Here is a 112,207-nt window from a genome sequence, read left to right on the forward strand (position 1 = left end):
GCACCGACGGCGTCCTGTGCCGCCCATTTCTGTTCCAGACGCAGCTGCGCGCAATGCTTGTCGCGCGTTTCCTTCTGCTTGGCGGCCCGTTCGCGCGCCTGGTCAGCCAGATTTTCCTGCTTCTTGCGTGCCGCCTCCAACTGACTGGCCACCCGTTCCTGGCGCGTGGCCGCACCCTTGTCGACGGCGGGCGGAGGCGAGGGGACTTCCAGTATCTGCAATTGCCCACCCGTGCAGGGCGTGGCGCTGTAACTGGTCTGGCCATCCTGCACGCATTTGTAGACGTCCTGCGCACCGGCGGAGCCGGCCAGCAAGACCATGGCATATAGCAGGAGGGACGGCGATTTCACAATATCTTCCCCGGATTCATGATGTTCTGCGGGTCCAGCGCCTGTTTGACAGCGCGCATCAGCTGCAGCTCCAGCGGCGACTTGTAGCGGGCCAGGTCGTCTTTCTTCAGCGCGCCGATGCCGTGTTCGGCCGAAATCGAGCCGCCAAAGCCGTGGACCTGGTCATGCACGATGCGGTTGATCGCATCCTGGTTGGCCAGGAAGTCGCGGTCCGTCATGCCGGCAGGCGGCGCCACGTTGTAGTGCAGGTTGCCGTCGCCCAGGTGGCCAAAGCACACGAGCTGGCAGCCGGGGAAGGCCGTTGCCAGGGCCGCATCCGTGACGCTGATGAAGTCGGCGATGCAGGAAATCGGCAGCGAGATATCGTGCTTGATGTTCTTGCCCGCCTGCGCCTGCGCCAGCGGGATGTGTTCACGCAGCTGCCATAGTCCCTCGGACTGCGCCACGGAGCTGGCGACGACGGCGTCGGCTATCAATTCGTCTTCCAGTGCCGCGCCGATGCTCGCTTCCAGCAGTTCCACTGCGTGCGCCTCGGACTGGCTGCTCGATAATTCCAGCAGCACGTACTGGCCATGCTGCTCCGCAAAAGGCCGCGGCAGTTGCGGGAACTGTTCCGCCACCAGTTGCAAACAGTATTGCGACATCAGTTCAAAGCCCGTCAGGCTGGCGCCGCAATGGTCCTGCATCAGGCTTAATAAACGCAGGGCGTGGGCGGGCGAAGGCATGGCGGCCAGCGCCGTGATGCAGGCTTTCGGCTGTGGATACAACTTCATGACCGCGCCCGTGATGACGCCCAAGGTACCCTCGGCGCCGATGTACAGGTCGCGCAGATCGTAGCCGGTATTGTCCTTGCGCAGGCCGCGCAAGCCGCTCCAGATCTCGCCCTGCGGCGTGACCACTTCCAGGCCCAGGCACAGCTCGCGCGTATTCCCGTAACGCAGCACGGCCGTGCCGCCCGCGTTCGTCGCCAAATTCCCCCCGATGGTGCAACTGCCTTCGGCCGCCAGCGACAGGGGGAACAGGCAGCCGGCGGCGCTGGCCGCTTCCTGGATGGTTTGCAAAATGCAGCCCGCATCGACCGTGATGGTGCGGTTGACGGGATCGAGTGCGCGGATGCTGTTCAGGCGCGCCAGCGACAGCACGACGGCCGTGCCGGCGGCGTCCGGAATGCTGCCCAGCACCAGGCCCGTATTGCCGCCCTGCGGCACGACGGGCACCTGCCATTGCGCGCAGGCGCGCAGCACGCCCGCCACCTGTTCCACCGTGGCGGGGCGCAGCACGGCCAGGGCCTTGCCCGTAAACCGGTCGCGCCAGTCGGTAAGGAAGGGGGCCGTGTCGGCGTCGTTGGTGAGTACATAAGTGTCGCCCAGCAGGTCGCGGCAGGCGGCGAGGAAATCTGTTTGGTCAGTCATTTCTTGATGCTCACTTTATTCACTTTTTCCAGCAGCTCTTTGGCCATGCGCTTGGCCGCCTTTTTATACGGGCGCAGATACAGCACGGCGCAGACAAAATAGATGCAGACGATAACCGCTTCGCCCCAGGCCATCAGGGCCGAGGTGGCGTTCGTGTCGCTGTAGCCGCGCACCACGCCTTCCGTGAAGTACAGCAGGATCACCATCGACGACCATTGCAGGGTATAGACGTCGCGCTTGATGACGCCGTACAGTGGGATGAGCAGGGGCGCGGCCTTCAGGACGACCCAGGAGCCGCCCGGCTGCAGCGGGGCGACGACGGTTTCCCACAGCACGCACCAGACGATCAGGGTGACGAGGCTGGCGATGGCGCCCCAGTGAAAATACTTGTGCAGTACGCCGTGCATCATGCGCCTGCCAGTTTCGCGGCGGTTTCCGCCAGGCGCCGGCCCAGGGCGATGGCCAACCGCTTTTCATCGTCGCTCAGGGCCTTGTCGCCGTCGATGCCCGACCAGTGCGTGGCGCCATACGGCGAGCCGCCGGTGGACGTCGTCATCAGTTCGGGATGCGTGTAGGGCAGGCCCATGACCAGCATGCCATGGTGGAAGAGGGGGATCATCATCGACAGCAGGGTCGATTCCTGGCCGCCGTGCAGGCTGCCCGTGGACGTGAATACGCAGGCGGGCTTGCCGGACAGGCTGCCGGCCAGCCAGTCGCTGGCCGTGCCATCCCAGAAGTACTTCATGGCGGCGGCCATGTTGCCGAAGCGCGTGGGCGAGCCCAGGGCCAGGCCCGCGCATTCCTGCAAGTCGTCCAGTTCCACATAAGGAGCGCCATCAGGCGGCACTTCGGGTGCCGTCGCTTCAGCCACCGTCGAGACGGCGGGCACGGTGCGCAGGCGCGCATCGCAACCGGGCACGCTTTCCACTCCCTGGGCTATCAGCTCGGCCAACTGGCGCGTGGCGCCATGGCGTGAATAAAACAATACGAGAATAATCAGATTGGTTGGCTTCATCATTGGTATTATAGGGCGCTTTACAGCCTGATACGACTGCTGTCATGGCGCCGTTCTGATTTTGCACATGTTTTCAAAATATATATTCCCGTTCTTTCAATACCTGTGGCGCACCCTGCACATCGGTGCCGACATTGTGCGCGGCCTGACGTGGTCCGAAACGCGCGACCTGCTGCAGTTCGCGCGCCGCCGCGTGCGCGAGGAAAGCCTGCCGCAAGTGGCCGGCAGCCTGACGTTCGCCACCGTGTTCGCGCTGGTGCCGCTGCTCACCCTGGCCCTGGCGATCTTCACCACGTTCCCCCTGTTTAATACCTTCCGCCACGCGCTGGAAGATTATTTCGTGCAAAGCGTCATGCCCAAGGGGATATCGAACACCATCCTCGATTATCTGACCACGTTCGCCTCGAAGGCCACGCGCCTGTCGGCCATCGGCGCGGGCGCCCTGATCGTCACGTCGGTGGGCATGATGGGCTTGATCGAGCGCGTCTTCAACCGGATCTGGCGCGTGCGCCAGGAGCGCCGCTGGACCAAGCGTCTACTGGTTTACTGGGCCATCGTCACCCTGGGACCGCTGCTGGTGGGCGTGTCGCTGACGGTGACCTCGCGCCTCTTCATGGCCACCAGCGGCGTGGTGGGCGCCGTGCCTTTCATCGGCGCCGTGTTTTATACGCTGGTATCGATTGGCCTGACCATGCTGGCGTTTACCCTGCTCTACATCGCCGTGCCGAACCGCGACGTGGACTGGCGTGACGCGGCCTGGGGCGGCTTGCTGGCCGCACTGGCGTTCGAGGTGGCCAAGCGGGGTTTCGGCGAATTCATCCAGGAATTCCCCACGTATTCGCGCATCTACGGCGCGCTGGCCGCCTTGCCGCTGTTCCTCGTGTGGATATACCTGAGCTGGATGATTACCCTGGTGGGCGCCTTGCTGGTGGCCGCCTTGCCCGTCGTGAAATATGAGCGCTGGTGGTACGAAGCGGCGCCGGGCAGCGAATTCGTCGACGCCGTCGCCATCCTGAAAGTGCTGCACCAGGCTTGCCACTGCGCCGATTCGGCCCTGGTGGGCGCGGCCGACATCCGCCGCAGCACGCGCCTGGGTTTCGAAGAGATGGAAACCCTGCTCGACAAGATGGTGCAGCAGGGCTGGGTGGGACGAGTCAACGTGGATGGCGCCGTGCGCGTGCAATGGGGCAAGCGCGTGGCCGACAGTTCCGACCACTGGGTCTTGCTGGGCAACGTCAACCGCATCAGCCTGGCCGATGTCTATCGTTTATTCGTCTTCGGCGGCATGCGCGTGAACTCCGGCTATCCGGCCGGTTCCACGAATGAACGCGACATCAAGGCGGCCGAAGAAGCGGCCGCGCTGGCGGCGCAGGTGGAAAACGCCGTGGAGCAGGGCTTGGGCTTGAGTCTGGCGCAGCATTTTGGGGAGGTGCGCTGCGCGTGACGGGCCCCGGCCGCGTGCTTCCTTGCCGGCCTATGCCCCGCACGATAGGGCGAGCATGTCATAAACTGGTCACCGAAGGCCGGTAAGCTTTCCTCTTCATTCATCTTGTTGAGGAAGCAAATATGCGTTGTCATTTGAGCGGTTTGAATGTGTGCCGCGGCCTGGCCATCGTGGTGGTCAGCGGCGTGCTCGCTGCCTGCGGCGGCAGTTCCTCTGCCGCTCCTGATGCGGTGCCCAAGGACGGGGAAGGCCTGCCGCACCAGCTTGCCGGCTGGGCAGCGCTGCCTGATACGGCGCGCTGGCCAGGGCCGGTTACGGGACAGTTCACAGCCGCAGTGCTGGGCGTCACCCCGCCGTTTGCCAGTGGCGTGCCGATTCCCGGCTTTTCCGCGCTGCTCAGGAATGACGACGGCAGCTGGACTGCCATGGCCGACAATGGCTATGGCGCCAAGGGCAATTCGGCCGATTTCGTGCTCGGCCTGTATAACGCCAGCATCAACTTCCGCACGGCCGCTGACGCCAGCAAGACGCCTGGCAGCATCAAGCTCAACAGCTTCCTGGCCTTCAACGACGCCAAGGGTTTTTTAAACGATGGCAAGGACGTCGATCTGAAAATCACGGCCGACTACGTCAACTACCCCAGCAACACCACCGGCGGCCTGGTCTTTGCCGACAGCGGTATCGCCGTGGATGCGCGCATTCGCGCTGGCCGCTTGCTGACCGGTTTTGATTTCGACATCGAGTCGCTCGCGCGCGCTGCCGACGGTACTTACTTCGTGGGCGAGGAATTCGGCCCCTATATCCTGCACTTCGACAAAAACGGCACGCTGATGGGCGACCCGGTTCCCCATCCTTTCCTGCGCAGCCCGGCCAATCCGGAAGTGCTGGGCAAGGGCGCCAGCATCACCTTGTCAGGCAGCCGCGGCTTCGAAAGCCTGGCCTACAACGCCGACCGCAGCCTGCTCTACGCGGTGCCGGAAGCGGCGCCAAGCGACCCGTCGCTGCGGCCCGTCGCAGCCGATGAGCGCTACCTGAACATCTTCGAGTTCGACCCCGGCACCATGCGCTACACGGGCAAGAACCTCGTGTACCGCAAGGATGGTGCGGTCAAGGACAATGGCGTCGTGATCGGCGATATGACCAATGTCGGCGGCAGCAAGTTCGTGCTGATCGAACGCGATGGCTTCTGGGGCGCCAAGGCCGTGATCAAGCGCCTGTACCTGGTGGACTTGAAAGAAAAAGACGCTGACGGCGCGCTCAAGAAAACGCTGTTGGTGGACCTGCTGAACATCTCCGACCCCAAAGGCACAGGCGGGCAGGCGAGCAATATGCCCGTGGGTAAGTTCAGCATGCCTTTCGACTCGGTGGAGAGCGTCGAAGTACTCGACGCCCAGACGCTGGTCGTGGCAATCGACACGAACTACCCGGGTGAAGACGGCCGCAAGCCAGGCAAACCGGACGACACCGAAGTCATTACCCTGCGTTTTGACAAGGCGATATTTGATCGTTCCGCCAAATAAAGACAACGTGCCGGCAATCCGCTCATAGCAGGACCGGCCGCAAGGCCGCCTGCAGCGCCACTGCCTTGAACGCTTCCGCATCCTGCGCCCGCACCACGCCCAGATAATACGTATCCTCGCCGCCCTGCATGTTCACGAGGCGCAGCTGGTGCGGCGCCAGGTGGGAGGCAATGGCGGCCAGTCCCTCGGCCATGGCGTCGCCGTCTTGCTGGTCCGCCCAGCGGAAGTCCCGCAGCGCGGGCAGGCCGATATGCTGGCCGATGAGGGCGATCTGTTCGACCGATTTCCAGTCCAGGGTGGTGCCGTGGCCCAGCGTATCGGCGGCCGTGGACCACAGAAGGAAAAAGCAGGCCGCTTCGGGCGAGTCGCCTTCGTATTCCTCTTCCGGGTCGTCCTCCGCCAGCGCTTCCAGGGTCATGTCCACGCAGCGCGCGGCCAGGTCCGCATCGCCTTGTAAGAGCAGGGCGGCCATGCTGCGCAATTGCCCGCGGTCGGCCTTGGCCAGGATTTGCGCGGGCGTGAAGCTGCGGCGCTTGGCGGGCTTTTTCTTGCCCAATCCCATGGCCTCGCTGAGCTGCGCTGTGATGTTGGCCTTGAAGTTCTCCACGGTGTCGAACTGCTCGAGCAGCTGGCCCGTGAAATCCATGCTCCAGGCCATGCCATCCTTGACGACATATAAAAAGTCGCTTTGCACGGCCACGCCGCGCAGATGGTGGGCGGGCGGATACAGGGGCGTGAAAGCCGGTTTTCCATCGAGGGTCAGCATGCAGGCGAGGCCTTGCGCATCGATGGCGAAGATCCGGTTCTTGCGCAGCTTCGGTGGTGACGAGGTGGTGGCGCAATCGATGGCTTCGTACTGGCACGGCGCCAGCAGTTCGCCCAGGCTATTCACCAGGCCAAACAGGAAGCGCCCGTCGATGCGCTGGCTGACGATGGCGATCTTTTTCTTCGTGCCGAAATCCTGCACGGAGCTGTAGGCTGGCGGCACCACGACCTTGCCCATCTTGTCGACCACGCCATACACATTGCGTTTGTTGTCATCGTCAGCCTGGTCTGTCTGGCGCTTGATGTCGATCAAGCCATCTTCGCGCAGGCATATGTTATCCACTCTGTCGATGAGCAGCGCGCCGTCGGGCAGGCGCAGCAGGCGGCTGGCGCCGTCCGGATCGATTCTCTGCAGCAGGTGGGGGCCGATCACGTACAGGGCACCGGGGGCGGGCGGCAGCACCAGCGTGCCATTCAAGTCCATGACGCCGTGCGCGTCGGGCGCGTCCGCCGTGGCAAAGGTGATCCAGCCATCGTCCGCATAATAAACGCCCAGGTCCACATAGCGCTGCGACAGCGGCACGATCCAGCGGCCATACGGCGTGACCAGGCTGGTGACGTCCGGTTCGCCGGCGGTGCTCACTTCATAGCATAGCGCGTCTTCTTCCCAGCCCACCACTTCCAGGCCTTGCAGGAACGGCAGTTCGTCCGCGCCCAGTTCCTCGACATCGGCCAGCTGCGCGCTGGCCGTGGCCGACCAGTAGCCGGTGGCCGGCGATGCGGCGCCGATGGTCAGCAACGGCGCCAGCGCGTCCCGGTCGCCGCGCAGCAGGGCGGAGTGCAGCATTTGCGCTTCGGCGCGCAGGGCGTCGAGTCCGGCCGCGTAGTCCGGCGTGCCGATATCGTGCGCGATCAGCTGCACGCCATCGAGGATCAGCCACGGCTGGCCGCTGGCCAGCAGGGCGCTGATGGCGCCGCGCGCGACGATGGCGGCCGCGTCGCGCGGCCTGTCCATCAGGGCGGATAAGGCGTGCCAGCTGGCCTGCGCCTGCGCCATCGGCGCGGCCAGTACGCAGGGGCAGTCTTCGCCATCGCCGTAGATGGGCCAGGCGACAGCTTGCGTGCCGGCGCCGACGAGCAGCTTGAACAGCATGGGGATGTCCAGCCGCCATTCGGCCAGGCCCGTGATTGCATCGGTATCGAAGCCGGCCTGGCCGGGTAAAAAGGCGGTGTTGAACAGTGCTGCGGTATTGATCATGTCTCTTCGTTAAAAATGTTGAGGGATCAGGGCGATGGCGGCATGAGCCAGTGCGCCAGCGCGCCGCGCTCTAGGCCCAGCTGCTTGGCCGCAGCGGCTGCCTCGAAGGCCCACAGGCCGTAGTAGCCGCCCAGTCCCTGCGCGCGCAAATGGCCGTTGAACCAGTCTTCGTGGACCAGCGCACCGTGCCAGCTGGCCAGGTAGTGCCGCAAGTGATCGAGCTGCTGCGCAGGGTCTTCTGCGTCCAGGCAGTCGTACAGGGCGGTATAAGGCTCGGCGAAATACCACTCGTCGATGGCGGGACGCTGGGGATCGACAGCGGACAGCAGCGCTTCGTACACGCCGTCTTCGCCATCGAAGGCCGTTTGCAGGGCGGCCAGGCGCATGGCCAGGTCGCGGCGGCCGAACAGCAGGGTCGCGCCCAGCAGCTGCAGGGTGCGCGCGTAATCGGTCAACTGTTCGAAGTCGAAGGCGGGCAAGGTATCGTCATCGTAGGCCGCAGCCAGGGCCGCGCGCGCCGTCTCGCAGGCAGCGACGGCCGCTTCCAGCGCTGGCTCCACTTCCGGCAAGGGCAAGCCTGCCGTGTAGCGCAACGAGAATACCTGGTAAGCCGTGCTGGCGGCCGCGCATGCCCAGTAGGCCGCGTCGCCGCCGTCGTTTTCCGCCTGCGTCTGCGCGCGTGCGTAGGCGGCCAGCAGGGCGTCGAGGTAGGCGAGGTTGCGGAAAAAATCGAACGGTGCGGGCGGCGTCTGGCGCGGCGTGCAAGGCCAGGGCGTGGACGAAACCGGGCAGGCGTCGGCGCAGTCGCGCTGGATGGCCCAGTCGGCGAAGACCTGTTGCAAATATTGCGCCGTCTCGTCGTCGTGCGCGATGGCGCCCGCGCCTACCAGGGTCGTGCCCAGCAAGGTGTAGCCGGGAAAGCGGCTGCTTTCGTAGGCGATGGTGGTTACGCTCTGGATGGCCTTGCCGTCACTGAGGTCGCGCACGCGGAAGTACACATCGTCCCAGCCGGCCAGCGGTGGCGCTGGCGGTTCATTCGGCAAGGTGGTCCAGCGGCCGTCGGCCTGTTCTTCATAGGCGTCGAGCAGTTCATCGATGCCACCGGGGCGGTCGATGCGGTTGTTGGCGTCGTATTGCAGTCCCAGTTCGGCCGCGAATGCCGCCGCGTGGCGGCCCGCGAAGACCAGGTATTGCGCGTTCAGGGTGCCGACCAGGAGGTCCGTTTGCTGGCCTGCCACGGCCAGCGCCTGCGGCAGCCGGTACCAGTGGTGGCCGGGGATGCCCGCCATGGGGCCGTTTTCGTCCGCTTGCGGGTTGGCGCAGCGCAGCTGTTCCAGCCAGTTGTAGCGTTCGTGCCGCGCCGCTTCCGTGCCGCTGCCGCGGCCAGTCAATTCATCGAACAGGGTATTCAACAACATGTGCATCTATCCTAAAAAAAAGCGTTCATGCCGCTGCCGTTTGCGCAAACGCAAACAGTGCGTCGAGCACGGCGTCGGGCTGCTCGGCCATCAATTCGTGCCCGCTGTCGACTTGCACCACGGTGCCATGCGCTATTGACGTGGTCAGCAGCCGGGTCGATTTGGGCGGCGTCATCATGTCGCGCGCGCCGAAAATGAATAAAGTGGGGCAGTGTACCGAAGCGGCGGCGATTTCGCCGTTCGCGTAGGCATTGCATGCATAAAAATCCGTATGAAACACGTGATCGGGGTTGAGGGCGGCGATGCGCTGTTTCAGGCGCCGCGCGCCGCCCATGGCATAGAAGCCGGGGCCGGGGAACGACGGCTTTTGCGCGATCGACGAGTGCGACCAGATATTGACCATGTCGATGGCCGCCTGTTCGTCGTTCAATGACGTTTCCAGCAGCGCCGGCGAGACCTTCATCGGATAGGTGGAGCCCAGCATGGCCAGGTGGCCGACCCGATCGGGCGCCAGGTGCGCCGCTTCCAGCGCGATCAGTGAACCCATGCTGTGGCCGATCAGCATGGCCTTGGCCGCGCCGGCAGCGTCCAGCACGGCCAGGATCCAGCGCGCCAGCTCTTCAACGCTGCTTTTCGCCGCGCCCAGGCTGCGCCCGTGGCCCGGCAAGTCGACGGCCAGCACGTTCAACCCGTGGTGGGCAAAATAGCGCGTTTGCAGCGCCCACACGGAGTGGTCGTTCTGCGCGCCGTGGATGAAGACGGCCGTGGGCTGGTGTGGGTTAAAAGCCTTGCCACCCGTGTAGCAGTAGGCGACGGTATTATCGATGGTGAACAGCATTTCAGGCGCCTTTCTGCGACAGTTTCAGGCCACGGGCCAGGTCTTCGATCAAATCGTCCGCGTCTTCCAGTCCCACGGACAAGCGCATGGTGCCCTGCGTGATGCCCGCCTGGGCCAGCTGGTCGTCGGGCACGCGGAAGTGCGTGGTGGAGGCGGGATGGATGACGAGCGACTTGGCGTCGCCCACATTGGCCAGGTGCGAGAAGATCTTCAGGCTGTCAACAAAGCGCTGGCCGGCCGCACGGTCGCCGCGCAGGCGGAACGTGAACACGCCGCCCGCGCCTTTCGGCAGCAGGGTTTTCGCCAGTTCGTAATCGGGGTGTGACGGCAGCTCCGGATAGGACACGGATTCCACGGCCGGATTGGCCAGCAGGAAATCGATCACCTTGCGCGTGTTGGCCACGTGGCGGTCCATGCGCAGGCCCAGGGTTTCGATGCCCTGCAGGATGGCGAAGGCATTGTGCGGGCTCATGACGGCGCCGAAATCGCGCAAGCCTTCGCGCCGCGCGCGCAGGGCGAACGGTGCCACCGTCGATTCCTCGGCGAAGACCATGCCGTGGAAGCCTTCATACGGTTCGCACAGTTCGGCGAAACGGCCCGTCTTGTCGTACGCCGTTTGCCAGTCAAAGGTGCCGCCATCGACGAGCAAGCCGCCGATGGCCGTGCCGTGCCCGCACAGGAATTTGGTGGCCGAGTGGAACACCAGGTCGGCGCCATGCTCGAAAGGGCGCAGCAGATACGGCGTGGTAAATGTCGAATCGAGCATCAGCGGCAAGTGGTGTTCGTGCGCCAGGGCGGCAATCCGGGGGATGTCCAGCACGTCGAGACCTGGATTGCCCAGGGTTTCCGCGAACAGTATCTTGGTATTCGGGCGGATGGCGGCGCGCCAAGAGTCCACGTCGCGCGGGTCGACAAAGGTCGTCTCGATGCCGAAGCGTTTCAGTGTGTAGGCCAGCAGGTTGTGCGAGCCGCCGTACAGGGCGCGCGAGGCAACGATGTGCGAACCGGCGCCGGCGATGGTGGACAGGCCCAGGTGCATGGCGGCCTGGCCGCTGGCCGTGGCGATGCCGGCCACGCCGCCTTCAAGCGCGGCGATGCGCTCTTCCAGCACGGCGTTCGTGGGATTCGAGATGCGCGAGTAGACGTGGCCGGCCCGCTCCATGTTGAATAGCGAAGCCGCATGTTCCGAACTCTTGAAGGCAAACGAGGACGTGAAATGGATGGGCGTGGCGCGTGCGCCCGTGGCCGGATCGGGCGCGGCGCCCGCATGCAGGGATAAAGTATCGAAACCGGGGTATTTCGGGCCGCTCATGGTGTCTCCGCCAAGTTTTTATAGTGGCAAGATCGTAACCTGATTTGCAGCGGAGCAAAAGGGCTCCTGTGCAGGGCGCATGGCGCCGTGCTGGCGGGCAGGGCGTGTAACCTGAAGTGTAAAAAAAGTGACCGGCAAGGCAGGGCGGTGGTAGGATACCGGATCAGTGATATTCGGGCTGTTTGACCTGTGCGCGTGCGCCGCGCCGCAGGGAAGGCGGCTAGGTGCCAGCGAATTCCTGGGCTTCAGGCGAACTCTCATCGCAAGTCCACCAGGAAAGATTTTATGCCCGCAATATCGTTCGACGGCTCCCTTGCCGTTCCCGGACTCTCTATCGTCGACGGCCTGTGCCAGGCAGGCTGGCTCATGCAAGAGCATTTTATCTCGCCTGAACTGAGCCGCCAGCTGGCCGCCGAATGCGTGCAATCCATGCTCAGCGGCAAGATGAAGGGTGCCGGCGTGGGCAGCGGCCATGCGCCGCTGCTGCAGCCCGATATCCGCGGCGACCATATCGAATGGCTGGAAATAGGCCGTTCCGAGGCGTGCGACCGCTACCTGGCACACATGGAAACGCTGCGCTGCATGCTCAACCGCGAGCTGTTCCTGGGGCTGGAAGAATACGAAAGCCATTTCGCGCTGTACGCGCCGGGCGCCTTTTACCGGGCCCATCTTGACCGTTTCCGCGATGACGACAAGCGCACCGTGTCCGTCGTGCTGTACCTGAACGACGACTGGCTGCCCGAGCACGGCGGCGCGCTGCGTCTGCACCCGCAAGGCGCGCCCGTGGTGGACATCCTGCCGCAAGCGGGCCGCATGGCCATGTTCATGTCGGGCGAGATGCTGCACGAAGTGCTGCCGACGGCGCGCCAGCGCCTCTCCATCGCAGGGTGGTTCCGCCGCCGCGCGTGATGGAAGGTGGCGCGCAATCCCCCTCGATTTGATTGCGCGCAAGGCTGGATTTTTCCGCAGGCATAGGCTACAGTCGCAGTAAGGGCTAGAATAACTAAAATACCAATCACGCGGACAGGACGGCCAATATGAAAGTATCTGAAATTCTCCAAGTCAAGGGCAATATTCTCTACACGGTCACGCCTGACCAGCCCCTGCTTGACGCGGCCAATACCATGGCTGAAAAAGACATCGGTTCGCTGGTGGTCATGGAATTTGGCGACCTGGTCGGCATGCTGACCTTCCGCGAAGTGTTGAACGCGCTGCATGAAAACGCGGGCCAGATCGGCGGCGGCACCGTGCGCAAGCACATGGATGACCACCCGATCACCGTCACCCCCGACACGGAAGTGAACGAAGTGCGCCGCATCATGCTGGAAAAACATGCGCGCTACCTGCCCGTCATGAACGCCAAGACCCTGCTGGGCGTCATCTCTTTCTACGACGTGGCGCGCGCCGTGCTCGAAGCGCAAAGCTTTGAAAACCAGATGCTCAAAGCGTATATCCGCGACTGGCCGGCCGAAACGACGGACTGATACCACCATCCAGTAAAAACAACGCCGGCAACTGCCGGCGTTTTGCATTGGCTATCCAGGGTGGCGCCTACGCCGCACCCTGCAGCGCCTCGTTGTTCAGCCAGGTGCCCAGCGCCGTGGCCGTCATGGGGCGGGCGAACAGAAAGCCTTGCGCCATCGGGCAGCCCAGCGCCTGCAAGATTTGCGCTTGCCGCTCGTCTTCCACGCCTTCCGCGATCACGGCCAGGCCCAGGTTGCGGCCCAGCTGGATGACCATCTCGGCGATGCTGCTGCCGCGCGCGGAACCGGTGATTTCCGTCACAAACGCACGGTCGATTTTCAAGCGGTCGACCTGCAGGCGCTGCAAATAGGACAGCGACGAAAAGCCCGTGCCGAAGTCGTCGATGGCGATGCTCACGCCCGTCTGCTTGATCTGCCACAGCATCTTGATCAGCAGGTCCGGCTCTTCCATGGCCATCGATTCCGTGATTTCCAGCTCGATGAATTCGGGCGGCGCCTGCGTCTCTTCGAGCGCCGCGCGCAGCATTTCCAGGAACAGCGGGTGGCGGAACTGTACTTGTGACACGTTGACGGACATGACGAAGTTGCGGTGGCCCTGCTCGCGCAACAGCACCAGTTCGCGGCAGGCCGTGCGCAGCACCCATTCGCCGAGGTCGATGATGATGCCCGAATATTCGGCGATCGGGATGAAACGGTCGGGCGAGATGAACTTGCCGTCCGGCGTTTGCCAGCGCAGCAGCGCTTCGGCGCCCACGGGGCGGCGCGTCGTCAGGTCGATCTGCGGCTGGTACACGACAAACAGCTGGTCCTGGCTGAAAGCCGTGCGCAGCGCGTGCATCATGCGCACCCGTTCGCGGATTTCGATGCCCATGCTGCGCGAGAAATAGAAGTGGCCGGCACGCTGCTGGCTTTTTGCCCGCTTCAGGGCGATATCGGCATCCTTGAGCGCATCGGCGCCCGTGCCCGTATGTTCACCGAGCCGCACGAGGCCCAGGGTGGCCGACAGCTGCACGTCTTGCCCATCGATGCAGAACGGCGGCTGGAACAGGGCCAGGATCTTGTTCGGGTTGACTTGCGACGAGTCGCCCAGCACGCAAAAGATGTCGCCGCCCAGGCGCGCCACCGTCAGCTGGGGGCCCAGCTGGGTTTGCAAGCGGCCCGCCACGGCGATCAGCAGGGTGTCGCCGAACTGGTGGCCCAGCGCGTCGTTGGTCTCGGCAAAGTGGTCGAGGTCGACCAGCGACAAGGTGGCGTCGTCGCGCGCGGGGCCGGACAAGGTGGCGTCGAGGATTTCCACCAGGCGCGTGCGGTTGGGCAGCTTCGACAACTGGTCGTAGAAGGCGGCATTGTGCAGGTGCGACACCAGCTCGACGTTGTCCAGGCCCACGGCAACGTTGCTGCAGAAGACTTCCAGCAGGCTTTCATCGATGGCGGAAAGAGGGCGTGGCAGCACCAGGTAGGCGGCCGCATCGCGGCTGGCCTTGCCCGCGAAGTACAGGGTGGCGTAGTCGTGCGCGTACACATTGCGCCGCTGCGCCAGCGTGTGCTCGATGGCGGCCATGACGCGGGGGTTTTGCAAGCCGCACAGGGCGCTGTGCGGCAGGCTGGAAAAGCTGCCCGTGCAGGCCGAGACGAGCAGCTCCTTGCTGCCATTGTCCTGCAAGTCCTGCACGCACAGCACGCCGTCGGCGCGGATGCCCAGCAGGTCGGCGATCTGCGCCAGCACGCCGGCCGAGAAATTCTGCACGCCGTGCAGCGCCATCAGCTGCGTGCTGGCGTGGACGATACGGTCCAGGCCGCGCCGGCTGCTGTTGATCGAACGGATCTGCTCGTACGAGCGGATGGCCGCCGTCACCGTCGTAAACAGCTTGATGCGCGTCAGTTCGGACTTGGTCTTGTAGTCGTTGATGTCGAAATCGCGGATGGCGTCGATTTCCGGCGCATAGCCTGGCTGGCCCGTGCGCAGGATGATGCGCACGTCCGTCATTTTCAGGGTTTCGCGGATGTAGCGCACCAGGTGCAGGCCCGCGTCATCCTGTTCCATCACCACGTCGAGCAGGATGACGGCGATGTCGTCTTCATGCCTGAGCAGTTCGCGCGCCTGGCCGGCTGAATACGCATGCACGAATTCCAGCGGGCGGTGCTGCATTTCCAGGTTGCCGAGGGCGAAAGTGGTGGTGGAGTGGACGTCTTCATCGTCGTCGATGATCATCACCCGCCAGACGCTGCGCGGTGCGGCCGTCAGGGGCGCAGCCGGTTGCTCATCGAGGAATACCAGGTCGTCGTGATCGTCCTTGTTGGCGTCAAGGGGGATGATCGGTGCGGGCATGTATAGCTTCTCCAGGATGACTCGATGTTTATACGAGCGCGTCGCAAAAGCCCATGGCGTTGTTGCGTTGTCTCACCGTACTTGCGTACTGTCTTCGGCAACGCGCCTAGCCCTGGGCATTTGTGACGTGCTCTCGGCGCAATCCAAATCGGTTTGATAACCAGTATTGTGTGGCGCGCTTTGATCCAAGTATATAGCTATTTAATAAGCAAAATGTTTTTTTAAATCTATTCTGTGGAGCAATATTTCTTGTTTTGCATTATTGCAACTCATATTTGGTGTTTTTGTGTGAAAAAATACACGGGATTAAAAAATGGCGATTTGGGCGGGGGAATATCGGGCCTCGGTGTGGCATTAGCGGCATGGCATGCCCCGCAGGCTGGTAGAATTGAGTTTTCCAGTCCTCACACTTCCTACTATGTCCGGCAATTCTTTTGGCAAGCTGTTTACTGTTACCACTTTCGGCGAATCGCATGGTCCGGCCATCGGCTGCGTGATCGATGGCTGTCCGCCGGGATTGATCCTGTCGGAAGCCGATATCCAGCCCGAGCTGGACCGCCGCAAGCCGGGCACGTCGCGCCACGTGACGCAGCGCCAGGAATCCGATACGGTCGAGATCCTCTCCGGCGTGTACCAGGGCGTGACGACGGGTACGCCCATCGCGCTGCTGATCCGCAATGAAGACCAGCGCAGCAAGGATTACGGCAATATCGCGGAAAGCTTCCGCCCCGGCCACGCCGACTACACCTACTGGCACAAGTACGGCGTGCGCGATCCGCGCGGCGGCGGGCGCTCGTCGGCGCGCCTGACGGCCCCCGTGGTGGGTGCGGCGGCGATTGCCAAGAAATGGCTGCTGCAGCAATACGGCACCACGTTCAAGGGTTGCATGAGCCAGCTGGGCGACATTCCCGTGCCATTCCAGTCGTGGGAACACGTGCATGCGAATCCGTTCTTTGCCGCCAGCGGCGACGCGGATCTGATCGCGCGCATGGAAGAAGCGATGGACCAGTTGCGCCGCGATGGCGATTCCATCGGCGCGCGCATCGACGTGATCGCGCAAAACGTACCCGTCGGCCTGGGCCAGCCCATCTACGACAAGCTTGACGCCGACATCGCCTACGCCATGATGGGCATCAATGCGGTGAAAGGCGTGGAAATCGGCGCCGGTTTCGATTCGGTGGCGCAGAAGGGTTCCCAGCACGGCGACGAACTGACGCCGGAAGGCTTTATCGGCAATAACGCCGGCGGCGTACTGGGCGGTATTTCGACGGGGCAAGATGTCAAAGTCTCGATCGCCATCAAGCCGACGTCGTCGATCCGCACGCCGCGCCGCTCGATCGATAAAGAAGGCAATCCCGTGATGGTGGAAACGTTCGGCCGCCACGACCCGTGCGTGGGCATCCGCGCCACGCCGATCGCCGAAGCCATGCTGGCGCTGGTGCTGATCGACCACGCCCTGATGCACCGCGCGCAATGCGGCGATGTGTCGGTTTCGACGCCGAAGTTGAAGTAAATTTTAGCTCGCGGCGTAAGAGCAGACGTAGGTCGGATTAGCGCTTGCGCGTAATCCGACAACATTGTTGTCTCTGCGGTGATGTCGGGTTACGCCCTTTGGGCTAACCCGACCTACGCGGCTGCCGTCGGGTTGTGAATTTCAAGCCACTTTATTTGCCACCAGCTCCAGCTGGTGCCGCATCTCCACCGACTGCACCAGTAAAGCCCGGATATCGTTGATCAGGTTGAATTCCGTCTGGTTCAATTGGATCGGCGGGAAGCTGTCGTCCCAGTCGCCATATAAAAATCCCGTGGGATGGCCGTTGGCCGACAGCGGCAGCACGACGAAGCTGCGCGCTTCCGACAACGTCGCTTTCCACCATTGCGGCAGCTTGGCTGCAAATTTCGGGTCGCGCGCATTGTCGATGAAGATCACGCGGTCGCTATTGAGGGCCGCGTGGAAGACGTTCGGTTCATACGCGTCGCCAAACACCATCAAATCCTGCAAGTCGGCCATGCCTTCGCCCATGCTGATGCGCGCCGAATACAGATGATCCCTGTGGTTGCGCACGAAGGCCACCGAGCGCGAAAAATCGAAGCCCTGGTGCAGCGTTTCAAGCGCCATCGAGACCATCTGGCCCGGGCTGGCGCTGCCGATGGCGCTGCGCAGGTCGGCCAGGCCGCCGATCAATACGCGGTTGCCTTCGGCGCGCATGCGCGTCGACGCCAGCTGGCGCGCGCGCCGTTCGGCCGGTTTCGACAGGGGCGCGATCGACAGGTCGGCCGCCGCCATCGCCTTGGCCTTGTCCACGGCCACCACGAGGTCGGTCGCCGTGATGCCCAGTGTGCCCGCATAATCGTCGATCAGCGCATGCACCTGCGCCGCGCCGGCCGCGTCGTCATGCCACAGCGAGTCGGCGCAGCGCGCCGCCATCGTCGACAGGCCCGCCATCCAGTCGGCGCCGCTGACGGGAGAGTTGTCCGGCGACGGGTCCATCGGACGCATGCCGTTGATCAGGTGCTGCGGCAAGCCCCAGTGGGCGGCCGTGGCATAGCCCACTTCGGGCAGCGACAGCCCTAAAATTTCGCGCGCGGCGGCAGCCTCGTTGCCGGGACCCGCATGCGCCTGCATGCGCGCCCAGAAGTCCGTCATGTAGAACGTCACCATCATGCGGCCCAGGGTGTGCAGCATCGAGCAGACGACGGCCTGCTCCGCCTGCAGGCTGCCGGCGCTGGTGGCCACCTGCTGCGCCACCATCCCGGCCAGCACGGCCTTTTCCATTTCCACATGGGCGCTGACGGAGTCGGGCGACGCCTGTGACAGCTCTTCGATCAGTTTCAGGCCCAGCGCCAGATGGCCGATGGCGTCGATGCCCAGCACCAGCACGGCCTTCGACACCGTGTTGACCCGCTGGCCGAAGGCCGAATACATGCCGCTGTTGGCCAAGCGCAGCACCTTGTGCGTGAGGACAGGGTCGGACAGCACCGTTTGCGTGATGTCGAATTCGTGGTCGTCCTCGCCGCGCATGGCGCCGAGGATGGCGCTGATGGCTTTCGCGAAGCCGGGCATGTCGCCCTGCTGGCGCGTGCGCGCCCACAGCAGGTCGAGGGTGTTCTTACCCAGCTGTGTCGGTACCGTGAAATGACCTGGATTCATTGCACCCCTCCGCGCGGTTCATTGGCAGACGGCACAGGCACCAGCGCCGCATAGGTTTTGTCGCTCAAGGCCGCTAGCGCGGCATGGGCCGGCATCGGTTTGCCCGTCAGGTAGCCTTGCACGTACTGGCAGCCGCGCGACTCGATGAAATGCATCTGCTCTTCGGTTTCCACGCCTTCGGCCACCACGGACAAATTCAAATGCTTGGCCAGGTCGAGAATGGTGTTGCAGATGGCCGCATCCTTGCTCGATGCGGGCAAGTCCTTGATGAAGGTGCGGTCGATCTTCAGCACGGAAATGGGAAAGCGCTTCAGATACGCGAGCGAAGAATAGCCGGTGCCGAAATCGTCGATGGCGATGCGCGCGCGGCGCTCCGTCATCTTGACGAGGATGGTTTCCGCATGCACGGGGTCGATCATCAAGGTGCCTTCCGTAATTTCCAGCACCAGGTGTTCGCCCGAGAGTCCCGAAAACGCGATCGCGTCATCGAGCACGTCGAGGAATTTGTCGTTGCGGAACTGGCGCGGGCTGATATTGACGGAGATGTACAGCGGCCGCTTGGCCACTTCCTGGAATTGCTTGAGCTGCACGCAGGCCGCCTTCAATGCCCAGGCACCGAGCAGATTGATCAGGCCATTGGCTTCGGCAATCGGGATGAAGCGCACGGGTGGCACCAGGCCCAGGGTCGGATGCTTCCAGCGCATCAGGGTTTCGAAGCCCTGGATTTGCCGCGTGTGCGCATCGACGATGGGCTGGTAAAAGAGCAGGAATTCGCCTTCGCGCACGGCTTGGAACATGGCCGCTTCCAGCGAGATGTCGTGTTCCGACGGGCCGTTCAAACGCGGGCTGTAGACCAGGCAGCGGGCCTTGCCCGTTTCCTTGGCGCGCGACATGGCCGCGTCGGCCAGCGCCACCAGGCGCACTTCATCTTCCGCATGCAGCGGATAGATCGACACGCCCACGGAGGCGCCCACGTAGATCGTGTGGCCGTCGACTTCGAATGGCGCCTGCAGGGTGGCCAGCAGGCGGCCCGTCACCAGCTTGATCTGCGCGTCCGTGGCGCTGCCGGGCAGCACGGCGACGAATTCATCGCCGCCCACGCGCGCCAGGGTGTCGCTGTCGCGCAGGGTCTTGCGCAGGCGCGCGGCGGCCAGGCGCAGCACGGCGTCGCCGACGGGGTGGCCCAGGCCATCGTTGACCTTTTTAAAGCCATCGAGGCCGATGGTGGCGACGGAAAAGCCCTGGCCCGAACGGGCGGCCTGGGCGATCACCATGCGGATGCGGTCCGACAGCAGCAAACGGTTCGGCAAGCCGGTCAGCGCATCGTGCGTGGCCATATGGCGCAGCCGTTCTTCCGTATTGTGCTGGGCCGACGTGTCGCGCCCGACCACCAGCAATTCGGCCACGCCGGCCGCGTTCATATAAGAAGACAGGCGCAGTTCGAACCAGATTTCCTGGTCCGGCGTTTGCAGGCGCACTTCCAGGCGGCCCGGTTCTTCCAGCGCGTCTTCCAGCGCCGCCTGCAGCGCCGCGCGCGACGCTTCGGTGGCCAGCGGCAGCAGCAAGTGGCCCGTCAGGCCCGATGGCGCGCCAAACAGGGTGGCCGCGCGCTTGCTGGCGAACAGGATCAGGCCGTCCGTATCGAGCCGGAACACGACGTCGCCTGCCTCTTCCATGAGGTTGTCCAACTCGTGGCGGGCCTCGCGGTGGGCGGCGGATGGGGTACTGGAAAACATCGTGCTGGCTTTTACCTTTTTATTATCAGTGCCGGCGCTCGCTGCAGGGCAGGGCGCCAACGGAAAGAGTGCGTCGTGCGTGACGCGCGCCATAGGGGCCGAAAGAGCGGCTATCGGAACGCGATCCACACGAAATGTATCATTGAAAAGCACCCGATTACATGAAATAGAGCAACATTGCTTCAGGTTTTGTAAATATTCCTGCCTTCCATGAAAAAAATCATGCTACGCGACACACACAGGCATTTTCATTCTCTATGGAAACATTTATCTGCGCTTGCTTCCACTGGCGCGCTTGCCCCGCCATGCGCTTTACGCTAGTCTGGCTGGCAGGCGGTGTTGACGGTGCGCCAGCGACGGCAAGGGCGCCATGATAACAAATCGCGGGAGACCCCCATGAATGCTTTTGACACACATGAAGTTTTCAACCAGGCTACGCCGTTCGAAAACGTCAATCTGTTTGCCTGCGACCCGGCGCTGATCGAAGCTCTGCTGCGCGAAGGCGGCGGCGCGGCGCGGCAGGAGCTCGACGCGCTGGGCGAGAAGCTGGGCCGCGCCGAGACCTATGCGCTGGCGCGCCTGGCCAATATCCATACGCCCGAGTTGCAGCAGTTCGACCGGGCCGGGCGCCGCATCGACGAAGTGCTGTTCCATCCGGCCTGGCATGAACTGATGGCCATCCTCGTGGGCGCGGGGGCGCACGCTTCGCCGTGGGCCGCGCCCGGTTCCGGTGCCCAGGTGGCGCGCGCGGCCGCCTATCTATTAGTGGGACAGGTGGAAAACGGCACGCAGTGTCCCGTGACGATGACGTATGCCTCGGTGCCGGCCTTGCGCCAGGCGGTGGACTTGCCGCAGATCGCGCAGCGCTGGCTGCCGAAAATCCTCTCGCGCGAGTACGATCCACGCTCCCTGCCCGTGGAGCGGAAGCGGGGCGCCCTGGTCGGCATGGGCATGACGGAAAAGCAGGGCGGCTCGGACGTGCGCAGCAATACCACGCGCGCCGTGCCCGTGCCGGCGGCCGAGGCGCAAGCGCTGTTCGGCGGCGAGGCTGATGGCGTCTGGCGCATCGTCGGCCACAAATGGTTTTTTTCGGCGCCCCAGTGCGACGCCCATTTGATTTTAGCGCAGGCGGACGAGGGAGGATTGTCGTGCTTCTTCCTGCCCCGCTACCTGCCCGACGGCAGCCGCAATGCCATCCGCGTGCAGCGTCTGAAAGATAAATTGGGCAACCGCTCGAATGCGTCGTCGGAAGTGGAATTTACGAATGCCTACGGCTGGCTCGTGGGGCAGCCGGGGCGGGGCATACCCACGATTCTGGAAATGGCCAGCCATACGCGCCTCGATTGCGTGCTGGGCAGCACCGGCATCATGCGCGCCGCCTTGACGCAGGCGCTGCACCATGCGCGCCAGCGGGCCGTGTTCGGCAAGCCGCTGGCCGAGCAGCCGCTGATGCAAAACGTGCTGGCCGACCTGGCGCTCGAATCGGAAGCGGCCACGGCCTTCGCGCTGCGCCTGGCCCGCTGTTTCGATGAAAAGGACGATCCGCGGCAAGCGATGCTGGCGCGCGTGCTCACGCCGGCCGGCAAATACTGGATCTGCAAGCGCGGTCCCGGCTTTGGCTTCGAGGCCATGGAGGTGCTGGGCGGCACTGGTTACGTGGAAGACGCGCCGCTGGCGCGCCTGTACCGCGAACTGCCCGTCAACTCGATCTGGGAAGGCTCGGGCAATGTGATGTGCCTCGACGTCTTGCGCGCCTTCGGCAAGTCGCCGGCCGCGCGCGACGCCCTGGCGGCCGAGCTGGCGCTGGCCGGCGATGATGACGCCGCCTTTGTTGCCTACCGCGCGCGGCTGCTGGACGACCTGGACGGGCCGCAGACTGATGAATTTGGCGCCCGGCAATTGTCCGAACGCATCGTGCTGGCCGTGCAGGCGGCCTTGCTGCTGCGCCATGCGCCGCCGTTTGTTGCGCAAGCATTCCTGCAGTCGCGGCTGGTGCAGGCGCCGGGCGGGGCGTATGGCCGCTTGCCGGTTGGTACCGATTGCACGGCCATCCTGGCGCGCGCGCTGCGCGAGTATTGATTTCAATAAAACCGATTATTTCGAAAATTCCGGCCACAGGCGGCCTGCGGGCTGGGATAATGCCGCAATCCATCATTTTATCGATACACAGCGCGCTTGCGGCCATGCTTGCCGCCGCGCCAGACCGTAGAGAAAGAAAAACAATATGAAACAAGACCCACGCTTCCCGAATTTGTTCATTACCGATCACCCTTTGATCCAGCACAAACTGAGCCACATGCGCGAGCACGACACGTCGACGCGCACCTTCCGTGAATTGCTCAAGGAAATCACTCTGCTGATGGGTTATGAAATCACGCGCGACCTGCCGCTGACGACGCGCGAAATCAAGACCCCGCTCGTCACCATCGACGCGCCTGTTATCGCCGGCAAGAAACTGGCCATCGTGCCCATCCTGCGCGCCGGCATCGGCATGAGCGATGGCTTGCTGAACCTGGTGCCATCGGCGCGCGTCGGCCACATCGGCGTGTACCGCGACCCGGCCACGCACATGCCCGTGGAATACCTGGTGCGCCTGCCGGACCTGAGCGAGCGCACCTTTATCCTGTGCGACCCGATGGTAGCGACCGGCAATTCGGCCGTGTACGCCGTCGACGTGCTGAAAAAACGCGGCGTGACGGACGAGCAGATCATCTTCCTGGCCCTGGTGGCCGCACCGGAAGGCGTGACCGTGTTCCAGAACGCGCATCCGAACGTCAAGATGTTCTGCGCCGCGCTCGATTCGCATCTGGATGACCACGCCTATATCGTGCCGGGCCTGGGCGACGCCGGCGACCGCATCTTCGGCACCAAGTAAGCAGCGTCAGGCGAGTATTGCGATGGCAACCTTGATCGACCCGGACTTTCGCGCGCGTTTGCGTGCCCTGAATGAAAAATATGCTGCTGGCGTGCCGGCCCTGTTGCAGGCGATCACGCAGGCAAGCAGCCGCTGCGACAGCGAAGGCCCCCGTCTGGAACCGTTGACGGAGCTGCACCGCGCGCTGCATGCGGTGGCCGGCTCGGCCGCCACCTTCGGCTTTGCCGCGCTGGGCCAGGAATGCCGGCGCATCGAACAGCTGGTGCGCGCCATGCTCAATGCCCCTGCGCAAGCAGTGGCGGAATGGCCTGGCGTGCGGGCGCAAGTGACGGCGCTGCTGGACTGGGCGGGACGCGATGCGGCGGCCACCCATTTCATTGCATGAGCGACAGCACTATAGAGATGTGGTTGCAATGATTCATTTGATACAACGCAAAGCACCCGCGTCGAAGATTAGGATATAGTGTCTCCATGCCGCTGGTACAGGGCGCCGCAAGACGGGGATTTGGCTATTAAAGTAGTGTTCGTAAGTTTATTTTGCGAAAGAATGGTTTTTCTCAGTTTTGTTGGTATAATTGGGCATCGTTGGATTCGAGGTAGTAGTGCAGTTTGTCTGTCATTTCTTTCTTGCTTCAAACGATATAACGGGCGCAAGCCCAACTTAACTGAAATAGGAAATTGTAATGGCAACTGGCATCGTAAAATGGTTCAATGATTCGAAGGGTTTCGGCTTTATTACCCCTGACGAAGGCGGCGAAGATCTGTTCGCTCACTTCTCGGCTATCCAGTCGAACGGCTTCAAGTCCCTGCAAGAGAACCAACGCGTTTCTTTTGAAGTGACCGCTGGCCCTAAAGGCAAGCAAGCTTCGAACATTCAGCCAATCTAATACGCTGGATCAAACGAAATAAAGAAATCCTCGGTCTCCGAGGATTTTTTTTCGCCTAAATTTCCGTGAAGTTGCGGTTTTGCGAGTGTTTTATGGGCTACGCGGCTCTTTTGGGCGTGCTTTGCGTCATCAGGTAGGACGGCTTAGCGCTTGCGCGTAAGCCGACAAGAGTGGCGTTGGCAAGATGTGTGGGCTGGTGTCGGCTTACGCTGCGCTAAGCCGACCTACGCTTGCCAATGCTGATCCGGGAGTTGTTGTTTCCTCATGCGTCACGACGCCGGACAAAACCGTCGCGAGCGGAAGGAAGAGGTGGCCGAGAAGCGCAACCGTACTCTAGTACGGTGAGCATCACAGGCCGCCTATGCCGACGCGCAGCAGGTTTGGTCCCGCGTCTTCAAATAGCCCGTTCGCGCCAGTAGTCTGGTTGCGAATAACTGTGCCTTAAAAAATCCACAAACGCCCGTATGCGCAGCGGCAAGTGGCGGCGCTGGGCGAACACGGCGTAAATGTCATTGCCCGGGGCGGCGAACTGGTCCAGCACCGTCACCAGCTGGCCCGAGGCGATCTCGGCGCCCACTTCCCACATCGAGCGCCACGCCAGGCCCTTGCCTGCCAGCGCCCAGTCGTGCAGCACTTCGCCATCGTTGCAGACCATATTGCCCGCTACCTTTAAAATGATGTTCTTGCCATTTTCGCGGAAGGTCCAGCCCCGCTGGCTGCCTTCGCTGCTGATCGCCAGGCAATTGTGTTTCGCCAGGTCGGCCGGGATACGGGGCGTGCCCGCCCGTTTCAAATAGGCGGGCGAGCCGACGAGCACGCGCTGGTTGTCCGCCAGCTTGGTGCTCACGAGCGAGGAATCGGACAGGCTGGCGATGCGGATGGCCACGTCGATGCCTTCGCCGATCAGGTCGACGAGGCGGTCGTTCAGGTTCAGCGACACCGTCACGTCGCGGTGTTCGGCGACAAACGAGGGAATCAGTGGTGCCACGTGCTGGCGTCCGAAGCCGGCCGGCGCGGAAATGAGCAAATGGCCGCTGGCCTTCACGCTGCGCTCGGCCACGGCCGCTTCCGCCTCTTCCAGTTCGCCGAGGATGCGCTGGCAATCTTCGAGGAAGGCGGCGCCTTCATTCGTCAATGCCAGCTTGCGCGTCGTACGCTGCAGCAATTTGACACCCAGGCGCTGCTCCAGCGCATCAAGACGCCGGCCTATCATGGCTGGCGCGATGCCTTCCGCGCGCGCGGCGGCCGACAGGCTGCCCTTGGCCACCACTTCCACGAACGTCGATATTTGTCTGAACTGCCCCATGCTTTGCTCCCGCGATGTCATCACTTGTGATAAAAACGCATAGATGAAGTGATTTTTAATCTCGTTTCCATGCCTTATAGTGCAATACTATAGAACAAACGCGCCGCCCGGCAGAGTGTTTTTGCGCCTCTGTCCAGCTTGTCCGCGCAGTCGTTCAGCTTATACTTGGATCACCAGATTACCTTTGCTTATATTGACTAAAAACCGGAGAACTTCATGACGCAGAACACGATCGCACTTCCAGAAGGCATGCAAATCACGGGTGACATCCAGCCCGGCTACGAACAGATCTTGACGCCGGCCGCGCTGGCGCTGGTGGCCAAGCTGACGCGTGAATTCGAGCCGCGCCGCCAGCAATTGCTGGCCGTGCGCGTGGAGCGGGCCAAGCGCCTCGACGCGGGCGAGCGTCCTGATTTCTTGCCAGAAACCGCGCACATCCGCGAAGGCGACTGGAAGATCGCGCTGATCCCGAAGGCGCTCGAATGCCGCCGTGTGGAAATCACGGGCCCCGTCGAGCGCAAGATGGTTATCAACGCCTTCAATTCCGGTGCGGACAGCTATATGACGGACTTCGAGGATTCGAACACGCCGAACTGGGACAACCAGATCACGGGCCAGATCAATATGTTCGATGCCGTGCGCAAGACGATTTCGCTCGAGCAAAATGGCAAGTCGTACAAGCTGAACGACAAGATCGCGACACTCGTCGTGCGTCCGCGCGGATGGCACCTCGATGAAAAGCACGTGCTGGTCGATGGCAAGCGCATTTCCGGCGGCATTTTCGATTTCGCCCTGTTCATGTTCCATAACGCCAAGGAACAACTGGCGCGCGGCGCCGGCCCATATTTCTACCTGCCGAAGATGGAATCGCACCTGGAAGCGCGCCTGTGGAACGATATTTTCGTCATGACGCAAAATGAATTGGGCTTGCCGCAAGGCACGATCAAGGCGACTGTCCTGATCGAAACCATTCTGGCCGCGTTTGAAATGGATGAAATCCTGTACGAGCTGAAAGAGCACAGCTCGGGCCTGAACGCGGGCCGCTGGGATTACATCTTCTCGTGCATCAAGAAATTCAAGCTGGACAAGGATTTCTGCCTGGCCGACCGCGCGAAAGTGACCATGACGGCACCGTTCATGCGCGCCTATGCCTTGCTGTTGCTGAAAACTTGCCACAAGCGTGGCGCGCCAGCTATCGGCGGCATGGCAGCCTTGATCCCTATCAAGAACGATCCGGAAAAGAACGATATCGCCATGGGCGGCGTGCGCAACGACAAGGCGCGCGATGCCACCGACGGCTACGACGGCGGCTGGGTGGCCCATCCGGGCCTGGTGGAACTGGCCATGGGCGAGTTCACCAAAGTGCTCGGCGACAAGCCGAACCAGATCGAGAAACAGCGTCCCGACATCGACGTGAAAGCGTCGGACCTGCTGAACTTCCAGCCGGAAGCGCCGATCACGGAAGCGGGCTTGCGCTACAACATCAACGTCGGCATCCACTACCTGGGCAGCTGGCTGGCCGGCAATGGTTGCGTGCCTATCCACAACCTGATGGAAGACGCGGCCACGGCCGAGATCAGCCGCTCGCAAGTGTGGCAGTGGATCCGCTCGAGCAAGGGTGTGCTGGAAGATGGCCGCAAGGTGACGGCCGAGATGGTGCGCGCCATGATTCCGGAAGAGCTGGCCAAGGTGCAGCGCGATGCGCCAGGCGGCAACGGCCCGACCTATGTACGCGCCGGCCAGATTTTCGAGGAAATGTCGACGTCGGAATCGTTCGCCGAATTCCTGACCTTGCCGCTGTACGAGGAAATCTGATCCTGATCAAATAGATCAATAAAAAATCCCGGCGGTGCCTGATGGTATCGCCGGGATTTTTCTTTTTGGAAGCAGCAGCTTAAAAGTTGTTTTTCCACATCCGTAGCGCGGCAAACGCTTCCACGGGGGAGGCATCTGCCGTCAGCTTGCCTTCCACCTTCAGGCTGGTCAGGATCGCCGATTCGCGGTAGCGCAGGAAGGGATTCGTGGCCTTTTCAAGGGCGATGGTCGACGGCACGGTCGACAAGCCCTGCTGGCGCTTTTCCGTGTCGATGGCGATGCGTTCCTGCAGGGCCACATTGCCCGGCTCGACGGCGTTGGCAAAGCGCAAATTGGACAAGGTGTACTCATGCGCGCAAAATACCTCGGTATCGTCGGGCAGGGCGGCCAGCTTGCCCAGCGAATCGGCCATCTGGCCCGGCGTGCCTTCGAACAGGCGGCCGCAGCCGCCCGCAAACAGGGTGTCGCCGGAAAACAGCCACGGGGCGCCGCTGCGCTCGTCACGCTGGCGCACGTAGGCGATATGCCCCTTCGTATGGCCGGGCACGTCGATGACGTTCATCTGCAAACCCAGCTCGGGCACATGGGCGACATCGCCTTCGGCAAGCGGTTCCGTGATGGCTGTGATAGCCTCATTGCGCGGGCCGAAGACGGGGACGGCGAAATGCTGCAACAATTCAGGCACGCCACCCGTGTGGTCGGCGTGATGATGCGTGAGTAAAATGGCGGACAAGGTCAACTGATGGGCTTGCAGCGCATCGAGGATGGCCGTCGCATCGCCGGGATCGACCACGGCGGCGTGGCGGCCGTCGTGGATCAGCCACAGGTAATTGTCGGCAAAGGCGGGCACGGCAAGTACCGATAGAGCGTGTTCAGGGGAGTGTGTCATGAGCAAAAGAGAAAACTGAATGGACAGTGTGGCATCCGAAAAATCCATTATAGCGCTTGACGGCTGGCTGCAGACGCCGGCCGGCCTGTACGTGCGCGCCTGGGAGCAGCAATGCCTCGACAGCCTGACTGTCGATATCTTCGGTTTTAATGCCGTGCAGATCGGCTTGCCCCAGCTCGACGCGCTGGCCGCCAACCGCATGCCGAACAAATGGCTGCTCGATGCGCGCTTGCCTCCGCGCCCGCCGCAAGAGAAGCGCCTGACCCTCGTGTCGGCCTTCGATGAGTTGCCGTTCGATTCGCAAAGCCTGGACCTGGTGGTCTTGCCGCACGTACTCGAATTTGCCGCCGAGCCGCACCAGGTCTTGCGCGAAGTCGAGCGCGTGCTGATCCCGGAAGGGAGAGTGATCGTCTGCGGCTTCAATCCGGCCAGCCTGTGGGGCATGCGCCAGGGGGTGGGGCGGGTCACGGGGCGCCACTACCTGCCGCAAGCCGGCGAGCTGATCTCTATGCCGCGCATGAAAGACTGGTTAAAATTGCTCAACATGGGCGTCAGTCAAAGCTACTTCGGCTGCTACGCACCTGCCTGCAGGACAGAAAAATGGCTGCGCCGCAACGCTTTCATGGACAAGGCGGGTGCGCGCTGGTGGCCATATCTGGGCGCAGTGTATATAGTGCAGGCGATCAAGCGCGTCAAAGGGATGCGTTTGATCGGTCCGGCGTGGACCAAGAAACCGGCGACGGCGCCCGCAGGCGCACCGGTCACGAATAAAAGGCGGGAACAGCAAGATGGATAAGGTTGAGATTTACGCCGATGGCGCATGCAAGGGCAACCCCGGCACTGGCGGTTGGGGTGCACTGATGGTGGCCGATGGCGCCAAGAAAGAAATTTATGGCGGGGAACTGAATACGACGAATAACCGCATGGAATTGAAAGCCGTGATCGAAGCCTTGACGGCGCTCAAACGTCCGTGCCAGGTAGTGTTGTATACCGATAGCCAGTATGTCCAGAAGGGCATCAGCGAATGGATCCACGGCTGGAAGGCGCGCGGCTGGAAAACGGCGGCCAAGGCACCCGTGAAAAACGTCGACCTGTGGCAGGCGCTCGACATCGCCCAGGCCGTGCATGAAGTGGAGTGGCGCTGGGTGCGCGGCCATAACGGACATCCGGGCAACGAGCGGGCCGATCAACTGGCCAACTTGGGCGTGGAAACCGTGCGCGCGTAAGAATATCCAAGCTCGGGAGTTGTAATCGCAGGGCACAGTTTTGCTATACTGTGCCCTTCGCTTTTTGCTTTTACGACTGAATCTGCCATGCGTCAAATTGTTCTCGATACTGAAACCACCGGCCTGAACCCGCGCACGGGCGACCGCATCCTGGAGATCGGGGCGGTCGAGCTGAACAACCGCATGTTGACGGGGAATAATTTCCACCATTACATCAATCCGGAGCGCGATTCGGAAGAGGGCGCGTTGGCCGTCCACGGATTGACGACGGAATTCCTCAGCGACAAACCGAAATTCGCGGAAATCGCCGACGAGTTCCGTGCCTACATCGCCGGCGCCGAACTGATCATCCACAACGCCCCGTTCGACATCGGCTTCCTGAACGCGGAATTCAAGCGCCTGAACCTGCCGCCAGTCCACGAGCAAGTGGTTGGCGTGATCGACACCCTGGTGCAGGCGAAGGAAATGCACCCGGGCAAGCGCAACTCGCTTGACGCCCTGTGCGACCGCTACGGCGTCTCGAACGCCCACCGCAAGCTGCACGGCGCGCTGCTCGACTCCGAGTTGCTGGCCGACGTCTACCTGGCCATGACGCGTGGGCAAAACAGCCTGAGCATGGAAGAAGAAGTGGAAGTGGCCGCCGACGGCGCCGTGCTGGAAATCGTGCCCCTGGCCGAAGTCATCTTCCAGAGCGCCACGGCCGACGAGCTCGCCGCGCACGAAGCCACCATCGCCGGCCTCGACAAGGCCGCCAAAGGCCAGTGCATCTGGACCGCCGTCACGTCACCGCCAGCGGCCGCCTGAGAAAAAAGCGGGGCTAGGTAAATTTCCTCTTGCCAGCCCTTGCAGATGCCGCAACACCTATGCGATAATTCGCCTCGCTTCGGGAGGTTAGCTCAGGGGTAGAGCACTGCATTCACACTGCAGGGGTCGCAAGTTCGAAACTTGCACTTCCCACCAAAAATTTTAGTTTGTATTCAAAGACCTGGGATTTCATATCTTGTCTGAATAGGAACTTGGGGCAAATCTGGGGCAATGGGTTGTTAACCCGCTGTCCAGCCCCAAATGATACGGCCGCTTCCTGCGGCCGTTTTCACGTCAAGCGAGTACACACGCTTAGCTTGCGGGCGCTTCCTCTCGACGGAATTGTTAAGCTAAACCAGCGCCAGACCTATTTGTTGCCAGCGCCAGCGGGTGCATTGCTGCGCCCTCCGCCGGATGGCTTGCCCGTTGCACTTGGCCACCCTCCGCCATTTCCTTGCCCACGGCCACCGCCAGCTGCCCCGCCACCTTTACTGCCACCGCCCTGGGAGCCACCATTACGGCCCCCGTTATTACCGCTACCTTTGCTCATTTTTATCTCATTTCCGGATCACTGTGAATCGCCACGAGTCTGCTGGATACCCGCTAGCCTTTCAAAATGCCTTCGCTCGCACTCGGAATGCAGCTCATTTCTTGTCGCCTTTGTTGCTTGCCGCTTCACATCACGGACATGCGGCATTCGCGAGGCCTCCGGTGTTGCAAGCATTGAGGTAGCCTTGCGCCACTGCGGGCGTCAATTTACCGCCCGTCTGTGCGTTTATGAATGCTGTGCGACAAGCGCTTTGACCGTTGCTCCCCGGGACAATCGTTTGAGCGTTCATGCGTTGAACATAGGTGACGGGGTCGACGCCACAGAGCAGGGCGTTGCTTTGCGCGACAAACGCTCCGGCAGCGTTCTGGACGATATTGGTCGCTTGTTCGCAGTTGTTGGCCTGAGTGCGCACTGTCAGGTGGAGAGGGACGGGCGGGTTCACGCCATTTGGCTGGAGGCCAAAGGTCAAGTGAACGTCGGGTTGCGCGGCCGTCAATTCACACACTTGCAGGTTTTGCGTAGCAGGGCTGAGGCTTTTGCAGAGGCCGCTGGTGGCGGCATTGCCATAAAACGCCAGCGATGGGCATCGATTGGGAACCTGCGCCAAAGCACAGGAGGAGGCGGACAACAGCGAAACGATCATTGCGGCATGACGCATATGGGATTTCATCTTGTTCCTTTCGACTTGGTTGAATGGTTGAGTCTGCTATCTCAAATTGAGCTCTGGCGAGTAGATCCAGGATGTAAGAAATACAAATCCTATATGTTTCTACTGAAGAAAAACTATTCAAATGTAATAATATTAATTTTTTGAAAATATCGTTGATGTGCATCAGTGGTGTCCCGTTCCAACTGAGGACAAGTACGTTTTCCAGCTATCGGGGATGTTATCTGCTGATGCGATAGCGCTCTTGATCCTTTCCTTGGGCGGAAAAATTATCGATCCGGCTGCCGTGCGATCGTCCCGATTCCGGCTCAGGAAGTACGGATCGTCTTCGGTCAAGTGTTGCAGGGCGTCAAAAAGCGCTGTGATTTGCGCGTTCAGCTGTGACAGTACCTCGGTTTGCTGGCGCTGGGCGTGTTCCAGGCGGCGCAGCGATTGTTTGTGCTGGGGAATGATGGAAAGGGCTGAGCGGGCGTGTTCGATTAGCTGGCATTGTCCCTCTCCCTGGAGCGCGGTCCCCGTGCAGGGAACGAGGGAGGTGAGTGAGAGGCTGGTGCAGTGTTCGGATTTGACATACCGTCTCACCGATTTCCCGGTTGAACCCATCGATCTTTTGCCGGGCTACAGCACGCTGGGACGTTGCCTTCGTATGCCGATCATGCAACTGACGGCAGGTTGCGGCATGATTGCTGCGGTATTTCTGCAGGCGTGTCAGGATCGGTCGCCGCTGAACGGCGCGCGTCAAGCGTCGGTGATCGGCGTTGAGCAACCGCAGGTTCGCATGCTGGCTTAACATCACTGCCATGCTCGCTGCTTCCGCAGGTAGGGCAGCCCAGTTCGCCGCTGCTCGGCTCGGCACCATCGTTCATGAAGACAAGGCCGCCCGACGTCGAGGCGATCAACTGGCCAGCGGCGCGCGCGGTCGCGATGGCCTGCTGCGTTTCTGGCGAGAGGTCGCTGAAAAGTGGATTGATCAGCGCTTCCCTCAGCGATTCTCCTCAAAGCATTTACCGACAGGCACCCGGCGGCTTGCCGATGACGCGCTTGAAAGCACGACTGAACGCGGCTTGAGATGTATAGCCAAGGCGTCGGGCGACGACGTCGATGGATACTCTTTCGTGAGTGAGCAATTGTGTGGCAAGACGCATTCTCAATTCCGTGGCATAGCGCAGGGGCGGCACTCCGATGGTGGTTTCAAAGCGTCGCGCGAAGACTGAGCGGGAGATATGACACTCCGCAGCCAACTGTGCAACTGTCCATTCACGACCAGGCTGGCGGTGCAGCGCCAATATGGCACGAGCAAGGCGCGGATCACGCAAGGCGGCGAGGAGACCAGAAGCGTTTTCACAACCGGATTCAATCCAGCCGCGCACGATCATTGCTGCCGCGACCTCCGCCAGGCGAGCCAGAATGCCTGCAAAGCCAATACGGCCGGCGCAGATTTCACGCTTCATTGAATCAAGAACAGGCAGTAACCCAGGATAGCCTTGCGCTTGCGTGTCAGCCACCATGACGGTTGGCATCAGCTTGCCGATCCCTTGCATCCCGCCGAGATCGAATTCCATGCAGCCGTAAAAAATAACCGCACTGGGCACGGGGTGCGTACTGGGACATGTGTCTACTCCGCTAACGGATTCACCAAGGGGCGCGGCATCGAACTTTGCGATGTCCTGAAATGCAATACCCGCATCCGATAGAAGCTGATGTCTCCGACCGTGAGGCAGGAACGCCGCGCTACCGGCGGACAGCTGATGCAACTCACCATCATCCGTACATATGAAGGCAGTGCCAACGGCCAGGAAGTGGAAGTAGGCGTGGCCTGGCTTGTCTTCAAAGCCTATGCCGAAAGCTGGACCGGTCTGAATGCGGCGGTACTGGACTCCACGCAGGCGCATGCCTGTCAATAGTTCACTGACGAGATTAGATGATGGAGAAATTTGACTTTGCTTGCTCATTTTAGGTGTTTTGATCAAAACATCAGGATTTACCATCATAGATCATCCTGTATTTTACCTCTAGACTTTCGACTCTGATTGTTTTAGGGATTGTAGAGATGAACAACGATGTTTTTGCTACCGGGCAAACGCCCAACGCGAACGATGCGTCTGTTTTAGAGCCAGCGGCAGCAGCAGCATGGATGGCAGTGTTTTCACTGGCAATGGGGGTTTTCGGTTTACTGACGGCGGAGTACCTGCCAGCCAGTCTATTGACCCCGATGGCCTTCGACCTTGGCGTATCGGAGGCACTAGCTGGCCAGGCAGTGACGGTGACGGCCGTCGTGGCCATGTTCGCCGGGCTGTTGGTGCCAGGTCTCACGCGTCATTTTGACCGGCGTGTCGTCTTGTTGGCTTTCACGGTGCTGATGATCGCCTCCAACCTGCTGGTGGCGTTGTCCTCAAGCTTGACAGTATTGTTGGTGATGCGCATTCTTCTGGGCGTCGCGTTAGGCGGCTTTTGGAGCATGGCGGCAGCCGTGGCTATGCGGCTGGTGCCGGCAAAGTTGGTGCCGCGAGCGCTATCCATCATATTCAGCGGCATTGCCATCGGGACGGTCGTTTCCGTACCGTTGGGTAGCTACTTGGGGGGGCTATATGGCTGGCGCAGTGCATTTATAGCAGCCGCGGCTGTCGGAGGGCTAACACTTGTGTTTCAATTGTTCACGCTGCCCCGTATGGCGCCGCGCACGATGATGCGCACCACATCGGTACTGGGACTGCTCCGTCGCCCGGGGATTGGGATCGGGATGCTGGGCTGCGTACTTGCCCATACCGGGCAATATGCATTGTTCACCTATATTCGCCCCGCTCTTGAAAGCGTTGTCCAAATAGATGTAAACGGTTTGTCTCTGATGCTCCTGGGTTTTGGTGTCGCCAACTTCGTTGGCACGCTGCTGGCCGGCTGGCTAATGGAGCGTAGCCTGCGTGCTACTTTAGTGCTCATGCCTGCGCTGGTGGGCTTGGCGGCATTCGCCATGATTTTACTGCCAGTCCAAGGAACAGGCCTGATGTTTTTGGTCGCTCTGTGGGGCCTGGCGTTCGGCGGCGTACCTGTCGCCTGGTCCAACTGGGTAGCCCGTGCTGTCCCTGATCAAGCGGAGACAGCTGGTGGCATGGTCGTCGCTGCGGTGCAATCTTCAATAGCTGCCGGCGCTGCATTGGGTGGCATGATGTTCGGGTTTGGTGGAGTGACAGGCGTTTTCATTATTGCTGGCGTTGTGATGCTGCTCGCTGCTCTCGTTATCGCTTTAAGAGTTCGGGTCGAATTGCCGCAGTGAACCGCCACAAGTTCGCTAGACGCTCTTCAGGCGATCAAAATCCTGCTTTTCGCAATTGAGCGGGTTGGAAGGCTCATGATGACCAGTCCACTGTGAGCTTGCAAAGTCCCCGATCTGGCTGAGCGCACGAAGTAAATGACCGGCTAGTTTATCGTAGCCAACTATGCCGTCATAGCGCTCAAAAGCAGGCGCTCTGCTGTTGCCTCGCCCAGCTATGCCATCCTTCGCCGGCAGTTATGGCTAGGGAAGGCCTGCTTTTGCTCGCTCATACGGCCGTTGAATCGTTCAACCATGCCGTTCGTTTGCGGATGCCGGGACGGTGCCAGGTGGTGTTCGATGCTCATACCTGCTTGGCCAATTCTGTTCCAGCAAACTGAAAACCTTGGACGTTGGCAAAGATCGGATCCTTAAGTTCCGGCAACTCGTGATAAGGGAGCGCGGTTTCAGTGCTTTTCGATAGAAAAAGGCGCCACCGCCGACCAGAATAATATTTTTAATGTCAGCAGCGCCTTGCGGAAGCGATCGATTGATGATTTCCTTATCCATGATGGTCTTTTTTTGATAATTGCCGCGACAAGATGACTGTTCAGGGCGGTGGGCTGAGTCGTTAATATGCGCCTCCCGGCATCAAGCCGGGCTGCGGCAATTGCCGGCGTATGTTAATTGCCCACGGCCCGATCCGGGATGATCCACTGGAAGTCCGTGAGAGTGAAGGGTGCCAGGCACGAACTCTTGGGGTTGAGCGAGGCGCGCAGGTTCGGGCATTGCGGATTTTGATAGCTGGCCACGCCCGGAGTCATGGCTTTAAAGCTGCTGGGCCAGCCTGCATTGGCGTGGCAGGTGTAGCAACTGGTGCCGACCGGGTGCGTCACCAGTTCGATGTACGGGTTGGTGGCGACGGGGAGCAGGTCCGGGTTGCCTTTTTCCGGGATGCCGTAGGCTTCCGTCAGCAGATAATGTTTCCACGGTCCCGTGGCCTGGATGTCGGCCGGGCGGTTGGCGGCATACGGCATGCTGCCGGGGCGGTCCGACCACCACACGCTTTGCAGGCCCCAGCTTGGGATTTCCTTGGTATTGATGTGCATGGCCACCGTGACCAGGTAGTCGCCGGCGCCGAAGGGCTGGCCGTTCAGCCAGTAGCAGGCGGCGTTGATGATGGCCTTGTCGGCTTCATCGAAACTGGCCCAGTCGGCCGCACTCACCTTGTGGTGGTAGAAGTCCTGCAAACCGTATACCTTGGCGGCTTTGGTGATGACGGGCCATGGCGTGGTGGTATCGTGCTGGTACAGGCCGTGCAGGTAGCTGACCTTGGCCATCTGGCCCACCTGCTTGCCGTCCGGGTCGATGGCAATGGCCGTACGCCACTTTTCGTAGCCCGCATAACCGGTATATTTGGCGCTGAAGTCGTCGTGCCACACGGGCAATGCGGTCAATCCCCTGGCTTTGACGGGCCAATACATGTGCTTGGTCACGACATAGCTGGCTGGCGCATTCAGGTTGTGCACGCGCTTGGCTGGATCGTCCTTGCTGTACAAGGCATCGAGCGTGCTTTGCTTGTAGACGGGCTGTTTCGGGTCGCGGATGAAATCGAGCGCCTCCTTGCTCAGCGATTCCGTCGCGATCATGATATCGCCGTTGAAGGCGAAGTGGATGCCGTCGCGGATGCTGATTTTGACTTTTCCCCCTTCCGTCGTGCGGACTATGGCGCCAGGATATGCGGTGATGACCTGTTCCGGGATGCGGTAAAACGGTGTGTTTTGCACGTTGACGGGAGTCAAAGTGCTCGCCCCCAGGCGGCCCATGCGGCGCTTGGCTGGCTTCACCTCCGCCGTGGCGGCTGCCGCATCGCCGTTCAACGCTGCGGTGTCGGCGAACGCGTCAGTGCCGTTGGGCCAGGTGTACCAGACCGGCCAGTCCAGGCCGGCGGCTGGCTGCATGATGCCGGCCCACAAACGCCAGCCGTGCGCGCGCACGACGGCGTTGTCGCCTGTCTTTACGGCCGTCTGCAGCGCGCGGGTTTCTGCCGGTTCCAGATAGCCATAGCCTTTGGGGAAGGGCTGGTAGGCGGGCGTGCCGGCCGCTGCGGTGGCGCAGAACAAGACGGCGAGGCTGGCGGACACTAACTTGGGAGCGGACATGAGTGCACCTGTTTAAGTTGAGTTATTGAAAGACATAGTATCCGCAAATAATTGATGAAATCTCAATAATTGTCACCGCTGATTGCCCTGGCGAACGACACCGTGTATGGTCTCGCAAGCCCGGCGCCTGGCTGGTGCCGCCGGGCGTTTGATTGCCTCATCTGAATGACATACACATGAAAAATACCAACAAGGCCACCCTGACCGGGCTGGGCGCCATTCTGCTGTGGAGCGCCATTATCGGGCTGATCCGCAGTGTCACTGACCTGCTGGGACCCACGGGCGGGGCGGCGATGATGTACAGCGTGGCGTCAGTGTTCCTGCTGCTGTCCGTGGGTTATCCGAGGCTGAGCGAATTTCCGCGACGCTACCTGGTCTGGGGCAGTGTGCTGTTCGTTACCTATGAGCTGTGCCTGGCGCTGTCGATAGGCTATGCCAGCACGGCGCGTCAGGCCATCGAGGTGGGCATGGTGAATTATCTGTGGCCGACCTTCACCATTGTTGCGGCCATCCTGTTCAACGGGCAAAAGAGCAATTTCCTCATCGTGCCGGGCTTCCTGCTGTCCGTCGCCGGCATCTGCTGGGTGCTCGGTGGCGAGCAGGGCTTTGACGTGGCCGGCACCGTGGCCAATGTGCGGAGCAGCCCGCTCAGCTATGGCCTGGCCTTCGCGGGCGCGCTGATCTGGGCCGCGTATTGCACCGTGACGGCGCGCCTTGCGCAGGGCAAGAATGGCGTGACCCTGTTCTTCATCCTCGTTTCCATCAGCTTGTGGGTTAAGTATTTGCTGCAAGGGGGCGGCCACATGGCGTTCACTGCCGAGGCCGTCACTTATCTGGTCCTGGCCGCCGGCGCCATGGGCTTTGGCTACGCCGCGTGGAACGTGGGTATTTTGCACGGTAACGTCACGATCCTCGCTGGCGCCTCGTATTTCATCCCCGTGCTGTCCGCCGCGCTGTCGTCGCTGCTGCTGCGCACGCCGCTGTCGCTGGCTTTCTGGCAGGGCGCGGCGATGGTGTGCGGCGGCGCCATCCTGTGCTGGCTGGCGACGCGGGCGGGACGTGCCAGGCCGGTCATCAGCTAGCACTAGCCGAAACACGCCGCCGCGCAACCGGCCAGGCGGTGCGGGCGGGGCTATTGACGCTCGCGCCATGCGGGCAGGATCAAGGTATCGCCATCAGAAAGTCCTGCAGCCCGGACCGGGAGCGAGTCCCCACGACTTGCCGAAGCTGCCCCGCTTGCACGCTTCAAGCGTGAGATTGGGCCTGGATTTGCCGCTGCATTGCCGCGCGGACCAGCAAGGGGCGTGGCCTTGCTGGTCCGCGGCGGCATCCTTCTCTGCCTTGGTGGTGGCCGGGCTGGCCGCCGCATTTTCCTTGGGTGTTTCCTTCTCCTGCTTGGCGGCACCCGCCATGGAAACGGCCGAGATCAAGGCGACAAGGCAAAATAGACGTTGCAGTTTCATATAAACCTCCTGGTTGGATGAGAAATGTCAAACACACTGTTGTACTGCTGGGAAAGAACGGCGATTCAATTTTCCATGGCTTCTGGCGGGCTCGCCTTGTCCGGCGGGGGAATGTTGGTGCGGTCCTGATTCCGGTAGGCGATGGGCCTGATCTGCGTCCCATCCGAGCGCGTCACCACCAGGTCGGTCAGCAATTGCCATTGCCATACACGCGCCGTTTCCTTGAAGATCAGCTGTTCCGAGTATTCGACGCTGGTCTCTTCCGTGCGGCCGCTCAGCTGCGTTAATGAAAATGTGTTGGTCATGGAAAGGGATGCCGAGGCGGTGGGACCTTCGAACACGGCACCGACCTCGACATTCGTGGTGATCGACGTCGACCGTTCGAAGGTCGTGGATTCTTCTTTGGTCACGCCGACGCGGTAGGTTGTCGTCGTGGTGCCGCCCCCGGTCGGCGATAACACGTTGTAGCAAAAGTAATACGGCTGGGCGGCGATGAAATAGAAGGGTGACGTATATGGCTGGTCGGGTACGTTGCTGGCGTCACCGGGGATGGCGGTAAACGGGACGATCACGACTGGGCTCAAGCCGGCCTTCAGCTTGTGGTTGACCACAATTGCCGGGTCCAGCTCCGGCCGTGGCGGGCCTGGAAAATCAAATGGCTCCACGTCGAGGCAGGCCATGGGGAGGCGCAAGTAAAATGCCGGCAAGCTGCCATAGGTATACGCCAGCGGCGACAAAAGGACGTATCCATCCTGAACATCCTTCCATTTGTCCGGGCGCGCCTTCGGCGCTTCCACGCTGCCGCTGCTGTGCCATCCGTGTTCTTGCCATACGCGGATCTTGTCGACGGAAATGCACAGGTCTTTTCTCACGCACCAATAGTTGCTTCTGTCCGGTTCCCTGGCGTTAAAGCAGATGCCAAGCGCGTAATAGCCATCGGGCGCAATGGGCTGCCAGTAGCAGATGTCCCGGGGGTTTTTGGAGCCTCTGTCATTGACCAGAAAACGGAACCCCGTCGGATGCGCCAATGCGGGACCCAGGTCAGACGGCGGCGCTTCCGGGCACGGTGACAGGTAAAACATGGGAGACGCCCGGGGCGGCTGATACGGCGGAGCCAGTCTGGTGGACACCGCGATGTCGCCGACGGGCAGGCAATTCGCATCGCGCTGCCCGCTGCCCGTGAAATGGTAAAGGCCGATCCACGGCATGTTGTTCAGGTCGGGGGGGAACGTGCTCAGGTCCAGTTGGCTCCATACTTCGGTGAACTCATCCGGCTTGGCTAAAGTCAAACAAATTTCACCGTAGCGCACCGCCGTCTTTGTCCAGTCCCTGGAGCGCACCGCCTTGACGATGGCGGCGTTCGCCTTTTCATTGTACGGAGCCAGGGCAGGGGCGAGGATGGCATCGTTGTTGTCGTTACGCATGGGTGCAGAACTCCGTCGAGAGTAGGAACCGGTCCCGCAGCTGTCGCGGGCGGGTAGGGAACTTGATTCTCCATCCCCGGTTCATGCCGACTTGACACCCTGTTTCACTTTTTTAAAATATTATCTTGAGGAAAGATCATTCCGGACTGTGCCTGAACTGTTCCCGAATTGTTCACGAAAATCGCGCGGCGACATGCCATACGCGCGGCTGAACGCGCGTGAGAAATCGGAGGCGCTGTTGAAGCCCAGTCCCAGCCCGATCTGCGTCACGGCAAGATGGCGCATGCTGGTCAGTTCATGTGCCGCGTCGCGCAGGCGGCAATGGCGGATGTAGGCGGCCAGGCCCCCCTGGGATTCAAACAGGCGGTAGATGGTCGAGCGCGCGACGGGAAACGCCCGCATCACGCCGTCCGGCGTCAGGTGTTCTTCGTGCAGGTTCGCCTGGATATAGTGTTCGATCTGTCCCTGCAGCGCGGCGCGGGCGACAGCGCGCCCATGCTCTTCCAGGCGCTGCTGCTTGGCAAATGCGGCAATGATCAGCCGGGCGCACGTGCGTAGCGTCTGCTCTTGCTGATCTGCCGGCAACGCTGGCAGGCGCTGGCATAGGATATTCAGGTAAGCCGGCAGCATGCGCGTCAGTGGCGTGGTATAGCCGACGATGCGGCCATGAATGGCTTCGGCGTCGGGCAGGTGCGCACTGACCGCGGCACGGGGCAGGAAGAAGGCCAGTACATGCGCCCGCGTCGGCCGCACCATGCGCATCGGCTGGTTCATGTCCAGGGCCAGTATGCCTGGCGTGTATTGCAGCGCTTTTGCGCTGGGGCGCGTCGTGCTGGTCTCGATAATGCCCTGGACGGCGATGTGAAAGACGAAATCGCGCATGCTGTCGGTGGAGATGCGCTCATTGCTGCGCAGCTGGGTAACCGCGTCCGTGCGGCTATCCAGATATGCCATGTCCGGCAGCAAGTACGTGTCGAGTTCTGCGTGAAAGCCATTGCCCAGCTGCTGGCGCCTTACCTGGAGGTCAAGGAACCGGCCCAGATAATCGCGCCAGGCCAGTAGCTGCAGTTCCTTGTGCTCGCTGGCGACGCTGAAGTGCTGCCGCGTCAGCCCGCTGACGGGCGGCGTGCGGGCATGCCTGATGTCACGCGCGGCAAGTAGGTCGCGCATCGCCGTGGAATATTCCTGGCTCAATGGTGGTGGCTCCAGCGCTAGAGGGTAGCTGTTGCCGGCAGCTTGTCAGCCAGCACCATGATCTTGCCGGGATTGGGCCTGGCCGTCAAGACACGTCGCCAGCCGCTAATGCGACAGCACCGAATCGCGCGACTTGTGCCCGAGGTAAGGCAGCAAGCTGATGAGACCAAGCACTGCCAGCGCGACACCGACCCACAGCGGCGAGCGCAAGCCGTAGCCGGCGGCGATGCCGAGGCCGCCGAGCCATGAGCCGGCGCCCAGGCCGATGTTGATGACCGAGGTATGGACGGTGTTGACCAGCGGCCCCGGATGGGCGGTCTTCATCACGCGGGCGATGATGGCGGGATTCATCGACATGCCGACCAGGCCCGTGACGACCAGCAGGGCAACGCTGATGGTCTTGTCGTGCGCAAAGACGGCGAACAGCGCCAGGCTGATACTGAGGATGACCATGCCCCAGACCATGATGACGGTGGTGTAGCGGTCCGCATAACGGCCGACCACGCCATTGCCCACTACATTGGCGATGCCGTAGACGCCCAGCAGCCAGGGGATAGCGGACGTCGGAAAACCCGTAATTTCCGTCAGGATGGCCGCGAAGTAGCTGAATGCCGCGAAAATCGCTCCGATGATGAGGCCGCTGCTGGCGTACGCCGCCCACAGGTGGCGGTTGCGGAATTCGCCCAGTTCCTTGCCGAGGCTGACGACTTCGGATGGCTTGGTGCGCGGCACCAGCACGGTGATGAGCGCCAGACACATCAGCGCCAGCAGGACCACCAGCCAGAAGCTGGCGCGCCATCCCAGGTGCTGGTCGATGAGCGTGGCGACCGGCACGCCCACCACCGAAGCGAGCATGAGGCCGCCGATCACGACGGCGGCGGCGCGTCCGCGCGCGTTGGGGCTGACGATATCGGCGCAGATCGCCAGGGACAGGCCAAAGCAGGTGGCGGCGGCCACGCCCGTGACCACCCGTGCGACGGCCAGTACGTCATAGCTGGTGGCGGAGGCGGCGACGGATTGGGCAAGGACATAAAAGCCCAGCAGCCACAGCAGCCCCTGCTTGTTCGGCACGCGCAGCTTGAGCAGGACGACGGTGCTCAGCGGCCCGCCGATGACCATGCCCATGGCGTAGAGGGAGATCAGATAGCCGATCCGTGTCACCGGTTCGTCCATGGCCAGGGCCAGTGACGGCATCATGCCCGCCACCATGAATTCGGAAGTGGTTAACGAAAAGATCGTCAACCCCAGAATGTAAACAACCAGCGGCATAGCAATATCCTTCGAGAGTAATAACAAAAAACACTAGCCAGGGATGGCGCGCGCCGGCCGCATGCGGCCCTTGCACGCGCCATGCCCTGGTCAGGTGTTGCAAGACGTAAAGACGCTGTCCGGAATGTCGCCGACAGACAGGTTGGGAAAGTCGCGTACCGAACGGTGCTGCGGGTCATTGCCTGTGACCATGCGCAGCAGGCGGTTGCCACCGGCCTCCAGGTAAAACACCGATGGCGGCTTGCCCGCTGGCTCGACTACCCAGGCATCCGCCTCCCGGCCCAGCACGCTATGGCGGCCGTCGTGACGGGCGCCGCCGTCCAGCAGCACCGCTTGCGGCAGGAACAGCGCCTGAAACGGCGTCACCTCGTCGGCCAGTGCCGTTTCCTGCAGCTGTGCGCCAGTTGCCTGCGCCTGCCGTGCATAAGCCACTTTCTGCTTGCGGCTTTGTTCACGCCGGGCGTCGCCGATTTCCGACATCCACAGCAGGTGTCCATGTTCCTTTTCCGGCCAGGGGTTGAACAGGCCATCGATGCGGCAGATGTTGCGCGCATAGTCGAACCAGCAATAGCCGGACGTGATCTGGTCGTCCTCCTGCATCGGCGTCCAGTAGGAAACATAGGCGCTGCTCCATTGCATCGGCAGCAGCGGCGGGGAGACGTGTGTCGGCATGGTATCTCCCTAGCGGCCCAGCGCGTAGCCTAGGCTGGCCATCAGCGCTTCCTGCAGCGATGGCAAGTCCTTGCGGCGGGCGTCGAAGCTGTCGGTCAGCTCTGCATTGCTCAGGTCGATACGCTCGCCTACGGTTTCAAACCACAGGCGGCTGGCGTTGGCGTGGTCCTTGAACAATTGCATCAGAGGCACGGCGCGGGCGTTGAAGCTGTCCAGGGCGGCGGCCGTGCCAGCTTCGGTGTTGAGGATTTTGACCAGCAGCAGGGCCGCCACCACCGCCATGGTGGTGCCATGGCCGATGGAAAAATGCCCCGATTGCAGCGCATCGCCGAGCAGGAAGAACTTGCCGTCGCAGGCCCGGTCGCGGCTGAGGGTCATGAAGTTGCGCCAGCCCTGGCCCGGTTGGCTCTGCAGCCCATGTTCGCCGAGCTCGGCTTTGAACGTCTTGGCGATATATGCGGCGGCGTCGCGCTCGGACAGCGCTTCCAGGCCGGCCCTGGCGTACGTTTCTTCGCTGCATTCGACGATAAAGGTGCTCATCGTGTCCGAGTATTTGTAGGCATGGCCGATGAAAATGCCTTGCTCATTGCTGCGGAACACCAGGTTCATCTGGTCGAACAGCTGGGTGGTGCCGTACCAGATGTATTTGTTGCGGCCGAAATCGATGTGCGGCACCAGCGCTGGCGGCAACTCCAGCGATTTGTAATTGACGCCGTTCGCTACCACCACCAGATCGTACTCGGCTTCCAGCTGCGCCCGGGGCGCCGGCGGCGTTTCATAGCTGATCGCGATGCCGGCCGCCACGCACTTGGCGCGCAGCGCCTGCACCAGGGCCTCGCGCCCCACGCCGCACAGGGTCACGCCGGTGCTCATCAGATTGGGCTGGTCGTGGTGCACGAGCTTGAATTCTTCCAGGAACTGCGGATTGAGCCGTTCCGGCTGCTCCAGATAGGAGAGCGGATTGGCGGGATGGCGCGGCGGGCGTCCCGGCAGCACCACGCCCCAGCCCAGCACTTCTTCCGGGGTGTTTTTTTCCGTGATGCTGATATTCCAGCCGGGCTGGGCTTGTTTCATCTGACTGGCGAAGAGCAGTCCTGCGGGGCCTGCGCCGATAACGAGAATGTTCATTAATTTACCCTTCCAAGTTTGTACCAAACGTTTTGTTTCTTCTGGATTTGCTGCAATTCATCGTAAGGAACCGATGTGAAGTACAGTTTCTCCGCCATGTCTGGCGGATAAACACGGGGGAATTTCTTGTGCATGTAGCGCGTGTAGCGCGTCTGCAGGAAGAAAATCAGATTCGGATTGCTCAGCGCTTCATAGTTGGCGATCGCCATGTCCTGCATGGCGTCCGCCTGCACCTTGCGCTGCTGCGTGAACTCGGACAGGGCAGGGCCCAGGGCATTGCCGTGCTTTTCCAGTAGGGAAACGAAGACGTGGACGTCTTCCAGCGCCATGTTCATGCCTTGTCCGAGGAAGGGGGCGGTGGCATGCGCCGCATCGCCGATCAGCAGGATATTGGACTTGTAGTGGAAGGTGCTGGAACGGACATTGATGAGGTCGTTGCTGGGCAGCGCCATGAACTGGTCGAGCATCTCCTTGCGGCGGTCCGGCGGCAGGTTGCCGAAGTAGCGGCTGAAGAAGTCGGCCATGGCTTCGCGGTTGAGCGTGCCCAGGCTGGGCGTGCCCGTGTAGGGCAGGCACAGGGCGAAGCTGATGCTGCCGTCCGGAATGGTGGCCGCGCGGCCGGCAAACAGGCCCTTGGAATCCATGCCGAAGAAATACAACAAATCCTTCCGGAAACCCAGATCCGCCGCGTTCGGCAAGACCAGCGTCTTGTAGCCGTGGCGGAAGTAACTCTGTCTGAACTCGAAACGGCGCACGCCGCTTTGCATGGCGCGCCGCACGGCCGAGTGGGCGCCGTCGGCGCCGATGACCAGGTCGCCATGCAGCTGCTGCACGGCGCCGTCCGGGCCCTGGATCAGCACGAGCTTTCTTTCCAGGTCGACATCCAGGCATTTATGCTCAAAGTAATACTTCACTTCGTGCAGGGCGGCATGCCGGTTCAGCAGGCGCTGGAAGGCGGTGCGGTCCAGCGACAGGGGAAACAGGCCTTCGAGCGGGGTCAGCTCGCGTATGCGGTGCCGGCCGCCCACGCAAAATGCCATGCCGACGATGGGTTCGCCGCACTGGTCGAGCTCCTGCTTGCTGATGCCAGCTCCCAGGACGGCCTTGATGCCGCGTACCGTCATGCTCACGCCGATGGCGCGCGAGTTGACCGGGTCGGAGCTGGCGGCATTCTCCAGCAGCGGATCGCCGCGTTTTTCGATAACGTGGACATCGTGTCCCCGTTGCGCCAGATAAATGGCGCTGAGGCTACCTGCCAGGCCTCCGCCGACGATAATGATTTTATGCATTTCAAGCCTCTCTTGACATCTTTCCCCGAGATAAATCGGTAAGTTGCTGATTAAAAAACTCCAACATCTCTATCGGCGCCATGCCGATGACATCGCTCTCAAGGCCGCGCGCGTACTGCGCCAGCGCCTGGCATTTCTGCGCCAGCATGTTGCAGCCCAGGCTGTAGTCGCTGCTGATGAGGCTGCTGACGGGCTCTGGCACGGGCGGTCCCGCATGGCGGCCGGGCACGCCGGACGGCATGTTCATCAGAGCGGCCGACAGGGGACGCAACAGGCCGGTCATGATGTCGATCGATGCATTCATCAGGCGCGAGCGGCGCAGGCTGCCCAGCGGCCGCTGCGCGAAATGGTGCGCCATCATCAAAAAGGTCAGTTCGTAGCAGCCTTGATACAGCTGCATCAGCGCACGCGCCTTCCGGTCGGTCACCACGGTGCAGTCCGCACGCGCTTCCAGCACGGGATTCTTCAGCGCCGGCAGCGCCGGCTCGAACGGTTTGCCGCAGGCTGAAAACTTGCCGGCCACGGCGCGCAGCCGCTGGAAGTGCGACGAGGCGAAATGCGGCGAATCGACGGCCACCCCTTCCCCCTGTTCGGTGACGAAGTCGATGGCAAACAGCGCGCTGTCGCGGTCCGATACTTCCAGCTGGTAGCCGGGATAGGCGCGGTTGGTTAGTTCTTTCAGGAACAAATGGTGTTCGCCGCCGCGCTTGCCGCCGCCGCTCTCGAACAGGCCGGGCAAGTCGGCAACGGCCTGGCGGATCGCGATATAGAAGGTGGCGATGGATTTGCCTGGCGTGGGGATGTAGTCGGGCCATTCGAAACGCACGAAACGGGCCAGCACGTGTTCGGAAAATGGCTCGAACGCAAATTCCGTGTCCAGGCCGAAACGCTTGCGCGCCAACTGGCCCATCACCGGGGTGCCGCTATAAAACGGTTCGCCAAGCGCCATCAGCACATTGTTGACCAATAAATAGTGAATCATTTCTTCATGGGCGATCTCCAGCAGCGCGCCGCGCGTGCCGCTGTTGCGGCGCCGGTCTTCGGTGCCGCAGGCCAGTTCCAGCTCGGCAGGCAGCCAGCGGCCAGCCTGCACCAGCGCCGCCCCCTGCGCATAGTTGGGAATCGAATACGCGGCATACAGGTACTGCAGCATCAGCGACAGTTCCAGGTCGATGGCCTTTTTCAGTTCCTCGATCAGCTCGGCCTTGCTGCCGATGACAGGCGGCACCGCCGCTTCCGGCACCGCCGCCTTGGCCTTTGCCTCGACCTGCGTCAGGTATTTCAGGAACAGGCGCGACTTTGGCAGCGACAGTTCGCGGGTGCTGGGCATGTAGTAGCTCTTGTCGCGGTTCCGCGGATCGCACATCTGCCACATCAGGCGCGAATAGGTTTCGCACTTGCACTGGTCCGCCAGGCTGAAGACCTTGTCCGACATGAATGGATACACGAGCTCGTAGTAGCTCATCACATGCCGGTAGAGGAAGGCGTAGTCGACCTGTTCGGCCGGTACGTCATCGAGGTCCCAGTCGTCGGGCAGCACGCGCACGCCGAGGTATTGCTTATCCTTGCCTGCCCCCAGCACGATCCTGGTCGCGCCCGGCTGGCGCCCCGTCAGGGTCAGCGCCGTGTAGCCATGTCCGAGCGGCGACGGCTGCCGCTCCACGGCCAGCAGCGCGCCGTCCTCGGCCTGCGCCGGCAGGGACGCGGGCGCCGCCAGCTCGCCGCGGAAGCGGCTTTGCACGGTGATCGTCTGCGGAAATTGCTCCTGCTTGGTGCGGTTCGGCGCTTCCAGGTACAGCTGGTTGCTGTCCGATTGCAGTACCCAGTCGGTTTCGTCCCACTGCGCCTGCGCGCTGCCCAGGCTGAGCGAACCCGTGGCCGCGCCGGCGTGCTGCAGCGGCACGTCGAAGACGCCGTGATGGCGCCAGTAGTCGCGGTACAGTTGCTCGGGTATCCGCGCCAGCAAGTTGCCGGCGCCGTCCCGCAGCAGCAGGTCGCCGAGCGCCTGCTTGTCGCCCAGGGCATGCGTGGGATGCTGTTCCGAGACGGCGTGCGGGTCGCGCGTGGTGAAGGGAATGGCGGTCGGCATGTTGAACGCGACGCGGTCCGCATGCATTTTCACCAGCACCGGTCCCAGGCAGGCCTGGCGCGGCTGCAGCAGGCGGCCGGCCGGATAGCTTGCCAGCTCGTCGCGCCGCCACAGGCCGATGCTGCCGGCCAGGTCGTAGAACACGGGCGAATCGGGTTTGAGCGGCGTCGACATATTGAACAGCGCATATTGCACCGTCAGACCCAGCACCGCGTCGTCGGCCAGGGCTTGCCGCAAGGCCTGCATGCTGGCCGGCAGCGGCAGATCCCCGTTGAGCAGGAAATGCGGATCTTGCTTGGCCACCGAAAACTGGAACAGCCTGGAGCGGGCGAATTCCTCGTCCAGGAAATGCCCGCTGCGTTCCGTGACATGGCCGCTGCCGAGCCAGCGTACCGAGTGCGCCTGCGCGATATCGGCTGTGAACAAGGTGGGCGTGTTCGGCGTGGCCAGCTTGTCGCTCAAGGTAAACTGGCCGGCGTAGATCAGCGTGGTGTCCGGCTGCGATGGATTGTTGTCGATCCACCTGGCGCGGTTGGACGTCGTGCGCAGGTACTCGTTGTAGTGGCCCCACAGGGCCAGCTTTGCGCCCACGAGCGCGTCCTGCGTATCGACCTCGCCAGTGCCAAGTTGGACGCCCGTGATCCGCGCGTTTTCCCACGAGAAATGGTTGTTGCCGCAAAAATTGTAGCCTGCCGCCTGGCTGAAGATGCCGTCCGGATCGGGTTTGCCCTCTGCATTGAAGCGGGGGGCAAGCTGTTTCAGGTGTGCATGGAATTCGGACGGCGGCCGGCTCAGGTCGACGGCCTCGCCCGCCATCGATACCGCATTCGTGGCGATATCGATGTTGCCGTGCGTATTGCGATTCCCCGTCGGCACATTGGCGCGGGCAAATCCCCGAAAGTGCAGGCGGGGGAAGTCAAGTAGGCTCATGCGCGCTCGGTCGAGGAAGTGATGAAGGTATCGTTGGCGGCCGCGACCTCGTCCAGTTGAGCTAGCCGTTGCAGCAACAGGCCGCTGGCGTGCTGGGCGCTGATCAGGCTGCCTTCCATCCAGCCGCAATGCGCGGTATAGGCATCCGAGCAGGAAATGATGCCGTCCCGGTGCAGCAGCACGGCCGGGTGTTCGGCTTCCGGTTCCACGCAAAACTCGACGCCATGCGGCCAGAACTTGTGGAAGTGCGCCTTGATCCGCGGCAGCGGCTGGCCATCGAGCGGCAGGACTTCTTCCAGGTGGCTGCGGACACGCTCCAGGTACACGTCTTCACCGAGTTCCAGGCTGTCGCGCCAGTAGGTGGCGCTTTTGCTGTCGGTATAGAACAGCACATACTTGTCGCTCTTGAAGTAGATCTTGCGCAGGGGATTTGCCGCCATCAGCACCTTGTCGGTCAGCCCAAGCGCGTCCCACCAGGCCGTGTCGAACGTGAAGAAACCCTTGAACAGGGGCAGCGAGTCGTACTGGAACGGGCTCCATGCGGCCGGGAAATCCAGGTTCAGGCGCGGCATGGCGGATGGCGGGATCGCCATCACCAGATGACGTGTGCGGTGCATCTGCGTGTCGCCGTGGTGGCCGAAGGCGAGCACATGGTCGGTGCCCGATTTTTCAACGGACAGCAAGCGATGTTCGAGCTGGAATTCCACGCCGGCGACCTGGGCCTGGTGCTGCAACTGGCACAGCAGCGCGTGGTAGCCATCGGTGGCGTAGTGCCACTGGTTGGTGGCGTTTTCCGTGAAGTGCTGCGTTTCCGGGTGTTTCTTGATGATGTCGTAGGCCATGGCCGCCGACACCATCGGCAGCAGCAAGGCGTCATAGCCGGTCGCCTTGATGATGTTGCTGGCCTTGGCGGCGCCCAGGTAATGGCTGACGAAATCGAGGAAGGAGAGGTTAGGATGCTCTGTCAGCCTCGGGCTCAGCTCATCCAGCGTCGCCTTCAGCTCGTCGAGCACGCTATCGTGGGAGATGACCTCGGTGAACGGGTAGACCGCATGCGGCAGACCGCTGCCCTGCATCAGTTGCTGGAAATGCGGATGCAGCTGCGGCGAATAGCGGGCGGCGCCCAGTTCGGCGATTTCCTCGCCATCTATCTTCCGCGACTGGATGCGGCCGCCCACGGTGGCATTCAGGTCGAATACCCGGATGCGCAGCTTCCTGTCGGCGGCGGCGCCGATCAGGCGGTTGGCGCAAGTCAAGCCGCCTATGCCGGCGCCAACAATGCAAATGTCAGAATACGTGCTCATACGAAATTCCTTTTTAACGTTCATTAATCAAAAGGCTGCAAAATCGCCAGCAAAAGTTGTCCCTGCACGTGTACGCAAGGGATGGGACGCTGCGTGTTACGGCACTTGGCGAGCGTTATCAGCTGGGGAATGAAGAGCCTGGCGAAAACTGGCGTTGTGTCTGGAATGGTTGAGTCTTGGCAGCAGAGTTTCTGTTTCAAATCAAAGATGGCACCGACATTAGCCCAGGCATCGGGCTGTCAATTTGATAAATATCAATGTAGTTGCCGTCTGCCAAGCGTGCGCTGATATCGCGGAAATATTGCTACGCTGCTCGCAAACGGGAGGCGCCATGTCCGACATCATCGAACTGTTGCAATGGCCCGCCATGGCCGCTTCGCTGCTGGCGGCCTGGCTCGTGGGGTCGCGCGCGGCCGCACGGCGCTTTGCCGGCTTCTGGGTTTTTCTGTTCAGCAATGTGCTGTGGGTCTGCTGGGGCTGGCATGACGGGGCCTGGGCCCTGATCGTCCTGAATGTCTGCCTGGCGTTGACGAACGTGCGAGGGATCGTCAAAAACGAGTGAGCGGGACAGGATTTGCTCGAATATATTTCTGTTTACATATTTGTTTCCATTGGTGCATACATGGCCTGTGGGCCTGCTTGCATCTATTTCCTTGCGGAAAACCGCCATATTCTCCCGTCTGTCTCAGATATTTGCTGTCTTATATAAGATTCGACGCCATCGGATACACAAACAGCGGCAGGACAGTCTAAAATACGTGGTGGGCAAGCACGGCGTCACCGCCGGCACACTAGCCGTCCAAAGCAAGGCTAACCGTCCTGTGTTTGGAATGAAGAAAGTTAACCACCAGGCATCACCGCATACAAGGGAATGAACATGGCAACACAAAAATCCAAAATCATCTACACGCTGACTGACGAGGCGCCGCTGCTCGCGACGTATTCCCTGCTGCCAATCATCAAAAAATTCACCGCGCCGGCCGGCGTGGACGTGGTGTCCAGCGATATTTCGGTGGCGGCACGTGTACTGGCCGAATTTCCCGAATTCCTGACGGACGCGCAAAAAGTCCCGAACACCCTGGCTGAACTGGGCAAATTGACCCAGAATCCAGACACCAACATCATCAAGCTGCCGAACATCAGCGCCTCGCAAGGCCAGCTGATCGCTTGCGTGCGCGAATTGCAAGGCCGTGGCTACAAGCTGCCGGACTACCCGGAAGATGCGAAGACGGAAGAAGAAAAAGCCTTGAAGGCCCGTTACGGCAAGTGCATCGGCAGCTCCGTCAACCCGGTCCTGCGTGAAGGCAATTCCGACCGCCGCGCACCGAAGGCCGTCAAAGAGTATGCGCGCAAGCACCCGCACTCGATGGGCGAATGGAGCCAATCGTCGCAAACCCACGTCTCGCACATGCACCATGGCGACTTCTACCATGGCGAAAAATCGCTGACCCTGGAAAAGGCGCGCGACGTCAAGATGGAACTGGTCACGGCCTCGGGCAAGACCATCGTGCTGAAACCGAAGGTTTCCCTGCAAGCGGGCGAAATCATCGACAGCATGTTCATGAGCAAGAAAGCGCTGCTGGAGTTCTACGAGAAGGAAATCGACGACGCGTTCAAGACGGGCGTGATGTTCTCGCTGCACGTCAAGGCCACCATGATGAAGGTGTCGCACCCGATCGTCTTCGGCCACTGCGTGCGCATCTTCTACAAGGACGCGTTCGCCAAGCACGCCGAGCTGTTCGACAAACTGGGCGTGAATGTCAACAATGGCATGAGCAACCTGTACGACAAGATCGACACGCTGCCAGCGTCGCAAAAGGATGAAATCCTCAAGGACCTGCACGCCTGCCACGCGCACCGTCCGGAACTGGCCATGGTCGATTCGGCCAAGGGCATCACCAACTTCCATTCGCCGAACGACATCATCGTCGACGCGTCGATGCCAGCCATGATCCGTATCGGCGGCAAGATGTGGGGCGCCGATGGCCGTCCGAAAGACGTCAAGGCAGTCATGCCGGAATCGACTTTTGCGCGCATCTACCAGGAAATGATTGGCTTCTGCAAATGGCATGGCAACTTCGATCCGAAGACCATGGGCACCGTGCCGAACGTGGGCCTGATGGCGCAGCAAGCGGAAGAGTACGGTTCGCACGACAAGACGTTTGAAGTGCCGGAAGGCGGCATCGCCAACATCACCGACCTGGAAACGGGCGAAGTGCTGCTGACGCAAACGGTGGAAGAGGGCGATATCTGGCGCATGTGCCAGGTCAAGGACGCGCCGATCCGCGACTGGGTCAAGCTGGCCGTCACGCGCGCGCGCAACTCGGGCATGCCTGCCGTGTTCTGGCTCGATTCCTACCGTCCGCACGAGAACGAAGTCATCAAGAAGGTACAGGTTTACCTGAAGGATCACGACACCAAGGGCCTGGACATCCAGATCATGTCGCAAACGCGCGCCATGCGCTACACCCTGGAACGCGCCTTCCGCGGCCTGGACACCATCTCGGTGACCGGCAACATCCTGCGCGACTACCTGACCGATCTGTTCCCGATCCTGGAACTGGGCACGTCCGCCAAGATGCTGTCGATCGTGCCTTTGATGGCCGGTGGCGGCATGTACGAAACGGGCGCCGGCGGTTCGGCACCGAAACACGTCAAGCAGCTGGTGGAAGAAAACCATCTGCGCTGGGATTCGCTGGGCGAGTTCCTGGCCCTGGCCGTGTCGCTGGAAGACATGGGCATCAAGACGGGTAATGCGAAGGCCAAAATCCTCGCGAAAACCCTCGATGAAGCCACGGGCAAGCTGCTGGACAACAACAAGTCGCCATCGCCACGTACCGGCGAACTGGACAACCGCGGCAGCCATTTCTACCTGGCCATGTACTGGGCGCAAGCTCTGGCGGCGCAGAAGGACGATGCGGAACTGGCAGCGCATTTTGCGCCAGTGGCCAAAGCCCTGGCCGACAACGAAGAAAAGATCGTTGCCGAGCTGAAGGCAGTACAAGGCAAGGAAACGGATATCGGCGGCTACTACCTGCCAGATCCAGCGAAGACGGAAGCGGTCATGCGTCCTAGCGCCAGCCTGAATGCGGTATTGGACAGCATCTGATGCAGTCCTGACAGGCGGCAGGTTCTTTGCTGCCTGACATGAAAAACGCCGCCGGAAGCGATTCCGGCGGCGTTTTTCATTTCTCCTCAGTGCCTATTTGTAGGGTTTGTAGACCTCGGTGCTGCCATTGCTCTTGACCAGCAAGACGTCATACGCATCCTTGCGCGGTCCTTCCATGCCAGGCGAACCCATCGGCATTGCCGGCACGGCCAGGCCTTTCGCCTTGGGTTTTTCGCGCAGCAGTTGCTTGATCTCGCTGGCCGGTACATGGCCTTCGATGGCGTAGCCGTTCACGAGGCCCGTGTGGCAGGAACCGAGCGCGTCGGGAATGCCGGCCAGCTTGCGGTATTGCGCCGGCATCTCGACATTTTTCGCGCGCACCGTAAAGCCGTTCGTTTCCAGGTGCTTGATCCATGCGGAACAGCAGCCGCACGAGGCGCTCTTGTAGACTTCAATGACGGGCAGGGCCGCCATGGCGAACGTGGGCAGGCCCAGCATGGCGGCGAAGGCGCCGCGCACTAATAAATGTTTGATCATGTGTTGCTTTCAGACGAAGTAGGTCTATCGTGGCCACCTGGGTGGCCTGCTTTTATTTAAGCGGAAAGCGGTCTAGGAGGCCGGCGTAAGCCGTCGGGAATGAATCCCGTCAGCAGGGTGGCATTGGCTACGGCGGCGTGTTCCGCGCCGTTGAGCACGGCGGCAGGCAGGGGGAAATAGGGCGGCATCAGCGCGCCCAGGCAAAAGCTGGAACAGGCGCCGCACGCGGGGTGCTTGGCAGGGGACTTGCTGTTTTCTGATGTGCTGGCGCTGTCCGGGATGGTGGATGATTGCGCATCGTGATGCTGGCAGGCGGCCGTCATGGCGGCGGCAGGCGAGGCAGCGAGCGGCGCACACAGCCGCGTGGCGCCCGCAGCGGCCGCTTGCAGCGGCACCGCCGTGATCAACAGCAGGATCAGCCATGTTTTGAAGAGTCTCAGCATCGCGGGAAAGTATAGCATGGGGGCACTGTCGCCAGGAGCGGCATCCGCTAGCGCGAGGCGGCGGCCAGCACCTTCGACGCGTACATGGCCCGGTCCGCATGGCGCAGCAGCAGCTGCATGGTATCGCCGTCTTCCGGATAGTGGGCCACGCCGATGCTGACGGCGATCTGCAATTGCTGTCCGTTGCCCAGGTGTAGCGGCGCGGCCAGGGCCGCGTGGATCTTTTGCTCGATCAGGCTGACATCGGCCGGCGTGACATTGCTTTCCAGAAGCACGACGAATTCATCGCCACCCATCCTGGCCAGGGTGTCGGTTTCGCGCATGCAATCGCGCAGGCGGTTCGCCACCGTTTGCAGCAGCAGGTCGCCACAGGCATGGCCGTGGTCGTCGTTGACGCGCTTGAAGTTGTTCAAGTCCAGGAACAGCAGCGACAGCCGGCCTTCCTGGCGGTGCGCGCGCGCGAATGCCGTGTGCAGGCGGTCGTGGAACAGGCGGCGGTTCGGCAGGCGGGTCAGTTCATCGTGCATGGCCATGAACTGCATTTGCGTCTGCAACTGCCGGCGCTCGATGGCGGTGGCGAGCTGCTTGGCGACAAATTGCAGCAAATCCTGATCTTGCTCGGTGCCGATGACGGCGTCCTGGCCGCCTTGCAAGGCCAGCGCGCCGATGCTGCCCATGGACGAATACAGCGGTACGGCAAGCCAGCACGAGGACAGGGCGCCGGCCGCCGTTTGCAGCGCAGCCGGCAGGCCGGCCAGTTGTCCCGCCTGCAGCAGCAGGGGGCGGCCGCTGCGCAGCACTTCATCGCACAGCAGGCTGGCCAGCGAAGACGTTGGCTGCGGCGCGCTGTCGTCGGCATGGCAGGTCATCAAAGGCTGGGCGCCGTGTTCGTCGTGCAGCAGCAAGGTCAGGCTACGCGTGGGCAAGTGTTCGCCGATGATGTGCTGGATGCGGTGCAGCAAGGCGGGCAAGTCTTGCGTCGCCTGCATGGCTTCGGAAATGGCGTACAGCGCGGCCTGCTTCGCCTGCGCCTGTTTCAGCAAGGTGATGTCGCGCGCCACCGCCACGCGCAGCTGGTCGGCGGCGGACCAGCGGGCCGTCCACATGATGTGTGCCAGGCTGCCATCCTTGCGCAGGTAGCGGTTTTCGAAATGCGTCTGCGCATGGCCATCCATGATGGCGCGCGCGGCGGCCAGGGTGCGGGCGCGGTCGGCGGGAGCGACCAGGTCGAGCATCTGCTTGCCGACCATTTCCTGCTGCGTGTAGCCGAAGATGCGTTCGCAGGCGGCGCTGACGAAGACGAAGCGCCCGTCCACGTCGACCATGCACACGGCGTCGAGCAACAAATCGGTAAAGCTGGCCAGCGGCGCGCGCAGAATCTTGTGTTCCATACGATACATTTTGAGACATTCCCGGCGGTGAATCAACTTGTTGCGGGGCGGCTGGGTCATCCGTATGAAAATGTTTCATTTCCCCGACACTCATGCTTTGCCGTTTCTTGCCGTTATAGCAGTATTGCCACGCAGTACTTGCCACCACGTCAGATAACGTGACACAAGGCTTGCCTGGCGCCAGGTGATTGCAAAAAAACTAACCATATCGAACTTTTATGATGCCCCTACTCGCCACTTGCAAGGTTACAGCGCCATGACCTCCATTTCTCCACTGTCAAACTGGAATAGCGCCCCGTCAGGGGCTTCCTCCGCCACGCCGAACCGCACGCAGGCGGCATCGCCGTCGTCCCCATCCGCGCCGTCTTCCATCGTTGCCCTCAGTCCGGAGAGCGTGAACGACAGCAAACCGGCCGCGCTCGTGAAGCCGCCGATGGTGTGGGAAAGCGCGACACGCAACAAGGTCAGCGACGCGATGACGAAGAGTTTTTCCTCGTATGCGTTTGGCGGCCGCTTCAGCGGCCTGGGCGCTGCCATGCTGGGACAGGCCAAATTGGGCAACTACAATTTCTCGCAGGCGATGCGTCAGCCGCCGCCGAGCGCCACGCCGAATGTCTATGCGGCGTCCGGTATCGCGCCGGGCAGCCTGCATGGCAATGGCGAAGACAGGGTTTCCCTCAGCATCACGACCAAGAGCGGCGTGGAAGTCAAGCTGTCGCTCGACAGCCAGGGCGACGGCCTGGCCGTGAGCATGACGACCAGTGGCGACCTCAGCGACGCTGAGGCGAGCGCCCTGGGCGAGCTGGCGAAGGGCTTCCAGGAAGCCATCGACGGCATGGGACAAAGTACGCCGAAAATCAAGCTGGAAGGCTTGATGCAGTTCGACCAGCAGCAGCTGGCCTCGGTGAAACTGCATGCGGAAGTCAAGGTGCGCGGCGAGCCGGAAAGTATTCAAACCCTGGACTTCCAGGCCGATGGCGCGCAGCGCAAGGTCAGCTTCAGCGGCGTGGCCGGCAGCCTGGACCTGAAGGTCGACGCCAGCGCGCTCAATACCCTGGGCAGCAAGGAAAAGCAGGCGAAGGCGCTGGGCAGCTACCTGAAGCAGTTCGACCAGGCGGCGTCGCGCGGCCATGGCGACGCGGGCCTGGTGGCCATGCTCAAGGATAGCTTTACGGCCTTGCACAGCAATACCGCCGCGCCGCAGGTGGCCACGGACAGTCCCGAGACGGGCAAGTGGCGCCTGGCGGCCGAAGACAAGTCCATCCTGACGGGGCTGGCCGATTTCAGCGCCTCCGTGTCGCAGGCCGTGAAATTCAGTAATCCCATGCGCAGTTCGGAAAAGGATGGCTTCAATTATGACGTGTCGCAAAAGACGCTGCAGGCCGGCGCCAGCCAGGATGAGCGTTCGGTCAGGCAGCAGCAGCAATCGAAGCTGAGCGCCAGTTTCCATGAGACGCTCGTCCCCGGCGTGCCGCTGCGCTTGCTGGACAATACGGAATCGCAGAACTATACCTACCACCAGATCGAAGATACGGCCAGCAGCGACGCGCAGGTGGCCTACAAGGATGGCAAGATGGTCAAGGCGAGCTTGCGGCAGGAGGGCAACCAGTCCGAGCATGTGATGAAGTATTTCCTGGGCAAGCTGGAATCGGACAAGACGACGCCAGGTAACTATTCCGTGCTGCGCGACCTGCTGCCTGTGCTGGGTCCCTACAAGACGGGCGAGCTGGGCATGACTCCCGAGAAAAAGGCGGAGCAGCGCCAGCAGGCGATGCTGACCTTGAGCGACGACGTGCTGCTGCAATCGTATGCGGGCCAGAGCATCGGCCTGTGGCGAACCGATGTGCAGCCGGGTGCAGGCGAGGCCGCCGCCGCTTAGTAATAGCGCGCGCTGAATGCAAAAAGCCCGTCTGCGAAGACGGGCTTTTTGTTTGCTGATTGCAAAATACTGCGCAAGCCTATGCCTTGGCCTTGTTTTGCTTGATCCAGTAGCCAATGCCCAGCGCGGCGAGCCACACGGGGATCAGGTAGACGGAGATGCGCAGGCCCGGCGTCAAATACATGATCACCAGGATGCCGGCCAGGAAGACCAGGCACAGGTAGTTGGTGAACGGGTAGCCCAGGCTCTGGAACAGGGTCGTCTTGCCCTCGGCCTTCTTCTGCGCGCGGAAGCGCAAATGGATCCAGCTGATCATGGCCCAGTTGATGATCAGGGCCGACACCACGAGGCCCATCAGCACCTCGAACGCTTCGCCCGGCATGAAGTAATTGACCACCACGCAGGCGCCCGTCGCCAGCGCGGACACGCCCAGCGCCGCCAGCGGCACGCCGCGGCGGTTCAGGCGCAGCAGCGCGCGCGGCGCATTGCCTTGCTTGGCCAGGCCGAACAGCATGCGCGTGTTGCAGTACACGCCGCTGTTGTACACGGACAGGGCGGCCGTCAGCACCACCACGTTCAGGGCCGTGGCCACCAGGTTGCTGTCGAGCGCATGGAAGATCAGCACGAAGGGGCTGCCGCCGGTGACGACGTTTTGCCATGGGTACAGCGACAGCAAAATGCCCAGCGCGCCGATATAGAAGATCAGGATGCGGTAGATGGCCTGGTTGGTGGCGCGCGGGATCGTCGTGCTCGGATCGTCCGCCTCGGCCGCCGTGATGCCCACCAGTTCCAGGCCGCCGAACGAAAACATGATGACGGCCATGGCCATCACCAGGCCCTGCCAGCCATTCGGGAAGAAGCCGCCGTGCTGCCACAAGTTGGCTACCGACGCCTGCGGACCCGCGTCGCCGGAAGCGAGCAGGTAGGCGCCGAAGACGATCATGCCGATGATGGCGACCACCTTGATGATGGCGAACCAGAATTCCATCTCGCCGAAGGCCTTCACGTTCAACAGGCTGATGGCGTTGATGGCGCAAAAGAAGATGAGGGCCGAGACCCAGGTTGGCACGCCCGGCCACCAGTACTGCACGTAGATGCCGACGGCCGTCAGTTCGGCCATGCTGACGAGCACATACAGCACCCAGTAATTCCAACCCGACAGGAAGCCGGGCAGGTGGCCGCAGTATTTGTCGGCGAAATAGCTGAACGAACCGGCGACGGGTTCGTCGACCACCATCTCGCCCAGCTGGCGCATGATCAAAAAAGCGATGACGCCGGCGATGCCATAGCCGAGCAGCACGGAAGGTCCGGCCATCTTGATGGTTTGCGCGATGCCCAGAAACAGGCCGGTGCCGATGGCGCCGCCCAGGGCGATGAGCTGGATGTGGCGGCTTTTCAGGCCGCGCTTGAGCTCTTGTGGTTCGGTAATCCCGACTGCCGTCATATGTTTTATCCTGTTTTTACGGGGCTGAGGTCGCTGATTCTAAAGCATGGACGGGCAAAGCAGGAGCGAAATGCATGTTGCACTGCGGAGGCGCAAGAAAAGCCCCGCATCTTCGCCGAACGGTGCGCAAAACGGCCGCCCAGGCGTCTGCTTTTACGCGCCGGCCGCGACGATGGCCGGTTCGTACACGGCCAGGAACTCGGGCGGCAGGCGGCGCGCGCGGCCGCTGCTCAGTTCGATGCAGATCAAGTCCCAGCGTCCGCGCACGACGGTGGCGCCGTCGCTGTCGCGCACGAGCTGGAAGCGCCGCTCCATGCTGGAACGGCCATCGCTGGCGCACAGCCAGGTGGCCAGGGTCAGCGCTTCGCCGGCCCGCGTCGGCAGCAGGTAGTCGTATTCGCCGCGGCGTATCGCCATGGCCCGGTCCAGGCGCCGGTAATCGTCGAGGTCCAGCCCCAAGGTGGCCGAATGATGCCAGGCGATATGCTCGCACCAGCGCACATAGACGGCGTTGTTCGTGTGCTGCAAGCCGTCGATGTCGTCCGGTTCCGGCGTGACGGGCAGGGTGTGGGCGTGCGGATAATCCCAGTTCAAGTGCGTTCCTTTCGATACGGTGGCGGCTGATTGTACGTGCTTGCGCTGCGTCCTGTCTGCGGCGCACGCATGGAAAAGCGCTGTTTTATCCCCTGATGTATGATGCATCATAATTTTTTGAATCTGAAAACCACTATGAACCATCCCCTGGACAGCCTGGTGCACGTCAATCTGGGCAAGTCCGTGTATGCGACGCTGCGCGATGCGCTGGCGGCCGGGCGCTTCCAGCCCAACGACCGGCTGCGCATCCGCGAACTGGCGCTGCAGCTGGGCACGAGCGTGACGCCCGTGCGCGACGCCATGCTGCAACTGGTGCAGGAAGAGGCGCTGGTGCTGCGCTCACCGCGCGACTTCCGCGTGCCCGTGCTGAGCGTGGCGCGCTACCTGGAAATCCGCGCGCTGCGCCTGGAACTGGAAGGCTTGGGCGCGTTCGAGGCGGCGCAACGCATCGACGACGCCACCCTGGCCGACCTCGAGCGCCTGCTGCAGGCGAACGAAGAGGCCATCGCGCGCCACGACTTGCCGGCGGCCCTGCAATGCAACCAGGCGTTTCACCTGGGCCTGGCGCAGGCGGCCGGCATGCCGACATTGAAACGCTTCGTCGACCATCTGTGGATGCAGACGGCGCCGCTGATCGCCGCCGGCTACGCGAGCTTTTCGCCCGACATGCGGGTGGGCCACCACCACGCCATCATCAGCGCGCTGCGCCAGCGCGACGGCGCGGCCGCGCGGCGCGCGATCGAACAGGACATTCTCGACGGCGGGACGCAGATGCTTGCGTATGTGATGCGGCAGGAGCGCATGCACGCCGGGGCAACACAGAAAGAAAAGGACGAGGAAGAACATGAAGCACAAGACTGAACAGAAAATTGAACAGAAAACCGCCATCGTCACGGGTGCCAGCCGCGGCATCGGCCATGCGGTGGCCGAGCGCTTCCGCAGCCTGGGCTGGCGGGTCATCACCGTCTCGCGCAGCCCGATTCCCGGCGGCTGCCCGCGCAGCCAGGAGCACAACACGCATGTCTGCATGGATTTGTCGGACCTGAGCCAGATCGGGCAGATGGTCGATACCCTGCGCCCCATGCTGGGCGACTCCAAATTGCACGCGCTGGTAAACAATGCGGGCGTCTCGCCGAAGGGGCCGGGCGGCTCGCGCGTCAATTCGCTGACCACCGACATGCAGACGTGGCAGGAAATGTACAACACGAATTTCTTTGCGCCGCTGGCCCTGACGCGCGGCTTTGCGCAGGAATTGTCGAACGCGCATGGCTCCGTCGTGAACCTGTGTTCGATCGCCGGCTACCGCGTGCACCCGTTTGCCGGTTCCGCCTACGCCAGTTCGAAGGCGGCGCTGGCATCGCTGACGCGCGAAATGGCCAACGACATGGCGCCGCTGAACGTACGCGTGAACGCCATCGCGCCGGGAGAGATCGACACGGCCATCCTGTCGCCGGGCACCTCGCACATCGTCGACACGCAAATCCCGTTGCGCCGCCTGGGCACGACTGCCGAAGTGGCGGATTTGGTGGAGTTCCTGTGCAGCGAGCGCGCCTCGTACATCACGGGCGCGGAAATTCCCATCGACGGCGGCCAGCGCATTTAAGGAGGAGGAAGAGCATGACAAAACATATCGGCATCGTCGGCTGTTCGGCCGAAGGCGCGGCCCTGTGCTACCGCACGATCTGCGAAGAGGGCGCGCATGCGCTGGGCGCGTATGAACACCCGGAAGTATCGATGCATACGCCGCCGCTGGCGCGCTACGTGGAGTGCCTGAACGGGGGCGACCTGGCCGGCGTGGCCGAGCTGATGCTGGCGTCGGCGCGCAAGCTGCACGCGGCCGGCGCGGAGTTCCTGATCTGCCCCGACAACACCATCCACCAGGCGTTCGAGCTGATGGCGCCCCGTTCGCCGCTGCCGTGGCTGCATATCGCGGACGTGGTGGCTAGCGAAGCGGCCGCGCGTGGTTTCCAGAAAGTGGGCTTGACGGGCACGCGCTGGCTGGTCGACAGCGCCGTGTATCCGGACAAGCTGGGCGCGCGCGGCATCGCTTGCGTGCGGCCCGGCGAGGACGAACGCAGCGAGATCAACCGTATCATCATGGAAGAACTGGTGCCGGGCGTGGTCAATCCGGGCAGCGTGGCGCGCTTCCAGGCCATCATCGGCGGCTTGCGGGAGCAGGGCTGCGACGCCGTCATCCTCGGCTGCACGGAAATCCCGCTGATCATCAGCGACGCCAATTCGCCGCTGCCGACCCTCGATTCCACAAGGTTGCTGGCGCGCGCGGCCTTGCGCCGGGCGCTGGAAACCTAGCGTTCCAGCTGCGCCTGCAGCGCGGCCACCACGAGCGCATGGTCGTCGGCCTGCGCCAGGCCGGACACGGTCACCGTGCCCACCAGTCCCACGCCGCGTATCAGCAGGGGGAAAGCGCCGCCGTGGCCCGCGTACTCGATGTCGTCGAGGTATTTCACGTCTTCAAAGGTGCTGCCCCGGCTTTTATAAGAGATACCCATGTAGTAGGAGCTGCGGCAAAAGCGCTGTACCGTGTTGTTCTTGCGGCGTATCCAGTCCGCCTGGTCGGCCGTGGCGCCCGTCATGGCGTGGTGGAACAGCACTTGGCCATTGCGCGTGATGTTGACGGTGACGGCTTTGCCCCGCTTGCGCACTTCTTCGACGATCCACAGGCCCACGGCCAGCGCGGCATCGTTGTCGAAGCGTTCGAATTGCAGGGATTCTTCCTGTTGCGCCAGGGTTTGCAGCAAATCGGCGTAATGATCCATCGTGAAAGAGGGCGGTAGTGGCTGGAAGCGCTACTGTAGCGCACCACGGGACAGCCGCGCGCGCTTTTTGTGTGGCGCGGCTAAAATAGGCGGCATGAACCTGTCCCTGTTCGCCGATGAAGAGCAAATCCCGGCCGGCCCCGTGCCGCTGGTGCCGGGCTCGTCCGCGTCCATTCTGCTGCGCGGCTTCGCGCTGCCTTACCTGGGTGAAGTGCTGCCGGCGCTGGACGCCATCGTGCTGGCCGCGCCCCTGCGCCACATGGCCACGCCGGGCGGCTTGCGCATGTCGGTCGCCATGAGCAATTGCGGCCCACTGGGCTGGGTCACGGATGGACGCGGCTACCGCTATGCGCGCCTCGATCCGGCCAGTGGTTTGCCTTGGCCGCCCATGCCGCCCGTATTCCTGCGCCTGGCGCAAGAGGCGGCGCTGGCCGCCGGTTATCAGGGCTTCGTTCCCGATGCCTGCCTGGTCAACCGCTATGCGCCCGGTGCGCGCATGGCCCTGCACCAGGATCGCGACGAATGCGATTTCAACGCGCCCATCGTTTCCGTCTCGCTGGGCTTGCCCGCCACCTTCCTGTTCGGCGGCGCAGAGCGGGCCGACAAGGCGGCGCGCATCGGCCTGCTGCATGGCGACGTCGTGGTGTGGGGCGGCGCCGACCGCCTGCGCTTCCACGGCGTGGCGCCGCTGAAGGAGGGCGAACACGCGGTGCTGGGCGCGCAGCGCATCAATTTGACGTTTCGCAAGGCTGCCTGAGCTGGCGCCATGGCGTACCTGGCTTGCGTACGTACTGGGCATGCACGTAGCGCCACGGAATGGCCAGGTAGACGAGCACGACGAACGATATTTCAAACACATATTGCATGGTGGCGGGATCTACCCCGCCGTGCAGCCATTGCGGCAGCGGCACGAGCAGCAGCCACAGGGTCTTCCACAGCGCTTCCCACAGCAACACGGGCAGCATCTGCAGCGGATAGCGCAAACCCAGCAAACACAGCAATGAAAACGCGGCCAGCATGCAGTTCACGGTGCCGCGCATCAGTTCCCACGGCGCGTGCGGCGTGACGATGCCGGGCCACAGCACGCTGCCGAGGCCCAGGACGACCAGCAGATACATGGCGCGCAGCGCATACAGACGGGCGGTCGATACGGTATTCATGGTGCGGTCTCCTGGTCATGGGGGGCGATGAAGGGCTTTATTCGACTTCCTTGAGGATGGTTTCCAGGCTGCCCAAGCGCGCCTGGATCTGCGCCACGGATGCGCTCAAGGCGGCCAGCGACGCTGCCGTTTCCACCTGTGCGGCGGCCATCGACTTGGCCAGCTCCTGGTAGGCGCCGTCCTGCGCCAGCCTGGCGCGCGCTTGCACGATGCCGGACGTGTATTTGAGGGCGAAGATGATGACGGCGGCCGTGCAGGGAAAGAAGAAGGCGGCAAAAAAGATATTTTCAGACATGATGGCCTCTACAGTTCAGGATTGATCCGGGTTGGGGGTGAGCGAAGATGCCGCCGTGGCGATGCTGGCCGGCGTCAGCCGCAATTCAAAAGGGCTGGCCTCGAAGTAATTGAGTGCCTTGCCGTCATGCGACAGCTCCAGCTGGCTGGTGACCAGTCCCGCGTGTTCCAGCTTTTGCAGGTGCAAATGCAGCAGGGGCCGGCTGATGCCCAGGTCGCGCGCCAGCTGGCTGATGTAATTGCGCCCGCCGCTGGCCAGCGCCGCGATGATGCGCAGCCGGTGCGGGTTGTCGAGCGCCGCCAGCATGAGCAGCAAGCGCTCGCCCGTCAGTGGTGTGTTGATATCTGTCATGTGTCAACATTATCTGACATGTGTTAGATAGTCAAGAAAAATCATGCTCACGTTTTAATGCAAGATACTTGCAAATATGGCGGCTTTTCTCCATGATATGCAACTTGTTTGCATATGGAGCCATCACCATGAAGCGCGAATCGATTTCCTCGCCTCTGCCCGACGTGGCGGCCGGCCCCCACTTGGGCAGCCCCTTGCCGCTCGAGTGGGTCGGCATGCAGGGCATCGCCTTGCCGCTGTGGCTGGAAGAGGGCGGGCAGGCGCAGCAAGTGCATGCCTGGGCCGATGTGCAAGTCGATTTGCCCGATCCGACAGTCAAGGGCATCCACATGTCGCGCCTGTATCTGCTGCTCGATGCGTTTGCCGCCGCGCAGCCGCTCGATGCGGGCGCGCTGGCCGCCGTGTTGCGGCGCATGGTGGACAGCCACGCCGATTGCGGCAGCACGCAGGCGCGCCTGGCGCTGGCGTTTCCCGTGCTGCGGCGCCAGCCGGCGTTGCTGACGGCGGGACTGTCGGGCTGGAAATCGTATCCCGTGCGCCTGCAGGCCAGTGTTTCTCCGCAGGGCTTTGCCCTGTCCCTGACGGTGGAGGTCGGCTATTCGTCGACCTGTCCATGCTCGGCGGCGCTGGCGCGCCAACTGCTGGCCGATGCGTTTGCGGCGCGGTTTGGCGCGGGCGGCATCGACGGCGCGGCCGCGAGCACCTGGCTGCGGGAACACGCTAGCCTGGCCACGCCGCACAGCCAGCGCAGCACGGCGACGGTCACCGTGCCGTTGACGGAGCAGGCGGAACTGGACCTGTTTCCCTTGATCGACCTGGTGGAAGCGGCGCTGGCGACGCCGCTGCAGACTGCCGTGAGAAGGGCGGACGAGCAGGCGTTCGGGCGCTTGAATGGTGCTAATCTGATGTATGTGGAAGACGCGGCCCGCCGCGTGCAGGCGGCGCTGGCGCCATACTGTGCGCAGGCGCGTGTTACCGTACGGCATATGGAGAGCCTGCATCCGCACGATGCCGTGGCGCAGGCGGGCAAGCTTGCCTGAACCTTTTACTCAAGCACCGTGGAGGAAGACAGCATGCCGGAGAAAATCGAGCGGGAAGTCGACGACGACAGCCTGGAAGCGGAACTTGAACGCGAACGGCGGGACCATGCGCTGATCGACGAGGAAAAGCTGGGTATGGACGAACTGGAAGAGGAACGGCTGAAGCGGGAACACCAGCCGGGCGCACCGGCAGGGCGCTAGCGTCAAGGCAATGTTATCCGCGCTGGCATCGCGCCGCGCCGCCCGGTACAATTTCGCCTACTCCCCCAACCTCTACTCCCCCAACCCCGGAGGCCCATGAAATATCGCGCATTCTTCCAGTTCATCCTCGGCCTGACAGGCGCCGTCCTGGCCGCCTCGCAAGCCCAGGCCGCCACCATCTGCACGGCCATGGCCGACGCCAAAACAGGCACGGTCTTGCTGCAAGAGGGTAATTGTCTCGACAGAGTCACGCCCGCATCCACGTTCAAGATCGCGCTCAGCCTGATGGGCTATGACGCCGGCTTCCTCAAGGACGAGCACAAGCCCAGCCTGCCATATCGCCAGGGCTATGTGGACTGGGGCGGCGAGGCCTGGCGCCAGGATACGGACCCGTCGCGCTGGATGCAGTATTCCGTCGTCTGGTATTCGCAGCAGATCACGCAGGCGCTGGGCGCCGAGCGCTTCCAGAAATACGCGAAGGCTTTGCGCTATGGCAATGCGGACGTGTCGGGCGACAAGGGCAAGGACAATAGCCTGGAACGCTCGTGGATCAGCTCCTCGCTGAAGATTTCGCCGCTCGAGCAGCTGGGCTTCCTGCGCAAGCTGGTCAACGATCAATTGCCCGTGTCCAAACAGGCGATGGAGCAGACGCGGCGCCTGACGCGCCTGGCCGACGTGGACGGCTGGCAAGTGCATGGCAAGACGGGCGCTGCCTTCCCGCGCAAGGCCGACGGCAGCTTCGACGAAGCGCATGGCTACGGCTGGTTCGTGGGCTGGGCCAGCAAGGGCGAACGCAGCATCGTGTTCGCGCGCCTGGTGCAGGACGAGCAGAAGGGCCAGCAGTCGGCAGGCCTGCGCACGCGCGAAGCGATGCTGAAAGAATTGCCGGCCCTGCTGGAGCAGGCGCAGAAGTGACGGCCAGCATCGTTGCCGCCACCTTCATCGCTTCCGAAGGCGAGTATCTGGAAGCCGTCATCGAAGTGGGCGGCCAACGCCTGCACGTGATGGACGAGTTTGGCGGCGCGCAGATGGCCGCCGGCACGCAAGTCCAGCTCGAACTGTGGCCCATGCCCGGCGAGCTTGACGACTGGGACGCCATCTTCCGTGCCAACCCTGGCCGGGAGCAGGGCCTGCGGCGGCTTGACGGCTGGCGCTACCTGGCGCTGGGCGTCGTGACCCAGGTCGACCCCGTCATCTGCGATTGCGGCCTGCTGCAACTGGAAAACCCGTTTACGACGCATGATGCGCGCTGCGTGGGCGCGTATGTCGGCGTCACTGTGGTGCGCCTCGATGCTTGCCTGGCGTAAATTCCGGCCCGCTTTGTTGCCCGCCCTATATACTTGCTGAAACGGATTTTCCGGCATCAGACAAGGTTACAGGCATGGCATCAGGCATGGAGCAGTTTCAGGAAAAAGCAAGGCAGGCATGGATATGGACGCGCGCGCAGGCATTGCGGGTGGGAAGCGCGGCGTGGATGAGGGCGGTGGCCCTGTACCGGCGTGGTCACGCGCACTTGATGACCTTGCCGCCAGTGCGGCGCGCGCTGGTGCTGGGGCTCTGGTCTTTCCTGGCCGTGCTGGCGCTGCTGACCTTGTACATGCTGCTGCTGATCCCCCTGACGCCGAGCATCCACGACTTGCGCCAGGCGCGCGCGGCCGCGCCGAGCACCATGGTCAGCGCCGACGGCAAGGAACTGGCCCGCTTCGACCAGGGCTTGCAGGAACGGGTCACGTTAAAACAGATTTCGCCGAACGTGATCAGCGCCTTGATCTCGACGGAAGACCACCGTTTCTACGACCACCACGGCGTCGATTTCACGCGCACGGCGGGCGCCATCCTGCACACGGCGAGCGGCAACCCGCAGGGCGGTTCCACCATCACGCAGCAGCTCGCGCGCAATATGTTCCCCGAGGAAATCGGCCGCTCGCGCAACCTGAACCGCAAGCTGAAGGAGCTGATCACTGCCCTGAAAATCGAGGCGACCTACAGCAAGACGGAAATCCTCGAAGCGTACCTGAACACCGTCCCCTTCCTGTACAACACCTACGGCATCGAGATGGCGGCCCGCACCTATTTCGACAAGCCCGCGTCGCGCCTCGATATCCTCGAAAGCGCCACCCTGGTCGGCATGCTCAAGGGCACGAATTACTACAATCCCGTCGGCAATCCAGAACGCTCGCTGCAGCGCCGCAACGTGGTGCTGGGGCAGATGCGCAAGCACGACGTCATCGACGAGGCGCGCTACAAGCAGCTGGTGAAACGGCCGCTGCGCCTGCATTTCGAGCGCCAGAGCGAGCGGGCGCAATCGGACAGCCATTTCACGGCCTACGTGCGCAAGTGGCTGATCGAGTGGGCTGACGAAAACGATTACAACCTGGAACTCGATGCCCTGGTGGTGCACACCACGCTCGATTACGACTTGCAGCAGGCGGCGGAGCGCGCCGTCGAGCGTCAGGCAAATGCCTTGCAGGCGATCGCCGACGTGGAATGGAGCCGCGCCGGCGTGCCGTCGTCCACCTCGACGGGCATGTACGCGGGCATGCAGGGCGGCAGCGTGGCGTTTGATTATTTCTGGAAATCGCATCCTGGCTTGCTCGACAGCTTCGTGCGCGAATCGGCCGACTACCGCAAGCTGACGGCCGCCGGCGGCACGCCGGATGAAGCGCTGGAAAGACTCAAGGGCGACCGCGCCTTCATGGCAGCCCTGCGCAAGTCGAAGACGCGCCTGGAAGCGGGCTTTACGGCCATGGACCCGGCCACGGGCGCCGTGCGCGCCTGGGTGGGCAGCCGCGACTTTGCGCGCGAACAGTTCGACCACGTATCGCAGGCGGCGCGCCAGCCCGGTTCCACCTTCAAACCCATCGTGTACGGCGCGGCGCTGGAAAAAGGCTTGAGTCCTGAACACGTGTACCGCGATGCCGTGATGGATATCAAGGCGGCCGACGGCACGAAATGGCGCCCGACGGACATGAGCGGCACGACGGGGCGCGACATGACCATGCGCGACGGCCTCGTCTACTCGAAAAACACGATCACGGCGCAAGTGATGCAGGACGTCGGCTTGCCGCCGATCATCAAGCTGGCGCGCTCGCTCGGTATCCGCGACAGCAAGCTGGAAAAAGTACCGTCCCTGGCGCTGGGCACCAGTCCCGTCACCTTGCTGGAAATGGTCAACGCCTACGCCAGCATCGCGGCCCAGGGCGACGCGCGCCTGCCGTTTGTTGTCACGCATATCACGGACCGCGAAGGCAAGGTCATCGCCCGTTTCGGCGAAGACAAGCCCAAGCGCGCCATGCAGGCCGAATCGGCGGCCACCCTGACGGACATGATGCGCGGCGTGATCGACCGCGGCACGGGCACGGCCATCCGCAGCCGTTTCGGCATCCGCTCCGACGTGGCCGGCAAGAGCGGCACGACGCAAAACAATGCGGACGGCTGGTTCATTCTGATGCACCCGGAACTGGTGGGCGGCGCCTGGGTCGGATTCAACGACGCCAGGGTCACCATGCGCAGCAACTACTGGGGCCAGGGCGGCCACAACGCCGTGCTGGTGGTGGGCGACTTCTTCAAGACGGCGCTGGACACGGGAAAACTGTCGCGCGACGCGATCTTCCCCGGCGGCAAGCCGCCACCGCCGCTGCGCCACGTGGAGCCGGTCGAGGAACCGCAGGATGAACCGGTGGAAGAGCCCGGAGATTTGCTGCAAGAGGGCGCGCCGCCGGCGCCGCTGGCCATGCCGGCCGAAGGCGATGGCGGGCAGGAATCGCATGGCAAGGCGGTGCCGGAGCCTGCTCCTGCGCCCGCTCCCGTACCGCAACCGGTGCCGGCACCGCAGGGATAAGCGCCGCCGCCGCGGTGAATTCAACCATCGTACAGATTAATCATGACCTCACCGATGCCCACGCTGCGCCTGATACTCGGTGACCAGCTCAATGCCCAGCACCGCTGGTTCACCGAAGTCGATGACGCTACCATCTATGTCTTGATGGAGGTGCGGCAGGAAACCGATTATGTGCTGCACCATGCGCAGAAAATCCTGGCGATCTTCGCTGCCATGCGCGAACTGGCGCGCCAGTTGCGAGCGCGCGGCCACACCGTGCATTACATCGCCATCGGCGACGTGGAAAGCACGCGCTCGATACCGGAGAATATCGAAGCGCTGATTCTTCGCTATGACGCTTGCGCCTTCGAATACCAGGCGCCAGACGAGTGGCGCCTCGACCAGCAGTTGTACCAGGCCGGGCGCCGCTCGCGCATTCCATGGCGGATGGTCGACAGCGACCATTTCTATACGGCCCGCCACGAGGCAGCCGATATTTTCGCCGGACGCAAGCAATGGCTGATGGAGTTCTTCTACCGCCAGATGCGCAGCGCGCATCAGGTGCTGATGGAGGACGCGAAAAAACCCGTCGGCGGGCAGTGGAACTTCGATCACGATAACCGCAAGCCCTGGCGCGGCACGCCCGCCGAGCCGCCAGACCCGCGCAGCGTGCATGACCATTCTCGGCTATGGGAAAGCATCGTCGCGGCCGGCGTGAAAAGCTTCGGCGCGCCGCGTGCGGACCGGCTGGCGTGGGCGCTGAACCGGGATGAGGCGCTGCAGCAGCTCGATGCCTTCATCGAGCGGGCCTTGCCGCATTTTGGCGACTTCCAGGATGCGATGAGCGTCAAGGCGTGGCGCTTGTTTCATTCGCTGCTGTCGTTCGCGCTGAACGTGAAAATGCTTAATCCGCGCGAAGTCGTCGCCAGGGCGCAAGCGGCTTATCACGCCGGCCATGCCCCCTTGGCTGCGGTCGAGGGCTTTATACGCCAGATCCTGGGTTGGCGCGAATATGTGCGCGGTGTGTATTGGGCCCAGATGCCTGGGTATGCCGAAAAGAATTTCTTTGGCCATGCGCGCCCGCTGCCGTCATGGTTCTGGGATGGCAAGACGAAGATGCATTGCCTGTCGCGGGCGATTACCCAGTCGCTGGAACAGGCGCATGCGCATCACATCCAGCGCCTGATGGTGATCGGCAATTTCTCGCTGCTGGCCGGCCTCGATCCGGCCAAGGTGCATGGCTGGTACCTGGGCATTTATATCGATGCCTTCGAATGGGTGGAACTGCCCAACACCGCCGGCATGAGCCAGTTCGCCGATGGCGGGCTGCTGGCCACCAAGCCGTATGTCTCCAGCGCCGCGTATATCGACCGCATGGGTGATTATTGCAAAGGCTGCCATTACGATAAAAAGGCGCGCATCGGCGAGCGCGCCTGTCCCTTCAATGCCCTGTACTGGGATTTTTTCCATCGCAACGCGGACACATTGGAGCGCAATCCCCGCATAGGCATGGCGTATCGCCAGCTGGAGAAAATGGACGAGGCGACAATCGCGGCTTTCCGGCAGCAGGCTGCCACGATGCTGGCCAGGCTCGATTCCCTGTAACGCCAGGCAATATAGCCCGCGACCTGCTCGGAGGGTATTGCGCCCGACCCCGCTTTCAGCAGGGTGGCATGAAGAAACTGTAGCAGAGAAGGTGGCAAAAACTGCCGCGTGGCGCCGGCAGCCTGGCTACCATTTGGGTTGACGCGACCAGCGCAGCACCGTGGCAAGCCTGATTCTCACCGTATGCTCATCTCCCGTTTCATGCTCCAGCCACAGGATGCCGTCTTCGATGCTGATCCAGGCATCGACTATTCGGGTGTCGAACGGCATCGCCGTATCTTTGATGTCAATCTTCATTCGTCCAGACTCCACATTGAGCGACCTCAATACCCGCGTCGTTCGCTGCGTAAACTCGATGACGTATGAAGTGCTTGTTTTTTTACTCATCAGGAATGCTCACCCAAAATGCTTTGAATATTTTTTTTAATATTACTACATAAACATTTATCCTTGCGCACGAAGGCGAACACGTCAATAAGCTATCAATAGAAAATTTCTATAAGGAAACATTAATTACCTCAATAGATTTAATTAAGTCTGGAACAGTGTTATTTTTTCGTGCATAAAAAACATTTCCTGGTTAATTATTTCTTGATGGAATATAGATTTATTTTTTTATAATATTAAATATCTTGTATTGCATGTATTGATATAAATCAATGTTCTTTTGGGTGTTAGCTTGAGGATATATTCTTGCTGCTAGGATATGAGATCAACTTTGGCTACAGTGAGTGATGCATGTCCGATGGAAATGAAAATTTCTCATTAGAAATTAATTGTGTGAATACTGCATCGGCATTTCATGCGCTGTATATCAGATATCGTATCCGCATAAGAGATTTGGTAAGTCAGTCCATTCCTCGCGAGGAAGATATTGATGACATGGTTCAGCTTATATTTCTCAATATCTTTCTATGGTTTAAAAGAGGTTGTGGGCATTCGATGTTTTATCCGAAGTTATATTCAATGGCCATGCGCAGTATAAGGTCTCATTATTTTGGTGGTGGGGAAGTTAATTTAAGTTCGGTTGATTTGATTGATGGCGAAGATAATGTCGTTGATGCATTGGACTTGGTTGATGAAGATAATCCGGAAGAGATATGCAGTGCAATGGAAACAGGGATGGAAATTATTCGATTAATCGCCAATTTTCCGCCTCCCTTGAAAAAGGCATTATTGTTGCGCGAGGATGAGGGTCTGCGCTATGACGAGATTGCAGTAAGGATGGGATGCCCGATGGGAACAGTGCGAAGCCGTATTCACAGAGTAAGGGCAGAGATACGCAAGATACTGGAAAAAGATCAATGAGGGGGGCTGCCGAACTACGGTAGTCCCGAAGCGGGAGGTTACGGTGCCTGTTCCATACTTGACATGAATTTACATGGTAAATAAAAATTACATCGGTGGCCTCGTGCAGTTGGAGCTTGATCATCCCAGGCGGATCGACGCATTGACCGCACAAAAAATAGATGTGGCGATTATCTTCCAAGAAATGCTTGGCACCGCTGTGGCGGCAAAATACTTGCACACAAATGGCGTGTCGCTAGCTGTCGCATTGCGCGTATTGGTATGCGAGCGCAGAAAAGATCCATCGCCGCCAAAAATGATCGGAATTGAAAAACGCTAGGTCCATCGTCGGCCGACCAGGCCCATTGCGGGCCAGACCGTATCGCGTCTCAAGCCCGCCCAGGCGCGCCATCACGGCGCCGTCAAATCCTGGCGCTGGAATTCGATGCGGTTTTCCTGGTAGTCCCACTTGGTGTAAGGGCCGAACACGCGCCGGTTTTCCTTGCTGTCGGCATTCGACAGTTCGCGCTTCATGCGCCGCACGAGGGCGGGGTCCGTGAGCGGCGCGGTGGTGGCGGCGAATACGTCATGCCGCACGCTCTGTTTCGCGTCGGCGCCGCGCGAAATGATGGTGAGTTTGCGCGAGGCGGGATCGAAGTACAGGCGCATGGCGAAGGTGTTCATGTCCTGCAGATACAGGCCGTCGTCGCGTTGCTGGGCATAGAAATAATCGCCGCAGACGGCCTTCGGTTCGCGTTTCCACTCGCAGGACAGGACGATCATCAGATGCCGCTCATCGAGTTGCTTGACCAAAATGCGTCCCTTGGAATAGCCCCAGGTGCTGGCCGGCACGGTTGCCGACGAGGCAAGATTGTATTCGCCCACCAGCTTGGTCAAAGGAAGGGGAGCTTGCGCCGAAGCGCTGATGCAGAGGGTCAAGGCGGCAGCCGCTGCGGCGCCGCGTATGCAGGAAAATGGAGTCATGATGGCCATAAAGAAAAGTTGCCATATTATAGATGGCAACTTTCTAATACGGCCACGCGCTAGCGCGGCGCGCCGGCCTTACTTCAGCTTGCTCAATTCCGCGATGTCGATCTTGACGACCTTGTCGCCCACGGCGGCGACCAGCGTCTTGAAGTGCGGCGTCGCTTCATGCGCCGTGTGGCCTGCCTTGTCGGCCCATTCTTCCAGCATGATGAAGCGCGTGGGAATCTTGTTGTCGAGATGCAGTTCGTAGCGCAGGCAGGCGCTTTCCGCGCGGCTCGGCGGTACGACGGCTTCCAGGGCGGCGCGCACGGCGTCGATATGTTGGGCTTGGGCATCGATGGTGGCGACGATGATCAGGGTCATGGTGGTCCTTGTGGTTGGGGGTCCGGCAGCTTAGCGTATCTGGCGCTTCCTTGCCGGCCGGTTACCATGGGGCTGCGCCGCAACGGCGTGCGGCGCAGTTGGCACTCATCAGGCCGCTTGCAGCGCGCCGATCTGCTCGAAAGCGCCCGTCAATGCCTGCGCCCTGGCCGCATCGCTGACCTTGACGCCTTCGGCGCGCACGATCTCGATCTGCGTGATGCCGAGGAAACCGAGGAAGGCGCGCAGATGGCTTTCCAGGTGTTCGAGGCTGGCCATCGGCGTGTCGGCGCCGTAGTAGCCGCCGCGCGTCGAGGCGATGATCACGCGCTTGCTGCCCAGCAAACCTTCGGGACCGTTGGCACCATACTGGAAGGTCTTGCCTGGCACGGCCAGCGCGTCGAGCCACGACTTGAGCTGGCTGGGGATGGCGAAGTTGTACATGGGCGCGCCGATGACGATGACGTCGGCGGCCAGCACTTGCTCGAGCGCGCCGGCCAGCGCCGCGCCGTCGGCGTCGCTGGGCGCGGCCGTAAATTGCGGCAACGGTTGCGCAGCCAGGTCGCGGTAGTGGACGGTGGCGCCAGGCGCGGCCGCTTGCAGGCGGGCGGCGATGGCGGCGGACAATTTGCGGCTGATGGAATGCTCGCCGAGGATACTCGAATCGATATGCAGGATGTTCATATGGGCCTTCTTGGGTGGTATGATCGGGTGGTATGTTTTTGTAACCGAGGTAAATATAGTGACTATCAAATGAACGCACAAGAAGGCACTTTTTCCACACTGGGGCACACGGATGTGACTATTGGCGACGCCGCCGCGCAAGGGGCGGAGCTGGAACGGCGCATGCGTGACGAGGGCGGCCATGCGGGCGTGGCCGCTTCCTGCCGCCCGATCACGGACATCCTCACGCGCGTGGGCGACAAATGGAGCGTGATGGTGGTGATCTTGCTGGGCAATGGCACCAAGCGCTTCAACGAGATGCGCCGCCTGATCGGCGGCATTTCGCAGCGCATGCTGACGTTGACCTTGCGCGGGCTCGAGCGCGATGGCCTCGTGACGCGCACCGTGTTTCCCACCGTGCCGCCGCGCGTCGATTACGCCCTGACGGACCTGGGCCGCTCGCTATTAGTCCCCATCAGCGCGCTGGGCGCCTGGGCGCATGGCCACCGCGACGCCATCGATGCGGCGCGGCTGGCGTTCGATGCCAGGGTCGATGCGAACGCAGCGCAGGACAGTTAAGCCAGTTCGATGACTGCCAGCATGTCGTTGCCATCGGCATCCATGCCTTTTTCCACGAAGCCCATGCTGGCATAGAATTTTTGAGCGTTGGCATTGCCCGGCTTGTAGCAAATCTCGATGCTGCGCGCATCCGGTCGGGCGCGGATTTCCGCCAGCGCCAGGGCGAGCGCAGCCCTCCCATGGCCTTGTCCCTGGCGCCGGTGGTCGACCATGAAGCGCCAGATCTGATAGTGGCCGGGCGGATCGTCGTCGTCAGGCGAGACGAACATCAGGAAACCGATCACCTCCTCGGCGCAATACACGGCGCGCGTATGCGTGGTGGCGGGGTAAAAGCTGGCCTGCGCGATCGAATAGTCGTTGCTGGCCAGATAGTCGCGCTGCTGGGGCAGCAGGGGCAGTTCGCTGATGATGTCGAAATTGTCGGCCGTGACGGGGCGCAGGCTGATGGTCATGTTCAAAGGCAATGAAAAGGTAGGGCGTACGAGTATGCGTAAAACTTACTCAAAAGGCAATTCTGTTCCACCGCCCGCGCCAGGCAGCGGTGGAACAATGGCTGCCATCCGCATTTACCGGGCTGCCACCGCCTCCGTCCCCGCCTGCGGCGCCTGCCAACCTCCGCCCAGCGCCCGGTAGGTGGCGACGGCAGCGCGTGCCGATGCCGTTTGCGCCTGTTCGCGCGCGTCCGCTGCGCGCAGCAGCCGGGAGTCGGCCTGCAGCACGTCAAGGCGGCTGACCACACCTTTCTCGTAGGCGGCCAGCGCGGCGGCGCGGGCGCGCTCGAGCGCATGCACGCCTTGCGCCAGCAATGCGGCCTGTTCTTCGTGGCGCAGCAGGGCCGAGCCGGCGTTTTCCACGTCTTCGGCGGCGTGCAGCGCCGCGAGCCGGTAGGCCGCCAGCAGTTCGGCTTCCTGGCCACGGGAAGCTTCGATCTGCGCGTCGATGCGGCCGAAATCGAACAGGCGCCAGCGCAGGCCCAGCATGCCGGCGGCTTGGCCGGAGCCGCTGCCGAACAGGGCGCCGCCGGCCGTGGCGCTGCCAAACAGCGCGCCCAGGCTCAGTTTCGGGTAATACTCGGCGACGGCCGCGCCGGTGCGCGCGCTGGCGGCGGCCAGGCGCCGTTCGGCGGCGATCAGGTCGGGCCGGCGCCGCAGCAGTTCGCCCGGCGAGCCGCCGGCCGTGATGCGCGGCGCGCGCGCCATCGCGCCGGCGGCTGCCATGTCATCGCCATAGGTGCCTGGCGCCGCGCCCAGCATCACGTCGAGCGCATGCAGCGCGACTTCGCGTGCCGTGTCCAGGCCGGGCACGACGGCGCGCGCCTGCGCCAGCGACGCTTCGGCCTGCCGCAGCGCCGGCTCGTTCGCCAATCCCTTGTCATATAACAGCGTGGCCAGTTCCAGCAGCGCCGCGTCCGTGCCGACCTGCCGGCGCGCCAGGTCGAGCCGCGCCTGCAGCCCCTGGATCGTCAGGTACAGGTCGGCCGTTTGCGCGGCCACGGCCAGCCGCGTGGCGGCCCATCCCGCTTCGCTCGCTGCGTAATCGGCGCGCGCCGCTTCGCGTTCGCGGCGCAGGCCGCCGAACAGGTCGAGTTCCCACGATGCCTGCAGGTTCAATTCGCGCGCGTTGCCTGCGCGCTCATAGCCTGGCGTGGCGTTCAATACCTGGCCCAGCGGAGTTTGCACGGACTGGTAGGCGCGCGCCGCCTGGCCGCCAAGGCTGGCCGACGGCAGCAGCGCGGCGTCGGCCGCACCGATGGCCGCGCGCGCCTGGCTGACCCTGGCCTGCGCTTGCGCCAGGTCGAGGTTTTGCGCCAGCGCCACCGTCACCAGGCGGGTCAGGCGCGGGTCGCCGAAGGCCGTCCACCACTGCCGCAGTTCGGCAGAGTCAGCGTCCTGGCGCGCGCCGAGCGCCGCCTGGTGCAGGTATTGCGCCGCTTGCGGCAGCTCGGGCCGGTGGTAATCGTTGCCGACGGTGCAACCGGTGGCGGCCAGGCCGGCAGCGATCAGCAGAAAGGGGAGGCGCAGGCGTGGCAGTGGCATGGTGGTCTTCCAGTTCAAAAGAGAATAATGTGTGACTATAATACAGTTTGGTCACTTATTGTGCATTCCGGCGCGGCGCGTTAAGCTGTCGCCATGAATTCCACCACACCCGACACACCCAGCCCAGCACGCGGCCCCGCCGGCCACGACGTGCGCGACCAGATCGTTGCCGCCGCCACCGATTACTTCAGCCGCTACGGCTATGAAAAGACGACCGTCTCCGACCTGGCCAGGGCAATCGGCTTTTCCAAGGCCTATATCTACAAATTCTTCGAATCGAAGCAAGCGATCGGCGAGCATATCTGCGGCAACTGCCTGCACCAGATCGAGACCGAGGTGAAGGCGGCTGTCGCGGCGGCCGGGCGGCCGCCAGAGCAGCTGCGGCGCATGTTCAGGGCCAGCGTCGAGGCCAGCTTGCGGCTGTTTTTCCAGGACCGCAAGCTGTACGACATCGCCGCTTCGGCCGCCACCGAACGCTGGCCGGCCGTGCAGGCCTACGAGCTGGCGATGGGCGCCTTGCTGCAGGATATCTTGCAGCAGGGGCGCAAGACGGGCGACTTCGAACGCAAGACGCCGCTCGACGAAACGGCCAGCGCCATCTACCTGGTGATGCGCCCCTACGTCAATCCCTTGCTGCTGCAACACAGCGTCGACAGCAGCGAAACGGCCGTGGTGCAGCTGTCCAGTCTGGTGTTGCGCAGTTTGTCGCCATAGCCGCTTCAATGATAAGTGACGATTGACTTAATTGGTCACTAGTACCAGAATGAGGGCTCTGATCACTCATTCATGGAATTCCTATGCGCTGGCGCCGCCTCGCTTCATCTGTTGTCATTTCCACTTTACCCCTGGTGTTGAGCGCCTGCGCCGACAAGGCGCAGGCCGATCCGCGCACGGCCACGCCGCTGGTGCGTGCCGTCACGGTGCAGGGCGCCGAAGCGGGCACGCGCAGCTTCACGGGCGTGGTCGCGCCGCGCGTGCAGAGCGATCTCGGTTTTCGCGTGGCCGGCAAGGTGCGCGAACGGCTGGTCGACGCTGGCCAGGCCGTGCGCCGTGGCCAGCCATTGATGCGCCTCGACGCCGACGACTTGCAACTGCTGGCGCAGGCGCGCCACGAAACAGTCGTCGCCGACCGCGCCCGCGCGCGCCAGGCGGCGGATGAAGAAGCGCGCTACCGCGACTTGCGCGGCACGGGCGCCATCTCGGCATCCAGCTACGACCAGGTAAAGGCGGCGGCTGACGCGGCCGCCGCCCAGCTCAAGGCGTCCGAAGCCCAGGCCGGGGTGGCGCGCAATGCGCTGCAGTACGCGGTGCTGCTGGCCGACGCCGACGGCGTCGTGATGGATACCCTGGCCGAACCGGGCCAGGTGGTCGCGGCCGGGCAGGTGGTGGTGCGCCTGGCCCATGACGGCCGGCGCGAAGCGGCGATCCAGCTGCCTGAAACCTTGCGTCCCGCGCTCGGCTCCACGGGCCAGGCTACCCTGTTCGGCAGGCCGGGTGCCGGCGTGCCGGCCACCTTGCGCCAGCTGTCGCAGACGGCGGACCGGCAAACGCGCACCTTCGAGGCGCGCTATGTGCTCGACGCGGCGCTGTCAAGCGCGCCGTTGGGCGCCACCGTCACCTTGCGCCTGCCCGGCGCGCAAGCTGGCGCCACCAGCGTGCAAGTACCGCTGGCGGCCCTGCATGACGCGGGCAAGGGGCAGGGCGTGTGGGTGATCGGCGGCGCGCCGTCGCAGGTCAGTTGGCGGCCCGTCAGGTTGCTGCGGCTGCACGAGGATGGCGCCGACGTGAATGGCCTGAAGGCGGGCGAACGCATCGTCGCGCTGGGCGCCCATCTGCTGCGCCAGGGCGAGCAGGTCAGGGTCGAACAGGCGCCAGTGGCCGCCGCCGCGGGAGCGCGTCCATGAGCGCGGCCGGCTTCAACCTGTCCGCGCTGGCCGTGCGCGAGCGATCCGTCACCCTGTTCCTGATCTGTCTCATTTCGCTGGCTGGTCTGCTGTCGTTCTTCAAGCTGGGGCGCGCGGAAGACCCGGCGTTCACGGTCAAGGTGATGACCATCGTCACCGCCTGGCCAGGCGCCAGCGCTAGAGAAATGCAGGACCAGGTGGCCGAGAAGATCGAAAAGCGCCTGCAGGAGCTGCGCTGGTACGAACGGGCCGAGACCTATACCACGCCTGGCCTGGCCTTCACCACACTGACCCTGCTCGACGGCACGCCGCCCGACCAGGTGCAGGCCGAGTTTTACCAGGCGCGCAAGAAGGTCGGCGACGAGGCGGCCAATTTGCCGGCCGGCGTGATCGGCCCCATGATCAATGACGAATACGCCGACGTCACCTTTGCCCTGTATGCGCTGAAAGCCAAGGGCGAGCCGCAGCGCCTGCTGGTGCGCGAGGCGGAAACCCTGCGCCAGCGGCTGCTGCACGTGCCGGGCGTGAAAAAGGTCAATATCATCGGCGAGCAGGCCGAACGCATCTACGTGGAGTTTTCGCAGGAGCGCCTGGCCACCCTGGGCGTTCGGGCGCAGGACGTGTTTGCCGCGCTGAACGGCCAGAATGCCTTGAGCCCGGCAGGCTCGGTGGAAACGCGCGGGCCGCAGGTATTCATCCGCCTCGACGGCGCGCTCGACGCGCTGCAAAAGATCCGCGATACGCCGGTGGCGGCGCAGGGGCGGACCCTGGCCCTGTCCGATATCGCCACCGTGCGCCGCGGCCAGGAAGATCCGGCCAGTTTCATGGTGCGCAATGGCGGCGAACCGGCGCTGCTCTTGGGCGTGGTCATGCGCGACGGCTGGAACGGACTGGACCTGGGCAAGGCGCTGGACGGGGAGGTGACGGCCATCGGCGCCGCCATGCCGCTGGGTATGAGCCTGGCCAAGGTCACCGACCAGGCCGTCAATATCGGCGCGGCCGTCGACGAATTCATGCTCAAGTTCCTCGCCGCGCTGCTGGTGGTGATGCTGGTGTGCTTTATCAGCATGGGCTGGCGGGTCGGCATCGTGGTGGCCGCCGCCGTCCCATTGACGTTAGCCGTGGTGTTCATCGTGATGGCGGCCACTGGCAAGAACTTCGACCGCATCACCTTGGGTTCATTGATCCTGGGCCTGGGCCTGCTCGTGGATGACGCGATCATCGCCATCGAAATGATGGTGGTGAAGATGGAAGAGGGCTACAGCCGCATCGCCGCCTCCGCTTATGCCTGGAGCCACACGGCCGCGCCGATGCTGGCCGGCACCCTGGTCACGGCCGTGGGCTTCATGCCGAACGGCTTTGCGCGTTCGAGCGCCGGCGAATACACGAGCAATATGTTCTGGATCGTCGGCATCGCCCTGATCGCCTCGTGGGTGGTGGCGGTGGTGTTCACTCCCTACCTGGGCGTGAAGCTGCTGCCTGAACTCAAACACGTCGCCGGCGGCCATGATGCGCTGTACGACACGCCGCGCTACCACCGTTTTCGCCGGCTGCTGGGGCGCGTGATCGCCCGCAAATGGCTGGTGTTCTGCACCGTGATCGGCCTGTTCGTGCTGGCCGTGCTGGGCATGGCCATCGTCAAGAAGCAGTTTTTCCCGATATCGGACCGCCCTGAAGTGCTGATCGAAGTGCAGCTGCCCTACGGCAGCGCGATCGGGCAGACCAGCGGCACGGCGGCCAAGGTGGAAGCGTGGCTGGCGCGCCAACCCGAGGCGAAGATCGTCACGGCCTATGTCGGCCAGGGCGCGCCGCGCTTTTACCTGGCGATGGGGCCGGAATTGCCCGATCCGTCGTTTGCCAAGATCGTTGTGCGCACCGACAGCCAGCAGGCGCGCGACGCCCTGAAGCAGCGTTTGCGTGTGGCGGTGGCCGCCGGGCTGGCGCCCGAGGCCAGGGTGCGCGTCACGCAACTGGTGTTCGGCCCGTATTCGCCGTTTCCCGTCGCCTACCGGGTCAGCGGCCCCGATCCCGAGGTGTTGCGCGGCGTCGCCGGCCAGGTGCAAGCCGTGATGCAGGCCAGCCCCTTGATGCGTACCGTGAACACGGACTGGGGCACGCGTACGCCGACCCTGCATTTCAGCCTGCAGCAGGAGCGCTTGCAGGCGATGGGCTTGACGTCGGCCGCGGTGGCGCAGCAGCTGCAGTTCCTGCTCAGCGGCGTGCCCGTCACGGCCGTGCGCGAAGATATCCGCACGGTGCAGGTGGTGGCGCGCGCGGCCGGCGACGTGCGGTTGGACCCGGCGCGCATCGCCGACCTGACCCTGGCTGGCGCGAATGGCGAACGCATCGCGCTGTCGCAGGTGGGCAGCGTCGAGGTGCGCTCGGAGGAACCGGTGATGCGCCGGCGCGACCGCCAGCCGACGATTACCGTACGCGGCGACATCGCCGACGGCATGCAGCCGCCCGACGTCTCGGGCGCCATCACGGCGCAGCTGCGAACGGTCATCGACAAGCTGCCGGCCGGCTACCGCATCGAGCAGGCCGGCTCCATCGAGGAATCGGCCAAGGCCACGCAAGCCATGCTGCCGCTGTTCCCCATCATGCTGGCGTTGACCTTGCTGATGATCATCCTGCAGGTGCGTTCGATCTCGGCGATGGTGATGGTATTCCTGACCAGCCCATTGGGCCTGATCGGCGTGGTGCCTACCTTGCTGCTGTTCCAGCAGCCGTTCGGCATCAATGCGCTGGTCGGCCTGATCGCGCTGTCGGGCATTTTGATGCGCAATACCCTGATCCTGATCGGCCAGATCCACCAGAACGAGGCGGCCGGACTGGCGCCGTTCGACGCCGTGGTCGAAGCGACCGTGCAGCGCGCGCGTCCCGTGATCCTCACGGCGCTGGCGGCCATCCTGGCGTTTATCCCGCTGACCCATTCGGTATTCTGGGGGACCTTGGCCTATACCCTGATCGGCGGCACGTTTGCCGGCACGGTGCTGACTTTGGTGTTCTTGCCCGCCATGTATGCGATCTGGTTCCGGATACGGCCGCAGGCAAGGGCGGCGGAGATTGAAAACGGCGGGCCGGAGACGCGGGCCTGAGAAAATGCCGATGGCGGCGTTGCAGCTTCCTTGCCGTACTTGCGTACTGTCTGCGTCGCTGCGCCTTGCCCTCGACATTTTTCAGGCTCGCTTGGCCCGGGGAGCCTGTCTCCTTGACTTGGGCCGTTTCTTGGTTTGCCGGTTGCTTGTGTCTTTGTCTAGGCGCCTGTGGCATCCTGCCGGTAGCGCGCTGGCGGCAGTTCGAACTGGTTCTTGAAGAAGCGGGTGAACGCGCTTTGCGAGGAAAAGCCCAGGCGGTCGCCGATTTCCGCCACGCTCAGGCTTGTTTCGCGCAGCAAACGGCGCGATTCGCGGCTCTTGGCGCGCAGTTCCAGTGCGCGGAACGAGGTCTGCTCCTGCTGCAACTGGCGCTGCAGGGTCCAGCGGTTCATCGCCAGGCCGTCGCACAGGGCCGGTAGCAGCGAGGCGCTATCGGCGTCGCCCGCGCCTTGCTGGCCCAGCAGATCGATGATGGCTTGCTCCACGCGGGCCGAAAACAGCTGCGCCCCCTGCAACTGCTGCAATTGCCCCTGCGCGTGCCGCAGCGCGTGCGGCGCCAGCATGGCGTTGAACTGGGCGAAGGGCCGGTCCAGCGCCGGTGCGTCGAACGTCAATGTATTGCGCGCCTGGCCAAAGGTTGCGGCGGCGCCGAAGCACTCGGAAATGGCCGGCGCGAACCATGGCGCCTTGCCCTGGAATCCGGCACGGAAGGCGGTGGGCGCGCCATCGTCGTAGGCGCGCGCCACCAGCGACAGCATGCGGAAATTGGCCAGCGCCTGCATGGCGCCGCCCGACGGGCAGAACTCGGACAGGTATTCGATCTCGATGCGCGTGCCATTTTCGCTCATCAGCATGAAATCGAATTCGCCGATCAGGCCCCGCAAGTGCAGCAGCTCGTGCAGCGCGCTGCGCAGGGTGGGGCGGTTGAAGCAGACGTGGGCGATGCCCGAGTAATGCGCGAACCAGTGCGTCACGTCGAGGTCGAGCAAGCCGCGGTGCTGCGGCAGCTGCTGCGCGTAGGCCGTCATGCGGCGGTGCCGCTCGGCGTTGATGCGGCCGCCCGGTTCGTCCAGCTGCGCCGGCGTGATGCCCGTGCGCTGAAAAAACTCGGCGGGGTCGTGGCCATCGGCCTGCATGGCGCGCGCGCATTGCTGCGCGATCCGGTTCGAAACCGTGCGCGTGTCGGGTTTGTGCAAGGCTGTCTCCTGCTTATCCTGCTTGTTGTAGTAATTTTTCACAAATATTAGCACTTTGTAGGAGATTGTTGGTTGTTGTGCCATCTAACCAAAAATTGTTCTCGCGGGTATAAAACGCGTGCTGCGCGGTCAAGAAACTCACGCATTCTCACGCTATATTGTTTTCGGCCGGCCTTGCTGCCGCGCCTTGATACCTACAAAAACAGTCTTGGAGATAATGATGAATTGCACTTTGAAACCGATGGCCCGCCTGGTCGCCGGCTGCGTCGCCACGCTTGCCCTGGCCGCCTGCGGCAATAACGGCAGCGTGGAATACAAGCAGCCCGTGTTCGGCGCCACCACCTACAGCCAGATCCAGGTCGACGGCTATGCCTTCAAGGATATGAACCGCAACGGCAAGATCGATCGATACGAAGACTGGCGCCTGCCGGCCGAGGTGCGCGCCGACGATCTGCTGTCGCACATGAGCCTCGATGAAAAAGCGGGGCTGATGATGCACGGTACGGCGCCCACCGTGGCCGACCCCACCGGCATCGGCCAGGGCGGTGCGTACGATTTGACGGCCCTGCAAGACCTGATCGTCAAGCAGTACGTCAACACCTTCATTACGCGCATGGCGGGCGATTCGGCCAATATGGCGGCCCAGTACAACAAGGTGCAGGCCCTGAGCGAAACGTCGCGCCACGGCATCCCGGTGTCCATCAGCACGGACCCGCGCCACCATTTCCAATACACGGTGGGCGCCAGCGCCGGCACCAAGGGCTTCTCGCAATGGCCTGAAACCCTGGGCCTGGCCGCCATCGGCGACGATGCGCTGGTACGCCGCTTTGGCGACATCGCGCGCCAGGAATACCTGGCCGTCGGCATCACGCAGGCGCTGTCGCCGCAGGCCGATCTGGCCACCGAGCCGCGCTGGTCGCGCATCAACGGCACTTTTGGCGAAGACGCGGACCTGGCCAAGCGCATGGTGCAGCACTATATCGAGGGCTTCCAGGACGGGAACACGGGCCTGCATGACGGCAGCGTGGTGGCCGTCGTCAAGCACTGGGTCGGCTACGGCGCCACGAAAGAGGGTTACGACGGCCACAATTACTATGGCCGCTACATGACCTATCCGGGCAACAACTTCGCATACCACGTGAAACCGTTCGAAGGCGCCTTCACGGCCAAGGCGGCTTCCGTCATGCCGACCTACGCTCTGCCGGACGGCAATATCACGATCGACGGCATCACCCTGGAACAGGTGGCGGCCGGCTTCAGCAAGACCATGCTGACGGATCTGCTGCGCGGCAAATACGGCTTCGAAGGCGTGATCCTGTCCGACTGGGGCATCACCTCCGACTGCGACGCCAACTGCCGCAACGGCACGGCGCCTGGCGTCGCGCCTTCCTTCATGGGCTTCGGCACGCCGTGGGGCATGGAAGACGCCACCAAGGCCGAGCGCTACGTGAAGGCCGTGACGGCGGGGATGGACCAGTTTGGCGGCGTGACGGAAGCGCCGTACCTGACGCAAGCCGTGCAGCGTGGCCAGCTGACGGAAGCGCGCATCAACGCGTCGGCGCGGCGCATCCTGATCCAGAAATTCAAGCAGGGCCTGTTCGAGCATCCGTTCGTCGATGCGGCCAATGCGGCCACCACGGTGGGCAAGGCGGACTTCATCGAGGCTGGCCTGGACGCGCAGCGCCGCTCGCTGGTCCTGCTGGAAAACAAGGACAAGGTCTTGCCGCTGGCGGCCACCGTCAAGAAGGTCTACCTGTACGGCATCGATGCGGCCGTGGCCAGGCAGTATGGCTACACGGTGGTCGCCACGCCGCAGGAAGCGGACGTGGCCCTGCTGCGCGTGGCCGCGCCGTATGAAATCCTGCACCCGAACTACATCTTCGGCAGCATGCAGCACGAGGGCCGCCTCGATTACGTGGACGGCAATGCCGACTACGAGGCGATCAAGAACGCGGCAAAATTCGCGCCGAAGACGGTGGTCACCGTGTACCTGGACCGCCCGGCCATCCTCGGCAACGTGCAGGACAAGGCCAGCGCCATCCTCGCCAACTTCGGCGTGAGCGACGGCGCGCTGTTCGATGTCCTGACGGGCAAGGCCAAGCCGCAAGGCAAGCTGCCGTTCGAACTGCCATCGTCGATGGCCGAAGTGCAGGTGCAGAAATCGGACGTTCCGTATGACACGGCCCGTCCGCTGTACAAGTTCGGTTACGGCCTGGCCTACTAAACGCCGTTCAACGCAGGGAAATCCAGCTGCGCTCTTTGGCGGAGCGCAGCGCGGCGGCTATCAGCCGGTCCACCTCGTAGCCGTCGCGGAAGGTGGGCCAGACCGGCTGGCCGCTGGCGATGGCCTGCAGAAAGTCGCGCGCTTCAATGACGATTTGCTCGTTGTAGCCGGTGCCGTGCCCGGCGCCCTGGCTGAACGCCAGGTAGTCGGGGTGGGCGGGGCCCATCAGCAGGCGCTGGAAACCCTGGCGCTGCGCGGGGCGGCCGGCGTCGTACAGCCATAATGCATTCTGGTCTTCTTGGTCGAAGGCGAGGGCGCCTTTCGTCCCCGTGATGCGGTAGGTGTAACCCATCTTGCGTCCGGCCGCCACGCGGCTGAAGGTCAGGGCGCCCAGCGCGCCGCTGGCAAAGCGCAGCATCACATTTCCCTGGTCGTCATTCTCCACCGCTTCCATGCCAGCCGGCCCTTGCCGTTGCGCGTGCACGGTATTCATGTCCGCCACCAGCGAGTCGACGGGGCCGCCCAGGCGCAGGGCCAGGTTGAGCAGGTGCGAGCCCACGTCGGCCAGCGCACCTGCCCTGGTGGCCGTCGCCTCGCGCGTGCGCCACGAGGCAGGCGCGCGCGGGTCGTGCAGATAGTCTTCCACGTGTTCGGCGGCGACGTGGATGATCTCGCCGATTTCGCCCGATTCGATGATCTGTCGCGCCAGCTGGCTGGCCGGCGTCCGGATGTAGTTGTAGCCGACCATGTTGGCCACGCCCGCCGCTTCGGCCGCCTGCGCCAGCTGCAGGGATTCCGCGGCCGTCATGCCCAGTGGCTTTTCGCAGAACACGGGTTTGCCCAGGGCTAGCGCGGCCAGCACGATGTCCTTGTGCGTGGCCGGCGGCGTGGCGACGATGATGGCGTCGATGGCGCGATCATTGACCAGCGTGCGCCAGTCGCCCGTGGAGCGGTTCCAGCCCAGTTCCTGCGCGCTGCGGGCCGCGCCTTCCGCACTGCTGGTGCTGATGCACTCGCATACGGGGTTCAAGGCCGTGGGAAAAATGCCGCGCACGGCCTTGTAGGCGATGGTGTGGGCCTTGCCCATGTAGCCGGCGCCGATCAGGCCGATGTTGATGTCTTGCATAGGGAGTCTCCGAGGATGTCGCGATAGGGGATCAAGCTTGCTGGCGCCAGGCATGGCTGTCCAGGGCGTCGAGGAAGCGGGCGGCGGGCCAGTCCTGTGCCAGCGCTTCGTGCATGAGCTGCTGCTGCGTGGGCGGTGCCATGCCGCCTATGGGCTGGTCGCGATCGAGGTTGCTGGGGAAGGCATAGCCTTCGGCGCAGGCGGCAACCGCATGGCGTACGCCCTCGCCGGACAGCGCGCCCTGGTCGCGCAGTGCCTGCAGCGCCGGATACAGCGCGGCGCTCATGGCGCGGCGGTCCAGCGCTTCCATCGCGCGCCCGAACGGCGACGACACCTGCAGCAGGTTGGCCATGCGGCGGATGTCGGACGAACGGTTATGGCCCGCCGCATGGAACAGGGCGGGGTTGAAGAAGACGGCGTCGCCTCGGGACAGCGGCAGCTGCACGCAATGCCGGGCGAAATAATCGCGGAAGGGCGGTTGCTGCCAGGCGAGGAAACCGGCCTGGTAGCGCTGCGAATACGGCAGGTACAGGGTGGGACCGGATTCGACCGGCATGTCGCAGTGGGCGACGGCCCCCTGCAAGGTCAAGAGGGCAGACATCTGGTGCACGGGCGCCGGGTAGGCGGTGCAGGCGGCGGCGCTCTGGAAGCCCAGGTGATAGTCGCGGTGCGGCGCCTGGGCCGCGCCGCCCGGGTTGACGACGTTGACTTGTGCCGTCATCTGGTAGGCGGGTCCCAGCCACGCCTCGGCGATCCACGCAAACACGGGATTGGCGTAATAGCGCGCGAACGCTTCGGGCGCGCGCAGACACAGTTTTTGCTGGGCGTTCCAGATGCGGTCATTCGCGCCCGGTTTGGCGAAATGGTCGCCGCCCGCCTGGCCGCTCGCGTGCTGTTCGGCGATCAGCGCGCGAAACACGCCGCTGACCTGTTCCAGGGTCGCCGTGTCGTCGACGGCGCGCCGGAACACGATGACGCCGGGGCCATCCATCAGCGCCTTGCCCCATTCTGCCTGCAGCGCGCGCAGCGACGCGGTACTGGTGGCCAGTGCACGGACTCTGTCGCAATCGTAGACGAGGATATTGTCGTCCACCGCAACGGCGTGCGGATAGTCGGCCAGCGCCGTGCATTGGCTGACGGTGCGGATGAAATCATCGAGCTGGCAATCTTGCTGCGACAGCCAGAAGGGGGCGGGCGGCGCGGCGTCTTGGGTGATCATGCGGTGTCTCCTGAGTTTTACGTTGTAGAATCAGTATAGGGATGAAAATCCGCATTTTTTATCAGGAAATCCATCAAAAAACCATCAATAAACGATCAATTACCATGGACATGGCATGACGCATCCGTTTCCCGTCAAGGTCGTGGCGCTGCAGGCCGGCGTCAGCGTGGCGACAGTCGACCGCGTGATCAAGCAGCGCGGGGGCGTACACGCCAATACGGTGCGACGCGTGATGCAGGCGCTCGATGAACTGGCGAGGCAAAGCACGCAGGTGGGCCTGGCCGGCAGGAAGTTCATGCTCGACATGCTGATGGTGGCGCCGCGCCGCTTTACGGACGCCGTGCGCGCCGCGCTGGAAGCGGAACTGCCGTCGCTGCATCCGGCCGTGCTGCGTTCGCGCTTTCACCTGCATGAAACCCTGGAAGTGGACGGCATCGTCGACCAGCTGGAACGCATCCGCAAGAACGGCAGCCACGGCGTGCTGCTGAAGGCGCCGGACTTGCCGCCGGTGGCCGAGGCGGTGAGCCGGCTGGCGGCGGCCGGCATTCCCGTGGTGACTCTGGTGACGGACTTGCCAGCTTCCGCACGCCGCGGCTACGTGGGCATGGATAACCGCGCGGCGGGCGAGACGGCCGCCTGCCTGATCGGCCAGTGGCTGGGTGCGGGCCAGCGGCCCAGGAAACAGCAAGTGCTGGTCACCCTGAGCAGCAACCGTTTTCATGGCGAGGAAGAGCGCGAGATCGGCTTTCGCCGCGCGCTGCGCGAACGGCACCGGCATTTATCCATCGTCGAAGTGAGCGAAGGCCACGGTATCGACGGCGCCACGGGGGCGCTGGTGCGTGAAGCACTGGCTACGCATCCAGGCATCGCCGCCGTGTATTCGATCGGCGGCGGCAATGCCGCCATCGTGCAGGCATTCGCGCAGGCGGGCCGGCCGTGTCAGGTCTTCATCGGCCACGACCTCGATGCGGACAACGTGGCGCTGCTCAAGTCGGGCGCCATCCAGGCCGTGCTGCACCATGACCTGGGCCAGGACATGCGCCGCGCCTGCCAAGAGATACTGCGGGCGCAGGGCGCGCTGCCGGCCCTGGCGCAGGTGCCGCCCTTGTCCGCGATCCAGATCGTCACGCCATGGAACCTGCCCGCGCTGAACGGGGTGAATTGACAGTTACCCGGGGCTGGCCGATACTCGCCGCTTCGCTCATCGTTCACCTCAGGAAGGAATCCCCCGATGTCCGTCACTCCGCAATTGTGCAAGACCGTGCTGGTAGCCGCACTTGCAAGCGCGCTGGCCATGCCCGCCATGGCCGCCGTCCCTGCCACTGTCGGCGCTTCATCGGCCTGGGTTGAAGCGAGCAACCGCAATGCGGCCATCGTGCTGGCGGCGCAGGCGCAGTTTTCGCCCGAAGACGCCTCCGACACGGGCCTGGCCCAGTACGACGGCCAGGCCGCCGACCTCGGGCCGAACATCACCGAGCGCCACGTGGCGGCCATGCAGAAGGCGCGCGCGCAATTGCAGCAAAAGCTGGAACTGGAACGCGACGAGCGCATACGCCAGGACCTGGAAATCCTGATCGGCGCCGTCGACCAGGAGATCATGGGCACGCAGCTGGAAGCCAAGTACACCCTGCCGTGGGTCGATGTGCCGCAAATGGTCTTTGGCAGCATGCAAAGCCTGCTGCAGGAGCAGCGCCCGGCCGCGCGCCGCGCCAAGGCGCTCGAGCGCCTGCAGCGCTACGTGGGCCAGTTCCCGGGCAGCACGCCGATCACGCAGCAGGCCAAGGCGCGCTTCACGGAAAAGATCGGCCAGCCTGGCCTGGCGGGCCCCGTGCGCCTGCAGGTGGAACAGTCGCTGGAAAACGTACCGACGTATATCGCCGGCATCCGCAAGCTGTTCGCCGACATGAAGATCACGGGGGCAGAAAGCGCACTGGCGGCCATGGAGCAGCAGCTGAACGAGTATGCGGCATGGGAAAAGCAGGTGGTGCTGCCTCTGTCGCGCACGGATTTCCGCATGGCGCCCGAGCTGTATGCATTCCGCCTGAAACAGGTGGGCATCGACATCGAGCCGCGCGCGCTGGTCGAACGGGCGCAGGTGGCCTACCTGGAGACGCGCGCCGCCATGCAGGCGCTGGCGCCCGTGGTGGCGGCCAGGCTAGCCTTGAAGGGCGTCGACGGCACGGACTACCGCCAGGTGATGCGCGCGCTGAAGTCCGATTCCATCCCCAATGAGCAGCTCGAAGCGCACTACAAGGGTGTCAATACGCAGCTGGAACAGCGCATCGCCCGGCAGCGCGTGGTCGATATTCCTGCGCGCGCCATGACCATGCGCCTGGCCTCCGCCGCAGAATCGGCGGCCCAGCCGGCGCCGCATATGCGTCCGCCTCCGCTGATCGGCAATACGGGCGAGCACGGCCAGTTCGTCCTCCCCGTCAGCAATCCGGCCGCCAGCGGCAAGGGCGAAGCGTATGACGATTTCAATTTCGCGGGCGCCGCCTGGACCCTGAGCGCGCACGAAGGCCGTCCCGGCCACGAGCTGCAGTTCAGCGCGATGGTGGAGCGGGGCGTATCGCAGGCGCGCAGCCTGTACGCGTTCAACAGCGTCAACGTCGAAGGCTGGGCGCTGTACGCGGAAGCGGAGATGATCCCGTACGAGCCGGCCGAAGGCCAGTTCATCGCGCTGCAGTTCCGCATGCTGCGCGCGGCGCGCGCCATGCTCGACCCGATGCTGAACCTGGGGCAGGTCACGCGCGAGGAAGCGGGGCGCATCCTGACGGATGAAGTGATGCTGTCGAAACCGATGGCGCGCCAGGAGCTGGACCGCTACACCTTCAACATGCCGGGCCAGGCGGGCAGCTATTTCTATGGCTATACGCGCATCCTGCAGCTGCGCGCGGAAACGGAGCTGGCGCTGGGCGAGAAATTCGACCGCCTGGCGTTCAACAACTTCCTGCTGGGGCAGGGCTTGCTGCCGCCGGACTTGCTGGCCAAGGCCGTGCGCGAACACTTCATCCCCGAGCAGAGAAAAACCAAAAGCTGACGCCATGGCACGGGAGCGGCAGGGAAGGGGAATTTTGCCGCTATTGTCCGCGGGCCAGTCGTATAATGACGCTCATTGTGCTGGCCCACCCAGGAGTTCCACTTGCAGCTACCGATCCGTTATCCGAACATGCCGCAACTGCTGCTGAAGGCCCGCGACAGCCTGCTCCAGCATTTCCGCCCCATCCTCAATCACTTCGGCGTGACGGAGCAGCAGTGGCGCATCATGCGCGCGCTGAATGAAAGCCCGACCCTGGAACCGCGCGAGCTGTGCGAGATCTGCCAGATTTCGAGCCCCAGCATGAGCGGCATCCTGGCGCGCATGGAAGAGATCGGCCTGATCGGACGCAGCAAGTTCGAAGGCGACCAGCGCCGCCGCAAGGTGCACCTGTCCGAAGCGGGCGCCAGTTTGCTGATGCAGATGGGTAAGCTGATCGACCTGCAATATGCGCATCTGGAAGCGGCGTACGGCAAGCAGGTGTTTGAAGACATGCGCCGCGCCCTGGAAGCGTTTATTGCCCTTGAAACCCTGCCGGTGGCGCCCGCCATCCTGCGCTGAGCGGCAACCCCGCTCCCATCTCTCCCTTTCCGTACGGCCATCGGGCGCGTGTTTTTCAGCATGCGCCGCCGCTGCTTTTCCCATGCCTGTCCCTGTGCTTTCCCCGTGCTGCGGGGCTTGCGTCGTCACGCCTGCCGGATTTGCTATAAGACTAAGCCTCACGGTCAATCACTTACATGTGAGTAAATAATCGTATAATTTGCTTCACTTGATCCAGATCAAGAAGAACAGCGGACGCTCCTCTCGCGGGAGGGAACTGCAACGCGGCGCCACGCCCGTATTTCGCCAGATAAAACAGGAAAGTCAGGAAAAAAATGAACATACCATGCATGCGCGCTGCGGCGCTGGCCGTCTCCACGCTCATCGGCGCAAACGTTTGCGCCCAAAGCAATGTCACCATTTACGGCGTGGTCGACGCGGCCACCGCGTACGCGAGCAACCAGGGCGGCAAGTCGAATACCTATATGCGCAGCGGCAGCTTGTCCGCCAGCAAGATCGGTTTCCAGGGCGTGGAAGACCTGGGCGGCGACCTGAAGGCGCTGTTCCTGCTGGAAAACGGCTTTGAAAGTGACACGGGCGCGCAAAGTTCGGCCAGTTCCCTGTTCAACCGCCAGGCCTACGTGGGCTTGCAATCGACAGCTTACGGCACCGTGACGGCGGGCCGCCAGTACACGCCGTACTACCTGCTCGTGGGTTCGCTGGCATCGAGCAATGTCTTGACGGGCGCGACCGGCGCCCACCCGGGCGACATCGACGGCCTCGACACGACCGTGCGTATCAGCAATTCCGTCACCTACAGCATGCCCGCCTGGCGCGGCTTGCAGGCCAGCGCGCAATACGGCTTTGGCGAAGCGGCCGACGGCAATGCCGTGGGCAGCAGCTTCAGCGCCGCCGTCAAGTACAGCACGTCGCCAGCCGAATTCGCGCTCGGCTACCTGAAACTGAAAAATGGCCAGAATGGCGCCGGCTGGAGCGACAACGCATCGGGCAGCTTCGGTATCTCCGCCCTCAACCAGGGCTACGCCTCGGCGGAAAGCATAGCATTCATCGCCGCCAGCGCACGCTACACCATGGGCAAGTGGATGGTGGGCGCCAATGCCAGCAACGTGCAATACCAGGCGGGCAGCCGCTCGGCCTTCCGCGACACGGCCATCTTCAATACGGCCGGCCTGATTTCGAGCTATCAGCTGACGCCGCAGTGGTTCCTGTCCGCCGGCTACAGCGACACCTTCGCCAGCCACGCCAACGGCATCGCCGACCGCGCGCGCTACCGCCAACTGTCGTTCGAACAGAATTACGCGCTGTCGAAGCGGACGGCGATCTACCTGATCGAAGCGCGCCAGCTGGCGCGCGGCCAGACACTGGGGCAGGACGGCGCGATCGTCAACGCCGTCGCCTCGGTCGGCGATTCGCAAAACGGCACGCCGTCGTCGAACGGCGGGCAGACGGTGGTGATGGTCGGTCTCAAGCATTCTTTCTGAACGGTTGCTGAACTCACGGGAGCTTCAATTGGACGCTACACACAATAAGGAGGGCCGCGGCCCTCTGAATCCCGGCCGCCGCATGGTGCTGGCCGGCCTGCTGTCGGCGTCGGCCGCGGCGCTGATTCCCTGGGCGCTGGCCGAACCGGTCGCCAATGCGGAGCAGGGCGCTTTCCTCGGCGTGTCGGCCATGCTCATCGGGCGGCAAGTGCTCGACCCCGTGCTGGCCAAGCGCCTGTATGACGCGCTGGTGGCGCAAGACGCCGCCTTCCCCGCGAAGGTGCGTGCGCTGCTGGCGCTGATCAATGCGCAGGGCTTGCAGGCGGCCGGCTTGCAGGAAGCGCTCGACGCGCTGGGCCCGGCCCAGTCGCCGCTGGCGGCCTTGCCGCGACAGATCGCCAGCGCCTGGTACCTGGGCATCGTCGGCACGGGCGAGGCGGCCGTCTGCGTCGCCTACGAGCAGGCCTTGAACGCGGCCGTCGTCGCCGACGTGCTCAAACCTCCCACGTATTCCTACGGCGCCTACGGCAGCTGGGCCAGAAAACCAATTTAAGGAGCCATCATGGCTGAAGAACTCTCCGCCGATTACCTCGTGATCGGCTCCGGCATCATCGGTTCCCTGGCCGCGCGCAAGCTCGCGCTAGCCGGCGCCTCGGTGCTGATACTGGAAGCGGGTCCGCGCGTGTCGCGCGGCGAAATCGTCGCCCGTTTCCGCAACACGACGCGCCGCAGCGACTGGATGTCGCCGTATCCATCGGTGGCCACGGCACCGCACCCGATCTACCAGCCGAAAGACAACGGTCACCTGGTGCAGGCCGGCCCGTATCCATACCCGGCCGAATACATCCGCCAGTTCGGCGGCACTTCGTGGCACTGGGCCGCGCAAGCGTGGCGCAACGTGCCTAACGACTTCCGCATCCATACCCTGTATGGCGTGGGCGTCGACTGGCCGATCAGCTATGAAGACCTGGAGCCGTTCTACCAGGAAGCGGAAGAGATCATGGGCGTTTCGGGTGCCGAGAACACGGGTTCGCCGCGCAAGCAGCCATTCCCAATGGACTCCGTGACGGAACCGTACGCCATGCGCCGCATCCGCGAGCGCCTCGACCCGTCGTTCAAGGTGGTTGGCAACACGGTGGCGCGCAACAGTGTCAGCTACGATGGTCGTCCGGCCTGTTGCGGCAACAACAGCTGCCAGCCTATCTGCCCCATCGACGCGCAATACCATGGCGGCATCGCCGCGCTGCAGGCGGAAGCAGCGGGCGTCAAGATCGTCTGCAACGCCAACGTCTACAAGCTGGAACACGACGTGCAGGGCCGCATCACGGCCGCCCTGTACTACGACGTCGACAAGAACAGCCACCGGGTCACGGCCAAGACCTTTATTCTGGCCGCCAACGGCATCGAAAGCCCCCGCTTGCTGCTCGTTTCCGCCTCGGACAAATACCCGAACGGCCTGGCCAACAGCAGCGACATGGTGGGCCGCAACCTGATGGACCACCCGAGCACCTCGATCACCTTCGACGCCGATGAAGACCTGTGGCTGGGCCGGGGGCCGCAAAGCCCCAATTCCATCAACACCATGCGCGATGGCGATTTCCGCAGCCGGCATTCGCCGTACCGCCTGGATTTCACGAACATCTCGAGAGTCGATGGCGCCACCAGGGAATTGATCGGCAAGGGTGTGTTTGGCGATGCATTCGAACAGCAGCTGCGTTTCCGCTCGGCCCGTGAAATGAGCTTGAAAAACGTGCTGGAAGTGCTGCCGAATCCGGAAAACCGCATCGCCCTCAGCAGCGAGAAAGATGCCATGGGCATTCCCAAGCCGCAGGCGCATTACGCAATCGACGAGTACACGAAGCGTGGCCACGAACGCTCGAAGCAGGATTTCGAGCGCATCGCAAAACTGATGGGCGGCACCAACCTGCGCCACAGCAAGGAAGGCGTGTTCGCCAACAACCAGCACATCTGCGGCACCCTGTCGATGGGTTCCGACCCGGCCAAGGCCGTGTGCGACCAGTGGGGCCGCACGTTTGATCACGCCAACCTGTTCCTGTGCAGCACGGGTGTGCTGCCCACGTCCGGCACCTGCAATTCGACGGAAAATGGCCTGGCCGTGGCCCTGCGCACCGTCAAGCATATCCTCGACGAGCAACAGGGAGGCACGGCATGATGGCGATCTTCAGACTGGCGGCCGGCGCCGCCTTGCTGTCCCTGGCCTTGCCGGTGCTGGCGGCGCAAGCGCCTGGCGCGGACGTGCAATCGATCGAACGCGGCCGCTACCTGGCCACGGCCGGCGACTGCATCGCCTGCCACAGCGTGCCTGGCGGCAAGCCGATGGCGGGCGGCCTGGCCCTGGCCACGCCGCTGGGCCCCATCGTCGCCACCAACATCACGCCGTCGACAACGCATGGCATCGGCAACTACACGCTGGCGCAGTTTTCCGCCGCCGTGCGCCACGGCGTGCGGGCCGACGGCGCCAATCTGTACCCGGCCATGCCCTACACGGCCTACGCCAAGGTAACGGATGACGACACGGCCGCCCTGTACGCCTACTTCATGCATGGCGTGGCGGCAGTGGACACGGCGCCGGCGCAAAAGACGGACTTGCCGTTCCCGTTCAATATCCGTTTGTCGATGGCGGGCTGGAACCTGCTCTTCCTCGATAAAAAACCGTTCGTGGCCGATACGTCGAAAAGCATGGAGTGGAACCGTGGCGCCTACCTGGCGCAAGGCCTGGCCCACTGCACCACGTGCCACACGCCGCGCAACGCGCTGATGGCCGAGCAGCTGTCGAAGGAGCTGGGCGGGGCCGACCTGGGCACCTGGTATGCGCCGAACATCACGTCGGACGTCAACAGCGGCGTGGGTAGCTGGAGCCAGCAGGAACTGGCCGGCTACCTGCGCACGGGCCGCGCCGCGCACCGAGGGCAGGCGGCCGGACCGATGGCCGAAGCCATCGACTATAGCCTCAAGCACCTGAGCGACGCGGACTTGAACGCCATCGCGCACTACATCAAGAGCGTGCCTGCCATCCGCGACAAGGCGGACGTGAAACCGGTGACGCAATGGGGCCAGGCTGGCGACGAGTTGAGCAGCATCCGTGGCGTGCCGCTGCCGCAAAACCTGAACACGATGTCGGGTGCGCAGCTGTACGATGCGCAGTGCGCCAGCTGCCACCAGGCGAAGGGCGAGGGCAGTTTCGACGGCAGCTTGCCGCCGCTGTTCCACAATTCGGCGACGGGCCGCGGCAACAGCAACAACCTGGTGATGGCGATACTCGATGGCGTGGAACGGCAGGATGGCAAGGGTAGCCATGCCGGCCACCTGATGCCTGCGTTTCGCCAGACCTTGTCGGACGAGCAGATCGTCACCCTCGGCAATTATGTGCAGCGGATGTACGGCAATCCCGCCATCAAGGTGACGGCCGAGCAGGTGACGACCTTGCGCAATGGCGGCGCGCCGTCGAACCTGATCGGCCTTGCCCGCGCAGGCATCATCGTCGGCGTGCTGGTGCTGCTGGCCTTGCTGCTGTGGTGGCGGGGACGCAGGCGCAAGGAAGCCTCCGCGGCGTAAAAATACACCCTGAAGCAAAGGCTGGGGTCAGGCCCGACAGGGTCTGACCCCTTTTTTTTACGCGGAATTTTGCAACTGGTTTGCATCTGCCGGAATTATGTACTATCATTAGTTACATGAGACGCGACAGCAAACTATCATCGATCCTCCATGTGCTGCTGCACATGGCCCACGCGGGGCGCCCGATGACGTCCGAGGAACTCTCCGCTTACCTGGACACCAACCCCGTGCTGGTGCGGCGCGTGATGGCCGGCTTGCGCGAGCGCGGCTACGTGGCGTCGGACAAGGGCCATGGCGGCGGCTGGCGCATCGTCTGCGACCTGCACAAGGTGACCCTGCAAGACATCTACGTGGCCGTGGGTTCGCCCACCATCTTCGCCATGGGCAACCGTGTCGATCAGCCGGGCTGTTTGGTCGAGCAGGTTGTCAACCAGTCGCTGGCCGGCGCCTTCGATGAAGCCGAGGCGCTGCTGATCCAGCGCCTTGGCGCCGTCACCCTGGCCGACCTGGCCGACCGTTTCAGCCAACAATACGCCACCCACAAAGGAGCACCACATGCACATTCCTGAATCGCCTGGCATCCCGTTCGATGCCATCATCGTCGGCGGCAGCTACGCGGGCCTGTCCGCCGCCACGCAACTGGCGCGCGCCCGCCGCCGCGTGCTGGTGATCGACGGCGGCCAGCGCCGCAACCGCTACGCCAGCCATTCCCACGGTTTCCTGACCCAGGACGGCAGCGGCACGGCCGCCATCGCGGCCGAGGGCAAGGCGCAGCTGATGGCGTATGCCACCGTCACCTGGCGGGACGGCATGGCCGTGCAGGCCGCGGCCAGCAGCGATGGCGATGGCTTCGGCGTGACCCTGGCGGACGGCCATGTCGTGCACGGCCGCCGCCTCGTGCTGGCCACCGGCGTGATCGATGAACTGCCGCCCGTCGATGGCCTGGCCGAGCGCTGGGGCGGCAGCGTCTTTCACTGCCCGTATTGCCACGGCTATGAACTGGAGCAGGGCGCCATCGGCGTGCTGGCCACCGGCCCCCTGTCCATGCACCATGCGCTGATGCTGCCCGACTGGGGCACGGTCACTTTTTTCCTCAATGGCGCGTTCGAGCCTGATGCGGCGCAGCTGGCGCAACTCGAGGCGCGCGGCGTCAAGCTGGTGCGTACGCCCGTGGCGCGGATCGACGCGGTGGCCGACGTGGTCACGGCGGACGGCAGCCGCCACGCGATGGCCGGCCTGTTCGTGGCGACCCGCACCCGCCTGGCCAGTTCCCTGGCCGGTGAATTGGGCTGCGCGCTGGAAGATGGGCTCATGGGACCGTTCGTGCGCACCGACGAGCAAAAGGCCAGCAGCGTGCCTGGTGTCTTTTGCTGCGGTGACGCGGGCCGCATGGCGGGCAGCGTGGCGTTCGCGGTGGCCGATGGCGCCATGGCGGGCGTGGCGGCGCACCGTTCGCTGATGTTCGGACTCGATCAGGCGGCAAAACCGCCATCGATCTTCAGCCCGGCACCCGTGACGAACGCCGCCTCCGCGCTGGCCAGGTAAGCGACCATGCCGGCGATTTCATCGGCCGTGCCGTGGCGGGGCAGGGCCATCAGGCCGTGCATCAGGTCGGCGAAGTCGCCCGTCGGCGGGTTCATGTCCGTGGCGACGGGGCCCGGTTCCACATTGTTGATGGTGATGCCGCGCGGGCCCAGGTCGCGCGACAGGCCTTGCGTCAGGCCGCTCAGCGCCGATTTGCTCATGGCGTAGGCGGCCGCGCCGCCGAACGGCATGCGGTGCGCATTCGTGCTGCCGATGTTGATGATGCGCCCGCCCGTCGGCATGTGCGCCACGGCCGCCTTGATGGCGACGAACACGGCGCGCACGTTGACGTTCAAGGTCTTGTCGAAGTCTTCCAGCGAAAAGTCGTCGATGGTGCCGGGCAGGAACACGCCCGCATTGTTGACGAGGATGTCGACACGGCCAAACTGCGCCGCCACCTTGGCGATGGCGGCCGTCAGGGCGGTGGCGTTGGCCGCATCGGCCTGCACGCCCAAGGCCTTGCCGCCGGCCGCTTCCACTTTGGCGGCCAGCGCCTGCGCTTCGGCGGCGGAACTTTGATAGGTGAAGACGACGTTGGCGCCCTGGCTGGCAAGGCGGCGCACGATGGCGGCGCCGATGCCGCGCGAGCCGCCCGTCACGAACGCGATCTTGTCTTGCAGTGGCAGGGAGGTGCTGGTGGTGGCTTGGGTTTGCATGATGAGCTTTCAAAGTGGGGAGTCGAGGAATTCAGTATCTGCCTTTCATTCCTGCCGCGCTAGCCATGAATCGCTACAATCACTTTCAACCTTGAGTATCAAATGAGCGGGTAGAATACAGGCATGGACGCCCTCAATCACTTGCAATCGTTTGTGCTGTCTGCCGAGCTGGGCAGCTTTTCGGCCGCCGCGCGCCGCCTGGGGCTGACTCCTGCGGCCGTCAGCAAGAACGTGGCGCGGCTGGAAGCGAGCCTGGGGTTGCGGCTGTTCCAGCGCAGCACGCGCCGTTTGACCCTGACGGAAGGGGGCGAACGCTTCCTGCAGCAGATAGGCGGCGCCCTGTCCACCTTGCGCGAAGCGATCGCCGGCGTGGCGGAAGAGGGCGGCCAGCCGGCCGGCATACTGAAAATCAGCATGGCACCATCGTTCGGGCGCAGCTACGTGGTGCCGCTGCTGGGCGACTTCATCGCCCGCTATCCAGGTGTCATCCCCGACTGCCATTTCGACAACCGGCAAGTGGACTTGATCGGCGAAGGTTTTGACGTGGCCATCGGCGGTGGCATCGAATTGACGCCGGGCGTGGTGGCGCGCGAACTGGGCCACGCCCACATCGTCGCCACGGCGTCGCCCGCCTTCATGCGGGGCAAAACCATGCCCACGCATCCTTCGGATCTGGCCCAATTCGACGGCGTGGCGCGCCGCTCGGCCGGCAGCGGCAGATTGCGCAGCTGGATACTGCGCGACGGCGTGGGCGGCGAAGGCGTGGCCGAATACCGTCCGCGCGCCATCTTCGACGATCCGGAAGCGATGGCGCAGGCGGCCATCCTCGGCGTTGGCGTGGCGCTGCTGCCCATGCCGCATGCGCTGGCCCATTTGCGCAGCGGCGCCCTGGTCCGGCTGCTGCCCGGCTGGCATGCCGATTCCGGCCCCCTGTCCGTGTACTATCCGAGCAAGAAACTGCTGCCCGCGAAGACGCGCGTGTTCGTCGTTTTTTTGCTGGAGCAGTTCCGCCAGCGCGATTTCGCCGCGCAGATGCGGCCCGATTAACCGATGAAAAATTCTCATGCATAGCAATTACAGCCTGTTTTATACCTTTGACCATGACCAGCCGGCCCGCTTCCAGGAAGTGCGCGTGTTCGGCACCACCGTGTGGACGGCCGCCGGTGCGGCCATGACCTGGGGCGAGGAGACGCGCACGCAGTATGCGAGCGTCGCCGAAGCGCAGGCTGCCTATCTGTCCCATTGCGATGCAGCTGTCGCCGGTGGCCACACCCTGGCGCGCGCCATGCTCATCGACCCGGCCGTCTTTGATTTCGCGCTGCTGCACACCCTGGTGGCGGACGCCGCGCGCCGTGCTTTCGCTGCCGTGCGCCGTGCGCATCCCGATCAGCACATCAACGCTTACGCGCTCGTCAGCGACGACAGCGCCATGACCATCGGCCCGGCGGCCAACAGCCGCGAAGCGCTGGCCGCCTCGGAGTACGGTGAAGAGATGTTGTGGAATCCGGCGGAATGGGCGTTTGAGGACGGGGTCGCGTATTTCGACAGCGCCTACCGCTTGCTGCTGCAGGCGCACCGCGACTTGCCCTTCGACGTCGATTTCACCACCTTCCATACCGGCGTGTTCGACGCCTGCATCGCGGCGCTGGCGCAGCTCGATGCCGAAGGCTGTTTTGGCGCGGGCGCGCAGCGCGACGATTTCGTGCTGCTGTTCGAGGTCAGTGACAGCGAAGCGGTGGAAGGCGCGATGGCACGTTTGAATCCGCCGGCCGTGGCGGCGCGTTTCGCGGCGTGGATGGCCAGCTGCGCGGAGTAACGCTTACGCCGCCACCAGCCTCAGTCTCGTAATCTCCGCCGGCGCGCCGATGCGTTTCGGCGGGCCCCAGTACCCGGTGCCACGGCTCACGTAAATCCACAAGCGGCCTTGCCGGTGCAGGCCGGCCACGTAGGGCTGCTGCAGCGGCACGAACAGGTTCCATGGCCAGAACTGTCCCCCGTGCGTGTGGCCCGACAGTTGCAGGTCGTAGCCGGCCGCTTCGGCGTCGGGCGCGCTGCGCGGCTGGTGCGCCAGCAGGATGCGGGGGAGATCGGCTGGCGCGCCGGCGATGGCCGTTTGCGGGTCGCTTTTCTGGGCCGGGTCGAAACTGCCCGCATTGAAATCGGTGACGCCGGCCAGCGCCAGGCGCGCGCCGTCGTGTTCGAGCACCGTGTGCTCGTTCATCAGTACGCGCAAGCCCAGGCGGCGGAATTCCGCCACCCACGGCGCGGCGCCCGAATAGTATTCGTGGTTGCCCGTCACGAGGAAGACGCCATGGCGCGCGCGCAGCTCGCCCAGCGGCGCCGTATGGCTGCCCAGCTGCGCCACCGTGCCATCGACCACGTCGCCAGTGATGGCGATGATGTCCGCCCGCAGGCCGTTGGCGCGCGCGACGATCGCTTCCACGTAGGCGCGCTTGATGGTGGCGCCCACGTGGATGTCGCTCAGCTGCACGATGGTCAATCCCTGCAAGGCGGCCGGCAGGCCGGCGATGGGCACCGTCACTTCGCGCACACGCGCCACCTTGCGGGCGTTGATGAAACCGACGGCGGTGGCCAGCAGCGCCAGAACGAGGACGGCCACCGCGGACGCCTGCGCGTGCGGGCGGGCGGCGGGAATCAGCATCAGCAGCTCGCGCAGCACGGTCAGCACGAACAGCGAGGAAAAAAATCCCATGCACAGCGAGCCGGCCCAGCTCAAGCGGTCGGCCAGGCGCCCATTGTTGGTGACGGCGCGGGCGAAGATGGTCATCGGCATGAGCATGGTCGAGGCGAGCAAGACGACGCCGCCCAGCAGCCAGCCGGCCAGGCCGACGGGCAGGGCAGGCAGCAGCAGCCAGCCTAGCAGGGCGTGCAGGGCGCCCAGTATCATGGTGATGCGCAGCAGCGGCGTGCGGGTTTTCATGGCGTGATTCCAGTGGTGGGGCGGCCGCCGATTATAGCGGACGCCCTGGCAACACGCAGCCGCCACCGCGCTCACGGTGCGATATGCAATCCCAGCATGGCCAGCTTGCCAAAATCGACAGGCTTGGCGAAGTGTTCGTTGAAACCCGACGCCAGGGCCGCTTGGCGGTCGTGTTCCTGGCCATAGCCGGTCAGCGCCACGAGCAGGAACTGCTGCGGTATCGGCAGCTGGCGCATTTTGACGGCCACGTCGTAGCCGCTCATGTCGGGCAGGCCGATGTCGAGAAAGACGATGTCGGGCTTGAATTCCAGGGTGCGCTCGGTCGCCTGCGTGCCCGTGTAGGCCGTGCGCACCGTGTGGCCGTACATTTCCAGCAGTTCGGCCAGGGTGTCGGCCGCATCGCAGTTGTCGTCGACGACGAGGATGCGCTGGCTGCCGCCGGTGGCCGCCTCCGGCGCTGGCGCGGCCGGCTGCGGCAGGTTGGCGTCGAGCGGCAGGATGACTTCGAAGGTGCTGCCCAGCCCCACGCCGGGGCTGTGCACGCTGACCTGGCCGCCGTGCAAGGTCACCAGGTTGCGCACCAGCGACAGGCCGATGCCCAGGCCGTCCTGCACCCGGTCGGGCGAGTGGCCGCTTTGCTCGAACAGGCCGAAGATGCTGTCGATGCTGGCGGCGGCGATGCCGATGCCGTTGTCGCTCAGGCGGATGCGCACATTGTCGCCTTCGCGCACGGCGGTGATGGCGATGCGCCCGCCCGGCGCCGTGAACTTGGCCGCGTTGAGCAGCAGGTTGGCGACGATCTGCGACAGGCGCACGGCGTCGCCGCAGACCCACAGCTCTTCCTTGGGCAGGTTCACGTCCAGCGCATGGCCGCGCGCCTCGACGCTGTGCGAGCTCGTTTCCAGCGCGCTGCGGATCACGCTGGCCAGGCTCACGCTTTCCCATTGCAGCGAGATTTTGCCCTGCGAGATGCGCGACACGTCGAGCAGGTCGTCCACCAGACGCACCAGGTGGTCCGTGTGGCGGCCGATGGTGCGGCGTGCGTTGTCCTGCACGGCCGGCACGACGGGGTCGAGCTTGCACAGCAGGGCCAGCGCCGTGCGGATGGGGCCCAGCGGGTTGCGCAATTCGTGCGCCAGGGTGGCCAGGAACTCATCCTTGCGGCGGTCCACGTCACGCAGCGCGCGCTCGACCCGTCCCAGCCGCAGCAGCGCCTTGACGTTGGCGATCAGTTCATCGGCCTCGATCGGCTCGACCAGGTAATTGTCGGCGCCGCCATCGAGGGCGCGGATCTTGTCGGCCGTGCCGATGCAGGAAGCGGACGTCTGCAGCACCAGGATGGTGTTCGTCTCGGCGCCGCCCTTCAGCTGGCGGCACACTTCCAGGCCGTTGATGTCGGGCAGCTTGACGTCGAGGAGGATCAGGTTGGGGCGGTCCTGGCGGGCGCGCAGCAGCGCGTCGCCCCCATTCGAGGCTTCGATGACCTTGAAGCCGGCGCGTTTGAGGATGCGCGATTTGGCGTAGCGTGCGCCGTCGCTGTCATCGACGTTCAGGATCAGAGCATCGCTGTTGTTATCCGGTAGCATGCGCATTGTCCCATGTGGTTGTGCCTTGCGGCGGAGCCGGCTCTTGCCGGTGATGTGTATTGCCGATCAGCGCGCGCAGGGTCGCCAGCAATTGCTGGCGCGACAGCGGCTTGATGTAGTAGGCCTCGGCGCCCAGGGCCAGTCCCTTGCGCACGTCGTCGATCTCGGTGGCGACGATGACGGGCACCTGGCGCCGCAGCGGGTCGTTTTTCAGCTCGGCCAGCCAGTGCCAGGCCGTTTCGCCGTGCAGCAGGATGTCGAGGATGACGGCGGCGGGGCGCTGCTGTTCCCAGCGCTCCTGCGCCTCGCGCACGCTGCGCGCGGGAACGACGCGAAATTCGCTGCCGGCCAAAAATTTTTCATACAGCAGGCGCACGGGCGGATTGTCTTCCACCACCAGCACGGCGACGCGCTGGTCGTTGCCATTGTCGTTGGCCGGCGCGCATGGCGGCAGGCTGCCTTCGGGCGCATGGTAGCTGGTGGGCAGGACGACGGAAAACAGCGAGCCCTCGCCAGGCGTGCTTTCCACGGACACCGTGCCATTGAGCAAGGTGGCCAGGTTGCGGCACAGGGGCAGGCCCAGGCCCGTGCCCTTGACCTTGCGCTGCATGTGGTTTTCCACCTGGCTGAATTCCTCGAAGATCAGCTGCACGTCTTCGGCATCGATGCCCAGGCCCGTGTCGGAGACGGAAAAGCGGATGGCGTCCTGCTCCGGCAAGGGCGTGGCGCTGACGACGATGGCGCCGGCCTCGGTGAACTTGAGGGCGTTGGAGATGAAGTTGCGCAGGATTTGCGACAGCTTGCCTTCATCCGTATGGATGTGCAGCGCCGGGTCGGGGTCGATGAAGGTCAGGGTGAGCGACTCGGACACCAGCAGCGGGCGCAGCATGCCGCGCAGGGCGCTGAACAGGTCGGCCACCTGGAAGCTGTTGGCGTGCACGTCGACCTTGCCCGCCTCGATCTTGGCCAGGTCCAGCAGGTCGTTGACCAGGTCGCTCAGGCTGACGGCGCTTTGCAGGATGAACATCACCTGCTTTTCCTGTTCCTCCGACAGCTCGCCGTCGATGCGGTCGAGCAGCAGCTTGGACAGGGCGCGGATGGAGCTGAGCGGGGTGCGGAATTCATGGCTCATGTTCGACAGGAAGCGCGATTTCATCTGGTCGGCGCGGCGCAGGTGGTCGGCTTTTTCGTCGAGTTCCGCGAACAGCGCCACCACGCCGCGGTTGGTGTCTTCCAGCTCGCGCGTCAGCTGCAGCAGGTCGTCCTGGCGCGTCTTCAGTTCGGCCAGCGTGGTCAAAAGCTCGCGGTTCTGCTGCTGCACTTCGGACAGCGTAATATCCGAAGGCAGCGCCTGCAGGCTGCCGGACAGCGTGCCGATCATGCTCCCGTCGAGCAGGCGCGCGTCGCGCGGGAACAGCTTGTGCAGCGTGATCTGCGTGCCTTCGCCGGGCGTGCTGTGGATATGGCAGCGGTCCATCAGGCGCTGGGCGCCCAGGATGCCCAGGCCCATGCCCGTCGGCGAGCGGTAGGTGCCGGCCAGTATCTTGTCGAGCTGCGCAATGCCGGGGCCCTGGTCTTCGATGCGGATGCTGAGCACCTGCGGCGCCGTCTGGCCGTCGATGGCGAAATGCACCTTGCCGCTGCCGGCGTAGTTGTAGACGTTGCGCGCCAGTTCCGACACGGCCGTGGCGATGCGCACCTGGTCCTGCACGCCGAAACCGCACAGGGCCGCGATCTGCCGCGCGCGCTGGCGTGCGCCCACCACATCGAGTTCGCTGCCGATATGGGCCGTCAATATGCGTTGCGTCATGCTGTTTCGCTCCTTTCCGCGGTGACGGCCTGGCATTCCTCATGTTCGCGCAGCACCACCACCGTGACGTCGTCGCGCCCGCGCGCAAAATCGCGGTACAGCACGGCGGCGACGAGGCTGGGGTGGCATTGCGCCAGGCCCGGATACTGTTCCAGGTCCCAGCGCGTGTGCAAGCCGTCCGAGTGCATGATCAAGGTCGTGCCCAGCTGCCATGGATAGCAGAACTCCTGCACCTTGCGCAGGTTGCTGCCGACGATGCCGTTATGCGACAGCAGATGCCGGCGCTGCTGCGCATCGAAGGCGCAGGCGGCGATATTGCCCACGCCCGCATAGCGCAATTCGCGGCGCGCGCTGTCGATATGCGCCACCGCCATGGCCGCGCCGCGCGTCGTGCGCAGGGCGCCGTGGGCCAGTTCGATGAAGGGGGCGGGCAGGGGCGGCAAGCCGGGCGTGTCGGTTTCCAGCAAGGCGCTGGCGCGTTCCGAGGCGCGCGCCGCCAACGGGCCGTGGCCCAGGCCATCGGCCACCATCAGGCTCAGTTCATGGCCTTCGCAGACCACGTTCCAGGCGTCGCCGCACACCTGTTCCGAGGCCAGCGGCAGGCACACGGCGCCGATGCGCCAGTTCGGATGGGCGGGGATGGCGCTGCTGGCGTGCTGCCCCCAGACCACCACCATCAGCACCGTGCCCTTGCCAGGCGCCGTGTACAGGTCGAATTCCTGGCCCAGGCGGCGTATCGCGCCCAGCCCCACGCCATAGGTGCCCGTGGTGGAATGGCCATCCTGCATGTGCTGGCGTACATTGGCCATGCCGGGGCCGTTGTCGATGGCCAGCACTTCGATGCCGCTGGTGCCGCCGCGCAGCACCTTGCGCAGCAGGATTTCGCCGCGCTGTGCGTGCTTGACGATGTTGGTCGCCGCTTCACTGATGATGATGGCCAGCTGGCCCGTGCGCACGTCGTCGAAGCCGATGCGGCGCGCCAGCTCGTTGCCGGCGCGGCGGGCCGCGGCGATCTCGCTCGGTTCGCCGATGGGAAAACTTCTTTGCCTGAGAATGTCAGGCTGTGGTTCCTTGTGGTTCAAAACAGCTTCCATTTCGCGATGGTGACGGTGGTGCCCGCGCCGGGCGCCGTGTCGATGTGAAATGCGTCGGCAAGGCGCTTGGCGCCGCCCAGCCCCAGTCCCAGCCCGCCGCCGCTGGTGTAGCCATCGGTCAGCGCCAGGGGAATATCGTCGATGCCCGGTCCCGCATCGACAAAGCGCAGCTCCAGTCCCTGCCGCGCGCCATCGCAGACGCGCGCGATGCGCGCTTCGCCGCCGCCGCCGTAGCGCAGGGTGTTGCGCGCCAGCTCGCTGGCCGCCGTGATGATCTTGGTCTGTTCGATCAGGCCAAACCCCATGGCGACCATGCTGTCGCGTACCTGCTTGCGCAGCCGCACGACGTCTTCGTCGCTGTGCAGGGGCAGGATCTGCTGCGTCTGCGGCCCTCCCGTCTGCGTCCGCTCCTGTGCCTGCGCGCCTAGCATGGCGCCCCCGTCATGCGCATGCGCCGCCCCGTTCCAGCATCCTGATGCCCAGCTCCACGTTGAGCGCCGTGCTCACGCCTTCCAGGGTCAGCCCCAGTTCCACCAGGGTGATGGCGACGGCTGGCTGCATGCCGACGACGACGGTGCGTGCGTCGAGGATTTTCGCCATCGCCGCCGTGTTGCTGATCATGCGGCCGATGAAGGAGTCGACGATGTCGAGCGCGGAAATGTCGATCAGCACGCCCGTGGCGCGGTCCGTCACGATGCGGGTGGTCAGGTCGTCCTGCAAGGTCATCGCCAGGCGGTCATGCATGTCCACCTGGATCGTCACCAGCAGCAGCCGGCCCATGCGTAAAATGGGGATTCTTTCCATAGGCTCCTCAGTGTGCTTGCTGCTGGTAGTTGATGCTGGAGCCCGTGCGTTTCAGGGCCACGACGAAGGCGTCGGCCAGGGTGGCCTTGGTCATCACGTCTTCCAGGTTGACGCCCAGGTGCACGATGGTTTGCGCGATCTGCGGGCGGATGCCGCTGATAATGCAGTCGGCGCCCATCAGGCGCGCGGCGGCGATGGTTTTCAGCAGGTGCTGCGCCACCAGGGTGTCGACGGTCGGCACGCCCGTGATGTCGATGATGGCGATCAGCGCGCCCGTATCGACGATCTTTTGCAGCAGGCTCTCCATCACCACCTGTGTGCGTGCGCTGTCGAGGGTGCCGATCAGGGGCAGGGCCAGCACGTTTTGCCACAGCTGCACGACGGGCGTCGACAGTTCCAGCAATTCCTGCTGCTGGCGCAGAATCACCTGTTCGCGCGCCTTCTGGTAGATGGCGATGGTCAGCAGGCCCAGCTCGTCGAACAATTTGCTGGTGCTGACGATGGCGTCGCCCAGCTGCTCCGGCTGCGCCGTGATCGCCTTGCGCAGGTAGCCGAACAGCGGCTCCTTGAGGGCGAACATGAAGCTGGCCGTGTCGATCGGCGAATAGCCCTGGCGCACGCGCGACTGCGATATTTCCGCGATCAGCTGGCGTGTATCGTCCCAGGCGCCGCCTTCGATGTCGAACGAGTCGCCGCTTTCCAGCGCGCCAGCCAGCAGCGGCAGCAATTGCGATGCCTGCTGGCGCAGCTCGTTTTCCGCGATCTTGTCGCGCCGCACGAGGCGGGCGATCAGGCCGGCCATCCAGCCATCCAGCAGTTCCGTGTGGTGCTCGTTGATGATGCCGGCCAGTTGCTGCGCCTGGCCCGTGCCCGTTTTGTTTTTCATGCTCATCCTTGGCTGGAGTGGAGGGTGCGGCACGGCCGCAAACGGGCCCGCGCTGTGATGAGCAAATTATAGGCAGGCATCGCGGAAGCTTGTGTTCTGTGCCGCACATAGTGGCGCATGTCGATTTACATTCCTCCAGGAAACGTTGAAGCTTTAAAGATGCATGTAATTTGCATGTTTAAGCGAATTCCGCTACACTGGCCGCACTCAACAAGAGAAAAACGCCATGAATATCGACAAATTCAAACAGCAGCATCTGGCCATCCTGGCCGCCATCGACGACTTGCGCCAGCTGGCGCGCGGCGGTGTGGCCGCGCAGGCGCAGGCCATTGCCGAACAGATCATCGCCATGAGCGGCTTGATCAAGCTGCACCTGGCCGTCGAGCAGCGCTACCTGTATCCGGCCGCGCAAGCGTCCGGCGTCGCCAAAGTGGCCCAGCTGGGGCGCCAGTACGAAAACGAGATGCACGGCATCGCCGGCGCCTACCTTGATTTCGCCGGCCGCTGGAATACGCCCGTGCGCCTGGAAGCCGAACCGGAAGCCTTCCGCAGCGAAGCCAATACCGTGCTGCACGCGCTGTTCCAGCGCATGCGCCGCGAAGACCATGAGTTATATCCAGCTGTAGAGACGCTGGCCTGAGACCGCTTACCCATATCCACACAGGAGTTTTACATGCTGACCCAAGAACAACGCGCCATCATCACGGCCACCGTGCCCATCCTCGAGCAGGGTGGCGAAGCGCTGACGCGCCACTTCTACAAGAATCTGTTCCGCGACCATCCGGAAGTGCTGCCGTACTTTAACCAGGCGCACCAGCACAGCGGCGACCAGCAGCGCGCGCTGGCCAATGGCGTGCTGATGTATGCCAAGCATATCGATCAACTGGATGCGCTGGGTGACCTGGTGGCCACCATCGTCAACAAGCACGTGGCCCTGCAAATTCGCGCCGAGCACTATCCGCTGGTCGGTGCCAGCCTGCTGCAAGCGATCCGCGAAGTGCTGGGCGCAGAGGTGGCCAGCGATGCCGTCATCGACGCCTGGGGCGCGGCCTACGGCCAGCTGGCCGACATCCTGGCTGGCGAAGAAGGGCGCATCTACAAGGCGCAGGCGGCCGCGCCCGGCGGCTGGAGCGGCGCGCGCGACTTTACCGTGCGCAGCAAGACGGTGGAAAGCGGCGAGATCACGTCCTTCCTGCTGGCGCCCGCCGATGGCCAGGCCGTGCTCGACTTTGCGCCCGGCCAGTACATCGGCGTGCTGGCCACCGTCGATGGCGTGCCCATGCGCCGCCAATACTCGCTGTCGGCCGCCAGCAATGGCCAGACGTACCGCATCAGCGTCAAGCGCGAAGCGGGCGGCAAGGTGTCGAACCATTTCCACGACCACGTGCAGGCGGGCGACACCGTACAGTTGACGCCGCCATCGGGCGACTTCGTGCTGAAAGACAGCGACAAGCCGCTGGTGCTGATCAGCGGCGGCGTGGGCATCACGCCGACCTTGGCCATGCTGACGGCGGCCCTGCGCGGCAAGCGTCCCGTGCACTTCATCCACGCGGCGCGCAACCACGGCGTGCATGCGTTCCGCGCGCAGATCGACGAGCTGGCCGCGCAGCACCCGCAGTTGCAGCGCTATTACTGCTATGCGGAACATGGTGGCGAGCACGATGCGCCGGATGCCGTCGGCTTGCTGAATAAAGAGCAGCTGAAAAACTGGCTGCCAGCCTCGCGTGACGTCGACGCCTATTTCCTGGGACCGCAGCCGTTCATGCGGGCCGTCAAGCAATACTTGCGCGAACTGGGCGTGCCGGAACAGCAGACGCACCATGAGTTCTTCGGACCGGCTGCCGCCTTGAACTGATTTTTCTTCCTGCCTTGTGTTGTCCCCGCGAGAAAAAACGCTGCCGTAAGGGGCGGGTAAGCCTCGCGCTGTACTGTGAATCCAAGCTCGCACAAAAGAGCACGCTTTTACATAACAGGAGGCAACACAATGCATGACGATCTGGTTCAAAAAATCAAGAGCGACCCCAGCTACCATCAGCTGGTCAAGGTGCGTTCCCGCTTCGGCTGGGCGCTGACGGGCCTGATGATGCTCGTGTACTACGGCTACATCCTGCTCATCGCCTTCAACAAGGAATTCCTGGCCACGAAAACGGGCGCCGGCGTGATGACCTGGGGCATGCCGATCGGCCTGTTCGTCATCGTGTTTACCGTGCTCGTCACCGGCATCTATGTGCGCCGCGCCAACAAGCAATTCGACGACCTGAGCAACGCCATCCAGGCACGGGTGCAAGCATGAGCGCCGCCAAGCATGCGCTGCGCGGAGCGTCCTGTCTGAGCGCCTTGGCCTTGCTGGGTGCCAGCAACGCCGTGTTCGCGGCCGGCGCCGACCTGGGCCAGGCAGTCAAGCAACCGACCAACTGGACGGCGATCATCATGTTCGCCGCCTTCGTCATCTTCACCCTGTTCGTCACCAAGTGGGCGGCCGCGAAGACCAAGTCGGCTTCCGATTTTTACACGGCCGGCGGCGGCATCACGGGCTTCCAGAACGGCCTGGCCATCGCGGGCGACTATATGTCGGCCGCCTCGTTCCTCGGCATTTCCGCCGCCGTCTTCCTGAACGGCTACGATGGCCTGATCTACGCCATCGGCTTTCTCGTCGGCTGGCCCGTCATCACCTTTTTGATGGCCGAGCGCCTGCGCAATCTGGGCCGCTTCACCTTTGCCGACGTGGCCGCCTACCGCTTCAAGCAGGCGCCGATCCGCATCTTTTCCGCGTCCGGCACCCTCGTCGTCGTGGCGTTCTACCTGATCGCGCAGATGGTGGGCGCGGGCCAGCTGATCAAGCTGCTGTTCGGCCTCGAATACTGGATCGCCGTCGTCCTCGTCGGTACCTTGATGATGATCTACGTGCTGTTCGGCGGCATGACGGCCACCACCTGGGTGCAGATCATCAAGGCCGTGATGCTGCTGGGTGGCGCCACCTTCATGGCCGTTGCCGTGCTGGCGCAATTCAACTTCAGCCCGGAAGCGCTGTTCGCCAAGTCGGTCGACGTGCACGCCACCAAGGAAGCCATCATGGGCCCAGGTTCCTTCATCAAGGACCCGATCTCGGCCATCTCGTTCGGCATGGCGCTGATGTTCGGCACGGCCGGTCTGCCGCACATTTTGATGCGTTTCTTCACGGTGCCGAGCGCCAAGGAAGCGCGCAAATCCGTGTTCTGGGCCACCACCTGGATCGCCTATTTCTACATCCTGACCTTCATCATCGGCTTTGGTGCCATCGTGCTGGTGAGCACCAATCCCGAGTTCAAGGATGCTGCGGGCAAGCTGCTGGGCGGTAACAACATGGCGGCAGTGCACCTGGCCAAGGCCGTGGGCGGCAACGTCTTCCTCGGCTTCATGTCGGCGGTCGCGTTTGCCACGATTCTGGCCGTCGTGGCGGGCCTGACCCTGTCGGGCGCGTCGGCCGTGTCGCACGATCTGTACGCCACCGTCATCAAGAAGGGCAAGGCCACGGGCGCCAATGAATTGAAGGTGTCGCGCGTGACGACGATCGTGCTGGGCATCATCGCCGTGGTCCTCGGCATCGCCTTTGAAAAGCAGAACATCGCCTTCATGGTGTCGCTGGCTTTCGCCATTGCCGCCTCGGCCAACTTCCCCGTGCTGTTCATGTCGGTGCTGTGGAAGGATTGCACGACGCGGGGCGCCACCATCGGCGGCTTCCTCGGCTTGACCACGGCCGTCGCGCTGACGGTGGTGTCGAAGTCCGTGTGGGTCGACGTGCTCGGCCATGGCGAAGCGCTGTTCCCGTACGCCTCGCCGGCGCTGTTCTCGATGACGGCAGGCTTCGTCGGCATCTGGCTGTTCTCGGTGCTCGACAAGAGCCCGCGCGCGCGCATCGACCGCGCCGGCTACGAAGCGCAGCAAATGCGTTCGGAGACGGGCATCGGCGCGGCAGGCGCCAGCGCGCATTGATGTTTTAGCTAGTCGCTGCAGGAAACAATGCCCGGTTCGCCGGGCATTGTTGTTTTTGGCGCGCTTACTTTGCCACGCGCAGGGGAATCACGCCGGCCGCCAGCGCTGGCGCGCCCGGCGTCGCTTCGAGTATCGATGCCAGGGTCACCGTGTCGAGCACGGCAAGGAAGGCGGCCGTGGCCTGGCCCAGCTTGGCTTTCAGCAGGCAATCGGGTGTCAGCGGGCAGGTATTATTTTCTTTGTTGAAGCATTCCGCCATGAAAAAATCGGTTTCCGTCTCGCGCACGACGGTGCCGATATTGATCTCGGCCGGATCGCGCGCCAGGCGCAGGCCGCCATTGCGCCCGCGCACCGTTTCCACGATGCCTGACAGGCCCAGCTGGTGCACCACCTTCATCAAATGATTTTTCGAGATGGCATGCAGGTCGGCGATGTCCTGGATGGTGACGAGGCGGTCGCGGTGCACGCCCAGGTACATCAGGGTGCGCAGGGTGTAGTCGGTATAGGCAGTCAGTCGCATGGGAGTAGAGAGTAAACACCCGACAAAGCTACTGCGCGTCGCGATTTGCGGCCTGCAATGCTCACTGTGCATCCGCACAGCTGCGCTTCTCGGCCACAACTCTCATCCGCTCGCTACGTTTTTGTCAGGTGTGTGAAAGATGTGGATTACATCCTTGTTTCATCCGCAGCATACAGGAGAGCGCCGGCCGTGTGTGTTGCGCCGTCACTTTTCCGCCTCGAAAGACAAAAGTTGATTGCCTTTCGCTTAAATGCGTAGTAAATTTTCATATTGTTGCCCTGGTAAATAGCTCGCAAGCCCTTGTTGGCCCTTTGAGTAGGATTTTTTTTGATGGATATCAAGAGGATGGTGAAACAATAAGGTAAATTTACTACAAATTCGACGATGGGCGTTTCCCGGGCCGGGAAGCGCGAACTACGCAATCTGTGCGGTGCCGCCATGGCCGCCCCAGGAAATACATACCATGCAAATGAATGAAGTGAAAGACGAGCTGCTGAGCAGCGATATCCGCCAGCTGGGCCGTCTGCTGGGCGACGCCATCCGCAACCATCTGGGCGACCCCGCCTTCGAGCGCATCGAACATGTGCGCCAGCTGGCCATACGTTTCCGCCGCGACAATGATGAAGCGGCGCGTGCGCAGCTGTCGGACGCGCTGCAAGCGCTGTCGCAGGAAGAAACTACGCAATTGACGCGCGCTTTCAGCTATTTCTCGCTGCTGGCCAATATTGCGGAAGACCAGCACCACATTCGCCGCACGCGCGCCCATTTGATCGCCGGTTCGCCGCCGCGCCAGGGTAGCCTCAGCCATGCCGTCGGCAACGTGTTTGACGCGGGCAAGGCCGATGCGCTGGAAACCTTCTTTGAAGATGCGTTCGTCAGCCCTGTCTTCACGGCGCATCCGACGGAAGTGCAGCGCAAGAGTATCCAGAATTGCCAGATGGCCATCGCCCGCCTGTTGAGCGAGCGCGACCGTGTGCAGATGACGCCGGAAGAAGCCGAGCAAAACGAAGAAGCGCTGGGCCGCGGCATCGTCACCCTGTGGCAGACGCGTTTGCTGCGTACGAGCAAGCTGTCCGTCATGGATGAAGTGGCCAATGGCCTGTCGTTCTACGACCACACGATTCTGCGCGAATTGCCGAAATTGTATTCCTC

Annotated in this window: 104 protein-coding genes and 1 tRNA gene (2 of these 105 only partly in view); 53 read left to right on the top strand and 52 right to left on the bottom strand. The window is 63.2% G+C overall.

The genetic code is table 11. From position 1 onward, the window contains the following. The 4 genes in view from SKZ59_RS08560 to wrbA are tightly spaced (each overlapping or abutting the next) and all read right to left on the bottom strand, a layout consistent with a single transcriptional unit that may run on beyond the window. A protein-coding gene (locus tag SKZ59_RS08560) for a DUF4124 domain-containing protein (protein WP_319991402.1) crosses the window boundary here: on the bottom strand, positions 1-350 show its 5' portion. 79 nt of this gene lie to the left of the window's left edge; 350 of the gene's 429 nt are visible here — the first part of the coding sequence; the start codon lies at positions 348-350; the stop codon falls past the left edge of the window. After that, a complete protein-coding gene (locus SKZ59_RS08565; protein ID WP_319991403.1) occupies positions 347-1,762 on the bottom strand; it encodes an FAD-binding oxidoreductase in 1,416 nt (471 codons plus the stop codon). Before SKZ59_RS08565 ends, SKZ59_RS08560 begins: the two co-directional genes overlap by 4 nt. Continuing rightward, positions 1,759-2,169, bottom strand: coding sequence for a DUF2069 domain-containing protein (locus SKZ59_RS08570; protein ID WP_070302812.1), 411 nt, complete (start codon positions 2,167-2,169; stop codon positions 1,759-1,761). The genes SKZ59_RS08565 and SKZ59_RS08570 overlap by 4 nt, the downstream gene beginning before the upstream one ends. Then, positions 2,169-2,777, bottom strand: coding sequence for an NAD(P)H:quinone oxidoreductase (gene wrbA / locus SKZ59_RS08575; protein WP_072454110.1), 609 nt, complete (start codon positions 2,775-2,777; stop codon positions 2,169-2,171). Before wrbA ends, SKZ59_RS08570 begins: the two co-directional genes overlap by 1 nt. Before the next feature lie 67 nt (positions 2,778-2,844). Here wrbA and SKZ59_RS08580 point away from each other — a divergent pair, with 67 nt between their 5' ends. Both SKZ59_RS08580 and SKZ59_RS08585 read left to right on the top strand, forming a co-directional pair. After that, positions 2,845-4,221: a YihY family inner membrane protein gene (locus SKZ59_RS08580; RefSeq protein ID WP_319991404.1), complete on the top strand. Its 1,377-nt coding sequence runs from the start codon at positions 2,845-2,847 to the stop codon at positions 4,219-4,221. A gap of 122 nt (positions 4,222-4,343) precedes the next feature. Beyond that, on the top strand, positions 4,344-5,741 hold the full coding sequence (locus SKZ59_RS08585) for an esterase-like activity of phytase family protein (RefSeq protein WP_319991405.1): 1,398 nt from the start codon (positions 4,344-4,346) through the stop codon (positions 5,739-5,741). Between the two features lie 22 nt (positions 5,742-5,763). Here SKZ59_RS08585 and SKZ59_RS08590 read toward each other — a convergent pair whose 3' ends face one another. The 4 genes from SKZ59_RS08590 to SKZ59_RS08605 are packed head-to-tail and all read right to left on the bottom strand — an operon-like array spanning position 5,764 to position 11,332. Next, complete coding sequence (locus SKZ59_RS08590; RefSeq protein ID WP_319991406.1) at positions 5,764-7,764, bottom strand: WG repeat-containing protein; 2,001 nt, start codon at positions 7,762-7,764, stop codon at positions 5,764-5,766. A gap of 26 nt (positions 7,765-7,790) precedes the next feature. Continuing rightward, entirely contained in the window at positions 7,791-9,182 is a 1,392-nt protein-coding gene (locus tag SKZ59_RS08595) for a PoNe immunity protein domain-containing protein (RefSeq protein ID WP_319991407.1), read from the bottom strand. A 25-nt stretch (positions 9,183-9,207) separates the two neighbouring features. Next, positions 9,208-10,020 (bottom strand): alpha/beta hydrolase, encoded by an 813-nt coding sequence (locus SKZ59_RS08600; RefSeq protein ID WP_319991408.1) that lies wholly within the window; start codon positions 10,018-10,020, stop codon positions 9,208-9,210. Between the two features lies 1 nt (position 10,021). Further along, positions 10,022-11,332, bottom strand: a complete 1,311-nt coding sequence (locus SKZ59_RS08605; protein WP_219328876.1) for an O-acetylhomoserine aminocarboxypropyltransferase — start codon at positions 11,330-11,332, stop codon at positions 10,022-10,024. 285 nt (positions 11,333-11,617) lie between these two features. Here SKZ59_RS08605 and SKZ59_RS08610 point away from each other — a divergent pair, with 285 nt between their 5' ends. After that, the gene (locus SKZ59_RS08610; RefSeq protein ID WP_072453371.1) at positions 11,618-12,241 is read left to right on the top strand and encodes a 2OG-Fe(II) oxygenase; all 624 of its coding nucleotides are present in this window, start codon (positions 11,618-11,620) and stop codon (positions 12,239-12,241) included. A gap of 128 nt (positions 12,242-12,369) precedes the next feature. Beyond that, positions 12,370-12,816, top strand: a complete 447-nt coding sequence (locus SKZ59_RS08615; protein WP_010398828.1) for a CBS domain-containing protein — start codon at positions 12,370-12,372, stop codon at positions 12,814-12,816. A gap of 67 nt (positions 12,817-12,883) precedes the next feature. On the opposite strand, the gene SKZ59_RS08620 is transcribed toward SKZ59_RS08615, so the two are convergent. Next, positions 12,884-15,145, bottom strand: coding sequence for a putative bifunctional diguanylate cyclase/phosphodiesterase (locus SKZ59_RS08620; protein WP_219328874.1), 2,262 nt, complete (start codon positions 15,143-15,145; stop codon positions 12,884-12,886). Positions 15,146-15,563: 418 nt separating this feature from the next. Here SKZ59_RS08620 and aroC point away from each other — a divergent pair, with 418 nt between their 5' ends. Continuing rightward, entirely contained in the window at positions 15,564-16,658 is a 1,095-nt protein-coding gene (gene aroC / locus SKZ59_RS08625) for a chorismate synthase (RefSeq protein WP_319991409.1), read from the top strand. A 141-nt stretch (positions 16,659-16,799) separates the two neighbouring features. Here aroC and SKZ59_RS08630 read toward each other — a convergent pair whose 3' ends face one another. Continuing rightward, positions 16,800-18,296, bottom strand: a complete 1,497-nt coding sequence (locus SKZ59_RS08630) for an HDOD domain-containing protein (RefSeq protein ID WP_070302727.1) — start codon at positions 18,294-18,296, stop codon at positions 16,800-16,802. Then, positions 18,293-20,032, bottom strand: coding sequence for a putative bifunctional diguanylate cyclase/phosphodiesterase (locus SKZ59_RS08635; RefSeq protein ID WP_034756356.1), 1,740 nt, complete (start codon positions 20,030-20,032; stop codon positions 18,293-18,295). Before SKZ59_RS08635 ends, SKZ59_RS08630 begins: the two co-directional genes overlap by 4 nt. Positions 20,033-20,428: 396 nt before the next feature. On the opposite strand from SKZ59_RS08635, the gene SKZ59_RS08640 reads away from it, so the two are divergent. The 4 genes from SKZ59_RS08640 to SKZ59_RS08655 all read left to right on the top strand — a co-directional run bounded on the left by SKZ59_RS08640 (position 20,429) and on the right by SKZ59_RS08655 (position 23,794). After that, positions 20,429-22,111: an isovaleryl-CoA dehydrogenase gene (locus tag SKZ59_RS08640; RefSeq protein ID WP_319991410.1), complete on the top strand. Its 1,683-nt coding sequence runs from the start codon at positions 20,429-20,431 to the stop codon at positions 22,109-22,111. A gap of 145 nt (positions 22,112-22,256) precedes the next feature. Continuing rightward, entirely contained in the window at positions 22,257-22,907 is a 651-nt protein-coding gene (gene upp, locus SKZ59_RS08645) for a uracil phosphoribosyltransferase (RefSeq protein WP_034755568.1), read from the top strand. A gap of 22 nt (positions 22,908-22,929) precedes the next feature. Continuing rightward, the gene (locus tag SKZ59_RS08650; protein ID WP_034755570.1) at positions 22,930-23,292 is read left to right on the top strand and encodes an Hpt domain-containing protein; all 363 of its coding nucleotides are present in this window, start codon (positions 22,930-22,932) and stop codon (positions 23,290-23,292) included. Positions 23,293-23,590: 298 nt separating this feature from the next. Beyond that, entirely contained in the window at positions 23,591-23,794 is a 204-nt protein-coding gene (locus SKZ59_RS08655; RefSeq protein WP_010398811.1) for a cold-shock protein, read from the top strand. A 394-nt stretch (positions 23,795-24,188) separates the two neighbouring features. Here the strand turns inward: SKZ59_RS08655 and SKZ59_RS08660 are convergent, their stop codons facing one another. Beyond that, positions 24,189-25,100, bottom strand: a complete 912-nt coding sequence (locus tag SKZ59_RS08660; RefSeq protein WP_034755572.1) for a LysR family transcriptional regulator — start codon at positions 25,098-25,100, stop codon at positions 24,189-24,191. A gap of 216 nt (positions 25,101-25,316) precedes the next feature. On the opposite strand from SKZ59_RS08660, the gene aceB reads away from it, so the two are divergent. Beyond that, the gene (aceB, locus tag SKZ59_RS08665) at positions 25,317-26,915 is read left to right on the top strand and encodes a malate synthase A (protein WP_319991411.1); all 1,599 of its coding nucleotides are present in this window, start codon (positions 25,317-25,319) and stop codon (positions 26,913-26,915) included. A 79-nt stretch (positions 26,916-26,994) separates the two neighbouring features. On the opposite strand, the gene gloB is transcribed toward aceB, so the two are convergent. Then, positions 26,995-27,804, bottom strand: a complete 810-nt coding sequence (gene gloB / locus SKZ59_RS08670; RefSeq protein WP_319991412.1) for a hydroxyacylglutathione hydrolase — start codon at positions 27,802-27,804, stop codon at positions 26,995-26,997. 19 nt (positions 27,805-27,823) lie between these two features. Here gloB and SKZ59_RS08675 point away from each other — a divergent pair, with 19 nt between their 5' ends. The 4 genes from SKZ59_RS08675 to SKZ59_RS08690 all read left to right on the top strand — a co-directional run bounded on the left by SKZ59_RS08675 (position 27,824) and on the right by SKZ59_RS08690 (position 29,990). Beyond that, positions 27,824-28,600, top strand: coding sequence for a class I SAM-dependent methyltransferase (locus tag SKZ59_RS08675; protein WP_219328870.1), 777 nt, complete (start codon positions 27,824-27,826; stop codon positions 28,598-28,600). After that, on the top strand, positions 28,593-29,030 hold the full coding sequence (gene rnhA / locus SKZ59_RS08680) for a ribonuclease HI (RefSeq protein WP_034755581.1): 438 nt from the start codon (positions 28,593-28,595) through the stop codon (positions 29,028-29,030). Before SKZ59_RS08675 ends, rnhA begins: the two co-directional genes overlap by 8 nt. A gap of 87 nt (positions 29,031-29,117) precedes the next feature. After that, positions 29,118-29,834 carry a DNA polymerase III subunit epsilon gene (dnaQ, locus tag SKZ59_RS08685; protein ID WP_034755584.1) on the top strand — a complete coding sequence of 239 codons (717 nt, stop codon included), beginning with the start codon at positions 29,118-29,120 and terminating at the stop codon, positions 29,832-29,834. An 81-nt stretch (positions 29,835-29,915) separates the two neighbouring features. Beyond that, positions 29,916-29,990 (top strand) — tRNA-Val (locus SKZ59_RS08690). A gap of 524 nt (positions 29,991-30,514) precedes the next feature. Here the strand turns inward: SKZ59_RS08690 and SKZ59_RS08695 are convergent. After that, positions 30,515-31,054 carry a hypothetical protein gene (locus SKZ59_RS08695; RefSeq protein ID WP_319991413.1) on the bottom strand — a complete coding sequence of 180 codons (540 nt, stop codon included), beginning with the start codon at positions 31,052-31,054 and terminating at the stop codon, positions 30,515-30,517. 532 nt (positions 31,055-31,586) lie between these two features. Between SKZ59_RS08695 and SKZ59_RS08700 the strand changes: the two genes are divergently transcribed. Then, complete coding sequence (locus tag SKZ59_RS08700) at positions 31,587-31,841, top strand: hypothetical protein (RefSeq protein WP_319991414.1); 255 nt, start codon at positions 31,587-31,589, stop codon at positions 31,839-31,841. Between the two features lie 214 nt (positions 31,842-32,055). Here the strand turns inward: SKZ59_RS08700 and SKZ59_RS08705 are convergent, their stop codons facing one another. After that, positions 32,056-33,042 carry an AraC family transcriptional regulator gene (locus tag SKZ59_RS08705; RefSeq protein ID WP_319991415.1) on the bottom strand — a complete coding sequence of 329 codons (987 nt, stop codon included), beginning with the start codon at positions 33,040-33,042 and terminating at the stop codon, positions 32,056-32,058. Positions 33,043-33,101: 59 nt separating this feature from the next. On the opposite strand from SKZ59_RS08705, the gene SKZ59_RS08710 reads away from it, so the two are divergent. Beyond that, positions 33,102-34,322, top strand: a complete 1,221-nt coding sequence (locus SKZ59_RS08710) for an MFS transporter (protein WP_413774536.1) — start codon at positions 33,102-33,104, stop codon at positions 34,320-34,322. A gap of 659 nt (positions 34,323-34,981) precedes the next feature. On the opposite strand, the gene SKZ59_RS08720 is transcribed toward SKZ59_RS08710, so the two are convergent. Then, entirely contained in the window at positions 34,982-36,460 is a 1,479-nt protein-coding gene (locus SKZ59_RS08720; RefSeq protein ID WP_319991416.1) for a hypothetical protein, read from the bottom strand. Between the two features lie 176 nt (positions 36,461-36,636). Between SKZ59_RS08720 and yddG the strand changes: the two genes are divergently transcribed. Then, positions 36,637-37,542, top strand: a complete 906-nt coding sequence (gene yddG / locus SKZ59_RS08725; RefSeq protein ID WP_319991417.1) for an aromatic amino acid DMT transporter YddG — start codon at positions 36,637-36,639, stop codon at positions 37,540-37,542. Positions 37,543-37,635: 93 nt separating this feature from the next. Here the strand turns inward: yddG and SKZ59_RS08730 are convergent, their stop codons facing one another. The 9 genes from SKZ59_RS08730 to SKZ59_RS08770 form a co-directional block, all read right to left on the bottom strand. Then, a complete protein-coding gene (locus SKZ59_RS08730) occupies positions 37,636-37,923 on the bottom strand; it encodes a hypothetical protein (RefSeq protein ID WP_034755607.1) in 288 nt (95 codons plus the stop codon). Between the two features lie 65 nt (positions 37,924-37,988). Further along, positions 37,989-39,347, bottom strand: coding sequence for a Vps62-related protein (locus SKZ59_RS08735; RefSeq protein WP_319991418.1), 1,359 nt, complete (start codon positions 39,345-39,347; stop codon positions 37,989-37,991). Between the two features lie 120 nt (positions 39,348-39,467). Then, positions 39,468-40,517 carry a helix-turn-helix domain-containing protein gene (locus tag SKZ59_RS08740; protein WP_319991419.1) on the bottom strand — a complete coding sequence of 350 codons (1,050 nt, stop codon included), beginning with the start codon at positions 40,515-40,517 and terminating at the stop codon, positions 39,468-39,470. 129 nt (positions 40,518-40,646) lie between these two features. Continuing rightward, positions 40,647-41,810, bottom strand: coding sequence for an MFS transporter (locus SKZ59_RS08745; protein ID WP_319991420.1), 1,164 nt, complete (start codon positions 41,808-41,810; stop codon positions 40,647-40,649). Between the two features lie 90 nt (positions 41,811-41,900). Further along, positions 41,901-42,482: a violacein biosynthesis enzyme VioE gene (vioE, locus tag SKZ59_RS08750; protein ID WP_319991421.1), complete on the bottom strand. Its 582-nt coding sequence runs from the start codon at positions 42,480-42,482 to the stop codon at positions 41,901-41,903. A gap of 9 nt (positions 42,483-42,491) precedes the next feature. Then, positions 42,492-43,610 carry a tryptophan hydroxylase gene (locus SKZ59_RS08755; RefSeq protein WP_319991422.1) on the bottom strand — a complete coding sequence of 373 codons (1,119 nt, stop codon included), beginning with the start codon at positions 43,608-43,610 and terminating at the stop codon, positions 42,492-42,494. Further along, complete coding sequence (locus tag SKZ59_RS08760; RefSeq protein WP_319991423.1) at positions 43,610-44,899, bottom strand: NAD(P)/FAD-dependent oxidoreductase; 1,290 nt, start codon at positions 44,897-44,899, stop codon at positions 43,610-43,612. Before SKZ59_RS08760 ends, SKZ59_RS08755 begins: the two co-directional genes overlap by 1 nt. A 1-nt stretch (position 44,900) precedes the next feature. Further along, entirely contained in the window at positions 44,901-47,918 is a 3,018-nt protein-coding gene (vioB, locus tag SKZ59_RS08765; RefSeq protein ID WP_319991424.1) for an iminophenyl-pyruvate dimer synthase VioB, read from the bottom strand. Then, positions 47,915-49,222 carry an FAD-dependent oxidoreductase gene (locus SKZ59_RS08770; RefSeq protein ID WP_319991425.1) on the bottom strand — a complete coding sequence of 436 codons (1,308 nt, stop codon included), beginning with the start codon at positions 49,220-49,222 and terminating at the stop codon, positions 47,915-47,917. The genes vioB and SKZ59_RS08770 overlap by 4 nt, the downstream gene beginning before the upstream one ends. A gap of 331 nt (positions 49,223-49,553) precedes the next feature. Here SKZ59_RS08770 and SKZ59_RS08775 point away from each other — a divergent pair, with 331 nt between their 5' ends. Together SKZ59_RS08775 and SKZ59_RS08780 are read left to right on the top strand one after the other, a co-directional pair. Then, positions 49,554-49,784 (top strand): hypothetical protein, encoded by a 231-nt coding sequence (locus tag SKZ59_RS08775; RefSeq protein ID WP_072453413.1) that lies wholly within the window; start codon positions 49,554-49,556, stop codon positions 49,782-49,784. A gap of 315 nt (positions 49,785-50,099) precedes the next feature. After that, positions 50,100-52,331: an NADP-dependent isocitrate dehydrogenase gene (locus SKZ59_RS08780; RefSeq protein ID WP_034756379.1), complete on the top strand. Its 2,232-nt coding sequence runs from the start codon at positions 50,100-50,102 to the stop codon at positions 52,329-52,331. A 93-nt stretch (positions 52,332-52,424) separates the two neighbouring features. Here the strand turns inward: SKZ59_RS08780 and SKZ59_RS08785 are convergent, their stop codons facing one another. From SKZ59_RS08785 to SKZ59_RS08795, 3 genes are read right to left on the bottom strand one after another with little or no spacing between them, the layout of a single operon-like run. Continuing rightward, complete coding sequence (locus SKZ59_RS08785) at positions 52,425-52,868, bottom strand: DUF411 domain-containing protein (RefSeq protein ID WP_319991426.1); 444 nt, start codon at positions 52,866-52,868, stop codon at positions 52,425-52,427. 56 nt (positions 52,869-52,924) lie between these two features. Continuing rightward, positions 52,925-53,311, bottom strand: a complete 387-nt coding sequence (locus tag SKZ59_RS08790; protein ID WP_319991427.1) for a hypothetical protein — start codon at positions 53,309-53,311, stop codon at positions 52,925-52,927. Between the two features lie 47 nt (positions 53,312-53,358). Beyond that, entirely contained in the window at positions 53,359-54,702 is a 1,344-nt protein-coding gene (locus SKZ59_RS08795) for a bifunctional diguanylate cyclase/phosphodiesterase (protein ID WP_319991428.1), read from the bottom strand. Positions 54,703-54,958: 256 nt separating this feature from the next. On the opposite strand from SKZ59_RS08795, the gene SKZ59_RS08800 reads away from it, so the two are divergent. Beyond that, positions 54,959-56,581 carry a hypothetical protein gene (locus SKZ59_RS08800; RefSeq protein ID WP_319991429.1) on the top strand — a complete coding sequence of 541 codons (1,623 nt, stop codon included), beginning with the start codon at positions 54,959-54,961 and terminating at the stop codon, positions 56,579-56,581. A gap of 79 nt (positions 56,582-56,660) precedes the next feature. On the opposite strand, the gene SKZ59_RS08805 is transcribed toward SKZ59_RS08800, so the two are convergent. Together SKZ59_RS08805 and SKZ59_RS08810 are read right to left on the bottom strand one after the other, a co-directional pair. Continuing rightward, complete coding sequence (locus SKZ59_RS08805) at positions 56,661-58,025, bottom strand: amino acid permease (protein WP_034755636.1); 1,365 nt, start codon at positions 58,023-58,025, stop codon at positions 56,661-56,663. A gap of 153 nt (positions 58,026-58,178) precedes the next feature. Then, complete coding sequence (locus SKZ59_RS08810) at positions 58,179-58,619, bottom strand: thioesterase family protein (protein ID WP_319991430.1); 441 nt, start codon at positions 58,617-58,619, stop codon at positions 58,179-58,181. Positions 58,620-58,754: 135 nt separating this feature from the next. Here SKZ59_RS08810 and SKZ59_RS08815 point away from each other — a divergent pair, with 135 nt between their 5' ends. From SKZ59_RS08815 to SKZ59_RS08825, 3 genes are read left to right on the top strand one after another with little or no spacing between them, the layout of a single operon-like run. Continuing rightward, positions 58,755-59,480 carry a GntR family transcriptional regulator gene (locus SKZ59_RS08815; protein ID WP_070302809.1) on the top strand — a complete coding sequence of 242 codons (726 nt, stop codon included), beginning with the start codon at positions 58,755-58,757 and terminating at the stop codon, positions 59,478-59,480. Continuing rightward, the gene (locus SKZ59_RS08820; RefSeq protein ID WP_034755644.1) at positions 59,464-60,222 is read left to right on the top strand and encodes an SDR family NAD(P)-dependent oxidoreductase; all 759 of its coding nucleotides are present in this window, start codon (positions 59,464-59,466) and stop codon (positions 60,220-60,222) included. The genes SKZ59_RS08815 and SKZ59_RS08820 overlap by 17 nt, the downstream gene beginning before the upstream one ends. Positions 60,223-60,236: 14 nt before the next feature. Beyond that, positions 60,237-60,929, top strand: a complete 693-nt coding sequence (locus SKZ59_RS08825; protein WP_034755651.1) for an aspartate/glutamate racemase family protein — start codon at positions 60,237-60,239, stop codon at positions 60,927-60,929. On the opposite strand, the gene SKZ59_RS08830 is transcribed toward SKZ59_RS08825, so the two are convergent. Continuing rightward, complete coding sequence (locus SKZ59_RS08830) at positions 60,926-61,396, bottom strand: heme-degrading domain-containing protein (RefSeq protein ID WP_046682905.1); 471 nt, start codon at positions 61,394-61,396, stop codon at positions 60,926-60,928. The genes SKZ59_RS08825 and SKZ59_RS08830 overlap by 4 nt on opposite strands. A gap of 94 nt (positions 61,397-61,490) precedes the next feature. Here SKZ59_RS08830 and alkB point away from each other — a divergent pair, with 94 nt between their 5' ends. Then, positions 61,491-62,153 (top strand): DNA oxidative demethylase AlkB, encoded by a 663-nt coding sequence (alkB, locus tag SKZ59_RS08835; RefSeq protein ID WP_319991431.1) that lies wholly within the window; start codon positions 61,491-61,493, stop codon positions 62,151-62,153. Here alkB and SKZ59_RS08840 read toward each other — a convergent pair. Genes SKZ59_RS08840 through SKZ59_RS08850 form a run of 3 tightly spaced genes read right to left on the bottom strand, consistent with a single transcriptional unit; the run spans position 62,125 to position 63,202 of the window. Then, complete coding sequence (locus SKZ59_RS08840; protein ID WP_034755659.1) at positions 62,125-62,556, bottom strand: hypothetical protein; 432 nt, start codon at positions 62,554-62,556, stop codon at positions 62,125-62,127. The genes alkB and SKZ59_RS08840 overlap by 29 nt on opposite strands. A gap of 37 nt (positions 62,557-62,593) precedes the next feature. Next, entirely contained in the window at positions 62,594-62,851 is a 258-nt protein-coding gene (locus tag SKZ59_RS08845) for a hypothetical protein (RefSeq protein WP_046682902.1), read from the bottom strand. A 15-nt stretch (positions 62,852-62,866) separates the two neighbouring features. Further along, the gene (locus SKZ59_RS08850; RefSeq protein WP_314607600.1) at positions 62,867-63,202 is read right to left on the bottom strand and encodes a winged helix-turn-helix domain-containing protein; all 336 of its coding nucleotides are present in this window, start codon (positions 63,200-63,202) and stop codon (positions 62,867-62,869) included. Between the two features lie 128 nt (positions 63,203-63,330). Between SKZ59_RS08850 and folE2 the strand changes: the two genes are divergently transcribed. The 6 genes from folE2 to SKZ59_RS08880 all read left to right on the top strand — a co-directional run bounded on the left by folE2 (position 63,331) and on the right by SKZ59_RS08880 (position 69,868). Continuing rightward, on the top strand, positions 63,331-64,242 hold the full coding sequence (gene folE2, locus SKZ59_RS08855) for a GTP cyclohydrolase FolE2 (protein ID WP_319991432.1): 912 nt from the start codon (positions 63,331-63,333) through the stop codon (positions 64,240-64,242). Between the two features lie 33 nt (positions 64,243-64,275). Then, entirely contained in the window at positions 64,276-64,443 is a 168-nt protein-coding gene (locus tag SKZ59_RS08860) for a hypothetical protein (RefSeq protein WP_319991433.1), read from the top strand. 96 nt (positions 64,444-64,539) lie between these two features. Then, positions 64,540-65,358: a class D beta-lactamase gene (blaOXA, locus tag SKZ59_RS08865; RefSeq protein ID WP_319991434.1), complete on the top strand. Its 819-nt coding sequence runs from the start codon at positions 64,540-64,542 to the stop codon at positions 65,356-65,358. Further along, positions 65,355-65,750, top strand: coding sequence for a hypothetical protein (locus SKZ59_RS08870; protein WP_319991435.1), 396 nt, complete (start codon positions 65,355-65,357; stop codon positions 65,748-65,750). The genes blaOXA and SKZ59_RS08870 overlap by 4 nt, the downstream gene beginning before the upstream one ends. Positions 65,751-65,824: 74 nt before the next feature. Continuing rightward, positions 65,825-68,284, top strand: a complete 2,460-nt coding sequence (locus SKZ59_RS08875) for a penicillin-binding protein 1A (protein ID WP_319991436.1) — start codon at positions 65,825-65,827, stop codon at positions 68,282-68,284. 42 nt (positions 68,285-68,326) lie between these two features. Then, positions 68,327-69,868, top strand: a complete 1,542-nt coding sequence (locus SKZ59_RS08880) for a cryptochrome/photolyase family protein (protein ID WP_319991437.1) — start codon at positions 68,327-68,329, stop codon at positions 69,866-69,868. A gap of 126 nt (positions 69,869-69,994) precedes the next feature. On the opposite strand, the gene SKZ59_RS08885 is transcribed toward SKZ59_RS08880, so the two are convergent. After that, positions 69,995-70,165, bottom strand: a complete 171-nt coding sequence (locus SKZ59_RS08885; protein WP_181878101.1) for a hypothetical protein — start codon at positions 70,163-70,165, stop codon at positions 69,995-69,997. Positions 70,166-70,606: 441 nt separating this feature from the next. Here SKZ59_RS08885 and SKZ59_RS08890 point away from each other — a divergent pair, with 441 nt between their 5' ends. Next, positions 70,607-71,176 (top strand): sigma-70 family RNA polymerase sigma factor, encoded by a 570-nt coding sequence (locus SKZ59_RS08890; RefSeq protein ID WP_319991438.1) that lies wholly within the window; start codon positions 70,607-70,609, stop codon positions 71,174-71,176. Positions 71,177-71,249: 73 nt separating this feature from the next. Further along, positions 71,250-71,495, top strand: coding sequence for a hypothetical protein (locus tag SKZ59_RS08895; RefSeq protein WP_070302697.1), 246 nt, complete (start codon positions 71,250-71,252; stop codon positions 71,493-71,495). Positions 71,496-71,566: 71 nt separating this feature from the next. On the opposite strand, the gene SKZ59_RS08900 is transcribed toward SKZ59_RS08895, so the two are convergent. The 3 genes from SKZ59_RS08900 to SKZ59_RS08910 form a co-directional block, all read right to left on the bottom strand. Beyond that, positions 71,567-72,139 carry a hypothetical protein gene (locus tag SKZ59_RS08900; RefSeq protein WP_070302807.1) on the bottom strand — a complete coding sequence of 191 codons (573 nt, stop codon included), beginning with the start codon at positions 72,137-72,139 and terminating at the stop codon, positions 71,567-71,569. Positions 72,140-72,217: 78 nt separating this feature from the next. Beyond that, the gene (locus SKZ59_RS08905) at positions 72,218-72,505 is read right to left on the bottom strand and encodes a putative quinol monooxygenase (RefSeq protein WP_034755675.1); all 288 of its coding nucleotides are present in this window, start codon (positions 72,503-72,505) and stop codon (positions 72,218-72,220) included. Between the two features lie 108 nt (positions 72,506-72,613). After that, complete coding sequence (locus SKZ59_RS08910; protein ID WP_319991439.1) at positions 72,614-73,186, bottom strand: FMN-dependent NADH-azoreductase; 573 nt, start codon at positions 73,184-73,186, stop codon at positions 72,614-72,616. A gap of 162 nt (positions 73,187-73,348) precedes the next feature. On the opposite strand from SKZ59_RS08910, the gene SKZ59_RS08915 reads away from it, so the two are divergent. Next, a complete protein-coding gene (locus tag SKZ59_RS08915) occupies positions 73,349-73,744 on the top strand; it encodes a winged helix-turn-helix transcriptional regulator (RefSeq protein WP_034755682.1) in 396 nt (131 codons plus the stop codon). Here SKZ59_RS08915 and SKZ59_RS08920 read toward each other — a convergent pair. Both SKZ59_RS08920 and SKZ59_RS08925 read right to left on the bottom strand, forming a co-directional pair. After that, a complete protein-coding gene (locus tag SKZ59_RS08920) occupies positions 73,741-74,196 on the bottom strand; it encodes a GNAT family N-acetyltransferase (RefSeq protein ID WP_319991440.1) in 456 nt (151 codons plus the stop codon). The genes SKZ59_RS08915 and SKZ59_RS08920 overlap by 4 nt on opposite strands. A 114-nt stretch (positions 74,197-74,310) precedes the next feature. Next, positions 74,311-75,780 (bottom strand): efflux transporter outer membrane subunit, encoded by a 1,470-nt coding sequence (locus tag SKZ59_RS08925; protein ID WP_319991441.1) that lies wholly within the window; start codon positions 75,778-75,780, stop codon positions 74,311-74,313. Between the two features lie 93 nt (positions 75,781-75,873). On the opposite strand from SKZ59_RS08925, the gene SKZ59_RS08930 reads away from it, so the two are divergent. From SKZ59_RS08930 to SKZ59_RS08940, 3 genes are all read left to right on the top strand, one after another. Next, positions 75,874-76,494, top strand: a complete 621-nt coding sequence (locus SKZ59_RS08930) for a TetR/AcrR family transcriptional regulator (RefSeq protein WP_046682893.1) — start codon at positions 75,874-75,876, stop codon at positions 76,492-76,494. Between the two features lie 83 nt (positions 76,495-76,577). Beyond that, positions 76,578-77,684: an efflux RND transporter periplasmic adaptor subunit gene (locus SKZ59_RS08935; protein ID WP_319991442.1), complete on the top strand. Its 1,107-nt coding sequence runs from the start codon at positions 76,578-76,580 to the stop codon at positions 77,682-77,684. After that, positions 77,681-80,782, top strand: a complete 3,102-nt coding sequence (locus tag SKZ59_RS08940; protein WP_319991443.1) for an efflux RND transporter permease subunit — start codon at positions 77,681-77,683, stop codon at positions 80,780-80,782. The genes SKZ59_RS08935 and SKZ59_RS08940 overlap by 4 nt, the downstream gene beginning before the upstream one ends. Positions 80,783-80,940: 158 nt before the next feature. Here the strand turns inward: SKZ59_RS08940 and SKZ59_RS08945 are convergent, their stop codons facing one another. Then, positions 80,941-81,978: a helix-turn-helix transcriptional regulator gene (locus tag SKZ59_RS08945; protein WP_319991444.1), complete on the bottom strand. Its 1,038-nt coding sequence runs from the start codon at positions 81,976-81,978 to the stop codon at positions 80,941-80,943. Positions 81,979-82,195: 217 nt separating this feature from the next. Here SKZ59_RS08945 and SKZ59_RS08950 point away from each other — a divergent pair, with 217 nt between their 5' ends. Next, positions 82,196-84,202 (top strand): glycoside hydrolase family 3 protein, encoded by a 2,007-nt coding sequence (locus tag SKZ59_RS08950; protein ID WP_319991445.1) that lies wholly within the window; start codon positions 82,196-82,198, stop codon positions 84,200-84,202. Between the two features lie 7 nt (positions 84,203-84,209). Here SKZ59_RS08950 and SKZ59_RS08955 read toward each other — a convergent pair whose 3' ends face one another. Further along, entirely contained in the window at positions 84,210-85,328 is a 1,119-nt protein-coding gene (locus tag SKZ59_RS08955) for a Gfo/Idh/MocA family oxidoreductase (RefSeq protein ID WP_319991446.1), read from the bottom strand. A gap of 31 nt (positions 85,329-85,359) precedes the next feature. After that, positions 85,360-86,547 (bottom strand): phytanoyl-CoA dioxygenase family protein, encoded by a 1,188-nt coding sequence (locus tag SKZ59_RS08960; protein ID WP_319991447.1) that lies wholly within the window; start codon positions 86,545-86,547, stop codon positions 85,360-85,362. A gap of 115 nt (positions 86,548-86,662) precedes the next feature. Between SKZ59_RS08960 and SKZ59_RS08965 the strand changes: the two genes are divergently transcribed. The 9 genes from SKZ59_RS08965 to SKZ59_RS09005 all read left to right on the top strand — a co-directional run bounded on the left by SKZ59_RS08965 (position 86,663) and on the right by SKZ59_RS09005 (position 96,747). Next, positions 86,663-87,712: a LacI family DNA-binding transcriptional regulator gene (locus tag SKZ59_RS08965; protein ID WP_319991448.1), complete on the top strand. Its 1,050-nt coding sequence runs from the start codon at positions 86,663-86,665 to the stop codon at positions 87,710-87,712. 66 nt (positions 87,713-87,778) lie between these two features. Further along, positions 87,779-89,587 carry a DUF885 domain-containing protein gene (locus SKZ59_RS08970; RefSeq protein WP_319991449.1) on the top strand — a complete coding sequence of 603 codons (1,809 nt, stop codon included), beginning with the start codon at positions 87,779-87,781 and terminating at the stop codon, positions 89,585-89,587. Positions 89,588-89,689: 102 nt separating this feature from the next. After that, positions 89,690-90,145: a homoprotocatechuate degradation operon regulator HpaR gene (hpaR, locus tag SKZ59_RS08975; RefSeq protein WP_223278727.1), complete on the top strand. Its 456-nt coding sequence runs from the start codon at positions 89,690-89,692 to the stop codon at positions 90,143-90,145. 314 nt (positions 90,146-90,459) lie between these two features. Next, positions 90,460-91,626 carry a porin gene (locus SKZ59_RS08980; RefSeq protein ID WP_319991450.1) on the top strand — a complete coding sequence of 389 codons (1,167 nt, stop codon included), beginning with the start codon at positions 90,460-90,462 and terminating at the stop codon, positions 91,624-91,626. A gap of 28 nt (positions 91,627-91,654) precedes the next feature. Beyond that, positions 91,655-92,179: a sorbitol dehydrogenase family protein gene (locus SKZ59_RS08985; protein WP_254671538.1), complete on the top strand. Its 525-nt coding sequence runs from the start codon at positions 91,655-91,657 to the stop codon at positions 92,177-92,179. A 9-nt stretch (positions 92,180-92,188) separates the two neighbouring features. Continuing rightward, the gene (locus SKZ59_RS08990) at positions 92,189-93,799 is read left to right on the top strand and encodes a GMC family oxidoreductase (RefSeq protein WP_319991451.1); all 1,611 of its coding nucleotides are present in this window, start codon (positions 92,189-92,191) and stop codon (positions 93,797-93,799) included. Next, on the top strand, positions 93,796-95,202 hold the full coding sequence (locus SKZ59_RS08995; RefSeq protein ID WP_319991452.1) for a cytochrome c: 1,407 nt from the start codon (positions 93,796-93,798) through the stop codon (positions 95,200-95,202). Before SKZ59_RS08990 ends, SKZ59_RS08995 begins: the two co-directional genes overlap by 4 nt. Before the next feature lie 116 nt (positions 95,203-95,318). Then, positions 95,319-95,771: an Rrf2 family transcriptional regulator gene (locus SKZ59_RS09000; protein WP_319991453.1), complete on the top strand. Its 453-nt coding sequence runs from the start codon at positions 95,319-95,321 to the stop codon at positions 95,769-95,771. Next, the gene (locus tag SKZ59_RS09005; RefSeq protein WP_319991454.1) at positions 95,758-96,747 is read left to right on the top strand and encodes an NAD(P)/FAD-dependent oxidoreductase; all 990 of its coding nucleotides are present in this window, start codon (positions 95,758-95,760) and stop codon (positions 96,745-96,747) included. Before SKZ59_RS09000 ends, SKZ59_RS09005 begins: the two co-directional genes overlap by 14 nt. On the opposite strand, the gene SKZ59_RS09010 is transcribed toward SKZ59_RS09005, so the two are convergent. Then, positions 96,675-97,442, bottom strand: coding sequence for an SDR family oxidoreductase (locus SKZ59_RS09010; RefSeq protein ID WP_319991455.1), 768 nt, complete (start codon positions 97,440-97,442; stop codon positions 96,675-96,677). The genes SKZ59_RS09005 and SKZ59_RS09010 overlap by 73 nt on opposite strands. A 123-nt stretch (positions 97,443-97,565) precedes the next feature. Between SKZ59_RS09010 and SKZ59_RS09015 the strand changes: the two genes are divergently transcribed. Together SKZ59_RS09015 and SKZ59_RS09020 are read left to right on the top strand one after the other, a co-directional pair. After that, positions 97,566-98,489: a LysR family transcriptional regulator gene (locus tag SKZ59_RS09015; RefSeq protein ID WP_319991456.1), complete on the top strand. Its 924-nt coding sequence runs from the start codon at positions 97,566-97,568 to the stop codon at positions 98,487-98,489. Positions 98,490-98,505: 16 nt separating this feature from the next. Then, complete coding sequence (locus tag SKZ59_RS09020; RefSeq protein WP_319991457.1) at positions 98,506-99,258, top strand: DUF4303 domain-containing protein; 753 nt, start codon at positions 98,506-98,508, stop codon at positions 99,256-99,258. Positions 99,259-99,261: 3 nt separating this feature from the next. Here SKZ59_RS09020 and SKZ59_RS09025 read toward each other — a convergent pair whose 3' ends face one another. The 7 genes from SKZ59_RS09025 to SKZ59_RS09055 all read right to left on the bottom strand — a co-directional run bounded on the left by SKZ59_RS09025 (position 99,262) and on the right by SKZ59_RS09055 (position 106,563). Further along, positions 99,262-100,383, bottom strand: a complete 1,122-nt coding sequence (locus SKZ59_RS09025) for a metallophosphoesterase (protein WP_319991458.1) — start codon at positions 100,381-100,383, stop codon at positions 99,262-99,264. 71 nt (positions 100,384-100,454) lie between these two features. Beyond that, positions 100,455-101,969 carry a response regulator gene (locus SKZ59_RS09030; RefSeq protein ID WP_319991459.1) on the bottom strand — a complete coding sequence of 505 codons (1,515 nt, stop codon included), beginning with the start codon at positions 101,967-101,969 and terminating at the stop codon, positions 100,455-100,457. Continuing rightward, a complete protein-coding gene (locus SKZ59_RS09035; RefSeq protein WP_319991460.1) occupies positions 101,956-103,779 on the bottom strand; it encodes an ATP-binding protein in 1,824 nt (607 codons plus the stop codon). The genes SKZ59_RS09030 and SKZ59_RS09035 overlap by 14 nt, the downstream gene beginning before the upstream one ends. Next, positions 103,776-104,861, bottom strand: coding sequence for an ATP-binding SpoIIE family protein phosphatase (locus SKZ59_RS09040; RefSeq protein WP_319991461.1), 1,086 nt, complete (start codon positions 104,859-104,861; stop codon positions 103,776-103,778). Before SKZ59_RS09040 ends, SKZ59_RS09035 begins: the two co-directional genes overlap by 4 nt. Beyond that, on the bottom strand, positions 104,858-105,304 hold the full coding sequence (locus tag SKZ59_RS09045; protein WP_070302665.1) for an ATP-binding protein: 447 nt from the start codon (positions 105,302-105,304) through the stop codon (positions 104,858-104,860). Before SKZ59_RS09045 ends, SKZ59_RS09040 begins: the two co-directional genes overlap by 4 nt. A 10-nt stretch (positions 105,305-105,314) precedes the next feature. After that, positions 105,315-105,677, bottom strand: a complete 363-nt coding sequence (locus SKZ59_RS09050; RefSeq protein ID WP_319991462.1) for an STAS domain-containing protein — start codon at positions 105,675-105,677, stop codon at positions 105,315-105,317. Positions 105,678-105,684: 7 nt separating this feature from the next. Continuing rightward, the gene (locus tag SKZ59_RS09055) at positions 105,685-106,563 is read right to left on the bottom strand and encodes an STAS domain-containing protein (RefSeq protein WP_319991463.1); all 879 of its coding nucleotides are present in this window, start codon (positions 106,561-106,563) and stop codon (positions 105,685-105,687) included. Positions 106,564-106,789: 226 nt separating this feature from the next. On the opposite strand from SKZ59_RS09055, the gene SKZ59_RS09060 reads away from it, so the two are divergent. The 4 genes from SKZ59_RS09060 (at position 106,790) to SKZ59_RS09075 (ending at position 110,535) form a co-directional block, all read left to right on the top strand. Next, on the top strand, positions 106,790-107,203 hold the full coding sequence (locus SKZ59_RS09060) for a hemerythrin domain-containing protein (RefSeq protein ID WP_070302663.1): 414 nt from the start codon (positions 106,790-106,792) through the stop codon (positions 107,201-107,203). Positions 107,204-107,236: 33 nt separating this feature from the next. Beyond that, complete coding sequence (hmpA, locus tag SKZ59_RS09065) at positions 107,237-108,418, top strand: NO-inducible flavohemoprotein (protein ID WP_319991464.1); 1,182 nt, start codon at positions 107,237-107,239, stop codon at positions 108,416-108,418. Positions 108,419-108,547: 129 nt separating this feature from the next. Beyond that, the gene (locus SKZ59_RS09070; RefSeq protein ID WP_034755744.1) at positions 108,548-108,856 is read left to right on the top strand and encodes a DUF485 domain-containing protein; all 309 of its coding nucleotides are present in this window, start codon (positions 108,548-108,550) and stop codon (positions 108,854-108,856) included. Beyond that, positions 108,853-110,535 carry a cation acetate symporter gene (locus tag SKZ59_RS09075; RefSeq protein ID WP_319991465.1) on the top strand — a complete coding sequence of 561 codons (1,683 nt, stop codon included), beginning with the start codon at positions 108,853-108,855 and terminating at the stop codon, positions 110,533-110,535. Before SKZ59_RS09070 ends, SKZ59_RS09075 begins: the two co-directional genes overlap by 4 nt. Before the next feature lie 64 nt (positions 110,536-110,599). Here the strand turns inward: SKZ59_RS09075 and SKZ59_RS09080 are convergent, their stop codons facing one another. Then, positions 110,600-111,055 carry an RrF2 family transcriptional regulator gene (locus SKZ59_RS09080; RefSeq protein WP_034755746.1) on the bottom strand — a complete coding sequence of 152 codons (456 nt, stop codon included), beginning with the start codon at positions 111,053-111,055 and terminating at the stop codon, positions 110,600-110,602. Positions 111,056-111,518: 463 nt separating this feature from the next. On the opposite strand from SKZ59_RS09080, the gene ppc reads away from it, so the two are divergent. After that, positions 111,519-112,207, top strand: partial view of a phosphoenolpyruvate carboxylase gene (gene ppc, locus SKZ59_RS09085; RefSeq protein WP_319991466.1) — the 5' portion only. It continues 2,065 nt past the right edge of the window; 689 of the gene's 2,754 nt are visible here — the first part of the coding sequence; the start codon lies at positions 111,519-111,521; its stop codon lies beyond the right edge, outside the window.

The organism is Janthinobacterium sp. GMG2, from assembly GCF_033949445.1.
Classification (GTDB): Bacteria; Pseudomonadota; Gammaproteobacteria; order Burkholderiales; family Burkholderiaceae_D; genus Janthinobacterium; species Janthinobacterium aestuarii.

Excerpts from the sequence above, each read along its gene's own strand:
- SKZ59_RS08565 (WP_319991403.1), bottom strand. The coding sequence starts at position 1,762 with ATGACTGACCAAACAGATTTCCTCGCCGCCTGCCGCGACCTGCTGGGC.
- SKZ59_RS08570 (WP_070302812.1), bottom strand. The coding sequence starts at position 2,169 with ATGCACGGCGTACTGCACAAGTATTTTCACTGGGGCGCCATCGCCAGC.
- wrbA (WP_072454110.1), bottom strand. The coding sequence starts at position 2,777 with ATGAAGCCAACCAATCTGATTATTCTCGTATTGTTTTATTCACGCCAT.
- SKZ59_RS08580 (WP_319991404.1), top strand. The coding sequence starts at position 2,845 with ATGTTTTCAAAATATATATTCCCGTTCTTTCAATACCTGTGGCGCACC.
- SKZ59_RS08585 (WP_319991405.1), top strand. The coding sequence starts at position 4,344 with ATGCGTTGTCATTTGAGCGGTTTGAATGTGTGCCGCGGCCTGGCCATC.
- SKZ59_RS08590 (WP_319991406.1), bottom strand. The coding sequence starts at position 7,764 with ATGATCAATACCGCAGCACTGTTCAACACCGCCTTTTTACCCGGCCAG.
- SKZ59_RS08595 (WP_319991407.1), bottom strand. The coding sequence starts at position 9,182 with ATGTTGTTGAATACCCTGTTCGATGAATTGACTGGCCGCGGCAGCGGC.
- SKZ59_RS08600 (WP_319991408.1), bottom strand. The coding sequence starts at position 10,020 with ATGCTGTTCACCATCGATAATACCGTCGCCTACTGCTACACGGGTGGC.
- SKZ59_RS08605 (WP_219328876.1), bottom strand. The coding sequence starts at position 11,332 with ATGAGCGGCCCGAAATACCCCGGTTTCGATACTTTATCCCTGCATGCG.
- SKZ59_RS08610 (WP_072453371.1), top strand. The coding sequence starts at position 11,618 with ATGCCCGCAATATCGTTCGACGGCTCCCTTGCCGTTCCCGGACTCTCT.
- SKZ59_RS08615 (WP_010398828.1), top strand. The coding sequence starts at position 12,370 with ATGAAAGTATCTGAAATTCTCCAAGTCAAGGGCAATATTCTCTACACG.
- SKZ59_RS08620 (WP_219328874.1), bottom strand. The coding sequence starts at position 15,145 with ATGCCCGCACCGATCATCCCCCTTGACGCCAACAAGGACGATCACGAC.
- aroC (WP_319991409.1), top strand. The coding sequence starts at position 15,564 with ATGTCCGGCAATTCTTTTGGCAAGCTGTTTACTGTTACCACTTTCGGC.
- SKZ59_RS08630 (WP_070302727.1), bottom strand. The coding sequence starts at position 18,296 with ATGAATCCAGGTCATTTCACGGTACCGACACAGCTGGGTAAGAACACC.
- SKZ59_RS08635 (WP_034756356.1), bottom strand. The coding sequence starts at position 20,032 with ATGTTTTCCAGTACCCCATCCGCCGCCCACCGCGAGGCCCGCCACGAG.
- SKZ59_RS08640 (WP_319991410.1), top strand. The coding sequence starts at position 20,429 with ATGAATGCTTTTGACACACATGAAGTTTTCAACCAGGCTACGCCGTTC.
- upp (WP_034755568.1), top strand. The coding sequence starts at position 22,257 with ATGAAACAAGACCCACGCTTCCCGAATTTGTTCATTACCGATCACCCT.
- SKZ59_RS08650 (WP_034755570.1), top strand. The coding sequence starts at position 22,930 with ATGGCAACCTTGATCGACCCGGACTTTCGCGCGCGTTTGCGTGCCCTG.
- SKZ59_RS08655 (WP_010398811.1), top strand. The coding sequence starts at position 23,591 with ATGGCAACTGGCATCGTAAAATGGTTCAATGATTCGAAGGGTTTCGGC.
- SKZ59_RS08660 (WP_034755572.1), bottom strand. The coding sequence starts at position 25,100 with ATGGGGCAGTTCAGACAAATATCGACGTTCGTGGAAGTGGTGGCCAAG.
- aceB (WP_319991411.1), top strand. The coding sequence starts at position 25,317 with ATGACGCAGAACACGATCGCACTTCCAGAAGGCATGCAAATCACGGGT.
- gloB (WP_319991412.1), bottom strand. The coding sequence starts at position 27,804 with ATGACACACTCCCCTGAACACGCTCTATCGGTACTTGCCGTGCCCGCC.
- SKZ59_RS08675 (WP_219328870.1), top strand. The coding sequence starts at position 27,824 with ATGGACAGTGTGGCATCCGAAAAATCCATTATAGCGCTTGACGGCTGG.
- rnhA (WP_034755581.1), top strand. The coding sequence starts at position 28,593 with ATGGATAAGGTTGAGATTTACGCCGATGGCGCATGCAAGGGCAACCCC.
- dnaQ (WP_034755584.1), top strand. The coding sequence starts at position 29,118 with ATGCGTCAAATTGTTCTCGATACTGAAACCACCGGCCTGAACCCGCGC.
- SKZ59_RS08695 (WP_319991413.1), bottom strand. The coding sequence starts at position 31,054 with ATGAAATCCCATATGCGTCATGCCGCAATGATCGTTTCGCTGTTGTCC.
- SKZ59_RS08705 (WP_319991415.1), bottom strand. The coding sequence starts at position 33,042 with ATGATGGTAAATCCTGATGTTTTGATCAAAACACCTAAAATGAGCAAG.
- SKZ59_RS08710 (WP_413774536.1), top strand. The coding sequence starts at position 33,102 with ATGAACAACGATGTTTTTGCTACCGGGCAAACGCCCAACGCGAACGAT.
- SKZ59_RS08720 (WP_319991416.1), bottom strand. The coding sequence starts at position 36,460 with ATGTCCGCTCCCAAGTTAGTGTCCGCCAGCCTCGCCGTCTTGTTCTGC.
- yddG (WP_319991417.1), top strand. The coding sequence starts at position 36,637 with ATGAAAAATACCAACAAGGCCACCCTGACCGGGCTGGGCGCCATTCTG.
- SKZ59_RS08730 (WP_034755607.1), bottom strand. The coding sequence starts at position 37,923 with ATGAAACTGCAACGTCTATTTTGCCTTGTCGCCTTGATCTCGGCCGTT.
- SKZ59_RS08735 (WP_319991418.1), bottom strand. The coding sequence starts at position 39,347 with ATGCGTAACGACAACAACGATGCCATCCTCGCCCCTGCCCTGGCTCCG.
- SKZ59_RS08740 (WP_319991419.1), bottom strand. The coding sequence starts at position 40,517 with ATGCGCGACCTACTTGCCGCGCGTGACATCAGGCATGCCCGCACGCCG.
- SKZ59_RS08745 (WP_319991420.1), bottom strand. The coding sequence starts at position 41,810 with ATGCCGCTGGTTGTTTACATTCTGGGGTTGACGATCTTTTCGTTAACC.
- vioE (WP_319991421.1), bottom strand. The coding sequence starts at position 42,482 with ATGCCGACACACGTCTCCCCGCCGCTGCTGCCGATGCAATGGAGCAGC.
- SKZ59_RS08755 (WP_319991422.1), bottom strand. The coding sequence starts at position 43,610 with ATGAACATTCTCGTTATCGGCGCAGGCCCCGCAGGACTGCTCTTCGCC.
- SKZ59_RS08760 (WP_319991423.1), bottom strand. The coding sequence starts at position 44,899 with ATGCATAAAATCATTATCGTCGGCGGAGGCCTGGCAGGTAGCCTCAGC.
- vioB (WP_319991424.1), bottom strand. The coding sequence starts at position 47,918 with ATGAGCCTACTTGACTTCCCCCGCCTGCACTTTCGGGGATTTGCCCGC.
- SKZ59_RS08770 (WP_319991425.1), bottom strand. The coding sequence starts at position 49,222 with ATGAGCACGTATTCTGACATTTGCATTGTTGGCGCCGGCATAGGCGGC.
- SKZ59_RS08775 (WP_072453413.1), top strand. The coding sequence starts at position 49,554 with ATGTCCGACATCATCGAACTGTTGCAATGGCCCGCCATGGCCGCTTCG.
- SKZ59_RS08780 (WP_034756379.1), top strand. The coding sequence starts at position 50,100 with ATGGCAACACAAAAATCCAAAATCATCTACACGCTGACTGACGAGGCG.
- SKZ59_RS08785 (WP_319991426.1), bottom strand. The coding sequence starts at position 52,868 with ATGATCAAACATTTATTAGTGCGCGGCGCCTTCGCCGCCATGCTGGGC.
- SKZ59_RS08790 (WP_319991427.1), bottom strand. The coding sequence starts at position 53,311 with ATGCTGAGACTCTTCAAAACATGGCTGATCCTGCTGTTGATCACGGCG.
- SKZ59_RS08795 (WP_319991428.1), bottom strand. The coding sequence starts at position 54,702 with ATGGAACACAAGATTCTGCGCGCGCCGCTGGCCAGCTTTACCGATTTG.
- SKZ59_RS08800 (WP_319991429.1), top strand. The coding sequence starts at position 54,959 with ATGACCTCCATTTCTCCACTGTCAAACTGGAATAGCGCCCCGTCAGGG.
- SKZ59_RS08805 (WP_034755636.1), bottom strand. The coding sequence starts at position 58,025 with ATGACGGCAGTCGGGATTACCGAACCACAAGAGCTCAAGCGCGGCCTG.
- SKZ59_RS08815 (WP_070302809.1), top strand. The coding sequence starts at position 58,755 with ATGAACCATCCCCTGGACAGCCTGGTGCACGTCAATCTGGGCAAGTCC.
- SKZ59_RS08820 (WP_034755644.1), top strand. The coding sequence starts at position 59,464 with ATGAAGCACAAGACTGAACAGAAAATTGAACAGAAAACCGCCATCGTC.
- SKZ59_RS08825 (WP_034755651.1), top strand. The coding sequence starts at position 60,237 with ATGACAAAACATATCGGCATCGTCGGCTGTTCGGCCGAAGGCGCGGCC.
- SKZ59_RS08830 (WP_046682905.1), bottom strand. The coding sequence starts at position 61,396 with ATGGATCATTACGCCGATTTGCTGCAAACCCTGGCGCAACAGGAAGAA.
- alkB (WP_319991431.1), top strand. The coding sequence starts at position 61,491 with ATGAACCTGTCCCTGTTCGCCGATGAAGAGCAAATCCCGGCCGGCCCC.
- SKZ59_RS08840 (WP_034755659.1), bottom strand. The coding sequence starts at position 62,556 with ATGAATACCGTATCGACCGCCCGTCTGTATGCGCTGCGCGCCATGTAT.
- SKZ59_RS08845 (WP_046682902.1), bottom strand. The coding sequence starts at position 62,851 with ATGTCTGAAAATATCTTTTTTGCCGCCTTCTTCTTTCCCTGCACGGCC.
- SKZ59_RS08850 (WP_314607600.1), bottom strand. The coding sequence starts at position 63,202 with ATGACAGATATCAACACACCACTGACGGGCGAGCGCTTGCTGCTCATG.
- folE2 (WP_319991432.1), top strand. The coding sequence starts at position 63,331 with ATGAAGCGCGAATCGATTTCCTCGCCTCTGCCCGACGTGGCGGCCGGC.
- SKZ59_RS08860 (WP_319991433.1), top strand. The coding sequence starts at position 64,276 with ATGCCGGAGAAAATCGAGCGGGAAGTCGACGACGACAGCCTGGAAGCG.
- blaOXA (WP_319991434.1), top strand. The coding sequence starts at position 64,540 with ATGAAATATCGCGCATTCTTCCAGTTCATCCTCGGCCTGACAGGCGCC.
- SKZ59_RS08875 (WP_319991436.1), top strand. The coding sequence starts at position 65,825 with ATGGCATCAGGCATGGAGCAGTTTCAGGAAAAAGCAAGGCAGGCATGG.
- SKZ59_RS08880 (WP_319991437.1), top strand. The coding sequence starts at position 68,327 with ATGACCTCACCGATGCCCACGCTGCGCCTGATACTCGGTGACCAGCTC.
- SKZ59_RS08885 (WP_181878101.1), bottom strand. The coding sequence starts at position 70,165 with ATGAAGATTGACATCAAAGATACGGCGATGCCGTTCGACACCCGAATA.
- SKZ59_RS08890 (WP_319991438.1), top strand. The coding sequence starts at position 70,607 with ATGTCCGATGGAAATGAAAATTTCTCATTAGAAATTAATTGTGTGAAT.
- SKZ59_RS08895 (WP_070302697.1), top strand. The coding sequence starts at position 71,250 with ATGGTAAATAAAAATTACATCGGTGGCCTCGTGCAGTTGGAGCTTGAT.
- SKZ59_RS08900 (WP_070302807.1), bottom strand. The coding sequence starts at position 72,139 with ATGACTCCATTTTCCTGCATACGCGGCGCCGCAGCGGCTGCCGCCTTG.
- SKZ59_RS08905 (WP_034755675.1), bottom strand. The coding sequence starts at position 72,505 with ATGACCCTGATCATCGTCGCCACCATCGATGCCCAAGCCCAACATATC.
- SKZ59_RS08910 (WP_319991439.1), bottom strand. The coding sequence starts at position 73,186 with ATGAACATCCTGCATATCGATTCGAGTATCCTCGGCGAGCATTCCATC.
- SKZ59_RS08915 (WP_034755682.1), top strand. The coding sequence starts at position 73,349 with ATGCGTGACGAGGGCGGCCATGCGGGCGTGGCCGCTTCCTGCCGCCCG.
- SKZ59_RS08920 (WP_319991440.1), bottom strand. The coding sequence starts at position 74,196 with ATGACCATCAGCCTGCGCCCCGTCACGGCCGACAATTTCGACATCATC.
- SKZ59_RS08925 (WP_319991441.1), bottom strand. The coding sequence starts at position 75,780 with ATGCCACTGCCACGCCTGCGCCTCCCCTTTCTGCTGATCGCTGCCGGC.
- SKZ59_RS08930 (WP_046682893.1), top strand. The coding sequence starts at position 75,874 with ATGAATTCCACCACACCCGACACACCCAGCCCAGCACGCGGCCCCGCC.
- SKZ59_RS08935 (WP_319991442.1), top strand. The coding sequence starts at position 76,578 with ATGCGCTGGCGCCGCCTCGCTTCATCTGTTGTCATTTCCACTTTACCC.
- SKZ59_RS08940 (WP_319991443.1), top strand. The coding sequence starts at position 77,681 with ATGAGCGCGGCCGGCTTCAACCTGTCCGCGCTGGCCGTGCGCGAGCGA.
- SKZ59_RS08950 (WP_319991445.1), top strand. The coding sequence starts at position 82,196 with ATGATGAATTGCACTTTGAAACCGATGGCCCGCCTGGTCGCCGGCTGC.
- SKZ59_RS08955 (WP_319991446.1), bottom strand. The coding sequence starts at position 85,328 with ATGCAAGACATCAACATCGGCCTGATCGGCGCCGGCTACATGGGCAAG.
- SKZ59_RS08960 (WP_319991447.1), bottom strand. The coding sequence starts at position 86,547 with ATGATCACCCAAGACGCCGCGCCGCCCGCCCCCTTCTGGCTGTCGCAG.
- SKZ59_RS08965 (WP_319991448.1), top strand. The coding sequence starts at position 86,663 with ATGACGCATCCGTTTCCCGTCAAGGTCGTGGCGCTGCAGGCCGGCGTC.
- SKZ59_RS08970 (WP_319991449.1), top strand. The coding sequence starts at position 87,779 with ATGTCCGTCACTCCGCAATTGTGCAAGACCGTGCTGGTAGCCGCACTT.
- SKZ59_RS08980 (WP_319991450.1), top strand. The coding sequence starts at position 90,460 with ATGAACATACCATGCATGCGCGCTGCGGCGCTGGCCGTCTCCACGCTC.
- SKZ59_RS08990 (WP_319991451.1), top strand. The coding sequence starts at position 92,189 with ATGGCTGAAGAACTCTCCGCCGATTACCTCGTGATCGGCTCCGGCATC.
- SKZ59_RS08995 (WP_319991452.1), top strand. The coding sequence starts at position 93,796 with ATGATGGCGATCTTCAGACTGGCGGCCGGCGCCGCCTTGCTGTCCCTG.
- SKZ59_RS09000 (WP_319991453.1), top strand. The coding sequence starts at position 95,319 with ATGAGACGCGACAGCAAACTATCATCGATCCTCCATGTGCTGCTGCAC.
- SKZ59_RS09005 (WP_319991454.1), top strand. The coding sequence starts at position 95,758 with ATGCACATTCCTGAATCGCCTGGCATCCCGTTCGATGCCATCATCGTC.
- SKZ59_RS09010 (WP_319991455.1), bottom strand. The coding sequence starts at position 97,442 with ATGCAAACCCAAGCCACCACCAGCACCTCCCTGCCACTGCAAGACAAG.
- SKZ59_RS09015 (WP_319991456.1), top strand. The coding sequence starts at position 97,566 with ATGGACGCCCTCAATCACTTGCAATCGTTTGTGCTGTCTGCCGAGCTG.
- SKZ59_RS09020 (WP_319991457.1), top strand. The coding sequence starts at position 98,506 with ATGCATAGCAATTACAGCCTGTTTTATACCTTTGACCATGACCAGCCG.
- SKZ59_RS09025 (WP_319991458.1), bottom strand. The coding sequence starts at position 100,383 with ATGAAAACCCGCACGCCGCTGCTGCGCATCACCATGATACTGGGCGCC.
- SKZ59_RS09030 (WP_319991459.1), bottom strand. The coding sequence starts at position 101,969 with ATGCTACCGGATAACAACAGCGATGCTCTGATCCTGAACGTCGATGAC.
- SKZ59_RS09035 (WP_319991460.1), bottom strand. The coding sequence starts at position 103,779 with ATGACGCAACGCATATTGACGGCCCATATCGGCAGCGAACTCGATGTG.
- SKZ59_RS09045 (WP_070302665.1), bottom strand. The coding sequence starts at position 105,304 with ATGCTAGGCGCGCAGGCACAGGAGCGGACGCAGACGGGAGGGCCGCAG.
- SKZ59_RS09050 (WP_319991462.1), bottom strand. The coding sequence starts at position 105,677 with ATGGAAAGAATCCCCATTTTACGCATGGGCCGGCTGCTGCTGGTGACG.
- SKZ59_RS09055 (WP_319991463.1), bottom strand. The coding sequence starts at position 106,563 with ATGAAAAACAAAACGGGCACGGGCCAGGCGCAGCAACTGGCCGGCATC.
- SKZ59_RS09060 (WP_070302663.1), top strand. The coding sequence starts at position 106,790 with ATGAATATCGACAAATTCAAACAGCAGCATCTGGCCATCCTGGCCGCC.
- hmpA (WP_319991464.1), top strand. The coding sequence starts at position 107,237 with ATGCTGACCCAAGAACAACGCGCCATCATCACGGCCACCGTGCCCATC.
- SKZ59_RS09070 (WP_034755744.1), top strand. The coding sequence starts at position 108,548 with ATGCATGACGATCTGGTTCAAAAAATCAAGAGCGACCCCAGCTACCAT.
- SKZ59_RS09075 (WP_319991465.1), top strand. The coding sequence starts at position 108,853 with ATGAGCGCCGCCAAGCATGCGCTGCGCGGAGCGTCCTGTCTGAGCGCC.
- SKZ59_RS09080 (WP_034755746.1), bottom strand. The coding sequence starts at position 111,055 with ATGCGACTGACTGCCTATACCGACTACACCCTGCGCACCCTGATGTAC.